Raw genomic sequence first — 115,343 nt, 5'->3', positions numbered from 1 at the left:
TCAACATTACATTGCCGGTAAATTTAGCGACTTTATTTTTATTAATACCCGATTTATCAGCTAAAATAGTGATCGCTTTACTCTTTTCAGTAGATTGAGTAGCGGTTAACTGTGGGTAAGTCGGTATAGGGCATTGAGCCATACCATCGAGAATATCGGTAACTTGTTGAGCAACACTATATTTAGCCATTGATAAACAAGTAATTATTAAAATTAAATAGCGCGGAAATGACATTAAAAGTCCGATAGATGAATGATTAAAGCAACAAAGATGAAAACGAGCCACATTTTATACTCAAACACTTAGATAATATAGCAATTTTCTTTAGGGTGCTAATTCGGTATATTGGTAATACGGGTTGGCATTACTCATTTATGCCCTCACCTAAGATAACTATTAGTACCATTTACTTGAGGAATAGAAAACTTGCCAAGCTCTCGAATTCAAGCGTTACACCTATGGTTGGATAAACAATTTTCAGGCGAACATATTCAATTGACCCCCTTAACTGGCGATGCTGGCTTTCGCTGCTATTATCGTTTTTCGATAAAGGGTCGTTCATTTATCGCCGTTGATGCCCCTAAAGATAAATCTAATAACGCGGCTTTTGTTTTTATGCAAAAGAGCCTTAAGGATAATAATGTCTTAGTGCCTGAAATTATTGCGGCTGATTTATCACTAGGTTTTCTTTGCTTAGCTGATTTTGGTGAAACGCTATTAGCTGATATTTTATCGACTGAAAATATCATTATCACCTATCAAAAAGCTATCGATATTTTACCAAAAATTCAATCTGCATTGCCCAAGAATACTCAAGAATTACCACATTATGATCAAACATTTGTTGAGCTTGAACTGAATATTTTCTCACAATGGTTATTAACTGAGCACTTATCAATTATATTAACTGCTGATGAGCAACAGCAGTTAACAGACTGCTTTTCACTATTAACAGAAAATATGCTTAGCCAACCGCAAGTCTTGGTGCACCGAGATTACCATAGTAGAAATATTATGGTCCTCGAGGATAACAATTTTGGCATTATTGACTTTCAAGACGCTGTCATTGGTCCTATCACTTACGATATCGTCTCGTTACTCCGTGACTGCTACCTGAAATGGCCGAACGAGTCTGTTTCATTGTTACTAAACCGCTATATAGATATGATGACAGAGCACTATTCATTAAACGATATCACTCGCCAGCAATGGCAGCGCTGGTTCGACTTAACTGGCTTACAACGTCACATTAAAGCGAGTGGTATATTTGCCCGTTTACATCATCGCGATAATAAAAGCGGCTACTTAAAAGATATTCCGCTAACACTTAGCTACCTTGTTGAGATCAGTGAACAATACCCTGAATTAGCCTCTTTACATCAGCTTTTATTAGTGAAAGTGCTGCCTGCGATGCAAAACCTTAAAGCAGGTATATTAACATGAAAGCGATGATTTTAGCCGCTGGTCGTGGTGAACGTATGCGCCCCTTAACGGATCATTGCCCAAAACCTTTACTCAGAGTAGCGGGGATCCCGCTAATCGAATACCATATTAATAAACTCGCCCAGTGTGGCATCACAGATATTGTCATTAACTATGCCTGGTTAGGAGAGATGATCGTTGACTATTTAGGTGATGGTAAAAAATTCGGGGTTAATATAAGCTACAGTCCAGAAAATACTGGTGCACTTGAAACGGCTGGCGGTATTATTCAGGCGCTACCTTTATTAAGCAATAACAATGATAATGACATCTTTATGCTGATAAACGGCGATATATTTACTGATATTAACTTTGCTAACTTACCGACATTAGCCAAAGACCGGTTAGCGCATATCTGCTTAGTTAACAATCCTGATCATAATATAAAAGGTGATTTTATTTTTGATAACAATCAACTCACCAATATTGTAAATCAGTCAGAATCAACACAGAAAAATACTTACACCTTCAGCGGTATTAGTTTATTTCGCGCTGATTTTTTTAAAGATAAAAATACCATGTCGGTATCAAAGCTTGGTCCGATGATCAAAAGTGCGGTAAGCGACGGCAAGGTTTCAGCCAGCATACTTGATTGTGCATGGACCGATGTTGGTACGCCAGAACGTTTAGCGTATCTAAATAGATAAGTTAATCAATTAATAACACAAACAGGTAATATTGATAATGAGAATATGGGGAAAACTTTTAGGCTTTATATTTGGTTTTATGCTGAGTAAAAACCTACTAGGTGCATTAATAGGCATGTTTATTGGTCATAACTTTGATAAAGGCCGAGGGCTTAATTTCAATAATCTTTCAGGCTCGAAAAGCTCAGAAAGTGAACGTCAGAGCGCATTCTTTTACACTTCTTTTTCAGTGATGGGCTACATGGCAAAAGCGAATGGCTTAGTATCTAAGCATGAAATTGAATTCGCCAATGCTTATATGGACAAATTATCGTTGCAAGGAGAGTCAAGACAACAAGCCCAAGATGCCTTTAGAGAAGGTAAAGTTGTGGGTTTTCCACTCAACGATAACCTTGCCAAATTCAAACAAGTTTGCGGAAATCGTCATGATTTATTATTGCTCTTTTTAGAGATTCAAATTCAAGTGGCTTTTGCTGATGGACACCTAGACAGTGATGAACGCCAAGCCTTACACACCATAGCGCAGCAATTAGGCTTTTCAAGTAAAGAGCTTGATAGACTCTTAGAGATGATTATCGCTGGTGCACAATTTCATCAAGGTCAATCAGGTAAAAGCTCTCAATCTCAATTAGAGAATGCCTACAAAGTGTTAGGTGTTGCAGCAGACACACCTGAAAAAGATATTAAGAAAGCTTATCGAAAGTTAATGTCGCAACATCATCCAGATAAGTTGGTTGCTAAAGGTTTGCCACCAGAAATGATGGAAATTGCCAAGCAAAAAGCACAAGATATTCAAGGGGCATACGAGTTAATCACTAAAAATAAATAACCGCTAATGCTTGTTATTTAGCCGTAGAGAGAGTGCCTAGCTTGCAAGGCACTCAATAAAAAACGCATACTAGCGTATGCGTTTTTTATTCTTTAAAGTGTTTATTTTCGTTGATAAACACAAAAATCCATATCAAAACAATTTTTTTCATCGGCACTGAGTTTAACACTACTGGTTAGTTGCCAATCTTCCACCGTATTATATTCAGGAAACTGAGTGTCGCCATCGATATCGGCTTTGATATGAGTAATGTAAAGACGGTTAGCTAACGGCAAACAATGGCTGTAAATAGCACCACCACCAATGACCATCACTTCGTCTACTTCACCCGCTAGTAGCAAAGCTTGCTCGACTGACGTAGCACTGTCTACTCCATCAGCGCGGTAGTTTTGGTCACGTGAAATAACAATATTTTGTCTACCGGGTAAAGGACGACCAATAGATTCATAGGTTTTTCGCCCCATAATAATCGGCTTACCTAACGTCGTTTTTTTAAAATAGGCTAAATCAGCGGGTAAATGCCACGGCATATTATTATCTTTGCCAATAATACGGTTATCAGCGTGGGCGACAATCATCGAAAGTAGGGTCATTAACATGGTCTCTCTAAAGGGAATAATTCACTATTTACTTAATGAAATAACTCATTATTGTTTCACGGGCTTATTTAACATCACTCATCAGGGGATGATAGCGATTTAACCCCTAAAAAAAAAGCTCAAGTAAATTATACTTGGGCTTTTTTATAACAACTAACTAAATGAACAGTGAATAATTACTTACGATATTCAACTTCTACATCGTATTCATCTTCATCCCAGTCTTCGTCACCTAATTCGTCTTCAACGCCGGATACCGCTTCTTCGTGGTAAGTATCCCACTTGAACTCAACCGTTTTATCTTCAGGTGTTTCTTCGATTTCTGGAGGAAGTCCTTCGATAAAAGTCATTACGCCTTGCGTTAGGTCAGCGGTACCAAATTTATTGATAGCAGAGACACTTCGTACTTCGCCAGTCCAATTTAAGCCAGCAACAATACTATCTGTTAGCGCTTTCGCTTCATCTTCTAACATTAAATCAAGCTTGTTAAACACTAACCAGCGCGGTTTAGCAAAAAGTTTTGCTGAATGACGCTCTAATTCACTGATAATAGTTTTAGCGTTTTCAAGAGGATCAGAACCATCGGCAGGCATTACATCAACAAGATGTAATAAAATTCGACAACGCTCTAGATGCTTAAGAAACTGTGTACCTAGGCCTGCGCCTTCTGCTGCGCCTTCAATCAAACCAGGAATATCAGCAATAACGAAACTACGTTGCGTATCTAGGCGAACTACACCTAAATTTGGCGCCAACGTAGTAAAGGGATAATCTGCAACTTTAGGTCGAGCCGCTGAAACACTGCGTATCAAAGTAGACTTACCTGCATTAGGTAAACCTAACAAACCTACATCAGCGAGTAATAATAGCTCAAGTTTAAGACTACGTATTTCGCCCGGTGTACCATCGGTTTTTTGGCGAGGAGCGCGGTTAGTACTACTTTTAAAACGCGTATTGCCTAAACCATGCCAGCCGCCTTTTGCCACTAACATTTTTTGTTCATTGCGGGTTAAGTCACCTAATTGTTCACCGGTGTCTACATCCATAGCACGTGTACCAACAGGCACTTTCAAAATTAAATCTTCTGAACCTTTACCCGTACAATCACGACTTTGACCATTTTGACCGCGCTTAGCACGATGAAAACGCTCGAAGCGGTAATCAATTAAGGTATTCAGGCTTTCGTCAGCCATTAAATAAACGTCACCGCCGTCACCGCCGTCACCACCATTAGGTCCGCCGTATTCAATGTACTTTTCTTTTCGAAAACTTACACAACCGTTGCCGCCGTCTCCGGCCTCAACTCTAATTTCAACTTCATCAACGAATTTCATGGTGCTTTGAAACACTCCAAGATTAAACTATTGCCTTATTATAAGTTATTTTTTGCACTTACGAAAACAAAGTTATTTTTTATACAAAATGAATACCCTTTGAACTAATTAAAGTTACATCATTAAAAGTAAATAAAATTTCAACAACAAGGCGCTTGGTTAAGCAATAGCTGACTATTGGGATTGAAGCAACGAAGTTATTGACTATTTAGGTCATTTAAAAATGAGTCGTTAATTAGTGTAATGAGTATTAGATACTCAAGTAATTAAGTATCAAAAAAAAACCCTGCTTAAAGCAGGGTCTTTATTAAGTTTGAGTAACGTTACTAAGCAACAATACTTACAAACTTACGGTTTTTAGGACCTTTAACATCAAATTGTACTTTACCATCAGTTAAAGCAAATAATGTGTGGTCTTTACCAATACCCATGTTTGTTCCAGCGTGGAATTTAGTACCACGTTGACGAACAATAATGTTTCCAGCTAATACAGCTTCGCCACCAAAACGCTTAACACCAAGGCGTTTAGCTTCTGAATCGCGACCATTTCGTGTACTACCTGCAGCTTTCTTATGTGCCATTTTAAATCGCTCCTAATTAGCCGTTGATGCCAGTAATTTTCACTTCAGTGAACCATTGACGATGGCCCGCTTCTTTACGTGAATGCTTACGACGTTTAAATTTAACAATTTTAACTTTATCAGCACGGCCTTGATTTACAATCTCAGCTACTACTTTACCACCAGCAATGTAAGGCGCGCCTACATTAACGGCTTCGCCGTCAGCGATCATTAAAACGTTATCGAATTCTACTGTTGCACCAATTTCAAGCTCAAGCTTTTCAAGGCGAACTGTTTGTCCTTCAGTTACACGGTGTTGCTTACCGCCACTTTGGAATACAGCGTACATACCTACTCCGTAAAGCGTCATTTTATTTAGACGCTAGATTTTAAAATATAGGGCGCGAATTCTACGCGAAGATTTTTATTCAGGCAAGTCTAATTCGCATCTATTTCTATTTAATTTGCTTATCGATAAACTATTCCGCTACAGCCCTTTATTGCTAAATAATTTCGTGTAAACTCATGCTTCATAAAATCTTTCAAATACAACAACAAAGGTAGCTATAGCTTTCTATGGATATCAAACATATACAAGCCCTTGCTCAACAAGATATGACAGCGGTAAATAATGTTATTTATTCGCAAATAAATTCTGACGTTGCGTTAATTAATCAGCTTGGCGTTTATATTGTCAATGCCGGTGGAAAACGCATGCGCCCCATGTTGACGGTTCTCGCCGCACGTGCTTTTGGTTATCAAGGTAATGATCATATCTCTATTGCCGCCATTATTGAGTTTATTCACACCGCGACCTTATTACATGATGATGTTGTTGATGAATCAAACATGCGTCGTGGCCGAGAAACCGCTAATGCATTATTTGGTAATAGTGCCAGTGTACTCGTTGGTGACTTTCTTTATACTCGCTCTTTTCAGATGATGACCAAGTTAGGCAATATGAGAATAATGGATATATTGTCTGATACCACTAACATTGTTGCCGAAGGTGAAGTCTTGCAGTTAATGAACTGTAATGACCCTAACACCACCGAAGAAAGTTATTTTCAGGTTATTTACTGCAAAACAGCGAAACTGTTTGAAGCCGCAACACGTTTAGCAGCAGTTATTGCCGGGCAAGATGAAAAAACTGAAAAAGCGATGCAAGAATACGGTAAATACTTAGGCACAGCTTTTCAATTGGTTGACGATATTATGGACTACACCGCCGATGCTAAAGCGATGGGAAAAAATATTGGTGATGATTTAGCTGAAGGCAAACCTACTTTGCCATTACTTTATGCCATGAAGCACGGTAATGCGCAGCAAAAGCAGCTAATAAGCGACGCTATTGAACATTGCAATGGTATGGAGCATTTAGACGAAATACTCGCTGCAATGGAGCAAACAGGCTCTCTCGTCTACACACAAAAGCAAGCCGAGCAAGAAGCGGATAAAGCCATTGATGCGTTAAAAATACTGCCCGAGTCTGAACATAAGCAAGCGCTGATATCTCTGGCCCATATTGCTGCAAATAGAAGCGTATAATGATGAAGACCCATTTTGGCTTTTATCTTAATCTTCTTGCTATTTTGTTATTTATTCCAGGGATATTATTACCGATGTTCTCTTTGAGCATGGATGTTAGCGCCACTATTGCTGGACCTGCGTTTACCTCAGAGTTAATTAACAAGGAGCTTTCCCTGTTAACTACAATTCAAGAGCTGTGGCAAAACGAGCGTATATTAGTGTCCGTGCTCATTTTTATTTTCTCTATTTGTATTCCTTTATTGAAAACGGCCTTAGTAGCTTGGTCTTATTTTAAAAGGAAGACTCAATTAGAAAGAAAAATCATTAGCTTTGTTGGTGCAATTGGAAAATGGTCAATGGCTGACGTTTTTGTTGTGGCGATATTCCTAGCTGTTTTGTCGACTAACCATGCAGAAACAGCAAGCCAACAAACGTTAAGTATTATGGGCTTTAAACTCAATTTAATGATCAGCAGTGAAACGCTGTCGGCTGTCGGCCCTGGTTTTTATTTCTTTTGTGCTTATTGTTTACTGTCATTAGTTGGCACGCAGCTGAGTCAAAGTGGTCTAAAAAGCCAACTTAACAACTAGTCCTTTAATTTGTTCATCGATATTATCTGCAACAGCATTATCATTGATTATTTTTAGAGATAAAAAAACCGCTAGTCTTTACAGAGCAGCGGTTTTTTTTATTGCAAAAACATCAGTCAGTAAATATAAATTTACTGAATAAGGCTAATGCTAACGTTCAACAAATTAACCTTTGATGAAGTTAATACCTTCAGCAATGTCAGCTTTTAATGTGTCTAACATATCAACTTTCGCTTTTTCTTCAAAAGCACTTAGTTTACCGTAAGATAAAATTTCGCTAACGCCATTTACGCCTAAACGTACCGGTTGTGCGAAAAATTGTGCATCTTCACCTGCGCCTTCAACGTAAGCGTAATCAACCACGTCTTCGCCTTGTAAACCTTTAACTAAAGACATACAAAAACGAGCTGCAGCAGCGCCCATAGATAAAGTAGCAGAACCACCACCGGCTTTAGCATTAACAACTTCAGTACCTGCGTTTTGAATGCGAGGTGTTAAAGCAGCAACTTCTTCATCAGTAAAAGTAACGCCTTCAACTTGTGAAAGAAGTGGTAAAATAGTAGTACCTGAGTGGCCACCAATTACTGGAACTTTAACTTCAGCAACGTTTAAGCCTTTTAATTCAGCAACGAACGCTTCACTACGAATAACATCTAGCGTAGTAATACCAAAGACACGAGCCGCGTCATAAGTACCTGCTTTTTTGAAGACTTCAGCAACGATAGGAACCGTGCCGTTAACTGGGTTAGTAATAATACCCACTAACGCTTTAGGACAGTTTGCAACAATGCCTTCTGCTAATGTTTTAATAATGCCCGCATTAACAGCGAACAAATCAGCACGATCCATACCTGGCTTACGTGGCATGCCTGCTGGAATTAAAACGATATCAGCACCTGTTAATGCGTCGCCTAATGCGTCAGCACCAAAACCTTCAACTTTAACGGCTGTAGGTATGTGTGATAAATCAACAGCAACACCTGGAACAACTGGTGCTACGTCATACAAAGATAGCTCAGAACCCGCTGGTAATTGAGTTTTTAATAATAATGATAACGCTTGGCCGATTCCGCCAGCAGCGCCTAAAACAGCAACTTTCATTTGATGTCTCCGGTAGTTAAAGAATATTTGAGTAAATACGTAAATTTTCGTGCCCAAAAGATATAGCATCGGCCACTAAAAAACAATTAATATTAAACTATATATGGCATTAGGATACCGTATAATACTTTTAATGAAATAATACTTAGGTCTTACTTCCTCATCATTAAGAATTTAAGATTAAAAAAAGTGTAGTAGAAAAATAACAAAGAGTACCGTTAAATTATGACAGTTTCACAAAAACAAGAAGCATTAACACAAGCTTTTAAAGATTTATTAAAGCAAGAGCAGTTTGGTTCTCAAGGCGATATAGTTGATGCGTTGAAGAAACAAGGTTTTGATAATATCAGCCAGTCAAAGGTTTCACGTATGCTCAGTAAATATGGCGCAGTTCGCACCCGTAACGCTCGCCAAGAAATGGTTTATTGTTTACCGGCTGAACTAGGCGTTCCAACAGCAAAAAGCCCTTTACGCCAACTAGTGATAGATATTGAATACAATGAAGTCATGATTATTGTTAGAACCAGCCCAGGCGCTGCCCAGTTAATCGCTCGCTTACTTGATAGTTTAAGTAAAAGCGATGGAGTACTGGGTACGATTGCTGGTGATGATACTATTTTTATTGCCCCAACCCATGTTGGACAAATAAAAGAAACCATTGCTAAATTAGAGTTACTGTTTTCAAGAAACTTAAATTAAGCTAAGTTCGAAGACAGTTAGCCAGAGTAATATCGCAATTTTATCGCTTTATTAAAGTGCCAACTTAGCTAAAAAATTTAAACTTGGTGCAAAAAAAGATGCGCCAGTTTCTGCTTGGGTATATTTAAGTAAGTGGTCAAAATGACCATGAGCATCACTTTGAATCATGGCTTTTAACATCATCTCAAATGGCTCAGGCGAGCGGCAATAAGAAACAAAAAACAAGCCCTGTAACTTCATATCACCATACGGCATACTTTGTCGTACTATTTCGATAGCGTTACCGTCTTCGTCTTTAAGGTTTACTCGCTTAGTATGCGCGGTTGCTGGTTTATTTTCATTGGAATATTCTTCATTGTCCAGTTTTGTTCGTCCAAAAATATCTTCTTGGTCTTTAACCTTTAAGTTATCCCATAAGTTCAGATTATGGCGATAACGTTGAATATGTAAATAACTGCCAGCCGCAAATTCTTCACTCTCTTCATTAGCAATTAGCGCAACTTTGCGGCGGTGTGAACCTTGTGGGTTTTCTGTGCCATCGACAAAACCCGTTAAATCACGACCATCAAGAAACCTAAAAGCACGCACTTGCTCAGCCAGTTCAACGCTGTTGGCTAATAAAGAACAAACCTTGGTACTAACAATATGGTTAACGTCTGCACGGTCGCTTCTTATTTCGATATAAAGATCATAACTATCAGCCGGAGCTGCGCGATCATCACATTCAAGCGCGGAAAAAGGCTTTAAATTTTTAGGTCTTCCCTGAGGATACAGCTCATCCCAATAGTTAGCACCAATGGCAATAACACCAGCTAAATTGGATTCTGAAAAACGATCAGCGTAATGATCGAATAAGGCAGGTAATCGAGATAGTGCGTGACGAACATGAGCATTTTTATCATCTAAAACATTAAACATCAGATAATAACCGTGCAAACTAGGTTCTGCGCAAATACCGAATTGTTCTCTTGCCATCAAAATTCCCAAAAATGTAATATATATTAATATTTCAATTTTACACAGTTTCTTAAAATTCACAGTAAATCATTTACGATAATAAAATAAGATAAAACCGTGTTGCTTTTTACAGCTATGCCAACGCACCATTATTATTATCGGCGCAAGTACTGATAATTTCTCTGCCGCTAAAAGTATTAGCCTTTATTTTGTACATAAAAAAAACAGCCCTTAGGCTGTTTTATTATTTATCTTGTTAATATAGATAACACTAGTTGGTATTAAGTAAACTCAGGGTAAGCTTCCATACCACAATCTGATTTATCCATACCTTGATACTCTTCTTCTTCAGTTACACGAATACCCATAACTTTCTTAAGTACATACCAGACCACAAAACTTGCACTAAATACCCAGACAAAGATCGTTGCTGCACCGATTAATTGTCCACTAAAGCTTGAAGCAGGGTTAGTAAGAGGAACAAGCAGTAAACCAAACAAACCAACGACACCGTGTACTGAGATAGCACCTACTGGATCATCTATTTTCAGTTTATCTAAACCAACCACTGACAAGACAACGATGATACCAGCGACCATACCAAACAAGGTTGCTTGCAATGCTGTGGGTGTTGAAGGCTCAGCAGTAATAGCGACTAATCCCGCTAATGCTCCGTTTAATGTCATGGTTAAATCTGCTTTTTTAAATAGTAATTTAGCAAAAATTAACGCGGCGATAGCGCCACCAGCGGCCGCTGCATTGGTATTTAAAAAGACCATAGCAACTGAATGTGAACTGTTGATATCAGCAAGCTTTAAAACTGAACCACCGTTAAAGCCAAACCAACCCATCCATAAAATAAACGTGCCTAATGTCGCCATAGGTAAGTTAGCACCTGGAATGGCATTAATACGACCATCTGCTCCATATTTACCCTTACGTGCGCCAAGTAGCAAGACACCGGCTAATGCTGCTGATGCACCTGCCATGTGGACAATACCCGAGCCAGCAAAATCAGAAAAACCTAAGTCACCTAGGGTGTACAAACCAAAGACAGCATTACCGCCCCAAGTCCAGCTACCTTCTAGTGGATAAATAACGGCGGTTAACACAACGGTAAAAATAAGGAATGCCCATAATTTCATGCGTTCAGCGACGGCACCAGAAACAATCGACATCGCTGTTGCAACAAAGACCACTTGAAAGAAGAAGTCAGACGCTTTGGAGTATATAGCTCCGCCATTAAAACCATCTTCACGGCCAGAAAATTCTTTTAATACCGCATCAGCATCGACTGTTTCGATGCCAGATAAGAAGAAACCACCACCGTACATAATTTCGTAACCGCAGGCCAAATACATCATGCAAGCAATAGCATAAAGCGCGACGTTTTTAGTCAAAATTTCTGTAGTATTTTTTGCACGCACTAAACCGGCTTCTAACATAGAGAAACCCGCGGCCATCCACATAACAAGAGCACCACATATCAAGAAATAGAAAGTGTCCATTGCGTATTGTAATTGAAAAATATTTTGTTCCATGATTTACCCCTTAAATAGCTTCAACATCTTGCTCACCAGTACGAATACGTACAGCTTGCTGTAAGTCATAGACAAATATTTTACCATCGCCAATTTTACCTGTGTGCGCCGACTCGGTAATTGCTTTGACTAAGCGTTCAACAACATCATCATTGACAGCAATTTCAAGTTTCACTTTCGGTAAAAAGTCCACTTGATACTCAGCACCACGATACAGTTCGGTATGACCTTTTTGTCGTCCAAAACCTTTTACCTCACTGACAGTTAATCCTTCAACACCTATTTCAGAAATTGCTTCTCTGACATCATCCAGTTTGAAAGGTTTTATTATTGCGTTAACCATTTTCATTATGTTTAGCCTTATTTATGATTTGTACATAACAATACAAATGTTATGCCAAAGACTAAAATACTTATTATTCATAAGGTTAAAATAAACAATTAAAAAAATGCTGTTAACAAGCACTTTATTGGTGCATGAAATTTTATCAATGACAGTAATTGGTGCATGATTTAATGATCACCGCCACTTAAGTTGAGAATTCACGGCAACTTGAGAATTAATTTTGGAATTTTGTTTATGCTCCATGTTAAAATTTATATCGACAGATAAAAAATGACGCTAATTACACTGGATACATACTTCTAGATAGGCCCATATGTGGGTTCGAGTTTATTTCTAAATTTTTTCCTGCATAGTTAAACTCTGCAAATATGTGTTTATTAAATAATGATAAAGATAAAGATAAATTAAGAGTTAATCTAAGAAGCTGAGTCATTAAATAAAAATAGCTTTAAACGCGCAATTCACATCTGTTTTTGGCACTTTGGAGATAGTAGACTTGATAAATATCACTAATGACTATGGTAACTTTGTGGCATTAGTGAACCTTTGATAATTACTTTCACCAGCATAATGATGTTCTACTGCTAAGACTTTCTTAATGCACATTGTGGAAGCTACAACACCGCTATAGCTGCTGCTTGCTGCCTGCTCATTGTTGTCCTTGTAAATTCATCTTGCAACGCTAATTTTTGCCATATTGAAGATGTTAGCATTTGATAATTTATACTGAAGATAGTTGTATGTTTTGGTTGAGGCGGACATGGACGAAAAATCAAATTATGCTAGCGGTTTTCTGATGGCCGGCGTTCTTCATAGATGGAATACCTTTTTATTGATGATAACCAATTAAATTTACCATTTCAGTAATTAGGATGGAATATCAATTACAAGTAAACTAATATCAAATTACTCGACACTGCATACCCCTCATATTATTTCGAAGAGAAAGGATATCAGGCGCATACAAGTCTCTCACAAAGGAACGTTACATTTGATTGCAAGCTTTAAAATATATTCAAAATCATTTTTTTTATCATTGCTTATATTAATCAGCAGCTTAACAATTACCTATATAGCATTCTATTCTACTCAGGCTGCTACTGAGAAAAATGTTCAAATTTATTTCGATTTCCGAGTGAGAGAGGCCATTAAGCGTATTGAAAATCGAGTAGCGTTTTATAAAGAATCACTACGCGGAATCGGGGGCTTATTCAAGGCATCAACGAGTGTCTCACGTGATCAATTCAAACGTTACACTTCTTCACTTAATCTGGAGGAACATTTTCCGGGAATACAGGGAGTTGGCTTTTCTATTTTGATCCCATCGGTATCAAAAAATAATCATATAGATACAATCCGCAGAGAAGGGTTCCCAGACTATTCAATCTACCCTGAAGGTAAGCGTGAGGTTTACTCATCAATCATTTATCTTGAACCTTTTTCAGATCGTAATTTGTGGGCGTTTGGATATGATATGTTCTCTGAAGAAGTGCGTAAGAGAGCTATGCAAAATGCTATTGATAATGACAAAATATCACTGTCTGGTAAAGTTAGATTAGTTCAAGAATCTGGAACGAATGAACAGGCTGGGTTTTTAATGTACCTACCGATTTACGAAAGGGATAAGCCTCATACATTAATTACTGAACGTCGGGAGAACATTGTTGGTTGGGTATATTCAGTTTTTCGAATGAATGATTTTATGAAAGGTGTCCATGGGGAGTATGCTAACGACCTCGATCTCGATATTTTTGATGGTGATGCCATATCATACGAAACACTAATGTTTGATTCTAATGAGTCGTTATCATTGGGAGAACCCTTGGATTCTGAAGGATATAAAATTTATCCTATAACTGTAGTCGATCATGCCTGGACAGTTCGGATTCGTCCTTTACCTACATTTAATTTGCGTATCGATACTGACAGACCAATAATGGTTGCACTGATTGGCTCTGCTGCTAGCTTAGCATTAACATTAATTGTTTGGTTGCTGCTGACAGGTCGATCGAGAGCACTACATGACTCTTTGCATGATTCTCTAACGGGTCTTCCAAACAGGAAGCTCTTTATAGAACGCTTACAGCAGGCGCTATTGATCAAATCACGCGAAAAAAGAAGTCTGGCTATATTGTTCATAGACTTGGATAAATTCAAACCCGTTAACGATTCGTTCGGACATATTGTAGGTGATCTAACATTGAGCGCGGTAGCTCAACGCATTGAAGGCTGTCTACGTAAGTCAGACACTGTAGCGCGTATAGGTGGAGATGAGTTTATTGTGTTGTTACCCACAATCAGAACAGAGCAAGATGCATCTGAAGTTTCAAAAAAGATTTGTCATGCGCTCAGTATGCCATTTGAGTTTGCCAAACAAAGCTTGAGTATATCTTCGAGCATAGGGGTTGCTATTTACCCTGAGCATGGCAGTGATGAAACCACGCTTATCAAAAATGCTGATACGGCCATGTATTATGCAAAAACTAGCGGTCGTAATAACGTAAAAATTTATAAACCAAGCATGAATATCCGCTAATACCTTAACTGTCCTCAGATCGAAAACTAAGTATTAGCAATGCTAATGTCCTAACCATATACGGTCTCAATTGTATCTATAATGTATTAGGAGACGAACTGATGGTCTACTTGTGACTGTAAGTCATTTTGGTTATTGATACTTCGCTCTGGCAAAAAAATTCAAAGTCTACAACATTCACTTGCCTGGGATTCTCCCCTTAAGTGGCAGTGATCATAATTAGCATGCAAGTAAGTCCCGTTTGTTAAGTAAAGCTATTAGCGGGTTAGGCAAGGAAGGATTAATTAATTAGCAAGGATGGCAAAGACCGTTCTACCTCAGTGGTTTATTACTCGGTACCAACTCATGATTAATGAGTGTATTAGCTGCGCAGACAAAGTAAGTACAATAAAAATTTAGATGAGATTAGCTCAGCAAAGACAAGCTATTGCTAAATAAATCACTGCCCTCACCCACAGTTATTATATCAAAAGATATAGCGGTTAATAAAGCATAGAGGCACTTGGATTAAGTACAGCAAGGATACTTAAGCGTTCCATATCACAGAAGTCGCTAGCATCACGTAACAGCTCTTGCTGAACTGATAACGCATCGAGTTTTTCATCACTAATGACATCGGCTTGGCAATGACTTTTGCATTGGTGGTTCAATGTCATGACTCGTTTAGCAATATAAAGTAATTTAGTTTCGTCGGTACTATGTTGAAACTCCTCTTCATCTTGATAACGTATAGGTTCAATCAAACTGAAAGGAAGTTGCCATTGTTTTAATAATTCAGCGGTAATGTCAGCGAATGAAAAACCCAGTATTTGTAGTTGTTTAGTCCAAGGCAATTCATCTGAATTAATATGCTTACATTGCTCTACTTTTTCAGGCATAAATTGATGTATAACGAGCTCACCTAAATTATGCAGCAAACCTAAAATAAATAATCGTTCTGCATTGGGTACGTTTAGTTTAGTGCCTAAAAATTTAACTGTTAATGCACAATCAACACTACGTTCCCAAAAGTCATCTAAATATTCGGGACTGGCTTTTAGTTTTCTAAAGGCATCAGTGGTAAAATAAGCAATAACTAAGTTGTAAACTTCGGTAATGCCCAAGATTAAAACCGCTTTAGAAATAGTGTCTATTTTACCAGGATAGTTAAAAAAGGAGCTATTTGAGAGCTTTAAAATAGTCGCTGACAAGGCAGGATCAAGTAAAATGACATCCGCTATATCATCAATAGTTGATGATTCGTTATCAATTAACTCTTTAATGCGGATAAAAGAATCCGACAATACAAATATTTCACTCGCCTGTTCGGCGTATTCAACAGCATTCATAACAAAAATCCTAACAAGAAATATAGGGTTATTTTTTTATAAAAAATAAAACACACAGCATATAAATTGAAAACTAACACCCGCTGATGGCTCAGTTTTTCAATAATATACAGGATATTAGCAATGACCTAAATTTCATTCAAGTATAGACACTATATTAATAATAAGTGACTTATTTTCAGAAAAACTCTAATTAGTCTTCAACGGTTAAGGCAACTTGGTAAGAGCCAAATTTTCTAATATTAATAACCCCCTTATCAAAAATAAGATATTGGCCTTTTATTCCTTGTAATAATCCTGAAACTTGCGGTGTTTTATCAAAATTAAAAGAGCCAATCTTTTCTAAGTACTGTTCAACAGGAAAGTTCAAATTAACTACTGGTTCGTCAAGTAATTCAACGGCGTCTGCACCAAAACGTAATTTAATATCGTCTAACTGCGCTGCAATTTCAGGTAATAATGCTTGTGCTTTCGCTTTTAAATCAACCGTTTCACCCGCACCTTTTAACATAGCTCGCCAATTTGTTTTATCGGCAATAAACTTAGCAAGTGCTATTTCAACTAAGCCTGATTGTAAGCGTGTACTTACTCTAAATAGCGGTAAAGCTTGTGTTGCACCTTGGTCAATCCAGCGGGTGGGTATTTGAGTATGGCGAGTAATGCCAACTTTAATACCAGAGGTATTCGCTAAATAAACATAATGATTGACCATGCAATTTTTTACGCCCCATTCAGGCTCACGACAAGTCCCCTGAGCATGATGGCAAGTTTCTGGTTTCATAATACACATATCGCATTGAGCGAGCTTTTGCATACACGGATAACAAAAACCTTGCGAATAACTTTTCTTGGTTACTCTTGCACAATGACGACACGCTATTTTACCTTGATAATCTAAAGTAATATTTTTCCCAATTAACGCATTCATATCAATGAGCTGATCGCCTATAGGTAATTGGTAATGAACGAGTCCGTTTTCATCTAACTGAGCAGTCATTTTACTCAAAGCACCTGCATCGTAATAGGTCATTTATTGTCTCGATATGTTTGATGGAGAAATTTAAAGGGCATGGTATAAAACTCTGTAAATGACAGCCAGCTTTTTATCGATTTCAGTAACAAAAATTGCGATACTATTGTTATAACAGCAAAACCTTTACAGCCAAGCCAACTTGTATGCAAAAAAAAGAACCGACCGCCAAGCCAACTTGGTTTGTTTATTATTTACGTTGTGCAGACAACAGTTTATACGCAGGTATTACTACCGACCTAATTCGCCGTGTAGGTGAGCATAATACTTGTAATAAAACAGGGGCTAAATATACGCGGGTTCGGCGGCCGGTCGAATTAGTTTACGCTGAGCCCCAAGAAAATCGTCAACTCGCTTGCAAGCGCGAACATCAACTAAAGAAGTTTACTAAGCTTAAAAAAGAGACCTTAGTGAAGAACTTTAAGCCAACAATTTTTTAGAAAAGCCCTAACAGTACTGGTCTGCTTAGTATTACTTTTATTAGATAGTTTCCATTTGTCGACAAGTAACTGCTAGTATACGGCGGTTTTCACATAATAGACGTATGCAAAATGTTTCTAGAAAGTTACTGTAATATTACAAATAATCAAATTAGTTTTTCTCGTCAGCAAGGTAGTGATTTCGCTAAAATAGTTGCCGATGATTTCAATCCGCTGCACGATGCCGATGCAAAACGTTTTTGCGTGCCAGGTGATTTACTTTTTTCATTAGTGCTAGAAAAGTCAGGTTTATCACAAAATATGGGCTTTACTTTCTCCGGTATGGTGACCGATGGCATTAAACTTAATTTTCCTGAAAAAATTGTCGAATCAGCGACTATTCTTGATGATAATGCTAAAGAATATATGAAAATAGAGGCTTCAGGACAGTGTACAACTAACCGTCAATCGATCGATGCTTTGATCCGCGCCTACGTTGAGTTCTCTGGACATACCTTTCCACATATTTTAGTGAAATTGATGTTTGAAAACAATGTCATGATCAACCCAACACGTCCAATGGTGATGTATGAAAATATGTTTATTCATTTAGATGAAGTTGATTTTACCGACGTGCAATTGAAATTAACGACACCTAGCTTACTCATTGACGGTAAACGTGGTAAAGCAACCTTACCTTTTGACTTAGTCGCTAATGGCAAAGTGATTGGTCATGGTAAAAAGCACATGTTACTCAGTGGCTTAAGAGATTATGACCAAACAACGATTGATAGTCTCGTTAATCATTACAATGATAAAAAAGCGCAGTACTTAAAGTAACCCCTTAATGAGATGATGTTAGTTAAAATTTTACTAACATCATCTTATCAAACGCTAGCTGTTGTGTTCTTCTGTTTTCCACACAAAAAGCAAACTTTTTAATTGTTTTAGGTCGCGAGCATTGCCTTGGCTGTTGATAATACTCCAGCCATGCTTGCAATTTTTCTCCTTGATACCGAGATTTTAAGACCAGCGAAGCTGATGTTTCGAAGGGATCTATACGGTTTTCTTTAACATCACTAGCTGAACTTCTCGATAACTGCTGACCTTTAACAGATATTTTTCTCGGCTTTTTTTTCTGTTTATTTTGCTTATTTACTATGGGCTTTTTTAATCGACTTTGTTGACATTGCCACCATTTATTTCGAGCATTTTCTTCTTGTTTTTTCAAACGTTCACTTCGTTTTACACTATGACCTTGTCTTTGCTGAGACTGAATATTAGCTAACTTATCCTCATAGCGCTGACAGTTTTTTTTCCCAGCAAAGCTTTGCTGAGAAAAAATTAAAGCCATACTTATAAAAAAAAGTTTAAAATGTACTTTATACATAGCTCCTCCTTGAACTTCGCAATAAAACAACAACTAGCATTAACAGCTTAGTACATTTAATTAACATTAATTAGCAATCACAAAAAAAACTTCTATACTAAAACCTATAGAGAAATGAGCAAGGATGTTCCATTTTGAAAATATTCACCTTAAAATATTTTGCCATATTCAGCAGTTTTATCCTTTGGCCACAAGGCTACACCTCAGAGTTACCAAAAATTCAGCTGGCTACGCCTTATCAAGTAGAGAGTAAAACCCCGATAAAGATCAGCGAATATTTTGTTAGTGAAAAACTTGACGGTATTCGAGGTTACTGGAACGGTAAAAACTTATTAACCCGTGGAGGTAACCTTATCCATGCGCCAAAATGGTTTACTCAAGGTTGGCCATTAACCTATCTTGATGGCGAGCTATGGAGCAAGCGCGCTGAATTTGAAAAGATCAGCAGCTGTATTAGAAAGCATGCCCCCAAACAGCAAATCACAATAAGTTGTTGGCAGAAAATACGCTTTATGGTTTTTGATTTACCCAAGCATTCAGGTACTTTTAGTGAGCGTATTAAGCAAATGAAAGCTGAGATGGCAACAACTGACAATCACTATTGGCAAGTCATAAAACAAGAGAAAGTAAACTCAATTGCGATATTGAATCAACGTTTAGCAGACGTGGTCGAAAAAGGTGGGGAAGGACTGATGCTAAATCATCAAGCCGCCTATTATAAAATAGGGAGAAGCCAAGACCTGATAAAATTAAAAAAATATGATGATAGTGAAGCGATCGTTGTTGCTTATATCGCAGGTAAAGGCAAGTACAAAAATATGATGGGATCGATAAGAGTAAAAATGAAGTCAGGCTTACTCTTTAAAATTGGTAGTGGTTTTACTGACGAACAACGTAAAAACCCACCAAAAATTGGTAGCACAATTACCTTTAAATACATTGGTAAAACAGCGCGAGGTGTGCCAAAATTTGCTAGCTTTTTACGTGTGCGTACCTTAGCGTTGAGCCAGTAAAACAGACAAAATTACGATTCAATCCTATAAAAAAGAGAATAATAATTAATGGAATTTCACTTATGGTTATCTTTTGTGGTTATTTGTATGATGGGCGCTTTATCACCAGGCCCGAGTTTAGCATTAGTCATCAAAAACACTCTCGCTGGCGGAACGTCACAAGGTTATGCAACTGCGATTAGTCACGGTTTAGGTGTTGCACTTTACGCAGCTATTACTGCAACAGGCATAGCGGTAATTATCGTTAAATCGCCTTTAATATTTAGTATTATTCAATATGCGGGCGCTGCTTTTTTACTTTACTTGGGGGTCAAATCATTATTAAGTAAAAAAAATAACCAAGTGTTCTCTCAAGATGACTCCGCGGTAAAAACACAGGTAAATGGCTGGCGAGATGGCTTTTTAATTGCCTTTTTAAATCCTAAACTTGCTATTTTTTTTCTCGCATTATTTAGCCAGTTTTTAGCAGGAGATGCCAGCAGTGAACAAAAAATAATAATGACTGCCACCGTAGGCAGCATTGATGCTTTATGGTATTGCCTAGTAACCTTTACACTATCGCGCGGTAATATCATTCGTAAGTTACGTGAAAACAGCCATATTGTTGACAAGGTAACCGGCAGTTTTTTGATATTACTTGCAGCACGAATAGTGATTAGCTAAGTATGGTTTATTAACACATCTCAACATAGCGAAAATAAAGTACTTTCAAGCCTTTACCTGCTTCAGCCTCAACAAACACTTCGGGGTTTTCAATACGATGCTGAAATTGACACTGAGGGCACTCTCTAGCGACTTCCGCTAACAAAAAGTCCTCACTTAAATCAGGGGAATTTAAACAGAGTATAACATCACTATTATTTGCCATTAATACCGGCAAACGTTTAATGATTTTCTGGTAATCTCGCTCAATATTAACACTCCCTTTTTGAAATGAAGGTGGATCGCAGATTAATAAATCATAAAGACCATATTTTTTTAACTTGCCGTAAGATTTAAAAATATCGACACCTTCATACTTTACCTTACTCGCCTCTTGCTTATTAAGTTTATGGTTTTCACGTCCGGTTGATAAAGCGCCTTTACTCATATCAATATTAACGACTTGCTCTGCACCACCAGCGATGGCAGCAATAGAGAAAGCACAGGTGTAGGCAAAAAGGTTTAACACTTTTTTACCTTCACTGTTATCTTTGACCCACTGGCGGCCATTACTCATATCAAGAAACAGTCCAGAATTTTGTGCTTTTCCCAAACTAAGCTGATATTGCAAACCATGTTCTTGTGCGCTTAATGCGGTAATCTCTTCTCCCCAAAGTACTTCACTTGGCGAAAACTTTCGGCTGCGATACTGCACTTGAATAGATAGACATTGTGGTAGCAACTGCTGGATCACGATAACTTGTTCACTTAACCAAGCCTCTTCAACCTCTTGGTAAAGCGTAATAAGCACAACGGGTGAGAACCAATCAACATTAACATGGGCTAAACCCGGGTAAGCATGGCCACGACCGTGAAATAGTCGCTGACAATCGACGAGCTTATTTTCATTTTGAAGACGGACTAAAATAGGTTGAAGATGTGCTTGAAGCGTTGAATTCATAACTTAATTTTTTATGGCCAAAAATAAAGCCACATAATAACAAATTATGCGGCTTTACGTTCAAATCGTTTGCCTGTTTAGTCTAGATTAATAAACTAAAATCCAAAAATACTAAAAGCAAAGAATTTTTGTGTCACCGTATTCAAGAAAATACCCAAGACAATGACTGGAATAAAAGTGCCTAATGAAAAGTTAACGTACTTTTCTACCCAAGACCCTTTATAGGTATCGTTACCAATAGCCAGCTCTTCTGACAAATTATGCTTTTTCCAACGATAACTAACGAAAACACATAATAAAAAGCCGTTTAACGGTAAAATAGTATCGTAGAAAATGTCGATAACCACATCAAAGAATGAGCGTGAAGCGCCTGCATAACTGGTAAATTCAGTAAAGAATGACACCATACCAAAAGAGACCATAGCAAATACAGTTAATACGCCACCCGTAATCATTAAAATGGATAAAGCTTTTTTACGGCTATGCTTTTTTTCTGTGACTAAGTAAGAAACAGGTACTTCAATAATCGATACCAGAGATGTTATCGCAGCAAAAAAGACCAACAGAAAGAAAAATGCCGCGACAGCACTCGCACCAATATAACCAAGTGACACTTGTAATGCTAAAAATATTTTAGGTAAAAAAGTAAAGATCAATGAGACTGAGCTGTCACTTAATTCCGCTGGATTAACATTCGGGTTGAATGAAAACACCGCAGGTAAAATCATTAAACCCGCAGTAAAGGCAACAGCGGTGTCGGTTAATGCAACCAGTTTAGCAGAATTAACTATGTCAGTTTTATTATTAATATACGAACCGTAAGTAATTAAAATACCCATACCGAGTGATAGCGAGAAGAAGGCTTGCGACAATGCGCCGTTAATCACGGTAGGCGTTATTTTATCAAAATCTGGAATAATAAAAAACTTCACTCCAGCAATCGCGTTATCAAGGCTTAATACATAAACCACCATAATTAATAGCATAACGAATAATGCAGGCATCAGTATCTTTGCAGCTTTCTCTATGCCTTCTTTTACACCAGCTACTAAAATAAAGTTTACAATGGCTGCAACAACAATCATCGCTAAAAATAGATAAGGGCTATTGATAAATTCACTAAAACCATTGCCACTGGCTAAATAGTCTAATTGACCTGATAATGTTAGCGCGAGGTAGCCAAAAAGCCATACTGTTAATACCATGTAGAAAACCGCAATCATAAATGGAGTTAATACGCCAAAGATCCCAGCGATTCCCCAACCTCTACTGCCACCACTTAACGCTTTGTAGGCGCCAACAGGTTCTTTTTGGGTTTTACGGCCAACCGCCATTTCGGCAATCATCACCGGTAAACAAATTAAAAATACGAATATTGCATACATGATTAAAAATGCGCCACCCCCATTTTTAGCTGCGTTTACTGGAAAGCCAACTAAATTGCCAATACCAACAGCAGAACCTGCTGCGGCCAAAATAAATCCAAGTTTAGAGCTAAACTGCTCTCTCGATGCGCTCATAAATGTCCTTAATTATAATTATTTGTAGGGCATATTTTGTATAGTTTATTAACTATACGAAAAAAAGAATGGCTTGATGCTAGCAGGCTTTATAATTAATGTCTTCTTTTAGAACGAAGGTATTAGTAATTAAGTGTATAAATATAGTTGCACTTAGACAACCAACAACTAAGTCATTGAAAAATAATTAATAAAATCCATATATTTAGCAGGGTGCGCTTCCATATAGCCTTATTTTGCTATTTTGAGAAGAGTCCACCATTCATAATAGTAAGAATATTTTCCGCTTCTTCTGCCGCAAACTCTATTGCCTGAGCTAAATCATCACTTGAAATATTTAAATTCGCGCATAAGCTGTCATCAACACTATCGTCATAATCAAATTCATCAGGATGACTATCAACTAAAGCTAAACGAGATGCTAAATAGAGCACCTTGACATCTTTATTAATTTGAATAGTTTTCGCTTCATTAAAGTGACGGATCGGTAAAATGATTTTTTCAGGTATTTGCCATATCTTTAACAGTTCGGCAGATATATCAGTATAAGTAAAACCCAAGGCTTGCTTTTGTAATACCCAAGGCAATTGTTCTGCTGAATATTTTTCACATTGTTTTGCAATCTCAGGGGTTATTTTTGCAACGATCAATTCACCAAAATTTTGCAAGAGTCCAGCAACAAAAAGCCGTTCAATATCTCGTATGCCTGCTTTAATGGCTAAGTTTTTAGTCGCTAAACCACAAAAGATACTCATTCGCCAAAAGCGTTTTAAATCGATAGCCTGATTTGAAAAATGCTTGAAGGCGGTTGCCGCCACATCGACTAACATCATGTTATAAATAGCTTGCGTACCTATAATGGTAATAGCACGTGAAATAGTACTTATTTCGCCAGGAAAACTATAAATCGCACTATTTGCTATTTGTAATAAACGCGAAGTCATCGAAGGATCGACACTGATCACATTAGCAAAGTCTTCAATGCTTGAGTCTTCATTTTCCATTAAGGCTTTAATTTTAAAGCAGGCATCGGGAAGTGCAAAAGAGCCATTGGCTTCAAGCGCATATTGGTGAGCATCCATTGGGTTATCAATCATTTTTTATAGAATAATATTAATAGTGTAGCTTGTTGCTTTAAAACAGAAAACAAAAAAACGCAGTGATCTTCATCACTGCGTTTTTATATTTTTTATTGAGGTGTTTTACTGAGCGAAAGTTTTTCCAAAAAAATCACCTTGGTTCCATGTTGGACGCTTATCACCGTTAGCAATTTCTAACCCTATCATCATGTTCACTTCGGCAAAACTTGCCGCGGCATCGTAACGAATAGGTAAGGTTATTTCATCGCTGTGCTGATGATAATGATTTTTAAGAAAATCACCAAATACCGCACCACCATCTATTTCAGGATCTTTAGATTTAAAACCCGTCATTAAAAATACAGATGGAATACCGGCTTTTACAAAGCTGTAATGATCGCTGCGAGTAAATAACGCCTGCTCTGGCATAGGATCGTCACTTAACGATAAATTAATTTTTTCTGCCGCACTCGCAACAATAGGTCCTAAACTTGAGTGTGTAGAACCGAAAGCAATAATATCAGCGAACGGATATAATATTAATGGCATATCTAAATTAACATTAGCGACCATTTTTGATGTAGGTACTGTTGGGTTTGTTGCAAAGTAACTAGATCCTAATAAACCTTTTTCTTCAGCCGTTACCACCACAAACAAAATAGAACGCTTTGGCTTTTCAGGCATAGCTGATAACAAACGCGCAGTTTCTAATAGTATTGCAACGCCTGAGGCGTTATCAAGCGCACCATTATTGATTTTATCTTCTTCATCACCATGACTACTAAGACCGATATGGTCAAGATGGGCACTAAAAACAACATACTCATCTTTTAGACTTGGATCGCTTCCTTCAATAGCTGCAATAATATTAGGGCTAGTGATCTCTTCATGACGACTTTTACTGGCCATTTCAACGGTTGATTTCAATGCAAAACCTTTAATGGCAACATTGTTTGTATCGTCGCTAAGTATATCCGCTAAGGTTCGCTCAGCACCAACAAATAAAGCCGCTGCAGACTCGGCACTGATATAAGCTCCGCCTTTCAACTGGGGATGTTTACCAAAAGGCATTCCGTCTTTATCTAACCAGTTAAGCCGTGGTGCATCGGCATAACTAGCCGTTTTAGTAAAGGTGCGCACTGCATCGCGTTTTGGCGTATGAATCGTGATAAAACCAACAGCACCATTTTTAACAGCATTTTTTAATTTTTCACTACCCGAGCCAATATGAGCGCCTTCTTCTGAAGGTAAATCGTCTGGACGGCCTGTTAAGACTACAACAACTTTTCCTTCAACATTAATATCTTTATAGTCGTTATAACCAAAATCTTCAGAAACAACACCGTAACCAAGGAAAACCGTTTCCGCTGATATAGCTGATTCTGTCGCTACACTGTCACCCGACATAATAAACGCATCTTTAAATTTGAGCGCAACTTCACCATCGCTATTGATTACCGATAACTTAGCACTATTTTCTTCAAGAAACGCTTTACGAAAGGTAACTTGCTGCTCAAAACCGGCTTGCTCACCCATAGGTGTTAAGCCTAATTGCTTGAAGTATGACTTTACGTAATTAGCCGCAATTTGGTAACCATCGCTGCCGGTATCTCTGCCTAACAATGTATCGTCGGCTAAAAATTCTATGTGAGCTCGAATATTGTTTTCATTAACTTGTGGTGCTTTTTTGGCAACAGTTATCGTTGCTTTTTCGCTTTGTCCACACGCAGATAAGAATGCGATAGTTAATAAACTGACGCTGGCTATTAATTTAAATTTCATTGGTTTTTTCATATGATGGCTTAATTTTTTTAAGATCGGTAGATTTATATCGAACGTCACTATAATGATTGTAAAAATAAAACGCTAGTATAGTGACAAAGTTATTGGTTAACGCTAACGGCAATTAAACCTGACAGGTCAAAGGGGAAAGTACGGTGACTACCGATAAGGTATAGCGGTATTACTGATATAAACTACTTGAGTAAATATTTTTCAGAATCAGCTGCAGCCATAGGCTTAGCATAATAATAGCCTTGGCCATACCGACACGCCATAGCAGTTAGAAGTTCGGCATCGGCTAAATTTTCAATACCTTCACCGACCGTGCCCATATTCAAATTAGTAGCTAAATCTATAATTGTTTTTATGATTGCTTGATGATTATCATGTTCATGAACGTTGTTAATAAATGAGCGATCAATTTTCAGTACATCAATAGGAAAACGATGTAAGTAACTAAGACTTGAATAACCGGTACCAAAATCATCGAGCAAAATTTTAACACCTAGCATATTTAAAGCATTCATATTTTCTAGCACTAAATCACTATTTTCTAATAAAGCACGCTCAGTTAATTCCACTCTTAGTTGGCTAGGTTTAATGCCCACGCGTTGAATTATTTCTTCAATATCTGCGGGTAGTGTTGCACTAAAAAAGTGATTACCATAGAGGTTACAGCTCACGTATAAATCGTTACGACCACAGATTGCTTGCCACTGCTTTAACTGAAGACAAGATTTTTCCAGAATTAGAAAATCAATCGCCATGACTAAATTAGTTTCTTCAGCTAACGGGATAAAATCATCGGGATAAACAAAACCACGCTTTGTGCTCTGCCAACGCGCGAGTGCTTCAAAACCAACAACGGTTTCAGTTTTTAAATCAACGATAGGTTGAAAGTAAGGTGAAAATTCACTATTGGCGATGCCGTCACGAATATCGGCTTCTAATTCCAGGGCATGTTCCACTTTTTTCTGCATGCTAGAATCAAACACTTCATAACGTCCCTTCCCTTTATCTTTTGCATGATACATGGCGGTATCAGCATCTCTGAGCATAATATCAGCACTGTCATAACGTTCATCATTAAACAATACTCCTATGCTTGTGCCAATAAAAATACTTTGATTTTCAATAGTAAAGGGCGTCGCTAAAAACTCAGTGATACGTTGCGCAATATCATAAGCTTCATGATTAGATTCAAGGTCTTCAATTAAGATAACAAATTCATCTCCACCTAATCGAGCAACAGTGTCTTTGTCTCTAACCAGTACTTTTAACTCTTTGGCTATTTCTTGTAAAAGTAAGTCACCGGCATGGTGGCCTAAGCTATCATTAACGACTTTAAAACGGTCAAGATCTAAAAACAACACAGCAAATTTAAGATCTGCTTTTCGTTTATGACAGGCGATAGCGTGGTTTAATAAATTAATAAATAAAGTACGGTTAGGTAAACCGGTTAGAATATCGTGCGATGCCGTATGTTGTAACTTCTCTTCAGCTTGTTTTCTTTGCTTGATTTCGTCTTCTAATGCCACGGTTCGCAGTTTAACTTGCTGCTCTAGAAGAATATGAGACTGTCGTTCAACTTCTAAGATGTCACGCCTTTGGATAGCTGATGCAACATGCTGAGAAACAAATTTCAATAGTTCGGCATCTTGTTCGGTAAAGGTTGTTGCTAAATTATAACTTTGTAAGACCATTGCTCCCAACACAACACCTGAATGTATTAATGGCACGCCAAGCCAAGATTTAGTTTCTTTTTGTGGCTCTTTTGTCTCACCTTGTTGATACAAGGCATACATTTTTGGGTAATTAAGTAATTGAGTTTCACCGGTACGAATAATATATTCGGTAAAGCCATTCCCTAATGTCCTAGGCTGCGAGTCGGAGGCTGCATTCGTAGAGTTTTGATCTAAATAATAAACAAAAGTTAGTGTTTTTGAATGTTGATCATATTTAGTAATATAAAAGTTTTGTGCGTTAATTAACTGACCAACAATATTATGAACCATCGAATAAAATTCATCAATATGGAGCGTAGCATCATTAGTTAACTCTGATATTTTGAAAAGTGACTCTTGCAATAGTTCTGATTTTTCTCGTTCTCTAATTTGCTTCATTAATTCGCGAGTGCGAGAATTTACCGCATTTTGTAAACGCTCATGGTCGTGTAAACGGGTCATGGCGGTAACAATATGCTGAGCGGTAAACTCCATTAGCTCAAGGTCATCTACTTGGTAACGGAGTGCTTCGGAATAACTTTGTACGGCCATAACGCCAATAACAACACCATCATTAAGTAATGGTACACCAAGCCAGTCAGTGCTATCGGAGCCAATACGTTTAATTGAATTATTAGCTTCTAGTTCAGTCACAACTTCAGGGGTCGCCAAGAGTGATTTAGCCGTTTCAATGACATAGCAAGTCATAGAACCGGCAAAGGCTTCAAGGGGTGATTTACCTAGTGGATAATCATCTTTTTCATCGACATCGTAAACGAACTCTAACGTTGAAAGGGTTTGGTCATAAAGGGCGATATAAAAATTTTCAGCTCTCATCACTGATGCAATGGATTCGTGAACTTGACCATAAAACATACTTAAATCTGCACAGTCATGAGATAACTGGTTTAACTTAAAAAGTGCAGTATAACGATCTTCGAGCTTACGATACTTGCCTAGCAAAGAAATGGTTTCCTTTGCTAGCAAGCTATCGCTCTCGTTCAGCTTATCAAGTTCGTTATTTAAAGGGTCTGTCATACATTACAACTTGAGGTGAGAGTAATAGATTTACTCTGTATAATGACGATATTTAAGCAAAATATCCACTAGATGAAATAAAATATTAGTAATGAGCTAACTCATTATTATAAAGGAGCACAAGGCTCCTTTATAATTTATTGTTTAACTATGGCTATATTACTTATGATAAGGCTTACTTAAACGATGTACTGATTCTATAAAGTGGCCCGCATGTTCTGGGTTCACATCAGGATGTATACCATGACCTAAATTAAAGACATGTCCAGTACCACCGTGACCAAAGCCGGCAAGAATTTTGTCAACTTCTTGCTCAATACGAGGTAATGGCGCGTAAAGCATTGAAGGATCCATATTACCTTGTAAAGCAACTTTGTCGCCAATACGGGCTTTAGCATTTTCAATATCTATGGTCCAATCAAGCGCTACTGCATCACAACCCGTTGCCGCAATAGACTCTAACCACATACCGCCATTTTTAGTAAATAAGGTTACCGGTACTTTACGACCGTCATTGTGACGAGTTAACCCATCAACAATTTTTGCCATATACTGTAATGAAAACTCGTTATAATCACGTGGTGATAACACCCCACCCCATGTATCAAAGACCATAACAGATTGCGCGCCAGCAGCAATTTGTGCATTCAAATAAGAAATCACTGAATCTGCTAACTTATCTAATAGCATGTGTAATGTTTTTGGCTCAGCAAACATCATTTTTTTGATTTTGGTAAAGGCTTTTGAACTGCCACCTTCAATCATATAAGTCGCTAATGTCCATGGGCTACCTGAAAAACCAATTAGAGGTACTTCGCCCTTCAATTCTTTACGGATAGTACGTACTGCATTCATTACATATTGTAATTCTACTTCTGGATCGGGTATGCCTATTTTTTCTACATCAGCTTTACAGGTAATAGGACGTTCAAATTTCGGCCCTTCCCCTGTTTCGAAATACAAGCCTAAGCCCATAGCGTCAGGAATAGTTAAAATATCGCTAAATAAAATGGCGGCATCAAGCGGAAAACGACGTAACGGCTGAATGGTAACCTCACATGCAAGATCAGCATCGCGGCATACCGACATAAAATCGCCAGCGTTTTTGCGAACTTCACGGTATTCAGGTAAGTAACGCCCTGCTTGTCTCATCATCCATACTGGTGTGTAATCTACAGGCTGACGCAAAAGCGCGCGTAAGTAAGTATCGTTTTTTAATTCAGTCATGAAGTATCTTCCCATTTTTATATGCGCGCATTCTACCATTAGCAATTTTTTTGGTCTATGTTCTAAATCAATTCGTTGCTGTAATAATTAGACCTATTTATGATATGAAAACAATAAGCGATTAGTAATCAGTCACTTAATTTCAATAAATATAATTAATTGTAACAAAAGTTACTTTATACGAAAAAAGTCGTGGTATAAATGCTCTATTAAAGTTGTTGCGTTCGCTTTTTCGCTTTGTTATAAATTGCCCCGCGTTAAAGAAGTGCACAAATAAAAATAATAATAATAATAAAAGAAATAACTAAAAAGAAGCTAGTATAAACTAGACCTACAGCGAGCAATTCAAGCCTTACACTTTGTAAGGCTTTTTTATTGCCTAAAGAAAAATATCGCGTTAATACGCCTAACGTACATAGGTAATGGGTAAGTTCTGTAAAGAATAAACGCGCTTGTATAAATAGCTAAACTCCCTTCAAAACTTATTCTTGGGTTGTGCATCTCTAGCAATTTAACCGATATATTTGCTCCTATTAAGCTACAAAATGTCGTACAATTGCCCTAATTTATTAATAACTTTTAATCATTACGGAAATCCCCCATGAAAAAAATCATCCTTTTATTAACTATTTCAACATTAAGCAGTTCGGCTATGGCACAGGAAACTAGTTGGTTTGATAGCTTAAAAAGCTTTGTTGGAATGGGCGAGGTTGAAGAGCAAAGTGTAAAATTGCCAAGCACTGAAGGTTTAGTTGAACAATTAACAAATACATTAAATGTTAATACTGAACAAGCAGCTGGCGGTATGGGTGCTATTTTTAATTACGTAAAAAATAATGTTTCAACAGAACAGTTTGGTCAGTTAGCTAAATCATTACCGGGTGTCGATGGACTTGTTAGTCAAATGCCTGATATTAGCGAACTTAGCTCTGGCAAAGGCTTAAGCGGTTTACTTGACAAAGCTTCACAATACAGCGATTCATTAAAGTCTATTAATGATATAAAAAAGCAATTTGAAGCATTAGGTTTAAATCCAGAAATGATCAGCAGCTTTGTATCTAGTGCTCAAAGCTACTTAGATACTCCACAAGGGCAAGATGCAAAACAAGTATTAACGCAAGGTTTAGGCAAGTTACTCGGGTAACTTGATCTATTAGCGATTAATCGCTGCAGCTAATTTCACTGAGTTTACTAAAACATAACTTCAGTGAAATTAGCAAATATTGATTTTTAACGACTCAATATTGATCTTTAACGACTCAATATTGATCTTTAACGACTCAACATTGATTTTTAACGACTTAATATTGATCTTTAACGACTCATTATAGACTGTAATTAATATACGCTAATTACCGCTTCATATAACGGTTTTCCCTTATTGTAATCATCAAAGAGCAAAAATAACGAATACCCTACCGACGGTAGACTGTAATTAATATACGCTAATTACTGCTTCATATAACAGTTTTCCCTTATTGTAATCATCAAAGAGCAAAAATAACGAATACCCTACCGACGGTAGACTGTAATTAATATAAGCTAATTACCGCTTCATACTAACGGCTTTCCCTTATTATAATCATCAAAGAGCAAAAATAACGAATACCCTACCGACGGTAGACTGTAATTAATATACGCTAATTACCGCTTCATATAAGGGTTTTCCCTTATTATAATCATCAAAGAGCAAAAATAACGAATACCCTACCGACGGTATTTCGATACCATAATTACTCTCATAGGCATCGTCAGGAAAAGACTTTTGAAGTTGTTCAAATGATCCCCCTTGAATAAAATCACCCAAAGCCCAAATAGCTTTTGAATTTGAATTCGCGTTATCGTTAGCGTTTAAAAAGACTTCTTCCAACAAATGAATTTCAACAAGTTCATTAGCGTTTAGCTTTAACATTAAATGTTGGTTATAAATATTAATAGTGATCCCTCTTGGCAATACTATCCGCCCTTTAGCTTCACCAAGCTGCTCTGCAAGGTTATTAACATTTATCTCTTTGTTTGATACTAGGGCTAAATACGCCTGTGTAATTGCCTCGTTTTGAATCACTTGATCATCAAAAGGCAGCATACGACTTTCTTTATAGTTGCTTTGCTCCATAGAGAAGCCACCCAACGTATATTTCTTTTCATTGGTATGAGAATTTTTACTGGCAATAAAATTTAGTGTTAGCACCTTGTCTTGGCTATTTAAGACTAATTGATTCTTTTCATTTAAAGGTTTATCTAACGCTAATGCAGGATAAACGTCCTTTAAAAGTGCTTTTCGACCGACCTTATTGTTGATCTTCCAAGCATTGGCATCAAAAAAATCAAGTAAAGGAATTTTATTCAAAATACTGGCTGATAAATATGGCAAAGTACTTTGTACCTTTACTAATTTATCCAATTGAAAATGCAACCAATGGTGTCTTCCGTAACCTATAATCAACTCATCAGCCAGTATGGTTAATTGCACATTAGGCTCACCAAAGTTGTTGATGACTTGTTGATAGCTATCGCCCAACTTTACGCCATAAAGACCGTTAGCCAAAGATATCTCAGTATTGATAATTTCAGGCCTGCCAACTCTAGAGTTAGCAGAAGTCAATTTGAAAGTCATCATACTTTTTGCTTTAACCCCTTCATGATTATAAGCGGTAAATCTTTGATGGATGACATTTGGAGTGCCGATTTTAGTGGCTATTTTTTCCTGTTGACACTGTAAAATTAGCTTAGCAAAAAAACGTATTTGTTGTTGCCCACCCTTTTCATCTAAAACGTCAAGGTCTTCTATTTTCTTATCTATGATAATGACACCATTGGCGCCAGCATCTATCGCTTTTTGTTGTAATTGATTTAATAATCTCTTGGTAGTTTTAGCCATTTGCTGCGTTTTAGCCATACCAATAACACTCGTTTCTTTAATGACTTGGTATTCACAATTAGGGTAGTAGTCAAGAATAGGTGGCAGTACGACTTCCTCAACGGCTGAAAAAGCAAACAAGGAAAAGAGTAAAAAACAACTAAAGGTAACTATTTTTAGAAAAACGTGCATTAAGGTAACTCCTCTATAATTCATGAATAACTTATATTTATAATAAAATAGCTTTATCAATTACTAACTTTTTGGTCAGTGCATTGATGCCTGGGTAGCGTAAATAAAAATCATTAATATCAATATCTTCAACCTTTGCTTGTAAAGGTTCAGTAACGTTAACATTGATGTGGCGGTTTATATTTTTACTTCTTCGCTCTGCTTGAAGAGGATAATTTAAAAATAAACCTTGTGGATCAAGGACCTCACTCTCCATAGTTTGCCATGCTTGATACCAACTTGCATGGCGATCACCTGAAGCTAAGTTTGTCGCTAAAGACAGGTTAACCACTAGGTTTTTATAGGACGAGTAATTTGTTCTAGCGCCAATAAAAGTGGCTTGGCTATTACTTTTTGCCGTTTCAGAGTCAAACATAGATAACAGTTCGATGGTGTTATCTGTTAATGATTTATTTAAAGCTATCAGTAACTTTGCACTTAGGTGCTTAGCGAGCTTAGGTAGATAATCTCTCTCGCGTTCAATGAACGTAAGTTGGTCTTTAATTCCACGCTGTAATGCAAACCCTGTTGGTAGTATTGACTCGAGGTTACTGCTGTTTATTCGACTTAGCGCTTTGGTTAATTTGGCTTTACTTTGCGTTAACTGGTTGGTCACGCTATTAACCTTTATTAAGTCCCAGTCATCAACAGGTCGATTAAGACATTCCTGATAAAGTTCGGGTAGATCTGTTGGCCGACTAGTAAATGATTCGCTAATAAATTGCATTATTTTTATTATCGGCACTAACTTTTTAGCTGCTTGTATTAATACTTTTTTATTTTCGGAACTGGGGAAGTGCTGATGAGAATCATGACTTAACAGATAAGCTAAATAGTAATCGCCCTGAGCAAGGTGAACTTGTGCCGCGATTAATTTATCTTGCGCTTTTTCGGCAAGCGTTAATTCGGCTTGGTATTTTGAGGGTTTTAGTTGCACCAGTTTTTTTAATGCGGTAATTGAGTGAGTAAGGTTGAGTTCTTGCTTAGCTTGCTGATATGCCTGCAAGGCTTGGCTATGTTTCGTTGGACTGCACGAGGCGAGTAAAAAAAGTAATCCTACTATAAAAATTCTTTGATAAATAGCCATGAGGTAAATTCCATTTTACATTAACGTTTATGTCTAAACTGAATATAAAGTATCAACTAATCAATAACTAATCAAATAGTTGTTCAATGCTGAGTTCAAGTTGCTTGTCGCTTTTTACAACATTACAAGAGTTGCTCAAAACGAACGACTTTTCCTTTTGTTGTAATGATTTCTGTGATGATGATTTGGTTATCTTCGCTTAAGGTTAACAAGCCAATACCACTGCCATTAAATAAAGTTACGTCGTTAGCTGAGTCAGTGTAATTAGGCCTTCTCACACGGACCTTCATCCGCCTTCTTTTTGTAAACCAGTTAAGCGGTGAATAAGTCGCATACAAATATTTATTTAGCCTTTCTAAGGTATGTAATAAAGTGGCTGGAAATTCATTTTTTAAACCGCTACAGGTGACTTGTAATATTTTTGAGCTGCTACGACGAAAACGGTGAGTCACTTCATAAACAAAAGAATAGTGCACATCTCCTGAAAGAATAATAAAGTTAGGTGGTGTTTTATTGTGTCTAAAAATATTTAACATCACATTAGCTGTGCCAGAGTGTGCCATCCAGTTTTCAGCATCTACTGCTAAAGGCTTTCCCCAAAAAGTAAAAATACGCTGAATAGTTTCAATCAACTTAACCCCATAAATAGGTGCCGCAGAGACCATAATAATATTAGGCTCATTGATTAACGCTTGCTGTAGGGCTGATAATGACTCCCAGTCCATTAACCCAGAAGGTTTACCAGCATTACTTTCAGAGCGCCATCGCTGGGTACGTGTATCTAATACAAGGATTTTAGGTGAGGTATTTAAACTATAATGCCATTCATCCCATTTAAGAATTTTATCAATAAGTTCACTGTGGTTTAAATCCCCAGGCGAACTCAATACCGTTTGGGTTTCTCTAATCAAGTCAGGGAATTTTTCAGGCGCATTGCCCCACCCTTGACACAAATAATATCCAATGAGGGCATTACCAATAATCTGTTTTGAGAATGAATGACTATAGGCCGCCTCTTCCCAACCTCGGGTTAAATTCCAATCATCGGTAACATCATGATCGTCAAATATCATGTACGTTGGAATATGTGCTAAAGCTCGTCTAACAGCAGGTAAACCTTTAACAAAGTTGTTAATGACCAACAGTTCTTGCTGGTATTGTGTTTGAAACTTTTCAGAGACTTTATTGCGCTTTAAATCAGTGATCGCCCACAACGCTGGTGACCAAACCAGTAAATACATTGCCATAACTTCAGATAAAGTAATTAAATGATTCTTAACATTAACTGCAGTAAAAATTGGGGTTTTACGGGCGCCAAGTATTTGATCCAGTACTGAACGGTTAGCCGTGTGGTGGGGTAAAATGTTTGCTCGTTGGTAGTAACAATGCTGACTATTAAAGAGCGTTTCACTCGAGCTTGTTAATTGCTGATTGTCACTGTCATCGTGCCAACTTTCCTTGTAAAGCCCCAGCTGCTCAATGACTTGATGAATAGCGACTAGCATAGGTCCAGCGACATCATCAGCGTATATTTGGTCACCTGACATCATTAATAAAGCGGGGCGCTCTTCAATGGACAATCCACTTTGACAAATGGTGTCGTCAACCTGTATTAGGGCATCTTCACCGTCAAAGTGTGGTTTTCGGCAAGAGCCATGTAAAATTTTATTGATCTTACTTTTTATGATAAAAGTGGGTAATTGTTGATTGTCATAGACTAAGTCAGGAATTACGCCGACTAATGTTTTGCTATGTCCTATAGAACAGCTCAAGGTAAAGTCATAGGTCAGTAGGGTATTTTCAGGAAATATATCATCTGGCGATAACGTAATTAAGTTAATAAAAGCGTGCGTACCTATACGAATCTGTTGAAGATCATCACTTGTTAACCGGCGACTTAAGATAGAGTCGCCATTATCAAGGCGATTAATACAACAGTTAATGGCATAGTCTTGAGAGGTCACTAACCAAAAATTTACTTGCTTGGTATCGCAATGTCTTAATATTGGACCAGCGACGATCGCGGGTAAAACAGTGACATTTTTAATAGTAAGTCCTCTCAATATCAAAATTTAAAGCATTCAACTGACTTAAAAAACTGTTCGAAGCTAGACTAATTAAGCCATACTGACTTTACAACTAGTGGTGAGCAATAAATATGAAAACAATGTTACTTTTTACACTGATACTTTTTTTATTTTCTTGTGGCTCTGTATCAATGAGCAATGGTCAACAAAAAATTATAATTAATGGTCAATCAACTCCTTGCGATATTCACCGCAAAGAGATCGATCCCAATTGTAAAACAGAGCATAACAGCCAAACACCACAAGCAAACATTAAAGCTGATACCCCCAGCGCGGAATAATCGCTTGTTCAACACCTAAATGGTCTAACATTCTGCCTACCATAAAATCAATTAAATCATTAATCGACTTGGGGTGATGATAAAAGCCAGGTGCCGCTGGCATGACAGTAACGCCCATTTGTGAAAGTGTCAGCATATTTTGTAAGTGTATAGTAGAAAAAGGTGATTCTCGTACCACTAAAATCAACTGGCCTCTTTCTTTAATAACAACATCGGCGGCACGCTCAATCAAGTTGTCACTCATACCTAAGGTAATAGCAGCTAATGTGCCAGTTGAACAAGGACAGACAATCATTTTTTTAGGGGCTGCAGAACCTGAAGCCACGGGGGAGAACCATTGTTCTTTGCCAAAGACTGTGATTTGTGAAGGTTTTGCTTTAAATTTTTCACTGAGAAATTGAGTGGCACCGTCAGGGGAGCCCGGTATTTTAACGCCAACTTCTGTGTCAAGAACAACCCGTGCTGCGCTTGAACATAAAACATAAATTTGTACATTCGCCGCCACTAAACATTCGATTAATCTTAATGCATAGGGAGCACCAGATGCGCCAGTAATTGCGACAGTAATTTTTTCTCTAAACTCGTTCATAACTATCCTTTATTTGCTAATTGATCTAATATTTTTTGGTGAATGTTGCCAAATCCACCATTACTCATCACGACGATAGTATCGTCTGCTTGTGAGTTGTTAACGATATGACTCACTAAAACATCGATATCTGTTTCAACAAAACACGGCTGTCGGCATTCTTTAATCAGTGTATTTACCGACCATTGCACTTGCTCATCTTGAAATAAATAGACAACGTCTGCTTGTGCTAATGATGCTGGGAGAGTGTCTTTATGAACACCTGATTTCATGGTGTTTGATCTTGGTTCTAATACCGCGATTACCCGACATGATTGATCGCCCTCACCGTTAGCACTTACATTAGCTCGAACACCGGCTAACGTTTTAGCAATAGCGGTAGGGTGATGGGCAAAGTCATCAAATACACGCACCTTGCCTACTTCACCGCGCAGCTCTAAACGCCTTTTGGTATTAATAAACTCGGCCAGTGCATCAATAGCAACATGGCTAGGAACGCCGGCATGTCGAGCAGCGGCAATAGCCATTAAACCGTTATCGATATTAAAATCACCAATCAAATTCCATTTTACGGTGCCTTGTATTTCATCCTTAAAGTAGACAATAAACTCACTACCATCGCCAGTAAGCTTTTCTGCATACCAGCCAGCTTTACTAAATTCATTGTCGACACTAAATTCGGTGGGTGTCCAGCAACCTTGTGCTAAAGTTTCAGTGATGGCTGATTCATTTTTAGGTGACAATACTAGGCCGTTACTTGGCACCATACGAATAAGATGATGAAATTGGCGTTGTATATCAGACAAGTCATTAAAAATATCAGCGTGATCAAACTCCATGTTATTAATCACTAAGGTGCGCGGACGATAATGAACAAACTTAGAGCGCTTATCAAAAAAGGCGGTATCGTATTCATCGGCTTCAATGATAAAAAAGGGGGCGTCACCTAAACGTGCAGAACAATCGAAATTTTGTGGTACACCGCCAATTAAGAAACCTGGTTTCATATGAGCATACTCTAGGATCCAGGCAACCATAGAGCTGGTGGTAGTTTTGCCATGAGTACCCGAAATAGCGATGACCCAACGGTCTTTTAAAACATTATCTAATAACCACTGCGGGCCAGACGTGTAGGCGATATTTCTATCGAGTACATATTCAACCATAACATTGCCGCGTGACATGGCGTTGCCAACAATCACTAAATCAGGTTCATCTTTTAAATGTTCTGTTAAGTAGCCTTGTTTTAACTCAATACCTAATTGTTCAAGTTGTGTGCTCATTGGCGGATAAACATTAGCATCGCAACCTGAAACACGATGCCCCAGCTGTTTTGCAATAGCGGCTATACCGCCCATAAATGTGCCGCAAATACCTAAAATGTGAATATGCATGTTATGTCCGTTAAAGCTTGGTTACCTTGGCATTGCTGTGGCAACCAGTAATAAAAATAAGATCAAAATAATCTCTGATAATATACCTGATAAGAAAGTAAAAAGGCATTGCAATGCCTTGTTAATTTAGTAAGTATGCATAGCCATACTAAATTAAAGGATGCGACGTGCGATCACCTTCACTACAATCACTTCATATTTACCCGATTAAATCGGCTGCTGGTATCTCATTATCGACTAGTTGGGTTGATGACTTGGGCTTGAGCCTTGACCGCCGCTTTGTCATAACAGATAAAAATGGCCAATTTATAACCGCTCGCACTGAACCAACACTTTGCCTTATTAAGGTTAATTTATCTGTACAGGGCTTAATATTAACCGCTCCAGATATGCCAGCGCTGCATGTACTTTATCAAGAATTGTCACCCACCTATAAAAAAGTAACGGTATGGCAAGATGATATACAAGCACAGTATGGCCATGAAAATTTTGACTTATGGTTCAGCCAATTCCTAAAAAAACCTTGCCAACTTCTTTATTTTGGTCACAAATCACAGCGTTTAGTTAGCAAAAGCCATAAAAAAATCGCTTTTGCTGACGGTTATCCACTATTACTTACCTCTCAGGCATCACTCGATGATTTAAATAACCGGCTAATTCAACAATCAATCCCTGCGATTACCATGAAACAATTTAGACCTAATATTGTGGCTAACCTCTGCGATGCCTACGCCGAAGACACTTGGCAGCATATTCGTATTGGCGAGGTTGAATTTGAAGTAACCAAGCCTTGTTCTCGTTGCATTTTCACTACAGTGAACCCTAACAATGCCGAAAATCATCCACAGCAAGAACCGCTAACAACCTTAATAAACTACCGACAAGTGGCTAGTGGAGATGTGATGTTTGGGCAAAATTTAATTGCACTTAATCAAGGGAGTATTGAGCAAAGTGATGAAATTTTTATTTTAAAGAAGCAAAATCCACCTATATTTATACCCAAGCCAACAAAAAAAGCAGCTAACAAAAAAACGCCTACACAAGCCAGTGTTAACAAGGAGCCAAAAAAAATGCGTAAAGGAAAAGTTAATTTAAACTTTGAGTCATGGAACAAAAACGTTATTGGTAACACAAAAGACTCTATTTTAGAACAAGGTGAGTCAGCAGGAATGCTACTACCCTATTCATGTCGTGGTGGCATGTGTGGTCGTTGTAAAATAAAACTAATAGATGGTGATGTTAGACAATTAGCTAACGACGGTTTAAGTGACGACGAGAAAGAGCAAGGCTTTGTTTTAGCTTGTAGCTCAGTGCCACAATCAGACTTAGTGCTAGCAAAAAAATAATAAGCAACGGCTCTTATTAAAAAGAATAATACCCGATAAACCTTCGATACATATAGCCTAACGTGACTAAAGTGAGCTGCAGTTGATACCGTTCACTTTTTAACGGCTCGCCTTTTTTTATAACTCACCATCTATGAACAAGCTTTAATAAGCGGATATGCTTTACTTTAGCGCTGAGATAATTCAATCCTCTTTACTATATTTTATCTGCTATATATCTAGCATTTTATCATTCTACTTTTAATCCCCTCTAGCAGTATCACGCTGATGTTTGATGTAAATCAAAAATAAAACAGCTGCACCATTAGACAAATGACAACTTGATTTAAATCAAACTTTGCATTTTAGCAAAGTGACAAAATCAGCCCATTAATGAGTTCTCAAGAAATAAAAACTTAACCACATTAAATAACTTCACTGTGTGTGACCTCCTCATTGGCTCGCAATAACGTGTATCGAGCCGCAAGAAACATACATAAAAACAGATAGGATATACATGATGAAATTTACTAAAAAAAAATTATCACTGGCTTTAATTGCCAGCTCTATTATTTCTGCACCTTTTGCAATGGCAGACGATGCGCCAATCAATTCAGGTATTAAAAAAGCACTTACAGACAGTAAAGTAAAGCTGAGTTTACGCGCCCACTATGAAGGTGTTGATGAAGACGGCGCAAATGGCGCCACAGATAAAGATGCAACAGCGTTAACAGTAAAGTCTCGCCTGACCCTACAAACAGGTGATTATAAAAGCTGGTCGCTAGGCCTTGAGGTTGATAATGTAACCGCCATTGTTGATGATTATAATGACTTAACCTTTGATTACTCTGGCAGTGATGCTGTTGTTGCTGACCCTGAAATAACCGACGTTAACCAGGCTTTTTTACAATACCGTAGCGGAAAAGTAAAATTAACAGCTGGTCGCCAACGTATTTTACATAATAACCAGCGTTTTATTGGTGGTGTTGGCTGGCGTCAAAATGAACAAACCTATGACGGTTACCGAATTGAATATACCGCAAGCGCTACACTTTCCCTGGATTACAGCTACATCTATAACGCAAACCGCATTTTTGGCGATGACAAAAAAGGTGACGATCTTTCAGGTGCGTTTCATTTTGCGAATGCTACCTACAAAATAAATACGGACACAAAATATCAGCATTTGCTTATGTATTAGACTTTGATAGAGCACATGCAATGTCTTCAAGTACCGTCGGCGCACTTTACAAGGGTAAATTTGGCGCGGTAAGTGTTAACTTAAGTGCAGCGATACAAAGCGACGCCGGTGATAACGCCGTAAATTACAATGCTGAGATAGCGACTGACTTAGGTCAAGTTACATTACTAGCAGGCATTGAGGTTTTAGGCAGTGATAACGCTAAAGCAGCATTTAGCACACCTTTTGCGACCTTACATAAATTCCAAGGCTTTTCAGATAAATTCTTAAATACTGGTAGCAGTACTGGCATGCCAAATGGTGTTGAAGATACATACATTTGCGTTAAAACAAAATTGGCCGGAGTTAAGTTAGCGGCAACATTCCATGACCTATCGTCAAATGAAGGCAATATAGATTATGGTACAGAATTAGATCTTGTCGCTGCCTATACCTTTAAAAAGGATTACGACTTACTGGTAAAGTTTGCCCATTACAGTGCTGATGAATTGAGTAGGGATACCAGCAAACTATGGATACAAGTTGCAACTAAGTTCTAGAAACTTACGCTTGAACATCATATTAATTAAAGGCTGTTACATAAGTATCAGCCTTTTTTATCTGGGGTGCCTGTTATGTTATTAAAAAACCAACAAAAACAACAGTAAAGCAGCAAAGTAAAAATATATAATGAATTGTCAATGACGAGCGATTAGAATAGCCGCGTTTATTATCTTCCTACCCGAGGGACTATTTTGTTATTAATGCTCGACAATTACGACTCTTTTACTTTTAATTTAGTACACTACTTCCAAGCATTAGGGCAAGAGGTCGTCGTTGCGCGAAATGACCAAATAACTTTAGCTGAAATTAGGGTATTATCACCCCAGCATATTGTTATTTCTCCAGGTCCATGTTCTCCAAATGAAGCGGGATTATCATTAGAGATAGTTAAACACTTTGCTGGTAAAGTGCCAATTTTAGGGGTTTGCTTAGGTCATCAGTGTATTGCTCAACACTTTGGTGCAAGTATTGAAAAAGCACTTGTCGTGATGCATGGGAAAACAAGCAGAATAAAACATAACGAAAGTGGCTTATTCCATCAGTTAAATAACCCTTTAACTGTGACTCGCTATCATTCATTAATTGTTAATAAAGACACTTTGCCTGATTGCCTTGAAGTAACGGCTTGGAGCAAAGATGAACAGGGTAAAAACAATGAAATTATGGCCTTAGCCCATAAAAAATTGCCTATTGTAGGTGTACAGTTTCATCCTGAATCGATTTTAACTGAACAAGGCATGATGTTGCTGAAGAACTTTATTACTCACTGCAGATAAAACAAGAAAATTAGCGTCAGGCGATCACCCTCACTTGTTATCATTCATACTTTTGTGTAGGTCGCCGATAAAGACTATTCAAGTTCAACTTTATTGGAAAACACCCTATTAGCTCATGCAGATATTTGAAAACAACGACTTAGTCGCGCCAATTTATAAAAGAGCGATGAGCTTAATGATCAGTAAAGGCTTTGCTGAAAAACAAAGTGGAAAAGTGTCTGTTGCTGTCCATCAAAACAGCGAACAAGCTAATCGCCGCAGAGAATTACTTGCGGTTGAAGAAGAAGCAAATAAAAATAAAATCATTCAGGCCCACGGAGAAAGTTTTTTTACTGAGCAAGTCATGGCTAAATTTTTTACCCATGTGACCACTGAAGTAAACAAAAAATTTGATAACAAAGAAAATCTCTACAATAAAATATTAAAAATTGAAGATGCCATTCCCAGTATTATGGAGATATTGTCAGTGCGCGCCGCTTCGATTAATCGTATTATTCCTTTAGCTAAATCATTGCCTTGGTTAGCCAATGAGCTAATTAATCTGGTTAATAAACCACAGTATCGTAAACGGGCCGATGTCCAAGTTACTGACGCAAGTTTAGCATTAAGTTATATCGGCTTAGACAATTTAAAGTTAGTCATGCCAACCTTTATGCTCAAGCATTGGTTACCTAATAGCACGGCTCCTTACACGTCAATGAAAAGAAAACTTTGGAATGACAGTTTGGCTGTTGCCATGTCTTCCTCCGTATTGGCTAAAAAAGCAGGCATGGATGAATTTTCGGCTTTTGCTGCAGGCATGTTTAGTCACCTAGGACTAATCGCTGTTTCTCGCTGCTTTTTAACGACTTACAGTGAATTACATACCGCAGAGTTAAAAGCTGCTTACGAGAATAAAGATAAAAAACTTCATGATACATTAGCTGCCTTTGACGCTTCGCCGGACTTATTAATTGAACAGCTAATAACACGCAGTAGCAAGATATCTGCAGATTTAGTGGAGTTGATGCGTCTAGACCGCTTGCAAATTACCGAAGCTATATTTGATCTTGCCTATACAGAAACATTAGAAAAAATGTGCCCACTAGCGCAAATAGTCACCAAAGCAAAAGCGTATGTTGCTTTTAGAAGCTTAGCTAAAGATGATTTAATCAGTAATGATGAAGCTAAGTTACTGTTAACAACAGTGCGAATCACGCCTCAAGAGATCAATTTGTTAAAGAAAAGCGACATTGATCACATAAAATTAAATTTTAAATAATTTTTGATTAATTATGAAAAGTTTACCTATTGTTAATAACGCACTGTGTTCGTTACCTAACGAGCAATTCCGTTAGTAAGCCTATAAAACTCTCTTTATATAGTTATGCATCTATACTGAATAAAACATGGCAAGCCTTTGTTTTACAAGGTCTGCAGTCATTTTGAGCAAGACAGTACTTGTTTTCTCTGTCATACTTAGCGCCTAATTTTTAGCTTCACCATTTTTATGTTTGCTGAAAAATAAACTAATATAAGGTTTTTACCTGCTGAGCTATTTTGCGGTAATGCCAAGATACACTGCACAGCAGTGTTTAATAACTAGAGGTGTGAACAATGACTAACCATTTTCCTGTAGACCGTAAATTATTTGATGACGTAATGGTACCTAACTATGCGCCGTCAACGGTTATCCCTGTACGTGGTAAAGGCTCTCGTGTTTGGGATCAACAAGACCGTGAATTTATTGATTTTGCTGGCGGTATTGCTGTTAACTGTTTAGGCCATTGTCACCCAGCTTTGGTTGGCGCATTAAAAGAACAAGCTGATAAAATTTGGCACCTATCAAACGTAATGACGAATGAACCCGCTTTACGTTTAGCTAAAAAAATGGTTGATCATACTTTTGCAGATAAAGTTTACTTTGCTAACTCGGGCGCTGAAGCAAATGAAGCAGCCCTTAAGTTAGCTCGTCGCTGGGCACTTGACGTTCATGGCGCAGGCAAAACACAAATTATTGCATTTAATCAAGGTTTTCATGGCCGTACTTTCTTTACCGTTACTGTCGGTGGACAAAAAGCTTATTCAGATGGTTTTGGCCCTAAGCCTGGTGATATAGATCACGTTGATTACAACGATCTAGAAGCACTAAAAGCAATTATGTCTGATAAAACTTGTGCCATAATGATTGAACCATTACAAGGTGAAGGTGGTTTAGTTTCTCCGACACAAGAGTTCATTGAAGGTGTTCGTGAACTTTGTGATCAACATAACGCTTTACTAATCTTTGATGAAGTGCAGACAGGTGTTGGCCGTACTGGCGATTTATATGCTTATATGGGTGTAAATGTTGTACCAGATATTTTAACAACCGCAAAAGCATTAGGTGGTGGTTTTCCAATCGGCGCGATGATAACAACAACCGAACTTGCTAAACACCTTAAAATAGGTACTCACGGCAGTACTTATGGTGGTAACCCATTAGCCTGTGCTGTAGCTGAAGCTGCATTTGATACGGTTAATACGCCAGAAATTCTAAATGGTGTAAAAGAAAAAGCAAAACGCTACGTTGCAGGTTTAAACGCAATTAACGCTAAGCACAAAGTATTTAAAGAAATTCGTGGTAAAGGCTTGTTAATTGGTGCGGTACTAACCGAGCAGTATCATGGCAAAGCAAAAGACTTTTTAAACGCAGCTTTAGAAGAAGGTGTTATGACCTTAGTTGCTGGCGCAAACATTATTCGTTTTGCTCCTTCATTAGTTATTCCAGATGCTGATATTGATGAAGGCTTAGCGCGTTTTGAAAAAGCTGTTGCTAAACTAGCAAAATAGTCATTGTTAAATTACCTTAATAAAACAATTATACCGTTGAAATTGTAGTTATTTTTCTAAAATGACTGCAATTTCATTTTTCTTTGTAAAAAATGAGATCTTTCTATGATTATTATACGCCCTATTCAAGCGAGCGATTATGACTCTTTACATCGTATTGCGATAGAATCAGGACACGGTTTTACATCACTACCTGTCAATGAAGGCTTATTAAAGCAACGTATCGCCCATTCTGAGTATTCTTTCGATAAAGATGTGTCGCACCCGTCTAACGAAGGTTATCTGTTTGTAATGGAAGATACTGATACAGGCCAGGTTGTTGGTACAAGTGGAATTGAAGCCGCTGTAGGTTTAGAAGATGCTTTTTACCATTATCATTTAGGTAAAGTCGTCCATAACTCTCGTGAGTTAGGCATTTATAATACCGTAGAAACATTGTCACTGTGTAATGACTACACGGGTGCATCTGAAATTTGTACTTTGTTTTTGGGTGAGAGTCACCGAAAAAATAAAAATGGCCGTTTTCTGTCTCGTTGTCGCTTTTTGTTTATGGCTGAACATCAGGAGCGCTTTGCAGACAGAGTTATCGCTGAGATGCGAGGTATATCTGATGAAGAAGGACGCTCTCCTTTTTGGAATTGGTTAGAAGAGCATTTCTTTTCGATGGACTTTCCAACAGCCGATTACTTAACCGGTATTGGTAAAAAAGTCTTTATCGCTGAGTTAATGCCAAAGCATCCTATCTATGTCAGTTTATTAAGCAAAGATGCACAAAAAGTGATTAACGAAGTTCATCCTAAGACATTACCTGCCTTGCGATTATTAGAAGCCGAAGGTTTTGCCCGCCGCGGATACGTTGACATCTTTGATGGCGGCCCCACGGTTGAAGCACAAACAGCCAAAGTTAAAACAATCCGAAATAGTGGCAAGTATCAAGTCATTATTGGTGAGACAGATGATAAAGCTAATTTTATTATTTGTAACACAAAAGTTGCAGGTTTTAGAGCGGTTCAAGCGAAGGTATCGCTAAGAGCAACTGCTGAACAGGTGTTAATGTCAGACGATATCGCTAAAGCACTGCATGTAAATGAAGGTGATTTTGTACGCTTAGTTCGCAATTAAAGTAAACCTTGATTCTCTAAGCAATCATTTTATTTCACTGAGCAGCGCGCAGTGAAATAATAATTAGTTCATTAGGTGATTTATTCATATCACCTGGTAACGTCGCAAAGTATAAGGACAGAAAAATGTCAAAAGCAATACAATTAATTAATGGTCAGTGGCAAGCAGGTTTAGGTCACGATGTTAGCTCGTTAAACCCAGCAAGAAACACAGTTATTTGGCAGGGAAAGTCTGCTTCTAAAGAACAAGTTGATATTGCGGTAAAAAGTGCGAGAGCGGCGTTTGAGTCATGGGCAGACATGAGCCTAGAGGCACGTATTGCTATTGCTGAAAAATTTGCTGTACTTCTTGGCGAGAACAAAGAAAATCTGGCAATAACCATAGCCGAAGAAACAGGTAAACCTCTTTGGGAAACCCGTACAGAAGTTGGCGCTATGATGGGTAAAATAGCGATTTCTGTCAAAGCAAACAATGAGCGAACGGGTACTGTTGAAAACCCAATGCCTGGCGCAAAAGCAATGATACGTCATAAGCCTCATGGTGTTGTTGCCATTTTTGGTCCTTACAACTTCCCTGGTCATTTACCTAACGGTCATATTGTTCCTGCATTAATAGCGGGTAACACGGTTGTATTTAAACCAAGTGAATTAACACCAAAAGTTGCTGAAGAAACCTTAAAACTTTGGTTACAGGCGGGTTTACCAAACGGTGTCATAAATCTCGTACAAGGTGAAGTTGAAACAGGCAAAGCGCTTGCTTCACATCCACAAATCGATGGTTTGTTTTTTACCGGCAGTTCAAATACTGGCCATTTATTACATGAACAATTTGGCGGCCAACCCGGTAAAATCTTAGCTTTAGAAATGGGTGGAAATAACCCACTAATCGTTAAAGATATTAGCGATGTTAAAGCGGTAGTGCATGATATTATTCAATCAGCCTTTGTTACTACAGGACAGCGTTGTACCTGTTCAAGACGCTTATTTATTGAAGCAGGCGAACAAGGTGATGCTATTATCACAAAGCTTATTGAAGCGACAAAAGCGATTAAAATAGGTTATTTTGACGATGAAGAACAACCTTTTATCGGTTCAATGATTTCTGAAAAAGCAGCGTTAAGTCTTGTTGCTGCACAGCAACAGTTACTAGATTTAGGTGCACAATCATTAGTTGAAATGAAGCATTTAGAAGTAGGTACAGGTTTTATTTCTCCGGGTATTGTTGATGTAACATCGATTAAAGCTATGCCCGATGATGAGCATTTTGGTCCGTTATTAAAAGTATACCGTTACACAGATTTCGACGCGGCGATCAATGAAGCAAACAATACTTCATTTGGTTTATCTGCTGGCTTATTAAGTGACAGTGAAGATTTATATAACCACTTTTTCCGTAGAATACGTGCAGGCATTGTTAATTGGAATAAACCGATTACTGGCGCAAGTAGTGCGGCTCCATTTGGTGGTATTGGCGCAAGTGGTAATCATAGAGCAAGTGCATTCTATGCAGCTGATTACTGTGCTTACCCAGTAGCCTCTGTCGAAGCACCTAAAGTGTCATTACCAGCAACATTAAGCCCAGGCTTAAGCATTTAGGCACATTTACAGCAATGTACGCTAATAAGTTAATGATCAAAGCTGGGCTTCGTCCCAGCTTTTTTAAGAATATAGATCAAATCTAGCCATTTAGCCTGAATAGTTAGTAGTGACTCGCATTTTCATAAATCCTTTTAAAATGAACGCCTCTCTTTAACTATTCATTAATCACTAATTTTACCAACTCCTACTACGGATATTTACATGACAAATATTAATTCAATTCAACACCAGCAAGTTACTGACTTGTTCGCTAACATTTGGCAAAACTATATTGAAGTTACGCCTTCTGCCGATAAAATTCATCACTTACTTAGCTCAGGAGGCGATTTAATCAACGATCATGTTGCTTATCGAACTTTTGATAGTGCGAAGGTAAATTTAGATAAATTAGCCGCTATCTTAATAGCGCTAGGTTATAAATATTCTGGTGAATATGACTTTTCAAGTAAAAAACTTAATGCAAAACATTTTGAACACAGTGATGCTAGCTTGCCAAAAGTTTTTATAAGTGAGTTACGCGTCAAAGAATTTTCAGTTAATGTTCAAAACATTATCGAAAAAATGGTTAGTGCTATAGACGATGAGAAGGTTGCCCAGAGTAGTTTCTTGTATTCTGGTACCCATTGGCAAGTAAGCAAAGCAGAGTACCAAACGTTGTTAGCAGAAAGTGAATATGCTGCTTGGGTGGCTGCTTGGGGTTACCGTGCAAACCACTTTACGGTTAGTATCAATCACCTAGATAACTTTTCGACTATTGAAAAGGTAAATAGCGCCGTTAAAGCAGGTGGGTTTTTATTAAACACTAACGGCGGTGAAATCAAAGGCGACTCACTCGTTAAACTTGAACAATCGTCGACCATGGCAGATAAAGCTATTGTTAAATTTTCAGATGGAGAAGTAGAGATCCCTAGCTGTTTTTATGAATTTGCTAAGCGATACCCATTAAATTCTGGCGAGCTATATGCTGGTTTTGTTGCAGCTTCTGCAGATAAGATATTTGAAAGTACCAACGCTGCTTAGTTACAAAACTACTCTATCCTAGACTTTATATAATCACCCGTTTTAAATAAAATCTTTTCGCGGCCTTTAAATTCAATCCTAAATTGATTCAAGGCCGCTTTTCAGGTTATTGTCTGCGTAATACAGTTTGATAGCCAAATCATCAGAGATTAAGTTTTTATTATCTTTTAACATAATGCTAATAATTCATTCTCTCGTATTCGTCAAATATCCAATAATACTGCAAGTTCAAGGCATCAGTATTGTGGCTTAACCACAACATTTGATAGCAAAAAAATGTTCATATAACAAAATTTCAAGTCACAACACCTAAACCTGCATTATAAAAACGCAATGAAGACAAAAATTTAAAATCGACACTATAGTTTTAATCTTTGATAAAAACCATCATCAAGCTGAAGCCGCTATAAATCGAAACGTTGATACCAATATGCTTGCTCATTCGATCACACAAGCGGATAGTTATGATGGGCCCCCTTTGCGCGGCAACAGCAAACTGACACACGTTAGGAAGAAATCAGAAAATTAAAGCGCAAGTAAAACGCCTTGAGATGGAGTGTAAAGTCGTAAGTATTAAAAGTAATAATTACTATACTTATCAAGATATAAAGATAATAGTACTGATGGTCATATCCATGAATAAATGATTGTGTTAATCAAACACATCGCTAAATTTAGTGGCAATAAGTATTATGCTAAACACATTAAGAAGGAGATCAATACGCTGATCTTTTCAATTAACCACAGAAAAAAAACAAAATCAACTTGAAGATACTTGGCTGAACAGCTGAAAATTGTCATTAATTCTACCATTCGAATTAGCACCAATCTTTGGCAGGATAGCATCAGAGAATTTATCTATATTTCGCCTGAATGCTTTTGCCGTGGCATAATATTGGTTATTTCTCACTTTTTCATTCATGACTTTCCATAGCCGCTCTATCGGGGTCAAATTAGGACTGTAAGTAGGTAGATAATGAAGAATTATGCCTAACTCCTTTGCAGCTTTATCTTTTACTGTTTGAGAGCGATGATATCCTGCACCATCCGATACTAAACTGATTTTTTCCTTATCCGCATAAAACGCTCTGGTCTGATCGAAAAAATCTATGATTTATTCACCATTTACCGCTTTATACTGTGCTGTAATTGTATCTGATAGATGGCCTAGCCTAATTGCACCAACAATATTTAGTCGGGTTCGACTGCCTGTGGTTTTAATTATTTTATCAACGCCAGTTAGTATCCATCCACAACTTACTTTAGTGGCTTGTGTTGAATGAACAGCATCCATAAAGAATAAAACATCCTTCTGTACTAATGAGGTTTTGACCTCTTTATATTTCACAATAAAGGCCTCTTGTTTTTCTGTGTCAAATTTATGAAGCACCCCCTTGGGCTGTTTATAACTAAATCCGTTTTTATGTAGCCATTTATTCAAGCCTAGCACTGAATAAACGATGTCGTAAATCTGTTTGATATAACTGTAAATTTGATGAGTATGTAAATAAGTCACTTGAGCTAAATGCTTAACGAGCTGTTGTGTTTGCTCTATTGATAATTGACTTATCGAACCGCCATTTTCAGGCTTTAATTTATATGAGTGAATATAATATTTTATGTGCTGTCGAACGATTGTTTCGGGAATAAGTAGTGCTTCAGCAATTTCCTCAAAACTCCAACCATTACTCGCATGGATAACTGACTTGATGTGGTCACGTACTCGACCATCACGTGTTTTATCGTGTTGAATTTTGAGTGCTTTTTTTTGGAGGCTAGTCAGTATCATTTTCATTGTGACTAGCATGATCCTCATTGAAGATAAAATCAAGCGTCTACGATGATCACAGGTATATACTCCCGTAAAGTTGTGGGTTGGAGTGCATATTCTCATGCATCGCGATCACCTAATACCATCGATTCCGATCACTTCTCGGTTAAAATAGTATTGAGTGATCGGCTTGAATAGTATCGTTAAATATTCACACTCTTTGTCTAGCCAGTAGGTGTTTTTAACCGTTATTCTTTTGATTTTTGATGATGAGAATGACCATGCTAACGGCACCTATTTCAATGCATAAACTTAAAGAAATTTTAAGACTAAAATACGGCTGTAAACTCAATCATCGTCAGATAGCACAAAGCTTATCTGTTTCACCCTCAATCGTGTCTAAATATGCCTGTAAATCAGCAGAGCTAGATATTACTTGCTGGCCGCTTTATGAGAAGTGGTATGATCACTCTCTACAACAAGCGTTTTTCAAAACAAAACCTCGATTAAAAGGCTTTACCATTCCTGACGGGTCGTTAGTTCAGCAAGAACTTCGGCCTAAAACCATGACGTTGTTATTGCTTTGGGAGGAATACAAAGAGCGACATGCGGAAGGATTTTACAGTTATACCCATTTCTGCTGCCAGTACAAGGCGTGGCTTAAATGCCAAAAAAGCTCGATGCGACAAAACCATAAAGCAGGTGAAAAACTGTTTGTGGGTTACTGTGGCCCAACCATGAGTATTGTTAATAGAAGTACAGGCGAATGCCGAACTGCACAAGTGTTCGTCGCGGTCATGGGAGCATCAAATTATACCTATGCTGAAGCGACTTACAGCCAGAAACTCGAAAATTGGGTGATGAGTCATGCTCGTTGTTTTGAGTTTCTTGGCGGTGTACCTGAGCTGATAATTCCTGACAACCTTAAAAGTGCTGTCACCAAACACTGCCGATATGAACCTAACTTAAACCCAACCTACCAACAACTAGCGACACATTACGATATGGTGATTGTGCCCGCTAGACCTTATAGACCAAAAGATAAAGCTAAGGCTGAAGTGGGTGTGCAAATTGTTGAACGTTGGATAATGGCACACCTTCGCAATGAAACCATCTTTAGCTTGCGTCAATTGAACGTGAAAATACAATAATTACTGGTTGGTTTAAATCAGAGGAAAATGAAAAAGCATCCTGGCTCAAAGCTCAGTCAGTTTGACACTATCGATAGACCTGCACTCAAACCTTTATCCACACAGGCTTACAGCTACACATTGGTAAAACAAGTAAAAACCATCTTAGAAAAAGGCTTGGATAAGCAACCCCTCACCATAAGCTCAAGGTGATTTACTACAAGATATTGATCATAAAAATATCCGCGGCAACAACTATTACCGTTAATAAAACTCACAAACTAAAGGAAATCTGATGAAAAATATCAATCAACAAGTCAATAACCAGTTAAGTCACTTAAAGCTAAACGGCATACGTGATGCGCTATTACAGCAATTTTAGCAACCCAATCTATACGTTGAACAAAGCTTCGAAGACAGGCTAAGTTTATTACTTGAGCATGAAATAGCTCAGCGAGACCAGCGTAAAATTGACCACCTAACTAGAGAAGCAAAGTTCAGAGTTGGTGGCACACTTACTCAACTCAACTATGGCGCAGCACGACAACTCGATAAAACTCAGATCCGTTCATTAGCACAAGGTGAATGGCTTCACCTTCACCAAAATATTTTGATTACGGGAGCAACGGGTTGTGGAAAACTTACCTCGCTTGCGCTCTTGGTCAAAACCACTGCCAACAAGGGAGTAGCGTTTATTGTTTTAGGCTCAAGGAGCTATTAGAAAAGATGTTCTTAGCGCAAGCCGATGGTAGTTATCGAAAACTGATCAATAAGCTTAGCTCTGCCAATTTACTGATCTTAAATGATTGGGGATTAGAGCCATTAACGGCTCAACAACGCAGTGATTTACTGGAATTAATTGATGCGAGATATGATACAAAATCGACTTTAATTGCCAGTCAATTACCAATAGAAAATTGGTATGAAATGATAGGAGAATCGACACATGCTGATGCGATTCTAGATAGGCTTGTTCACGGAGCAATAAAGTTAGAATTAAAAGGTGAATCGATGCGAAAAAAACTAAATTCCTTGACTGATGCCGATCACTCAAGTTAGATTTTACGAGGTCTACTGGCAGACAAAAAAGTGATCGGTTTGAATGGTATTGAGCGATCGGCATCATGGTATTACGCAGCTTAGCTAGGGTGACTGAATTAAGTTTACCAGATCAAAACTTGACATATTAAATGAATATATTCATAAGAAATCATTGAAACCAATGAAATGAGCCACCATAACTAAGTATTAAACAGATAAATAATAGAGGTCTTCATGGCTAGTATCGTCCCAGTCAAAAAAGAACAATGTAAAAAATTAAAAGTGTCCAAAAAACGTAATTTAATGCACATAGCTAACCAACATATATTACCCATCCATATTAATGAATATAGACAAGCAGCGACTAGCTTTCCTATTTTATTAGTAAAAAGACCAGAATCGTCCCATTATCGGAGTGTCGCCATACTTGGTATACAAGCAGGTGAAAATTTATATTTAACTGATGAAGAATGGAAGGCTATTTATGTTCCACAATCAGCATCTATGGTGCCATTTAGTTTAGGTTTAGATTCTGAAAAAGAAAATACTCTAACAACATGTATTGATATTGATAGTGTATTAGTCGGCGAAAGTAAAGATAATGCTTTATTTGATACGGATAACAATGAAACCGAGTATTTAAAAAATATTAGAGAGTCATTAGGAGCACTCTACGATAATGAAGTATTAACTGAAGGTTTCATTAAAGAGCTTATAAGTAATGATCTACTTATAGAGCTTGAATTAGTTATGACATTTAGCAATGATGAAAATAAAAAGCTTGTAGGGTTATTTGGTATTAATGATAAAAAATTACATCAGTTAGACGAAAGTAAAATATTAGACTTTCATAAAAGAGGTTTGTTATCAGCTATTCATGCGATGATGAGATCTTTAAATCAAATTCAGTACTTGGCTAAACTGCACAACAACGATAGTAAAAAGAGCACATTGACACAAATTAAATTCATTGCCGCTGACTCATAAAAACAATCATTTGTATAAATTAAAATATAAAAAGTGAGGCTAAACTATGGCTTATTAATACTGTTAATGCAATAAGCCAAAATTTAACGACCCTGCAACTATTTTGTGTAACTGCCAATTTTAAATAAAGTCCTTTAAACGGTCTTCGAATTCAATCATAAATTGATTCAAGACCGTTTTCCAGTTTATTATCGGCATCGTCCATTGCTTGAATGCCGCATCTAGACCCTGTAACAAAATCTATATAACTGCCTATCATTAATACCCATATAGGTTTTAGGATAGGCAGACTATGAATAAGAAAGAACTAGAAGTATTTGCTAAGCAAGCAGCCAAAGGTATTAAGTCCGAGCAAGACTTAACCGACTTTCGTAGAATATTAACAAAGATAACCGTTAAAGCCGCTTTAAATGCTGAGTTTGAAGAACATCTTGGTTATGCACTTCATGAGAAATCCACCACAAACAATAGCCGAAATGGCTACTCCTCGAAATCTACTCGCACGGAAGACGGTCAAGTTGAGCTTGAAACCCCACGCTATAGAGAAGGAAGTTTTGGACCCAAATTAGTCAAAAAGAACCAAACGCGATTTACGTCAATGGACGATAAAATCTTGTACCTGTATGCTAAAGGCATGACAACGAAGGAAATCGTTGATACGTTCAAAGAAATGTATGATGCTGACATTTCACCCACATTGATATCTCGTGTCACCAATGCCGTGATAGAGCAAGTCATTGAATGGCAAGCTAGACCATTAGATTCAGTCTATCCTATTGTTTATCTCGACTGTTTGGTTGTAAAAATCAGACAAGATAAACACGTTATCAATAAAGCTATTTATCTGGCTTTAGGCGTGAATATCGAAGGCCATAAAGAGCTGTTAGGTATGTGGATATCGGCAAATGAAGGGGCTAAGTTCTGGCTGAACGTATTAACAGAGCTTCAAAATAGAGGGGTAAATGACATCCTGATTGCTTGTGTTGATAGCCTGAAAGGTTTCCCTGAAGCAATTAATACTGTATTCCCTCAAACCCAAGTTCAACTCTGTATTGTTCATATGGTGCGTAATTCGATGAAGTATGTTCCCTTGAAAGATTACAAGGCTGTCACCGCTGATTTGAAGCAAATATATCAATCAGTAACAGAAGAAGAGGCACTACTTGAACTCGATAACTTCTGCTTACGTTGGGATGATAAATACCCACAAATCAGTCGTTCTTGACGAGCACATTGGTCAAACCTAAATACGTTATTCAAATACCCCCAAGACATTCGCAAAGCTATCTACACAACGAATGCGATAGAATCACTTAACAGTGTTATTCGAAAGGCGATAAAAAAACGTAAGTTATTTCCGTCTGATGATTCAGCGAGAAAAATGGTTTACCTTGCGATAGATGCAGCATCCAAGAAATGGACGATGCCGATAAGAAACTGGAAAACGGCCTTGAATCGATTTATGATTGAATTCGAAGACCGGTTAAAGGACTTTATTTAAAACGGGCAGTTACACAAAATCTGTTACAGGCTCCTATCTCAAGATAAACGACTTTTATTGCTGAATCATCAGACGGAAATAAATTTATTCGATATACAACACTGAGCCCATCGATATTTTATAGTCTAATAGAGCATATAAATTATTCCATATTAATACCCTGTCTGATTTCCAATCTGTGTTCGTAAAAGTTTAAATTTATGATAGCCTTTATTTTGTAATCGTTGTAATTCAAAATCTATCATTCCCATTGACTGCCTAGCTTTTATCGTTTGTGAACACTTAAACTCCCCTCCCTGAAATTTATTCATTTTAGAGACAGATTTGTAGCAAATCTTTGCGGGACATGTATAAGCGCAACCAGCGTTTGCAAATAACCTAATTCTACTTTTATCTTCAATACTATCAAGTAATAGATCATTATCATTCGAACTCATCGGCAAGACCACAGTGTTATATATTTCTAAGGCATCAGCAATTTTTTCTTTTGTCGTCAAATTTTTAATTACACTTGCCTCTATTTCATAAGAGGGATATTCAGCTCTGATCCACAAAGCTAAATCATCATTTGTACAAATAACTGAATTTAATGAATTATGATGCTTTTCAAGTATTTTAGATGCGTTTATAAACTCGTCTCGATCGACAAAATGATTAGTTAATGGAATTCTTAAACCAATGTTCATTTCATTTAAATTAACAACATCTCCATCTGTCAGTTCTTCTATTTGGAATGCTCTACCTCCATATAGTGATGAACGTTCCACAAAACCAAAAACACTCTCAATTTGTGGCAAAGGTACATCAGCAAAATTTGAGCTAATAAATTCCTTTATTGGCACTAATTTACTCTTACCTCGTGCTGAGATTGTATATGTACTAATTTTATTACTTGAAGGTTTTATTGTTTCTTCATTTGACATGATTGTTCCGTGATTAACTATATCTTTGTAATTGAGAGCACTGAGTACTCTAAAAAAGATCAATGTTTACGTGCATCTTAACTATCTTTATATTTACTAAAAAACAGTCATTCGATATGATTGAGTATTAAAAAATTCCAAGTATAGGAAATTACTTTTGAAGCCTAAACTATCTAAATTGCTATATCAAGCTAGCGAATCATTTAAAAAAAATCATTTTGAAGCGGCCTCGTTTACGGCAAAAGGAATACTAAATCTATTCCCAGAACAAATAGATGCCACAATAATCTTACTTAAAATAACAATAAAAAATCATGATTATTTACAAAGTGAAAAATTAATAAAAAACATCTTATTCCTCGATGAATACAATAAAGAAACGCTGCTAATAAAACTTCAAATACTCGAAATGAAAGAGCTTTTTTTTGAAGCAATCGACACTCTCGATGCACTTTTAGTTACAGAACCTCAAAACATTCAATTTCAGTATAAAAAAGGGCTAAACGCACTCAAATCAGGAAAAATATACCTTGCTGAAACCTTATTATTAAATTGTTATAATAACGGTTTTTATGATCCTTTTGTGAAATTAAATTTAGGCCATATATATAAAGCAAAAGGTAAATCAGATAAAGCGGCAGAGTTCTATCACGAATTTATTCAAGATTTCCCTCTGCACTCTGCTGTTGGTTACTGGAGTCTGGCTGATTTAAAAGATTACAAACTCAAATCCACTGACAAAGAAGCAATACAATCATTGATTCATTGTAAAACACTGTCATCTGGTAATAGATCATTATTATTATTTACACTGGGACGTATACATGAGCAGCAAGAACAATATGAAAAATCGTTCGAATCTATCCATCTCGCCAACCAATTAATGGCCAATTATCGTCCATTTCAAGCAGATTTATACTCACAGCTGATTAATGATTTTATCTCTAAATTTATAATACCACCTGAGATTCAAACACCAAACCAGGAGTTCACCCCAATATTTATTGTTGGTATGCCGAGGTCTGGTACAACATTAATTGAACAAATACTCGCAAGTCATACGGAAGTTGAGTCAACTGATGAATTACCTTATATTGAGCGTATAGGGCTTGAACTAGATATGATGGGAGGATATATTGAAAAATTGAAAAATATTACAAATGAACAAGCCCAGAAATTTGCTGAACAATACACTCAACAGGTAAAACAATACTTACCAACACTGGCGAAAATGGTTATCGATAAAAACCCAAATAACTTCGTCCATATAGGCCTGATTAAAACTTTATTTCCGCAAGCCAAAATTATTAATGTCGTCAGAAATCCTTTAGACAACGCATTAAGTGTTTATAAACAATTTTTTAGTAACGGTCATAATTATTCATACTCATTAAAAGGAATTGAACTTTACTGGAAAGGTTACTTATCATTAATGAACCATTGGGAAGCTGTATATCCCAAACAAATATATCAATTGAGCTACGAAAGGTTAGTTTCAGACACAGAAAATGAAATAAAGCGGTTATTAGATTATTGTCAAATAAGCTTTGAAAAACAGTGCCTAACTTTTTATGAATCTGATCGACTAGTATTAACTCCGAGTGTTAGCCAAGTTAAGCAACCTATTACTGCTCGTTCTATAGGTTCTTGGAAAAAATACCAGCCCTACATAACACAACATTTACCTGTATTCACTGAGCTAGAAGATAAAGTAAATCTTTTAGTTGGCAACCCATCTAAACTGGATTGAGTTTTATTTTGACTTCTAACATATTTAATCAACCGATCATTATTCTTTCAGCACCAAGGGCTGGAAGCACCCTATTATTTGAATTACTTGCACAAGCAAAAGACTTGTGGACTATTGGAGGAGAAAGCCATGCTGTTATTGAAGGAATTCCTCAATTTTGCCCCGGTTATCAGGATTCTATCTCCAATGTATTAACAGAAAATGATGGTGACGAATACTCTATATCTTTGTTAAAACAAAATTTCCAAAAGGCTTTGATAAATAGAAAAAAGCAATCCTATTCTTTACAGGCTGATGGCGTTATTCGATTTTTAGAGAAGACACCAAAAAACTCCTTACGTATACGTTTCTTAAATAAAGTATTTCCAGATGCGAAATTCATCTATTTAGTAAGAGATCCAAAAGAGAATATAAGCAGTATTCTTGATGCTTGGAATTCAAAAAGCTTCATTACCTATCCAAACTTACCGGAGTTTAAAGACCGTTGGTCTCTCATTCTTCTGCCAAACTGGCCAGATCTAAAAAATAAAAGCAATGCAGAAATTGCAACATGGCAGTGGAAAGTATGCAACGAAACTATTTTAAATGAATTAAAAGAAATACCAAACGAAAGATGGCAAGTGGTGAACTATCAGGACTTAATATTAAATCCTGATAAAGTTATAACAAAAACATGTGAGTTTATTGGTGTAGAGAAAGATCAATATCTTACCGATATAACCAACAATAAATTGCCTTTATCTGAGTTTACACTAACCAAACCCCAAAATAATAAGTGGCATAAAAACGCTGATTTATTATTTCCTCAGATGAGTAAATTAACTTGTCTTATAACAAATATTAATAAGGAGCTTTTCTTATCGAATGCAAAAGAAATTAACAATGTAATCGATAAAAAACACCTTAAATATATTAGTAATTAACTGTGATAGTGTCATTAATAACTTCACTTCAAAAAACTGTCAGATGAGTATAATATGAACTAACTTGAAAAATCATGTCAGATTGGATGATACGTTGCAGTGAATTACATTAGCCCAGCAAGATAAAAAGTGCCGTGGATGAAAAAACATTATAAATATTACTTGTGAGAAATTATTTGAGCTCAAATAATTTAGCTCAAATCTGCGCTGATAAGCTACCCTAAAAATAGGGCAACAATCAGCTTAGGTCTTAGCTAGTAGAGCGCATTAAGGCATACTAGTTTAAATGCTTCGCCAGAATTTTTTCCATTTTGGTGTAAAGCTCAATTTTATTTTCTTCCTTACGGAACCCATGACCTTCATTTTTCTTCATGATCCATTCATCATCTGATAATTTAACACCTAAAGATTCCAACTCGTCTCTAAGATCTGTAGCATGCTGTTTTACCACTCGAGGATCTCTAGCACCTTGTACAATCATTAAAGGTACTTTAATTTTATCAACATGGGCTAAAGGTGACATTCTAGCCATTAATGCTTTATCATCAGGATCACCAATTTGAATTTTCATTAACTCTCTAGCTGACTCCCAATGTTTTGGCATTGAAGTGAATAATAGCCCCACATCTGTAACACCAACATAATTAATACCACATGTGTATAAATCTGGTGTAAAAGTTAATCCCGCCATGGTGGCATAACCGCCATAACTTGCGCCATAAATACACACGTTATCAGCATCAGTAATACCTTCCTTAACAAGATGTTCTACAGCATCTGTTAAATCATTTTGCATTTCTGCGCCCCACTTACCGCCATAACCAGCCTGTTCAAATTTACGACCATAGCCGCCAGAGCCTCTAAAGTTAACTTGAACGGTAGCATATCCCCGACTAGCGAAAAATTGGTGTTCAGGATTATATCCCCACACATCTCTAATTCCAAATGGGCCACCATGAGGATTAACAATCAGAGGTAATTTTCCCCCATCACTATCTTTAGGAATAGTAATATAGGCATGAATAGTCAAGCCATCTCTACTTGTAAACTGAATGGGTTTCATCGGTGACATATCAGTAGGCTTTAACCAAGCCATTCTTGAGACTAAAAAATGAACACTACCTGTTTTTCGATTATATAAATAATAACTGCCAGGGTCTTGATCATCATTAACCAATAAAACATTTAAGTTCTCATCTTTTGATTGACTAGTTATATTAACCTGTTTATTAGGAAAAGCACTATGCAACCCCTTCATTATTTTATCTGTAGCTTTGTCTAAATAAATAGACTCAGGGTATTCATAAGTAAAATAACGCCTAGCAATTTTTTCTGATGACGAGACATTATTAACCCTGTTACATCAACTTCATCATGACCAAAAACCATTTCACCAAGCTTATTTTTTTCTGGTGAGTATTTATATATAGCAGCTCTATCACGACCTATATTTGAAGAAACAAATAAGGTTTTATCATCAAAATCAAAACTAATTGGGGAAAAACCTTCATCTAAAGGGTTAAACTCTTGTAAAACTTTAAACTCCTTAACCCCTTGCTCCTTATAAAGAAACTTACCTTCAAGCCCATTAAGTGTGGTTGATCCTCCTACATAACCAGCATTATCAAGTAACCATCTTTGTACATTACCTAGATTTTTCGCAACAAGTTTCATCTTGTTGTTTTTATTACGTTTAGTATTCCAACGACTACTTAGAGGGAGCTTATATAAGTCTGCGGCTTTAATTTTACGGCCATTATATTGAACAATTATATTATCTGGATCTTCAGGTAAAGTATGCACAACGGTAGCCGAACTAATGCCTGATATCCCAACCGTTGAACCTACTAACAACACAATTTTAGATTTATTTTTCGAAATATCAATTTTATATAAACTAAAAGATTCATTACCATCACTGTCCATTGTGAAGACAATATCCTTGTCATTAGCCTAGAAAACATCGGCTATATCTTGATTATTCAATGAAGTAACAGCACAGATATTTTTAAGCCCTTTAGTTTCCATAATAATAATATTCTTACGATTCCCCACAGCAGACAATACAGCAATATGTTTACCATTTGGTGATAACTGCAAGGCTGTAAACTCATGATTTTCAAGGGGATTTTCTACGCTAATATCAGTACTTTAGCCCAAGAAGCTTGTGTAAATAACATCGAATATATAAACACTCCTAGTTTTATCCATGTTTTCATTTTTATTCCTTTTATATGTTTTTAGTTTTGAAATCGTGTAATAATTCATTAATTGTTAAAATATTCAGAAGCTTGTTAACAAAAATTTGCACTACCTTGTATATAAACTGACACAATTTTATCATCTAAAGTTAAATATTTTACTTCATCTAAGATTATATTATTAAGTAATAACTGCTCTTTAATCGTTACTAATTTTTTATCTGTTAAAGCAGCATTAATTTGAGCCTGAATACGCTTTAGGTAATTTTTATAGTTACGCTCTAAGGTATTATAATCATCCATTGTTGGTAGTAACTGAATATTATTCTTTAACAAAGGAAGTATTGCTTCAAGTAAACCACTTTTGGAAATTCCACCGTTGGTTTTATTATTAATATTTACAAATTCATCAATGAGTAGCTTACTCTCCTTATTTTTATCGATTTGTCGTGCTGTATTGCTATTTGAAAAAAGATCTACGATTATGCTTTGTATTTTACTTGTTTCCAACCAAAGTATTAGCGCATTAGATATATCAACAGAATCTTTTATAATTTGACTATCAATATAATGGCAATTTAATACAAACCGCCCCTTATGGCTTAGTACTCTAGATAATTCATTAATTGTTTGTATCGTTTCTGAATATTCAAAACCAAAATTAGAAACAATAAAATCAAAAGTATTTTTATTAAAGGGAAGTGATTCGTTATTAACTTTGGGAAATAATTGGAGAGTTATATTAGCACTTGAAGACTGAACATTAATATCACACATATCAGAAAGAGATAATTGAATTTTTTTATCTGTATTTCTATAATCTTCTACTAATAAGTTAGTTAAATAGCCTCCACCACAAGCTAAATCAAGAACCGCACAAGAGTTCTCTTTAATATTTAACCTAAACGCTTCAGACCATTCCTTTAATAATAGTCTGTTTAATTTTGGCGCATCCGGAAAGCAAGACACATTACCTTGACTCCAGTAATCATCCCATTCGTTCATTTTAAGTCTTCCTGTTATTAGTTTTAAAATAAAAAAAGGAGCTTAAAAGCTCCTTTTTGTTAATGTACTATTAATTTCTAAAAGCTAATTGTGTAACCAGCGAATAATTCACGACCAATATGACCGGCATTATAAAGCGTATCATTTACCCATATACCATCATCATCACGAACAATTTCCTTGTCTAACAAGTTTCTTGCACCAATAGTTGCAACACCATAGTTACCTAGATCATATTTCACATTTAAATTATGTGTCACATAGCTTGTATTATGATTTGAATATTCTTGGTAGAAATCCGCAGGATTACCAGTATCAGTATTTAATACTGAATCTTCAGCTGTCGAAGCAATTGCATCTATGGTCCAGCTAATTGATAAATCGTCAATACTGTAGTTAACAGTAAATTGTGAACGCCATTTAGGAGTGCCTGGACCACCGATTTGATTTTGCTTAGGACCCGAGAAGTAAACATCTCCACCTGATTCAATTAAATAAGTTGTTGCAGATGTAAATCTTAATTCACCCATTCCTGTTTCAAGTAAATAGCCAAATTCTAAATCTAATCCATTACGAGTCATTATTGCGCCATTTTCAGAGCGAGTAACAACATTTTCACTAACGCCACCGTCAGCATCACGAACTAAAGAAACACCAGGGTATTTACCCATCAACTCATCTAGTATACCGCCATATTCAGCATTGATTAATGACTGAACAGTAATGTTTGAAATTACATTGGTAACTTCTAAATCAAAGTAATCTACCTTAACTGATAAATTTTCAATACCTGAGTAAACAAAACCAGCATTTATGTAAGTTGACTCTTCTGGACCTAAGTTTGAATTACTTTCAACTAAATTATCAAACTGACGTGCCTTACAATCTGCTGAAGCAATGCCCTGTGACTCACAAGCGACATAATCTGTTGCACTTGTTGCTGAGAAGGCTGTTTGAGCTAACAATTCATCTAAAGATGGAGCACGAAAACCATTACTGTATGAAGCTCTAATTAATAGATCATCCATAGGACGGTATTCAAGCTTAACACTTGGTGTTCCTTGGCTACCAAAATCACTATAATCATCATAACGATATGCTGCACTCACGAGTAACTCGTCTGTTATTGGTAAAGCTACTTCATAAAAAACTGCAGTTGTATCTCGTAAACCTTCAGCTGAATTACCCGCACTACCACCAATTAATCCTGCTTCAGACTGTTTATCATATTGAGAATTGAATTTTTGTTCAAAATACTCAACGCCAGCATAATGCATAATGTTACCGCCAGGTAATTCACCTAAATCAAAACCAGCACCAAAGAAATATTGCTCAAAATTATTTTGGTTTTCAGTGTAAACGGTAGCACTCATATTAGCTATGCCTGCATCTGAACCTAAACTAATATCATTTGCAGCATTGTATGCAAGACCAGAGTAACTTAAGTAAGAACGACCCACTTCACGGTAATCTAGCATAGCTTTGTGATAAGAAAATTCCCATTCCAAAGAATCACCAAGAGCGCCAGTCAAACCAATCATATAATCTTGTTGATAATCAGTTACGTTGCCGTCACGAGTACCAATTTGATGCCAACGGAAATAACCAGCTGTTTCTTCAGCATAAGGGTTATCTACAGAGTTAGCTGGGATGTTGCTCCAGTAAGCTGCTGGTGGAGCATAACGACCAAATGAATCGTTACGACTAAACATAGCTCGAGCGTACATCTCGATATCATCTGTTATTTCATATGATACTGATGTTAAAATAGAGTCACGCTTTGTAGATGCTGAGTTGGCAGATACATTTGAATAAGCAAAACCACAAACTTCACCGCCGCCAACGCCACCTAGTAATGAGCCTTGATCTAAAGATCCAACAAAACCAGGAACCGTTGCAGCTAAGTTATCACAGTTAGCAGACGCTTCTAGACCACCTGTAGTCGGGTTAACAATTGTAGCTCCATAATAACTAATACCAACAGTTTCATCATAAACTGAAACTAGGCCATCGCCATTTAGATCTGAAAAGCTAGCAGCAGTGTAATCACGATCTTTATCGAAGATTGCACCTTGCTCTTGGTGGTCATAAACAAAAGTAATATTACCCTTATCTGAACTAACACCACTAGTTAATGAGAAAGATTTAGTATCAGAACCTTCTTGGTCAGGACGTCCGATTTGAAAGCTCGCAGACACGCCTTCATAATCTTTTTTCAAAATGATATTAACTACACCAGCAATAGCATCTGAACCATAAGTAGCAGAAGCGCCATCTTTCAAAATTTCAATTCGTTCAACTGCAGCCATAGGAATGCTGCTTAAGTTAGCTGAAGCACCACCCAAGCTAGGAGAACCAGCCATACGTTTGCCATCTAATAATACTAATGTACGACCAGAACCAGCACCTAACAAACTAATTGTTGATTGTGATTGCTGACTACTACCAGAAGAAGGTACAAATGAACCAAAGCTATTTGAAGTAACGCTACGAAGAGCATCAGCAACTGAAATACGGCCTTGTAATTCAAATTCTGCAGCTGTAATTACAGTAATAGGACTTGCAGTTTCTAAATCAGTACGTTTGATACGTGAACCTGTTACTTCAATTCTTTCTACTTCTTCTACGACTGTTTCTGCAGCAAAAGTTATTGGTGATGTAGCTAAACACCCGCCTACTGCCATTGCAGCTAGCGAAAGTTTAAAGTTTCGTTTTAGATTAGAATTTTTCATGTTAGTGTTTCTCTCTGGAATTATAGTTTAAATATTTATTATTTTAAGTTTTTTGAATATTTCAACAAATTGTTACATTAGGTAACAATATCTATTAATTTTGCCTGAATATAGAAATATTACAACCCCTATTACAAAAATGTTTTTGAACTTTTTTCTTAGTACCTAACCAACTGTTAACCAATGAAATAATCAATCTATTAAACAAACTGCATCCAAATATGTATCGATTTATAGACGCTACAAACAAACATCTTGCAATAACCATTGCAGAAGAAAGAGGTAAGCCTCTTTGGGAATCCCGTACAGAAGTTGGCGCTATGATGGGTAAAGTAGCGATTTCTGTCAAAGCAAACAATGAGCGAACAGGTACTGTTGAAAACCCAATGCCTGGCGCAAAAGCAATGATACGTCATAAGCCCCATGGTTTTGTTGACATTTTTGGTCCTTACAACTTCCCTGGTCATTTACCTAACGGTCATATTGTTCCTGCATTAATAGCGGGTAACACGGTTGTATTTAAAGCATCGCTAATGACTGAAAGAGATCAACCCTTACTCTTTATTCTCTTCTATTTATAGATAATCGTTTCATTTAACGCCCTCTAATTTTTAATGTCTGGTATTTTCTCTTATATAAATACAGCAATCGTTATAGTTCAGTGAACAATAAATATCGCTTGTTAAATATTAACCATAAAAAAACCCGCTAAGTAGCGGGTTTTTTAACAACTAAATTATTGTTTAAACAATTGTTTAGAAGCGGATTGAAGCGCTTAAACGAACATAACGTGGAGTCTGCCAGTTCTGTGCTAAGCCGTAAGTTGGGCTAACAAAGTAGTTACCTGAACCGTCTTCATTGAAATCAGTTCTAGATTCATCATCATAAATCTCGTCAAATTCAGATGCTGTATCATTGTTAAATACGTTGAAAACATCTGCACGAAGATTTAAGTCAAAGTCTTCAAATTCAATGTCGTAACTAGCCGTTAAATCAAGGTTCCAAAGAGAATTTGTTGTACCTTCTGAACCACGTTTAGCTAATTGACCGCCTTTGTAGAAAGACTCTGAACCATATGCCTGAGCAAATATATCAGTTGGGTGAATACCAAATGCACTTCTTGGCTTACCTGCTTGCCATGAGAAGTTTGCGCCAATATTCAAGTCATCAGTAACTTGGTAAGAACCAAATACTTTAACTGAATGACGACGGTCATTTGGTAAGTTACCATCACCACCATCTAATAAACCAGGTTGGTCAAAGTTAGTTGTTAAACCAGCGTCATCTTGACCGTTGTCTGAACGAACTAAACCTTCGTTGTTACCCCAGCTATGAGACCAAGTGTAAGTACCAGTTAACATCCATTTGCCATCCCACTCTTTGTTAACAGTTACGTCAACAGCAGCATATTTACGGATAGCTTCAGGGTAGTTTAAGTCAGATGCAGGAATAGTGTATTCTTGATTAGCTAAAGGACCATTGAAGTAATCACCATTTGCATCTTTCTGATTATCATCAGGGTCAGTCGTTACAGTAATATCTGTACCTGGGTTAGTTAATACATAGTAATGGAAACCTGTACATTCAGTACAAGCTGAACCGAATTCGCGATTAACATATTCATTAAAACCAAAATCGATTGCAACATCTTCAATAGTTGTTGCTAGCTCACGGTAAGTACCTTGAACTGCCATGCTCCATTCGTCATTTAACTGGAACTGGTAACCGGCAATGAATTCATCTGAATACATAGGGTCGATGCTTGAATCAACGATTGCGCCTGCTTCTGGAACATCACCGTTTGAGAATACATCTCTAGGACGACCATCGTAAGTACCACCAGTTAGATTAGGAACTTCTAACCCGTCGCTGCTCATACCGTCGTAGTTGTAGTAATCTTGAGTATAAGTTTCAGCACCGGCTAAACGAATGTTAGTGTTAGCAGCGATTGGAAGATAGTAACGACCGTAGCTTGCCCATATTTTAGACTCGCCATCGCCCATAACATCGTATACTGCGCCTAAACGTAATGCCCATTGGTTTTCAAGTTTAATGAAAGATTCACCAATACCATTCTTGTTTTCAAATGAATCGTTACGAATACCAGCATTAATAACTAGATCGTCTGTAGCTTGCCATTGATCTTGAATGTAGTATGCAAAGTTTTCTGATTCAAAAGAACCACCGCTGCTGTATGTACGGTGACGTACATAGTCAATCGTAGTATCATCTTCACCGATTACGTATAAGTAGTAAGCGCCACCAGAGTTAATTGTTTGTTGGTTTGCTGTTAGTGATTCTTTATCAACACCAAAACGTATTTCATGATCACCTAAGTACCAATCAGCATCGATACGAACAACTTGACGCTGATCATCACCTTCACCAATGCTAAAGTTAGCAAAGTTACCACCAGGAACAAACGCTCCTGTTCTAGTAAAGTTACGGTAAATAGCTGGGTTAGCATCTAAAACACTACCAGCTGTACGGTCTGTTTCATTGATACCGTATTGAACTGATACTGAAAAATCGTCAGTAATAATAGACGTTAATTTAGCTGTGTAGTTCAAACCACCATTGTCTTCAAAACTTTCTTTTGGTTCAGCACCAGTAGAACCAATATAATCAGTTCTCAATGTAGTTGTAGTGCTCTGATCAGAGAAAGCTGAGATTTCAAGGATATTGTTTTCAGTAATATACCAATCTACTTTTGCACCCCAAAAAGAATCATCATCTTTTTCTGAGTATAAACTTTGTGCAATACCATCTGGAGTAGAAGCTTGTCCACCGTTGTATTCAAATTCATCGCTACGCGGGCTGTATAGTGCGTAATAGAAAAGAGTATCTTCGATGATAGCGCCACTTGCCCATAAGTTAACTTCGTAGAAGTCATTCTCATCGCCGGTATTATCAATACGTAAAGTACCGTCATCACGTTTTTGTGATTGCTTATCTTCTCTTAAAGCATCTGGTTCGTAGTAAACATTCACGCCAGATTTAAATTCGTTTGAACCACTCTTAGTTTTTGCGTTAATTACGCCACCAGTAGCACGACCAAATTCAGCCGAGTAACCACCAGTTTTAACTTCAAATGTATCATACATTTCAAATGGTGGTTGACTAGAACCAACACCTGTACGGAAGTTAGTAATGTTAAGACCATTCACGTAGTAAGCATTTTCAGCTACAGATGCACCACCAATAGATGGGTTGTTACCAAAAGCAGAATCACCTTTAGTTGTACCCGGTGCTAATAAAGCAACACCAGTGAAATCACGTGCAACAGGTACTCTATCAAGAGTTAAAGTATCAACAACGATACCTGTGCTTGAACTTGTGATATCAACCATAGCAATAGCTGAACCAGTAACTTCAATACGCTCAATATCATCAGCAGCTAGAGTCATGTTAAGGCTAACTTTACCGCCCATACCAACTTTAACATCTTTTTGAGCTGTGATTTGGAAGCCATCTTTCATTGCTGTAATGTCATACATTCCAGGAGGAAGAAGCGGGAAGCGGAAAGAACCTTCGCTATCAGAAACAACAGAGCGAGTTAAACCAGTTTCTTTGTTAACAATTTTAATTGTAACTGAACCAAGAACTTGACCACCTTGGCTAATAGAACTACCAGTAATATAACCTGTTGTGTTATTTGCCATTGCAGGCATTGCTGCACTCAATGACATCGCTACTGCTACAGCAGTAATTGATTGTTTAAAGCTACGCTTTAAATTAGAATTTTTCATATTAGTATTTCTCTCTAGACTTATAGTTTAAATATTTATTGTTTTAAATTCTTTGAATACTTCAACAAATTGTTAAATTAAGTAACAATATCCATTAATTCTGCCTGAATATAGAAATATTACAACCCCTATTACAAAAATGTTTTTGAACTTTTTTATTAGTACCTAACCAACTGTTAACCAATAAAATAGTCTATCTATTAAACAAATTGCATCCAAATATATATCGATTTGTAGACGATATAAACAAAAAAAAAGCCTTTTAGTAACTTTTTTGTAAAAATATTTTATACAAAATGTCTGTATTAATTGAAGTATTTCAAATATCAGCTATAAATCACTTCAGGGAGCCGCAATGAGTTCTGCTTTATATAATACAAATCGATTTAACTGCAACTCTTTGACTGAGCGAATCAAAAAGATAACTATTCACCTCTCCCAAAAATAATGCCAATGTTTGAATTATCCCCCTTATTTACATGACCCGTTAAAAATTAAGGGGGACTTCCGTTAATGTTTAGTCAACGTGTTGAGGATAAAAATAATCCTCTATTTCGGTGAGTAAGCAGCCAAAATTTGACGCGACGACAGTTAACGCATGAAATTAAATTAATTGATAACTGAGATATCTAGATATATAAAACGTTATCTGTAGAGACACCCCCGACTAGCACTATAGTTAACACCTGACATTTATATAAATATTTATTTGTTCGTGCAGTAATGTTTGCAACAACATATCTTTTTTAAAAAAACTAATTAACAGACATATTTCAATCTAAATTTTTTTTATAAATAACGAAAAAATAGCAGTGACCAACCTTGATCAAACGCCTATATAAGAGGTATGGTATGTTTTTTTATAAAGGTTACATTTTTAATGGTTACTGATACTGAAGGTTACATCCATATTATCGAATACTTGACTGAGCATTTCAGTTTATTTGAAAATTCTCCACCTGTAAGTGCTGATTCAGATACTGTTATGACCGTTATTGAACAAGAATTAAGTGAACAAATCATTAGTATTTGCAGCCAGAACGAAGCATTGTCTTTTAATCAGCGCAATACTATTATTCGAGAAGTTGATGCTATTGTTTATGATTTAGAAGAGATTCTCTCTGGCGTTATTAACAATAAAGCCACTAACGAGCAAAAAAAGTTCATTAAAGAGTTTGCCTTATTGATTAAGAATTTATTTGATAGCGAAATTCATAGTCAGTTTTTATCTTAAGGCGTTGAACGCATTATTTCGAGCAAGAGTATTTACCCACAAAAACCTGATCACGACCTGAGTCTTTCGCTTGATATAATGCTCGGTCAGCGCGGGTAAAGAAATCATCAAAGTTATCATCTTCAAATCTTATACAAGTAACGCCGATACTGACGGTTACTTTAATTTCGCCCTGCCACTCACCCTTTATAATTAAATTACTTTGATTAAGTCGAATACGCTCTGCGACTAACTTTGCTGATTGCAATGTAGTTTCAGGGAGTAATATTGAAAATTCTTCACCGCCAATGCGGGCTAAAATATCTTCTTGTCGAAGACAAGGAAGTAAACATTGAGCCACTGACATTAGCACCTTATCGCCTACCGGATGGCCATAGCTATCATTGATATTTTTAAAGTGATCAATATCAATGGCAATCAAGGATAGAATACGAAGGTGTCTTTTAGCACGGTGAAACTCTCGTTCAGCATGTTCAATAAAATAGCGGCGGTTATACAGCTTAGTTAATGAATCGGTATTTGCTTGTTTTCTAAATTCTTCTTTTAACGCATACAATTCACTGACGTCGGTAGAAAATCCAATTAACGTTGGAAGTTCACCTTGGTGTTGATAAGGAATTTTTGTACTAATATAGTAGCGAACATTACCTTGTTCATCGACTGAGTTTTCTTCTATGGTTTGTTTTTCGCCCGTATCAAAAACTTTTTGATCAGATTGGTTAAAATGCTCAGCAACATCAAGGGGTAAAACCTCAGTGTCTTTCTTACCAATAATATTCTCTGCTGGCGTACCAAATAATTCAGCAACTTTACTGTTTACATATTTAAATGTTCGCTCATTATCTTTCATGTAAATATAAGCATCTACATTATCGAGTACTGTATGAAGTAATTTTTTCTGTGCTTTAACTATCTTTTGGAGCTTTTTTTCTGCTGTTATATCTGTTGATACACCACAAATACCGATGACATTGTTAGCATCATCGAACAAGGGTTTTTTAACCGTTTTATATATCCGAGTTTCTTGTAGGGATTTGATGAAGTTTGTTTCTTCATTTTCTACGGTTATGGCCTCTTTAATAACCTTTCCATCATTTTCTTTTAGTTGCTGAGATAACGCTAAATCAAAGAAATGACTATCATCAAAGCCAATGATATCTGTTGAGTTAATATTAAATAAATCCAATACAGCTTGGTTTACATAGGTATAGCAACCATGAATATCTTTAGTGAATATACAAGTGCCAACGTTATCTAACACTTCTGCTAACATATTTACGTCTACAGATAAATTATCCTTTGACGGAGAAGTAACGGGTAATGGTTGCTTTTTACTCACTAATAAACCTTATCTGTTGATGATATTACAGAAAGTTTAATTGTAGTAGAAAATTGACAATAGGCATTATGCTTGCGACATAATCCTTATTTAGCCAATATTTGTTCAGTGGATGAACTTGCATAGTACAAAGACAGGAGACACACAGCAGGATTAAGCGCTAAAGTTATCTTGATATAACCCAAGAGAAAATGACTTTCTATTGGGTTATTAAATCATAGGTGTTGGTAAGCTATGATTTTAAATTAGTAAGCGCCGGCCGCATAGGTTAATTCATAGCTGTGGCTGTATATTTCTAAAATATTACCAAAAGGGTCTTCCATGTAAATCATACGATAGGGCTTTTCACCAGGATAGTAATAACGTGGCTCTGCCATACGCTTTTTACCACCCGCTTCGACAATTTTTTCCACCAGTTCTTCAAGATTAGGATCTTGCACACAAAAATGAAACACACCTGTTTTCCAGTATTCAAAGTTGTCTTCTGGATTTTCTTGATTAGCAAATTCGAATAGCTCAACGCCAATGCGGTCGCCTGTCGACATGTGAGCTATTTTAAATTTACCCCAATTAGCGCCAAACACGTCGGTACACATAGCGCCAATAGGGCTATCATCTTCAATGATTTCTGTCGGTTTCATTATTTCATACCAACCTAAAACACCAGTATAAAATTCAACAGCAGCCTCTAAATTAGGGACTGAAATACCGATATGGGAAAAAGTTCTTGGATATGCTTTACTCATTTTTATTACCTTGTTAAATTTGATAGACAAAGTATAGTGAACTTTATAAAGTATATAAAATTATCATTTGTAATATAAATGAGTACATTTTGTTATGATAAATCTTATTTGGTTAAAGACATTTTGCACGCTTGCTGACGTTGGTCATTTTACCCAAACAGCAGAAATTCTTTTTATGACGCAATCTGGGGTAAGCCAGCATATAAAAAAACTTGAAGCGCAATTGGACACTTTATTATTAACGCGGGAGGGGAAATCTTTCTCATTGACCGATGCGGGTATTAAATTACGCCAACAAGGGCAAGATTTATTAGAAACATCTGCTGATATCGAAGCTTCAATTAAACAAGATGATGCTTTTATCGGTGTCATTAAAATAAGTACACCTGGCAGTGTCGGCTTAAAACTATACCCAAAGATGCTTGATATACAGCAACGCTATCCGGCGCTTATTATCGATTACACCTTTGCACCCAATAAAAATATAGAGCAAAATTTAATTGAGCGAAAAATTGATCTGGGGATACTCACTGAGTTAAGTAGAAGCCCACAGTTAGTCTACAAAAAAATAGCCATTGAGCCTTTGGTTTTAGTGACGTCAAGTGACATCAAAAGCATCAATTGGCAAGTGCTTACTTCTATAGGTTTTATCAGCCACCCTGATTCAGAACATCATGCACAACAGTTATTGAGTAAAAATTATCTTGAATTTGAACATACCAGTCAATTTAACCACAAAGGATTTTCTAATCAAATAAGTTTGATTTTATTGCCCGTTAGCCAAGGATTAGGTTTTACCGTATTACCCCTGCATGCGGTAAACGCTTTCCCTGAGCAAAGCCTAATAAAAGTACACACATTGGAGATACCGGTCAATGAAACCTTATACCTTTGCCAAAACAAACATTCTTTCGACACTCAAAGAAGTCAATTAATTAAAAAGTCGATTAGGGAGTTTATTTTATAACATGACTATAAAAATTCAGTTAGCGTATTAACCTTTAGCGATAAGCAGACATTAAAATCGGCTGAAAGTGACTTATTTTCAATTTATTTCCAGCCGATTCGCCATTGGCCACTAACTTTTAGATCACGCCAGTCTATGGTGTATTCACTATGAGTCATCACCGCTTCGATAACACAGGCAATTACTTTTTGCTCTTCGTCAAATTCCACCTTAGTGATAATAAAGTGTTTTTCTTTATTAGTAATATCAACTTTAGTCCACTTACTATTGATGAGGGCTTTAGGATTAATTTTATTCATCTTTACCTTAGTGTATAAGTTATTGTTTCAAGAAAGACAGTGTAAATATCGATAATGCAAATTGCCCAGGGACTTTTTTAGTCATTAAAAAACCGACTTCTTTAATATCTTCTGAATTAAGTATAGGCGCATTGGGTATAGCCCTTCCACGAAAGGTTGCTTTAAAGTCTGCAAGCTCGAAGATATGATTTTCACGCTTATTAGCGACGGTTTTAAAGTCATGTTTATAAGCTAACCGGTAGCCATTTACATAAATAATTAGCCTTAATTGATAGGCTTGCCCGTCACCTTCGGTGTTAATAACAAGTTTCTTATAAGATTGTGGAAGATTATCGACAGCACGAAAAACTGAACTAAAGCCGCCATTATTATCTAGAGAGATGCTACCGCTAAAAATGCCATGATCTTGAGCAATTGTCATTTCACCGTTTGACAAGCCGCCCATAACGCCATCATTGGTTATTCGCCAGCGTCCATTTTCTTGCTTTGAAAAATCAATCATATAAGCCTTCTTATTGCCATTTGAATTATCATTAGCCTGTTTATCAATATCGTTTCCACTGGCGTAAGCACTGAAAGATAACCATAAAATTAAAATAAATCGCATCAATAAATTCCACCGAGTATTAAAATTATATCACTTGATAAATACGCAAAATAAACTTGTTAAGATCAAAACGGCTAAAAATGAGCTAAAATTAATACTTTAACGTATGCAGCGTTAGATTTAATTTAAAATAATAACCAACGAGTAAAAATATATGCGCATTTTTTTATTGATTTTGTTCATCAGCCTTGCCTCAGGTTGTAGCACAAAATATACAAATCAATCAGTCACGGGTAAAGCTTTTCCAGCGGTTACCGGACAAACATTAGAAGGAAACACGGTCAATATTCCAGCCGACTTCAACAAAGAAGTTACTTTATTATTAGTAGGCTACAAACAAAATTCACAGTTTGATATCGACAGATGGTTAATTGGTTTAGATATGACTGAAACAAAAGTTGATGTCTATGAGCTCCCAACTATTCAAGGATTGTTCCCAAAAATGTTCAGTACTTTTATCGACAATGGTATGCGTGCTGGTATTCCAAAGCCTCTTTGGAAAGGGGTGATTACAGTTTATGAAGACGGTGATAAAGTTCAAGCGTTCACTGGAAATGAAAACCCTAATAACACACGGGTGTTACTGTTAGATAAGAATGGCATCATTGTATATTTTTATGATGAGGGTTTTTCAGTTGCAGCGCTTAATGAGTTGAGAGATAAATTAACGCCATCGAACTAGTGGAACTTTGTTGAGACTTGTGCAAGAGACAGCAACTAACCGTGATTGTCTTTTGCCAATTTTAGCCATTTACTGAAGGTTTAGTACTATCTATTTATGTACGCAAGTTTCTTTCTTTTAACGTTGTCGTTGAAATACCTTGAAGCACGATATGTTAACTCATCACTTCGCCCTTGATTTTTACCGCACCAAAACAGGGCGCTTAATCATATCAGTGCACTTCCCTCGGTTATTCATCACTTAAAAATCACACTAACCTCAAAAAAAAACCCTTTATTACAATAAATTAGTCGCTAAATACTGTTTACTAATGAACTGGCATAAGACTTGAAGCTCTAATGATAATGAATCGTTATCTATAGTGAAATTATGCTCTCTGCTTTTATTAAACAACACAAACTACCTGATGAATTCAGCGACACCGTTAGACTGCATTATCAACCACTTGCTGAGCGAATATTGGCGCAATTCAAAAAAAACAACACGCCGTACTTTGTTGGTATCAATGGCTGCCAAGGTAGTGGAAAGTCTACATTAACAGATTTTCTCGCTGAATATTTAACAGCACAACACCCTCTTAATGTGGTGATAATGTCTTTAGATGATTTTTACCTAACAGGTGAAAAACGTCAGCAGCTTGCAGAAAATATTCACCCCTTATTAGCGACCAGAGGTGTGCCAGGCACCCATGATATGGCGACTCTTGAGCACGTACTTTTGCAATTAAAAACCAAAAAAACTGGGTTTTCTATCCCTAGATTCAATAAAGCTACCGATGAACCCTATCCAAAAGAGCAATGGACTGTGGTTGATAAACCAATAGATATTATTTTATTAGAAGGATGGTGTTGGGGGGTAAAGCCTCAAACTGAAGAACAGCTAAGGTCAGCTATTAATGAACTTGAATTGCAGTATGACGCTAAAGGTGAATGGAGAAATTACGTTAATCAACAACTGAGCGAGGCTTATGTTCCCTTGTACAAAAGCATGGACTTTTGGTTAGCACTGCAAGCACCATCATTTGACTGTGTTTATAAATGGCGATTAGAGCAAGAGCAAAAATTACAAGCTAGAAACATCGATTTAGCTAATTCAAAGGTTATGTCTCCTGCAGAAATATTAAACTTCACCCAATATTTCCAGAGACTTAGCGTTCAGAGCTGCACGACTATCGCACAATCTGCCGACGCAATATTTTACTTAGATTATGCTCGCCAAATCACAGATGTGCCTCTACAGGAAGTACTATGAGCTCATTGAGTACACTTGTTTTTAGTGACTTAGATGGAACCTTACTCGATCACTTCACTTATCAATCAAGCCCCGCAGATAAAACACTTGCGCAATTAAAATGTGCCAATATTCCGGTTATTTTAAATACCAGTAAAACCCTTGCTGAATTGGCCATTATCCATAGTGAGCTCAAACTAGATACCCCCTTTATTGTTGAAAATGGTGCCGCTATTTATATTCCTATAGCTACTTTTTTAGTACAACCTGCTGACACTGAAATTGTTGGTGACTATTGGGTAAAGTCTTTCTGTTTACCTAGGCAGCATTGGTTAACGTTGTTAGCTGAACAAACTGATGAATTTAAAAAGTATTATCAAGGTTTTTCGACTATGTCTGCAGCTGACCTTTCGGAAATAACAGGGCTGTCACTAGCAGAAGCTAAGCGCGCTCAACAGAGACAATATGGTGAACCCATTAAATGGTTCGGTGATAAGGTCAGCAAAAATCGCTTTATAGATCATCTTATTGATCTAGGTGCCAATGTTGTTCAAGGTGGTCGGTTCATTCATATTGGTGGCTACTGCGATAAAGGCCAAGCCCTAATTTGGCTAACGGAGCAATATCGAGAAAACTTTAATAACCCTACAATTATGACCATTGCCTTGGGTGATGGTGAAAATGATAGCCCAATGCTAGAAGCCGCAGATATCGCGGTGCAAATTCGTTCACCCGTTCATGACTTCCCGAAACTCTATCGCCAATTTAAAACGACTCGTACGCAAGATTATGGTCCTGAGGGTTGGGCTCAAGCACTACAAACCCTGCTAGCAAAGCAATTACTTTCATCTTCTACTATTATATAAGAGGTAAACCATGGCTGATTTTTATCAAAACGGTACAGTAACCACGCTACATAACCTAGCACAGCGTGAACCAGCGGATATGGCAGCTGAAATACTAGCCTTCTCTAAAAAGCGCTCTTTAGGGCTTATTTTGCCTTCATTGTTTTCTGAATTAGAAGGCGAAGCTTTGCCCGACATTATTAATAAGATTAAAGGTGTCAAATATTTATCAGAAATAGTTATTGGTCTTGACCGTGCCAATCTTGAACAATATAAACACGCCTTAACTTTCTTTGGCCAACTGCCGCAACATCATCGAGTATTATGGAATGACGGTCCAAGATTACAAGCGATAGATGCAAAGTTACAAGCCCTGGGCTTAGCCCCCAAAGAGTTAGGTAAAGGCCGTAATGTTTGGTATTGCATGGGCTATATATTGGCTTCGGGTAAAGCTGAGTCAATTGCCCTACATGACTGTGATATTTTGACCTACGAACGTGAACTACTAGATAGACTACTTTATCCTGTTGCTAACCCTATGTTTAATTACGAGTTTGCTAAAGGTTTTTATGCACGAGTTGCAGGAGGAAAAATAAATGGCCGGGTGTCTCGTCTATTAGTAACACCGTTAATTAAAGCGTTAAAAAAAACAGTCGGTCATTGTGACTATTTAGAATACATGGACAGTTTTTTATATCCTTTAGCCGGTGAGTTTTCTTTCCGTCGAGATGTATTAAACGATATTCGTATTCCTAGTGATTGGGGCCTTGAAATTGGTGTGCTCTCAGAAATGTATCGTAACTATTCGCCTAACCGTTTATGCCAAGTTGATATTGCGGCAACCTACGATCATAAGCATCAAGATTTATCTTTGGATAATACTGACGGTGGTTTATCAAAAATGTCGATTGATATCAGTAAAGCCTTTATTCGTAAACTTGCTACCCAAGGTGAAACGTTCACAGCAGAAAAATTCAGAACATTGAAAGCGACTTACTACCGAATTGCTTTGGATTATGTCGAAACTTATCGAAATGATGCCATGATGAATGGCCTTAAACTTGATATTCATAATGAAGAAAAAGCCGTTGAGATGTTCGCACAGAATATATTAACCGCGGGCAATACCTTCTTAGATCAACCCATGGATACGCCGTTTATTCCTTCTTGGAATAGAGTGGTTAGCGCCATACCTGATATTTTATCGCAACTAAAAGAAGCGGTAGAGTTAGATAACGAAGAATTCAGTAAAGCATTATAAAAAAAGGTGCCACATGCCAACGCAAGATAATCAGTTAACACCTAAATTGCAGGGTAATTTAAAAGAAAAGTTAGTTCAGCAGCTTTCGACTATTTATCACGATGTCCCACTAGAAAAGTCAGTAAGTGATATTGCCCAATCTCTGCTTGATATCATGGGTTTATCTAAAAAAACAATGGCGGCGAAGCCTTTCTCAAACCATTGGTCAGAAGAAGATATTATCTTGATAACCTATGGCGATAGTATCGTTAAGGCTGATGAAGCACCACTCAAAACATTAAAGACTTTTTTAGACACTAACGTTAGTAATACGATTAACAGTGTACATATTTTGCCTTTTTTTCCTTATAGCTCTGATGATGGTTTTTCAGTTATCGATTATTCATCAGTAAATGAGTCGTTAGGTACTTGGCAAGATATTGGCCAGATAAGTGAACATTATCGTTTAATGTCTGATCTAGTCATCAATCATTGTTCAAGCAGAAGTGCATGGTTTGACAATTTCATTAAAGGTGAAGGACAAGGTAGCGATTATTTTTTTACTGCTCTTGCAGATGATGACTTGTCAGCCGTTGTGAGACCAAGGACATCGCGACTATTAAAGGAAGTTGAAACCGGCAAAGGCAAACAATTTGTTTGGTGCACATTCAGTCATGACCAAGTTGATTTTGACTTTCGTAACCCTGAAGTTTTAAAAGCTTTCACTTCTATTATTAAACAATACCTTGATATGGGTGTAAAAATATTTCGTTTAGATGCCATCGCGTTTTTGTGGAAAGTAGTAGGAACACCCAGTATTAACTTACCGCAAACTCACGAAGTCGTTAGGTTATTAAGGACGCTTATTGAATCAGCTATAGAAGATGCTGTTATTATCACTGAAACCAATATCCCCAATACGCAGAACCTCACTTATTTTGGTAATGCCAATGAAGCCCATGGGATTTATAATTTTTCATTACCGCCGTTGTTATTAAATACCTTACTAACGGGTAACTGCTTATACCTTAAACGCTGGCTAATGAGCATGCCTCCTGCGCAAGACGGCACTATGTATTTTAACTTTATTGCATCACATGACGGAATTGGTTTACGCCCGGCAGAAGGATTATTAGATGAAGCTGAGCTCGATAACTTAGTAAAAGCAGTAGAAAATTTCGGTGGAAAAATATCATGGCGCACTACAGATACCGGCCAACAAAAAGCCTATGAAATGAACATATCACTTTATGATGCGATGCAAGGCACGGTGCGAGGTAAAGATCAGTGGAACTTTGAGCGTTTTATTTGTGCACATGCCATTATGTTTGCCCTCGAAGGCATACCAGGTATCTACATTCACAGCATGCTAGGCACACAAAATGATTATCAAAAATTAGCAAACACCCATCATAACCGTGCAATTAACAGGCGCCGCTGGCATGTAGAAGCTTTAGAAGAAGCGCTTAATGACAGTAACTTACACCATGCAAAAGTGCTTTCGACATTAAAGTCTTTATTGGCGTTAAGAATTAAACAACCCGCCTTTCACCCTAACGCAACGCAATTTACCTTGCATTTAGGTTTGCAATTATTTGGCTTTTGGCGACAAAGTAAAGACCGAAAACAAAGCATGTTTTGTGTGAGTAATATTTCTGATCAACCGGTAATATTACCCTTGAGTGAGCTGAACTTAATTATTACCGAATCATGGTGTGAACTTATTACCGAAGTAAAAATAACAGAGTTAAACCAAGATCTTACCTTATCACCTTATCAAACAGTATGGATATCAAATATATAAAGTGAAAAGTTAAAAATAAACGCTATACTAAAAATAATTTTGGTGTTGACTGCAGATTAGCTTTGAAATAGCTGAGGGATTATCAATGAATGATTATTTTGCACCTCATGGTGAATTCAAATTACATGTCAGTAATAATATAATTATCGCGCGCTTAACAGGTTCCTGGAATAAAGAGTGTGCAGAAAATTTTTCACAAGCATTTACAACGCAAGTAAAATTGTTAAAAACACCAAGATGGGCGCACTTAGTCTTCTTAGATGACTGGCAAATAAGTGTTCCTGAAATTGCCCCTGTTGTTGATGATTTAGCCGCTTTTTGTATTTTAAATGGTTTAGAAAAATCAGCGCAAGTCGCCCATGAATCAATGATGAAAAAAATGTACCTCGATAAGATGGCAATTGAAACACGCAGTAACTTTGAGAGGCGAATATTTTCTGACCAAGATAAAGCGATTAGCTGGCTCAGTGAATATGGTTTTACTACAACAAAAGGATTAAATGCTTACGAGTTAGTCTAGTTTAATATAACTGCTAGAAGTTTTTCGTAAATACTAAAAGCAACTGTAAACTGCTATTGTCCTCAACTAAAGGACTGTCAGTAATACTTTTATCAAACCAAGTGTATTCGAGATTTAAGCGAGTATATCCGCCAAAAAAAATAGGGGTCGCCATTGAAAATCCAATATTTTTATTAACGCCACTATTGCCGAGATAAGCGCTCCTATTTTGATTCACTTCGTCTTTAGAAACACCATAATAGTAATCAACATGATGTTTATCTAAGAAACTTAGTGAAAATGAGGGTTCGAAAAATATTGGCCCATACCTAAAAACATGACCAATCGTTGATTTTATCTCAAAGCCATTTGAACGATTTAGTGCATCAAACATCGAAGAAAGTCCAATTTTCCAATCATTTTGCTGATAATCGAGACCAAAGCCGACATCAAATGAACTTTTTCTTTTTCTCATTCCTTCGAAAATGGCACTATCAGATTCATCAAACCCTTGAAATCTTGGGGATAATTTTGCGGAGAGCGTCAATCGATTCGCATTTATTAACTTATAATTAATGAATGGTCCAAATACTGACAAGTTTTCTCCTTGATATCCCAATAAAGGTAAAGGCATTATTCGGGTGTTATATCCCTTGTATATTTCTTTATTAACACTGAGACCTAAGCCGTATAGAAAACCTTCGGTTTTTTTTCGCTCAACAGAGACCACTGTTCCCTGCTCTGAAAAGACATAAAAAGCAGGAAAAACTAAAAGTAATATTAAGGCTTTATAAATACTTTGTATCATTGGGTGATTACCACTTAATTTCTATTATACCGAGTATACGTTTAAAAGTGGGATGAGGTTTAAACCTTCGATGAGATTAACTTAGCAACAGCTTATTATAACTCTATTATTTCAGTGTTAATTTAATAATACGGTTATTGAAAATAATATTTCTTATAACAAAGAATAAAGTACAGCCTTGCCTTTATGGTTAGCTAGAGACAATAATTAAAATATAACAGCGAGGTGATCGACCTTAGCCTAAACTGCGTATAGTTAAGTATAAATTATATTATCGGGTAAATTTAAAATGAAACACTTGAGCCATAACGAATTGTTAAAGATGGATTCACGCTACCGGGCTCAACTGATTAATAGTTTATCTGGATTTAAAAGTGCTAACGTCATTGGTACACGCAACAAGCAAAACCATAACAATTTAGCGATATTTAGCTCTGTTGTCCATTTAGGCTCTTCGCCTGCTTTAGTTGGTTTTATTACTCGCCCAGACATCGTCGAACGCCATACTTTAGAAAACATTCTGCAGACTAAACAATTTACTATAAATCAAGTTAATGAAAGTTTTTGGCAAGCGGCACATCAAACATCAGCACGCTATAATGCCGACCAATCAGAATTTGAGCAAACCGATTTAACGCCTTATAACGTTGATGGTATCAATGCCCCTTTTGTTAAAGAAAGTCACTTAAAGTACGCCTTGAATCTACGTGAGATAGTGCCAATCGAACTTAATGGTACTCAATTAGTAATAGGTGAAATCACTGATATTCTTTGTGATGAAATTGCTATTAAAGCCGATGGCTATATTGATATCGAATCATTGGGTACGGTTGCTATTTCAGGACTAGATAGCTACCACACCAGTCAACGGTTATCACGATTGAGTTATGCTAAGCCAGAAGTTCAGCCTAGAGAAATTTCACTTGATGGCCAGGCGCTTGACAGTAATTCATTTGAAATCTAAATAAGCTTCACCGGATTCTAGGGACAAAAATGAAAAGTTGGCAGTTACTTGGCTATCTCGGTCTACTACCTTTTGCAGGTTTTTTATATTTAAGTGTTGTGCTAAAAGACTCATCTATGTTGGCACAACAAGCTTTTATAGCCTATAGCGCTATTATAGTCAGTTTTATTGCTGGCACATTGTGGCGTAAAGCCGAAGACAATGCTCGGCTAACACAGCAAGTCATTAGCAATTTATTAAGCTTGATCGCTTTTACCACTTTACTAGTACCCCGTGATTTGGCCTTGATAGTATTATCATTCAGCTTTACGTTTTTATTTTTATATGAAAAAAAATTAGCAATGACAGAGCAAGTAAACGATTTTGATGTGACTTACATGAGAATGCGTTTTTGGTTAACTTTTATTGTTCTCTCACTGCATACCAGTGCTTATTATCTGTGGTTCATTTATATAGCCACCCAGTAACTTTTAGGAAAATTCATGCTAACTATATTTTATGATGGCAATTGTCCAATGTGCGCAACTGAAATGATCCACCTAAAAAGGCATGATCAAGACAACATCATACTTTTGGTCGATATACACCAAGAAAATTTTTCAAGTCTTTACCCTGCAATTGATTTTTCAGCCGCTATGAAAATATTACACGCAACTTATAATGGTAAAATTCTACTCGGTTTAGAAGTCACACATAGGGCTTGGACACTTGTTGGTAAAGGTTTTTGGGTAGCTCCTCTTAATTGGCCAGTATTTAAAACACTAAGCCACTGGGTTTACTTAGGACTAGCTAAATACCGTCATCAAATTTCAGCACTTCTCGCCAAAGTTTTTGGCATAAAAACAGCAAACTGTAATTCAGGAACTTGTTATGATAAATCAACTAACACTGATCATTGGCGCAAATAGCGACATTGGCAAAGCAATTGCCACTCAAGTAGCTTCTTTGGCTGATACTGGCCTTATTCTTATTAGTCGACAAGCTCTTGACGAGAAAAACACTGTCGAGCAGGAAAACAACCTTAAAATTAAAAAAATTGTGGTTGAAGACTACCAACCGCAATCAATAGACAATGCTATAGCAGAATTAGTAGCCCATAGTGAATTACCCATAAGCCAAGTTTTTGTTTGTAACGGCATACTGCATAGTGAAACATTTCAACCAGAAAAACGTCTCGAAGACTTCGATGCACTAGCCTTTCAACAAGTCATTAGTGCAAATACATTAACCCCAATGTTATGGGTTCAGAAGTTGACACCAATACTGACAAGGAAGTCACCCTGTAAATTTATTGTTTTTAGCGCCCGGGTCGGCAGCATAAATGATAACAAATTAGGCGGTTGGTATAGCTATAGGGCATCGAAAGCAGCATTAAATATGATGCTTAAAACTGCATCTATTGAGTTGGCAAGAAGAGCAAAGAATATAAAATTAATTTCTTTTCATCCCGGCACTACAGATACACCTTTATCTAAACCTTTTCAAAAGAATGTCCCTGCAGATAAACTTTTTACCAGTGAATTTGTTGCCAAACAATTACTAACTATTGTTGCTGACACTCCTATTGACCATACCTTGAGTTATCTCGATTGGCAGGGCAAGTCTATTAATTGGTAGCGGGTAGTAATGGCCGTTAAAAGTTAACTATTACGGGTTAACTTTTCGGTGCAAATTTTTGAGTTGAAACAATAAAAAAACTGCAATGAGATTTGCAGTTTTATTGGCGATAATTCATTAAAGGTTGTTATTTTTTAGCAAAACCGTCAGCTATTTTATGAAAAGATTCAAGCGTCACTTTATTATCATATTCAATTGAAAATCTGCCATGAAATAACAAGGTTATTGTTAAGTCTTTATAACCTAACCAACATGTATATCCATCAAAGTCATGCCAAGCTTTAATACCAGAATACTGATAAATACCATCGAGTTTGGTGCCCTCTTTGGTAATATGGTCATAGATTTCTAAAAAATCTCTTAGTGTTAATTGTCTATCCTTCATCAGTTAAAACTTAATCATTTGGCTGCATCGACCACTGCTACTGCTGGTGCCACACATTTCATCATAAGCTGTTTGATACTCTAGTGCAGCGTTGAATATATTATTATCTCGAAGATAATTTTTGGCTTCAACTAAAGATCCCATCACAGCAACATCTCTAGATTGGTTTAGACCAATAAAGTTATTGAGAGAATCAACCGCGCCAACTAAATAATGAGTCGATTCAGCGACACCAATAATAGTGGGCATAGTTGCTTGATTACTGTTAGTTAATGTATTCATCATCATAATTCTCCAACTTAAGTATACTGTCATTACGGTGATACGATCATTAAAGATCAACTTCAGTAAAATTCATAGTTGAATTTTTCTAACCTATCACCTTAAAATATCTCGTTTGTCAAAAGATGCGTATCTCTATTATCCTTTAATTAGAATTTAGCTAAAGCCATTAAGGAACATCTATGAAGAGTAAAACTGTCTGGTATCTCCATCTCCATATAATGGATGAGTGGAAATGTGTATCCTCTGGTAGCCTTGCTCATATCAAAAAAGCCCAGAGTATGTATATACAAAATGGCGTAACCACACCACTTAGGGTCGCACATAGTAAATTGATTAGTGCAAACAATTAAAGCAGCAAATAACGCTTTTAAGTGGGTAGCTAGGTTTATGATCAATCTGTTATGGCGGCTACAGCTGGATTAGAATTGATTGCTGATCTATCTTGGTCATTTTACTGACCACTAGCAAATAAGAATTATCCATCATTCGCTTTAACTCACCCTGAGGAATTGAGCCATCTAAGATAATAGTATTCCAATTAGATTTATTCATATGATAGCCGGGAATGATGCCAGGAAAAATATCACGTAATATCTCTGCCTCCCCAGGCTCACATTTTAGGTTCATCCAAAAATGACCTTTAGCGTCTTGTGCAACCTTGGCACTTTTAGCGTTTGAACCATGAGAAATCGTTGCAAACATCTTATTTTTGACCTTGAAAACGCTAACGTCATCACCAAACGGATAGTAAAGCGAGCTTGCAGATTTAGCTAATAAATAGTGTTCCGCCATTTGAGGGTTCATAGATTTCATTGGCGTTTATCTCTATACATTAAGGGCTTAAATTTACGGTCTAATGAATTTAAGCATAGCAGTAAAAAGTAACTTTGGGTTAGAGAACAAGATAAGCAGAAGTTTCAGCCTAAAAAAATACCGATAAACAATTTATCGGTATTTTTTAGCAAAAGTTTAGTTCAGCTTAAATTAATAATAAGAAACTTGTGTTGGGATTGTTAAAATACTTTTACCGAAACGCTTTAACCAATAATATATCGCCGCAAAAATCGCAATGACGATGGCAATACTAATTCCCGCGGACAAAGGATTAGTAGCGAAGGTTGCCACTTGATAAGTAAATGTCGCCGCTAAATAAGCTAATGAAAAGCTCCATAAAGCTGCAAATCCAGCCCAACGGCTGCCAACTTCACTCTTTATTGCCCCCATAGCTGCTGCACAAGGTGTATAAAGCAAAATAAATAACAAGTAACTAAATGCGCCAATTTTACCAGCAAATGCGGCCTGCATAACAGTGAATGTTCCTTCATTAACGCCTTGTTCTTCTGCGGCGGTATGTAAGTTGGTAACATCTCCGATATCAGTCCCTAAAGGATCATCAGCTTGAATACCTAATAAGTTTTCTTTTATTGAATCCGTCGCGTCAGTCCATAACTCAGCCATTGATTTTAATGCCTCTGGTTCTGCATTTACGTCGGTATATAAACTATTAAATGTAGCCACTAAAGCCTCTTTCGCAAACAAGCCGGTAATAATACCAACACTTGCTTGCCAGTTATCTTCCTTAATACCCATAGGTGCAAGTAAAGGGGTAACAACCTGAGCACTTTTACTCAATACCGACTCTTGAGAGTCTTGGTGACCAAATTGACCATCAGTACCTAATGAGTTAAAGAAGTTAAGCACACAAACCACTAAGACAATTGTTTTACCTGCCCCCAAAATAAAAGACCGAGTACGTTGCCAAACACGATGCACGAGATAAGAAAGCTTAGGTATTTCATAGAGCGGTAATTCCATAATATTGACAGAATTTTTGCCCATTAATACGGTGTGCTTTAATAAAAACCCTGTAAATAGTGCTGCCGCTATACCGATTAAGTACAATAAGAAAACTAAGTTTTGCCCAGAATCAGGAAAAAATGCCGCAGCAAATAAAGCATATACCGGTAAACGTGCCCCACACGACATAAACGGTGACATCATTATAGTGGTGATACGTTCACGCTCACTGTCAAGAATTCGTGCCGACATTACAGCCGGAACCGTACAACCAAAACCAACAATTAAAGGGACAAAAGCTTTACCGGGTAAACCAATTTTTTGCATAGCACTGTCAACCACAAACGCTGCACGCGCTAGGTATCCACTGCTTTCTAAAATCGATAAGCCAATAAATAAACAAGCGATGATTGGAATAAAAGTCGCGACCGTTTGAATACCTAAGCCAGCTCCTTCAATTAAGGTTAGCAACCACTGAGGTAAATCATAACTTGATAAAAATCTTTGCGGGTAATCGACAAAAATAGCGCCGGCTAAAATATCAAAAAAGTCGATAAAAGCGCTACCCACATTAATAGCAAACATAAACAATAAGTACATCATGCTAAGAAAAACGGGCACACCTAACCAAGGATGAAGGATAAAATGGTCAAGGCGGTCACTTAAACTTATTGCCGGTGCTTTTTTGGAAGCCGGTATATCCTTTTTAACATCGATCAATAACTGCTGAATAAATTCGTAACGCGCCTGCATAATACTAATAGCATCTGTATTAGTTTGCTGACAGCCACCTTGATCATTACAAGCGCCACATTCAAGATCAATTAACACTTCAGTTGAGTTTTTATCAGCGAGTTTATTGACAATATCTGCTGATAAAATTAATTTTTTTGGACGTTCACTTGCTTTAGGTAATTCAAGTAAAGCCTGTTCTACTTGTTTTAAGGTATCTTTAGCTAAGCTGTTAGCAATAATAACTTTACAACCAAGTTCTTTTGCTAAAATATTTATATCAACGGTTTGCGCTTCTTTTCGATCAGATTTATTGATAACCAATAATACCGGTAAACCGAGTTCAAGTAGCTGAGTCGTTAAATACAACTGACGCTTTAATTGCGTCGCATCGACGACATTAATTAAACAATCAATGTCGTTATTTTTGAGGAAATCTTGGGTAATAGTCAGGTCTTTACTTTGTTCAGTTCGAGTGGCGAGAGAACTAACGCCGGGTAAGTCTGAAAGTAAAACTTGCGCATTATTAAATGAGAAGGGCTGCTGTTTTGTCGCTACAGTGACGCCAGTCCAGTTTCCTGTTTGTTGTTTTGCGCCCGTTAGAGCATTAAAAAACGTGCTTTTTCCTGAATTGGCAAAGCCAACTAGAGCCAAATGTAAAGCTTGTGACATTAGACGATTTCTATACCTATTTGTTGAGCAATACTCGTTGCTAAGCAAATTTTAGTACCATGGAGATGAAAGGCAAGTGGCCCATTAAATGGTGCTTTATGGGCTAATGATATCTCAGTTTTTAACGCAAAACCCTGCTCGATTAACTTTGAAGTCAAATCGAAATTTGTTGGCAACGTGCGGATCACCGCTCGTTGGGTACGCGTCAATTGTGAAAGGGTCATAAAGAACAACTCAAATAATAATGATTATCATTTGATTCTACTTTACTATTAACTTTTCAGCAAGCGTATATAACGGCGTAATTGATCTAAATCAGCTTAAATTAATCTACTTATAAACTTGATTTAAAATTTAATAGTTTAGCAAGCCTTCAATATAATCGTATTAAAAATATAACTGGATTTATCTACACAGCTTCGGTAAAAATAGCGAAGAGTTTATTGCTAAAGCAATGGGTTTAATTGAAAACGTCATAGTTTTTTCACTTACTTGTTTGAGTATGCCAAATAGAATTAATACTATTGTGTTAGCTATAATCAATAAAAACAAAGTAAAAACAAAGTAAAAACAGTGAAGTGCGACATAATGTCGCAATAAAAAATGTCTTACTTGACCTAAGTCAAATAAGACATTTTAGTAGGGTAATCGTTATTTAACAAAAAACCTTAGTTACAGAGCTGATTAGCGTTAAAAGCAAAAAGTGCACAACTAGCTTATTTTCAAAGCAGATTAATTGAACCTACTAACGGCAGTTACTTTTCCAGCGACTGTTTTGCAGGCTGATTTACTTTAAGCAACATAATTGCTTGAAACTCAGACAATAGTTAATAACTTATTAACTTAATTATGTCGCTCTGCATTTTTATCTCCTAACGTTTTCATGATATCTCGCCAAGTTAATATGCCAACGGGAATGCTATTTTCATCAACAATAGGAATACATGATGTTTTAGTCTGATTAAAAATATCAATGGCATCAAAAACATTAGCGTTAGGCGTTAAGGTGATCAATTTGCGATTCAGTATTTGATGCGCTTTCTTGTTTAAGGTTGCTGCATCTCTTGGGAGCTCGGCGGCAGTGCCAATATTAGGACTAAGTGCTTTGAGAAGATCTCTGTCTGAAATAACCCCTGATAATTGTTTATTATCAACGACCAGTAAATGATGAAAATTAGCATATTTAAAAATATTTTTTATCGTCAATAACGTATCGTCCAAAGAGACGCTAACAAATGCTTTGGTCATGATGCTGGCTATTTTCATTATGCTACCTTTTATCCACCTTATTCTTAACTATACAATACATTGACAAACAACAAAGAGAATTTACTTTATTTGGGGATAATAGATGACAATTAACTTAACAATGGCACAATGAACTAAGACTCAAAATAAGGAATATAAATGAAAGGTTTAACTACCTTAATTTTATTGTGTATTAGCACAATAAGTTATGCCACCGAACAAGCAGAAGAAATATTCAAACAACTTGCTCCGTCACTTTATCAAATAAGACTTATAGACATCGCCAGCGGTGAAAAGTCATCAATTGGATCTGGTTTTCAAATTAGTGCCGACGGTTTAATTGCGACCAATTATCACGTTATTTCTGGTTATGCGCGTCATCCCAATAAGTACACGATTGAAATTTTTGATCACCAAGGTAAAAAAGCGCCACTTACTTTACAAAGTGTTGATGTTATCAATGATCTAGCTTTAGTAAAAAGAACGACTAATGGCGAAATGCCTTTCTTTAAAATTTCAAAGCGTGTTCCCCAAAAAGGCGAAGAGCTTTATTCGTTAGGTAACCCGCACGATTTAGGCATGATAGTAGTACCTGGCACTTACAATGGATTGAAGAATGAATCTTTTAACGACCGGATCCATTTTACCGGCTCAGTAAACTCTGGAATGAGTGGCGGACCTGTCGTCAATAAAAACTCTGAAGTCGTTGGGATAAATGTCGCAACTTCAGGTAATCAAATCGGATTTTTAGTACCACACGATAAACTACTTAACTTATACAAGCGTTATAAAACAAGTAAACCCGAAAGTATTGCAGCACAAATGGCACAACAACTTGCTGATAATCAAGACAAGTTAATCACCACGCTATTAAATAGCGAATGGCAGATGCGTCCTTTAGGAGAAGGTATAATTCCCGTGGTTAATATTCCTTTTATTCGTTGTTGGGGAGAGTCAAACGCTGATAAAGCAGATGCTATTGTTCTAGCCGTGGTTGCTAATTGTTCTTTGGATGAAGATACTTACATCTCAAATAATTTCTTCACCGGCTCTATTGAAATGGAATATCGCTATATGCAAGCAAAAGAACTTAGCGAGACTAAGTTTTATCAAATATTTGAGCGTCAATTAACGCAAGTCATGCCAGGAAACAAAGCGGGTAAAGATGATGTTACTGAGTTTCAATGTCAGCACGATATTGTTACACCGTCAAACCAAGCGATTACCAACAAATCAGTTTTTTGTACCCGTGCCTACAAAGACTTTCCTAAATTATTTGACGTTTTATATATAGCTATTTCTGTTGATAAGGGCGACCAAGCCTTACTTAGCCACTTTACTGTCGCTGGCGTTACGCAAAATAGTGCACTTAAGTTTACAGAGAAATTTATGGAGTCTATTTCATGGAAATAATCATAGAAGAAATTACTCGCGCCCATAAATTAATCGCTCGACATAAATTTATGCAAAATCACATCAATATTGGTCGTGGTTATGATAATGATATTATTATGGCTGACCCACATATTTGTGGCCAACACCTTAGTCTTAATTTTAATGGTGAACATTGGCTGCTAAACGATGAAGGCTCTATTAACGGCAGTTTTTATGACGATGAGTTTTCAAAAACAAAATCAGCTGTTCATCAACACATCGTTCGTTCTGGACAAGTTTTTATGATTGGCAAAAGTTTAGTACGCATTGTTTTTCCCGATCACCCCGTACCTGAAAGCATTAGTTTTAGCCCTTTTGAAAATATTTTAACCTTAACAAGACATCCTCTCTTTTTAGCTGTAAACATTTTATTATTTGCCAGTGTTACCGGCTGGTTATTTAACCTTCACAACCCTGTAGAAGTCAATTTCACTCAGTTATTAGTACCCGCTATTGGCATGACTTTACTCTTTGGGCTTTGGCCTATTGGTGTTGCTTTGGTTTCTCATTTAACTAAGCATGATGCTAGGTTTTGGGGACAATTAGGCATCTGTTTTGTCTTTTACAATTTAATGTGGTTAAGTGATTTTATTGAAAACATCACCAGTTTCAATGCTTCATCTCAGTCAATACTCAGCATGCTTGCCACTTTCTTACCTATTGTATTGGCATTTTGTTTGTTCTGGCTAAATTGCCAAATTGGTTTTCATATGACCACTCGACGCAGAACATTAGTAGCAAGTTGCATGACGCTGTTATTGTTTGGTGGTAGCTTCTTAATTCAGTTTAGTAAAAAACCTGAATTCAGTATCCGTCCCGCTTTTAATACTACGTTAATGGCGCCAAGTTATTTATTTACTCACAGCAATAATGTCCAAGGCTTTCTTGAGAGCAGTAAAACATTATTTAACGATGCGCAAGAAGCGGCACTTGAAGACAAATAAAGTGGCTTAATAAACAAAAAAAGCTAACGAGTTCGTTAGCTTTTTTGTTAGCTGAGAGAATAACGACTAAGTGATGACGACACATTAAGGGCGAGGAATAAAACCTACTGCATCATACACTTTTGCTAATATTTTACTTGCCCTAGCTGATGCTTTTTCAGCGCCTGCTTTCATCACTGAATCTAAATAAGCCTGGTCCTCACGGATTTGATGATATCTTTGCTGAATAGGTTCTAATAAAGCAACCACAGCATTAGCAACGTCGCCTTTTAAGTGCCCATACATTTTATCTTCATATTGTGGCACTAACTGCTCAACGGTTTCACCTGTACAACAAGACAATAAAGACAATAAATTTGATACACCTGGCTTTTCTTCAATATTAAAATAGATATTAGCTTCTTCATCAGAATCAGTCATGGCGCGTTTGATTTTTTTACTGATTTTTTTAGGGTCTTCTAATAAGCCAATAAAATTACCAGGATTAGCGTCTGATTTTGACATTTTCTTTGTCGGCTCAAGTAAGCTCATTACTCGCGCACCAAATTCAGGAATATAAGGGTCTGGCACTGTAAATGTGTCACCATGAAGATTATTAAAACGAGTCGCTATATCACGGGCTAATTCTAGATGCTGCTTTTGATCTTCACCAACCGGCACACGGTCAGCATTATAGAGAAGAATATCTGCCGCCATTAAGACTGGATAAGTAAATAAACCTGAATTCATATTTGCTTCAGACTTTTGTGACTTATCTTTGTATTGCGTCATTCTGTTCAATTCGCCCATTTGTGTGTAACAATTTAACACCCAACTAAGCTGAGCATGTTCAGGGACATGTGATTGAATAAAGATGGTACTCTTTTCTGGGTCAACGCCGCAGGCTAGATACAAGGCTAGGCCATCAAGCGTCGCCTTTCGCAAATCTGCTGGATTTGGGCGAACAGTAATAGCATGTTGATCAACCAACATGTAATAACACTCATGGCTATCCTGCATGCTAACCCATTGTTTTAACGCACCTAAATAATTACCAATGGTTAAATCACCTGATGGCTGACAGCCGCTTAATACGATAGGTTTACTCATGATTTCTCTTTATTTTATTTGATTTGATTTATTTATTAAACTATTGGCTAACTGTCGCTAATTCGCTGCGCATTTCATCAATCGCCAGCTTATAATCTGGCTTTGAGAAAATGGCTGACCCTGCGACGAACATGTCAGCCCCCGCCGCCGCTATTTCAGCAATATTGTCTGCTTTAACACCGCCATCAACCTGTAAACGAATATCACGTCCACTAACGATGATGCGCTCTTTTACTAATCTCAATTTATCCAATGTGGTTGGAATAAACGATTGACCACCAAAGCCAGGATTAACTGACATCAACAAGATAACATCGAGTTTATCCATAACAAAATCTAAACAATTTAATGGTGTGGCAGGATTTAGTACCAGTCCAGCTTTACAGCCATGGTCTTTTATTAATTGCAGAGTACGATCAATATGGTCACTTGCCTCTGGATGAAAAGTGATAATATCTGCGCCTGCTTTAGCAAAGCCTGGAATTAGACTATCAACCTGCTTGACCATTAAATGTACATCAATAGGAGCGGTAATACCGTAATCACGTAGCGACTGACAAATCATCGGGCCAAAAGTTAAGTTAGGCACAAAATGATTATCCATTACATCGAAGTGCACAACATCAGCACCCGCAGCTAAAACCTTAGCAACATCATCACCTAAACGTGCAAAATCAGCAGACAATATAGAAGGAGCAATTAAAAAAGAAGACATAGATAAACCTTTTTAGAATATTGCTCAACATTATAACAACGACCTAAGGGAAAACTCTATAAATTCATGCGCCCAAACGTTATTTAACTCAATGTTACCCAGCGATTGCTATTTTAGTGTCGAATGCTCATAATTATTTCGTACACTGGATTAATTTTTATGAGAATTAACGCTTTAACTATAACCGGAAAGACGGCCAAGAAAGACATTACAAAATACGAGTCGATATTTTATGCACTTATTATCAACGTTAACGTTTAACGATAACGTGAAAGACTACCTAGAAAGACATTACAAAATACGAGTCTATATTTTATGCACTTTTTATGAGCGTTAACGATTTAATTGCACCAATAAAGCTCACCCGTTAGTGACAACGCCTCATAGTAAAAAAACAACTTTGCCAAGCCATTGAAATTACTATGTAAAATTTATTGATATTATTATGTCGCTCAGGCATCTACCTTGCAATGTATGGTTTAGCCCTAAAATATTAAATAAAAAACTACTACATAAAGAGACTATTATGAAAAAAACACTATTATCGATATCGCTCACATCTTTACTTGCCGCTACTTCATTATTATCAACACAAGCATCAGCTGTTGAAGGTTTATCTGCTAATGTTGCTGCTAGTAGTAACTATATATGGCGTGGTGTTAGCCAAACAGACAATGCTGCAGCTATTTCTGGTGGTATTGACTATGCTGACGATTCTGGCTTTTATGCTGGAGCTTGGGCTTCAAATGTCGATTTTGGTGATGATGCGAGTGCTGAAGTAGATTTCTACTTAGGTTTTAGCGGCCAATTAAACGAAGATGTTAGTTATGATGTCGGTTATATTTATTATGCCTACCCTGACTCAGCCCAAACAGATAGTACTAACGAATATGATTTTGGCGAGATATATGGCTCTTTGGGCTATTCATATTTTTCACTTTCAGCAAGTTACGGAATTCATAACGACGACGGTGCTGCTTTTGCTGATGCCAGCTTATATATTGCAGCGGGAGCAGAGTTTGAAGTAGCTGATGGTTTAACCTTAGCTTTTCATCTTGGCGATTATTCTTTTGACGACGCCATGATCGCAGAAGATTATAACGATTACAGTGTTAGCTTAAGTAAAGATGGCTTTACCTTTGCGGTATCTGATACCGACATCGATAATGATGATATGAAGTTTGTCATTTCTTATTCGGTTGATATCGACTTATAAATAAAAATAAGCCAGTAATAATTTTACTGGCTTTTTAAAGATAGTTAAAGACAGTGCAAAAAAAATCTTCGCGTAGTACAATTATAAGATTGTTGAGTTAAAAATAAACGGCGGCATAGCTAAGATATTTAAACCTAATTAATATATTTAGCGAAACCAAAAAGCCGATATTCATCACAATAACGATTTGCATCCATTAGTGAAATTTTACCTAATTAAATTAAATTTTAAGGATTTTACATGCAAATAATTATTTTTGATGATGCTGAACAAGTTGCAGAGCATGCAGCACTATGGGTCAGTGAATTAATCACTAAAAAAGCCAAACCTGTGCTTGGTCTTGCTACCGGTAGCACCCCGATTAGCCTCTATAAACATTTAGTTAATAAACATAAAAATGAAGGGCTAAGCTTTAGTCACGTCTCGTCATTTAATCTTGATGAATACCATAATATTAATGCTAATAATGCTCAAAGTTATCGCAGTTTTATGAAAGAGCATTTATTTGATAACGTAGACATAGCACAAACCAATACCTACCTACCAACGTGTAACCATAACCAAAACCCACGTGAACAAGGGCTTAACTACGAAAACAAAATAAAATCATTAGGGGGTATCGACTTACAAATATTAGGTATTGGCGCTAATGGCCATATTGGTTTTAATGAACCGACTTCGAGCTTATCATCTCGTACCCGTATCAAAACATTAACACAGCAAACACTGACAGATAATAGCCGCTTATTTAAAAACGGTGAAACACAACCAACTATGGCAATGACCATGGGTATTGGCACTATTATGGATGCTCGCTATGTATTATTAATGGCGACAGGAGAAAATAAAGCCCAGGCAGTAAATACGATGATCACAGGCGCTTTATCCGCTATGTGTCCGGCATCCGCATTACAGATGCATGAAAATGCAGTTATTTTGTTAGACAAAGCAGCTGCAAGCCAACTACAAGATCATCAGTATTACCTTTGGGCTAATCAGCAACACCGTAAAATCAACGAAACTTATGGTTTTTATCATAATTATTAACAAAGTGAATGCTTCAATAAAAGGTCCCTAATCTAGGGACCTTTGTTGAGGTGAGATTTAACTTAACTTTTGTAGTTTTTTGTCTCGGTACATTTTGCTGTCTGCTATCGAGATGAGTTGTTCTAAGCTCTTGGATTGTTGAGGAAATAACGCTAAACCGAATGAGAATCTCAATGATAATTTATGCTTTGCCACCTGGTAAACTTTCTCTTGCAGTTGCTGAAATCGATCGTTTATATTATATCTTGCAGTGACTAATGTTTGAGCTGTGTTTCCTTGCGCTAATAACAGCACAAATTCATCTCCGCCCCATCGACAACAAAAGTCATCGGCACGTAAAGTGTTTTTTAAGTTAACCGCGAAGGCTTTTAACAGTTCATCACCGATATTATGACCGTATGAATCATTAACGCGTTTAAAATCATCTAAGTCTATCATTACTAGACTGTAACAATCATTTCTGGTCAGTGTGGCGGAAAGTTTATCGAAATATGCCATTAAAGCGTATCGATTATCTAAGGTGGTTAGCGGATCATGGAAAGCTTGTTCCGTCAGTTTTTCATTGAGTACTTGAATATCGGTAATATCAGTTACTGTAACGGCTACAGAGTTAACTTGGTCTGAATGACTATCAAAAACAGGTTGGTACGCAACCTTGAGAAAGAGCATTTGATTTTTATTTTCTGAATAAAACCAATCAGTATAAGTTCTCACCTTACCTGAAAAACATAAATCGAGCTCTTTCTTAACCACTCTATTGAAAGCTTCTTCTCCTAAGACTGTTATAACATGTTGGTTAATAATGTCCGCTTTTTGCAAGCCCCATTTATGGCTATATTGCTCATTAACTGACAAATAGTGATAGTTTTTATCAACTAAGGACAATAAATTATTCGAGTGGTCGACTAAATCAACAACAGATGAGTCCTGTAGTAATTCAGCACTATATTCGATCAGAAAAAGAATCGGCTGTTTACTGATAATACTGACATACACCTCTATATTTTTTTGGATAAAACTAAAATGTGTTAAACATTTATCATTTGAGCCTAAAGGCATATTAGAAAAGTTGAGAATGAATTCAGATAAACTAACTTTACTGTCACATAATGCAAAAAAGTCATCTCCCTCGTTAATATGATATTTATGCTTGATGTGTTTACTACGACTAACTACAGTTCCTTGCTCATTAATAATTAAAGCGGGAAAGTTAACATAATTGAGTAAATCAGTATTCAATGGAAAATCCTTTTTCTATTTTTATCAGTAAATTAGATAAATAATCTGTATATTATACAAATATACAATTTAGCATAGACTAGCTATATTTTACTGTCAAAAATATATGCATTTTTTATAATTTATATCGACTTTACCCTGTTATGTTAAACAGGTAATCATTGTTAATCGCCACCACGTTAGCGATCACCTTGAAATAAGTTGCTCGTTCGATAACGCTAAAATGTGTGATGATAATGATAAAATTTATTTAGGATTGTTTTAGCGCGAAAAGTAAGCGACTATCAAGTGTCACCCAACAAAAGGATTATATGATGCCAACGGAAAACTTATCAAAAAAAACAAAGTCTTCTGATAAAAATAGTAGTTTTAAAACGACCGCTAAAAGTGTCGGCGCCGCTTTTTTTGGCGTACAAAGTAATAAAAACCGCGATAGAGATTTTAGTGAAGGAAAACTAAGCCACTTCATCATTGCTGCTGTAATCGGTGTCGCTATATTTATAGGCGTGTTGATCGCGGCAGTATCTTTAGTTTTACCTTAAAATAAGTGACTTAAAAGCTTACTTATAAAGTACCAGTAACTCTGCAACTTTATTACGTTTACTCGCCTTTTGGCTAATAGTGCGCGCTACTTGTATCGTTTTTTGCTTACTGGCATGCTCATATATTTTACGTGTCCAGATTGTGTCATGATTACTAATCAATACTGATATTTTATCTTGCTCAGTGACTTCTTCTGCAATATTGGCTAAATCAGCTTGCTCATCTAAACCAAAGCCATTACCAACATAACTGGTAAAACTAGCTGTTTTACTTAATGGTACATAAGGGGGATCACAGTAAATGACATCGCCACTTTTTGCCCTGGCAAAAGTTTCTCGGTAACCTTCACAAACAAAAGTGGCTTTCTTAGCTTTTTCCGCAAAATACAGCATTTCATTTTCAGGAAAATATGGACGTTTATACTTACCAAAGGGAACATTATAACCGCCCGATTTATTATATCGACATAAGCCATTATAACCATGACGGTTCATATAAAGAAATACCAGCGAACGAAAGTAGCTGTCACTACTGGCATTAAACTCTTTTCGTAACCGGTAATAAACTTCAGATTGATTATATTCAGGCGTAAAGTATATCGCTGAATCTTTGATAAATTTTTGTGGGTTTTCTTTAATAATATTATAGAGATTGATTAAGTCTTGATTTATATCGTTTAACAAGTAATGGTCAAAATTACTGTTCAGAAATACTGAACCAGCACCGACAAAAGGTTCTACTAAACGCTCCCCTTTGGGTAACATTTTATTAATTACATCGCTGAGGCCGTATTTTCCGCCAGCCCACTTTAAAAATGCTCGATGCTTTTTGATCATTTAACCCATTTGCCTTACAACTCATTATTTAAGTGCTAGGCTTAAATAGACGTTTAAAATAGAAAACGAATTGTATCCTGATTAGCTTATTATTGGGAGTCTTGATAAGCATTGATTTCATTATTAATTGCTTGAAGTGACTTTACCCACGGCTGATAAACTTTAATACTACTTGGCAGTAACGTAACAGCCTTTTCTGCGGCCAAACGAGTCTCAAAAACCTCAGAGGTTATCATTAGCATAGGTTGTTGATTAAATAGTCGGTAGTAACTTTTAATCTTGAGGCCGACAAAATCAGGTATAAACTCCTGATATACGGAAAGACGAGTAAAACCAGCAATTTGTATAACAAAACCTGATGGTACACTCATATAGTAAATGGCTTCGGCGCCAACATCTTCAATCGAGTTCACTGGAATAGGTGCTTGCGTAACCAGCGTAGTCACTTTATTTTCTGACTTTTTAACAGATAAAGCCGCTCTTACGGTTTTATCTGTTAAAAAGGTAACAGAAGCTTTATTTTCGGTATCCCCTTTTTTATCAAGAAACGATTCAAAGCGCTTAACTTTATCTGTGGCTATTGGGTCTGTCGACTCAACCACGTCTTTTTCTGCGTTGACAATCGCTTGAACGATATCAGTTGGCTCTGCAGGTAGACTCATTAGAACCTTTATTACTGGGTTGGGTGCGGTTAACGAAAGAAATATATCTTCACTCTTCGCTGCAGCATTCACATTTTTATTATTATAGGCTGAAATAATACTGGTCGAGTTTGCTGGTACTGCTTTTAATTTAAGCTCGGTGTTCGCACTAAAAACATCCTGTTGAAACAACCAATAACCTGTTGCCCCTAAGCAAATCACGAAACTGATAAAAATTAAGGTCCACTTCGTAAAACGGCTTAAGGTAAAAAGTGATGTCTTCACTTTAAATGCTTTGGAGTTAAGTGTTAATAACTGACCTGTTTCTCCAGATAAAACTGAGATTTTTTTATGGAATAGTGATTTATTTTGCGCCAGTAAAAGTCCAGCTTTTGGCGTACCAAGCATAAGCACACTGATTGCATAATTGGCTTTTTTAGCTATGTCAGTTAATTGACATAGCTCATGCAAAATTTGTACGGAGAGAAACTGGGCGTGTTCGATGACAATATCAATGGTTTGCTTTTCTTGCTTAGATAAATTGATCAAGCTAACAGCTAAAGACTGCTCAGGATCAAATAGGGTGTCAGCGAACAGTTGCTCAACAATACGACAACGAATTTGAATATCGTTAAATTTAGGTGATATAGCGATAAAAGCAGCATTGTGATCATTACCTAAAGAGCCAAGAAACTGACTCGCTACTTGAGAATAAACATTGGCATCTTGGTCAACTACCAAAACGGCATGCTTTGAAAAGCGTAAAATATAATCAACACGTGCGTTAGCACTGATGGTTGTTACACTTTGTGGAGCGATATATTCTGTGGCATGTGCTTGTGCAGACATGTTTCACCTGTTCTGTATTAAAATTACAGAATTTGTTGAAGCATCTCCTCACTAATATCATCACGCATTTCTGATTGACCAAGAGCGGTGGGTACGATTAAACGTAATACACCCGCCAAATTCTTTTTGTCACGACGCATGTGACAAATAAATTCTTCAAAGCCCATACTTTCAGGCGCTGTTAATGGTAAATCAAACGCGGCAATTAATGTTTCTATACGACGAAGATCTGACGCTTCAAGCAAATTCATTGCTACTGATAACTTAGAGGCAAGTACCATGCCAGTAGCGACAGCTTCGCCATGAAGCCAGTTTCCGTAACCTTGATCGGCTTCGATAGCATGACCAAAGGTATGGCCTAAATTTAATAATGCCCGTACGCCTGATTCGGTCTCATCAGCGGCAACAATATCTGCTTTGCATTGGCAGCAAGTTTTAACCATTTCAATCAGTGTATTTTTATCTGCTGATTTTATTTTTTCAATGTTGTTTTCTAACCAAGCAAAAAAATCACTATCACCTAAGATACCGTACTTAATCACTTCAGCCATGCCCGCATTGAATTCGCGGATAGGTAAAGTGCTAAGGCTATCAATATCAATAAGAACAGCTTTTGGCTGGTAGAAAGCGCCAATCATGTTTTTACCTAAAGGATGATTAACCGCGGTCTTGCCACCGACAGAAGAGTCGACTTGTGAAAGTAAAGTGGTTGGAACTTGAATAAAGTTGATTCCGCGTTGGTAACATGCTGCTGCAAAGCCAGTAATATCACCAATAACGCCGCCGCCTAAAGCAATTAATGTCGAATCTCGCCCGTGACCATTGGCCAATAAATGTGACATGATCACATCAAAGTTTGCGAGTGACTTTTGAGCTTCGCCATCAGGTAGTATTATTTCGTCAACGTCGAAAGCGCTCAGTTTTGCCTTTAAAGTAGCAAGATATAGCGGCTTAACAATATTATTAGAAACAATACATACTCGTTTACCACGAATATGCTGAGTAAGCAGACTATTATTAGTTAATAGTCCACTATCAATATAGATGGGGTAACTGCGTGTACCGAGTTCAACATTTAGCGTTGTCATTTTTAGGTCTTTTTTTGAGTGCCTAGCCGCTTTTAGAAATCTAAGCGCTCAACAATTTTATGGGCAACAACTTTAGCACTTTGATCATCTGTTTTTACAATAACGTCAGCAATTTCTTCATATAAAGGATTGCGTTCTATTGCTAGATTCTCAAGTACTGTGCGTGGTTCTTCAGAGGTTTGCAACAATGGACGTTTACGATCACGCTGCGTACGAGCCACTTGCTTGTCGATAGTTGTCTCTAAATAGACAACTATGCCTCGTGCCGATAAGCGATTACGTACTTGTGTACTTATCACTGAACCACCACCAGTCGCTAAAACAATACCTTGTTTTTCACTTAAGTCTTCAATTACACCTTCTTCTCTTTTGCGAAAGCCTTCTTCGCCTTCAAGATCAAAAACCCATGCGATGTCTGCACCTGTTCGGCGCTCTATTTCCTGATCAGAGTCAAAAAACTCAAGATGTAGCCTATCAGCTAATTCTCTACCAATTGTGCTTTTACCGGCGCCCATAGGGCCGATAAGGAAAATATTACGTTTTTCTGCCATTAGATTAACTTCAGCTCGTATAAATAATTACGTTTACAAATATGAGGGAACCCCCTCCGAAAATTTTGAGGGCGTAATTATCGCAATTGTTCGGTGTACATTGCAAGTTAACTAAGACGAAAATAAAATGAAATTACTCAGTAACTCACAAAGTTGTTTAAAAACGCTCAGTTACGATGCGTGGTGTCACAAAAATTAATAATTCTTTTTTCTCATTAAAGTTGTTGCTATTTCTAAATAGCCAACCAAAATAGGGAATGTCGCCTAAAACAGGTACTTTTGATACTGTACTGATAATTGCTTGTTGATAAATTCCGCCAAGAACAATCGTTTCGCCATTATTAACTAACACTTGTGTACCTATTCGCTGAGTGTCAATTGCTGGTGCTTGACCACTTTGTACATCAGAGACGGTATCTTGAGTGACGACTAAATCAAGAATAATACGATCGTCTGGGGTAATGTGTGGTGTTACCGTTAAACTAAGTACAGCTTTTTTAAATTGAGTTGACGTCGCGCCACTTGACGATGCTTCTTGATAGGGAATTTCGACCCCTTGTTCAATATAGGCTTGTTTTTGATTTGCCGTAGTAATTCTTGGGCTTGCGATAATTTCACCCTTATTTTCTTTCTCCATCGCGCTCAACTCAAGATCCAATATAGTACCATCGGCTAATCGTGCCACTTGAAAAGCAATACTACCTGCTGGGTTTGCTACGGGTAAGTTAACATTTAATCGGTCAGCTAAATTAGGCACCAGTCCACTTGCTGCAGAATTAGCCCCCTCTAAGGAGCCAGAACCCGCATATTCACCGTCAGTATCAGTAACCCCCCAACGTATACCTAACTCTTCATTAATGCTGTCTTTCACTGTGACCATACGCGCTTCTATAATCACTTGTCGTACAGGAATATCTAAAACATTGACCATACGCTTTATATCTTCGATACTTTTTGCTGTATCACGAATTAATAAAGTATTCGTTCGCTCGTCAACACTGACACTGCCACGTGATGACAAAATACTATTGTCATCATTTTTAATTAAGTTAGCAAAGTCGGTTGCCTTAGCATAATTCACTTGTACATATTCAGAGTAGAGTGGCGCAAGCTCAGCGACTTGCTGTTTAGCTTGTAAATCACGAGCTTCACGGGCAGAAAGTTCGTCGCTCGGAGCAACCATTAAAATGTTGCCTTCCATACGCTTATCTAAGCCTTTAACTTTTAATATGATATCAAGGGCCTGATCCCATGGCACGCCGTCTAAACGCAAAGTCACATTTCCAAAGACACTGTCGCTGGTCACTAAGTTAAAGCCATTGTAATCAGCAATAATTTGTAAAACGGTACGAACAGGAATGTCTTGAAAATTTAAAGAAATAGCGCGACCACTAAAATCACCATCTTCTTCTAAGTAACCGGGCGCTTTATCATTTTTAACAACGGTTAATGAAAAAACATTGTTAATCTGTTGATGCTTAAAAGTAAAATCACTATTGATATCGACAATAAACTTGGCATTACGTCCCTCTCTAAAGGTTTCGATGCCAGTAACCAACGTACCAAAGTCGGTAACATCTAATTTATAAAGTAAGTCATCAATAATCTGGGTGTTATGGAATTCGATATACAACTTGCCAAGTTTGTCTGTCACATCAACAGCAACCATACTGTCATCAAGGTAAACTAATATTTGTGCTTCGTTATTTTCACCATTACGAAAATCTATCGAATCAATGTTGTTAATAAAGGTATTACCTAATGGATTGACCTTTGTAATCGACGAGTCGCCCACACCTTTATTCAGAATTAATGAGAAGAACTTACCATTTTGCTTAATATCAAAAACGGACAGTTGATCTAAGTGAACCGTAGCAACCACTTTCCCGGCTAATTTTTGCACGCTAACATGACTAACACCGGCATGTTCAACAATGGTTTTTAATAACTTTTCATTAAACTCATTCGCATCAAAGGTAATGCTAATTTGAGCAGGATTCATCGCCGTTTTCATCACGGGTGGATTAACAATGGTTTCAGTGAGTTCAAACTGCAACTCTATTTCATCGTTCTGTAAAGTATTATATTTAATACCGATTAGATCACTAGACCATGCCGAAAAAGCCAAAGAATAGAGCATAACTGCGGTGATAACACTTCGTGTTACCGTTAATGTAACTGACGGATGACTTTTTATTTTATTAAATAGCAACATTACTTCCCTTGCCCCTCTGTACCTGACTTGACCATTTTAAGTGTCGTTTCACGTTCGACCCAACAACCAGCGCCATCAGCAATTAATTCTCTAACTTTAACATCAAATGGATTCACCATTGTAATGCGACCATGATTCAATCCTAAATAACTTCCAACAGCAACTCGATGTAAGGTTGCATCAGATGCCTCAACAAGTGCCCAAATAATCTCTTGTTCTCCTAAAGTTCCTCGCATTGATAAGTTGCTGAGCGGATACTTTTCCAAGGGCTGCTTACGGCGACGAGGATCTGGACTCAAACATCCTGACATCTGTTGAATTTTCTGTTGGATTGCTTCAGCTTCTGGTTTATCAAATGGACTTCGTAACCCTTGCGCTGAGTAGTCAAAATGACCAAACTTTGAAATTACCGGCATAGGTTTAATAACATTGGGTGTATTTGCCTGCACTGTCGCTATATGGGTACGTAAATCACTGGTGTCATCAAAGCAACCACTGACACTGATAACAAGCGCAATAAATAAGACTGACTTTTTCATTTTTCTTCAGCCTCTCGATAACGATAAGTTTTTGCTTGTAGTTTTAAACCCAGTAAACCATTTTCCATATTGTTAATATCGACATCAAAGTCATGTAAAGTAACAATACGAGGTAACCCAGCAATTTTACTAACAAAGTTACCAAACTCATGATAAGAACCAACCACTTCAATATCAATAGGAAGTTCAATATAAATTTCACGGGTTATCTCTGGCTGCCAATTAAGCTTAACAAATTTCAGCCCACTTGTTGTCCCAACAAAAGTTATATCATCAAGTAAGCCAGGGGTTTCATGACTTTCAGGCAAACTTCTTAATTGATTGGCAAATAAGGCTTCTGCTTCTTTCATTTGCTGCTCAAATAATTCTAAATTGGCAGCAAAATGGTATTTTATTTTATATTGGCTTTTTAGTGTAACTTCTTCCGCCGCGTAATTATCGAGTGTTGTTATTTTATCACTGATTAATAAAAAATAACCTAACACAAAAACCACAATAGCGATAAAAACGGCTAATGTTATTTTGGCTGCTTTTGGCCATTGTCCAACGTTATCAGCCTCTAAACCTTCGAATTGTTCAAAGAATTGAGTTAAATCTATGTTCATGATTTACCTCCGTTAGTGATCACTTTTCCGTCATCTCCACTATTTAATAAGCCTTTAATACGCACCCGCATTTTAAAGTCACTCAATAATTTGTTTTTTGCTTCATTGGTCGTAATAGATTCTAAGATTGCATCAGTAAATAACACCGAGCGCTCTATTTCACGGATCATATTCGCTAAATGGTTATTCGATTCACTTTTTCCAATGATGTTAATGCTGTTGCCCTGTTTTTCAAGACGGGTCAAATAAACACCTGTTGGCACTATTTTAGCTATTTCATCAAAAACTTGGGTACCCACATTTCGGCTGCGCTGAAGTTGTTCGACCACTTGAGTTCTTTTTTGTAATTCTTTTTTCTTTTCGTTTAAGTTTTTAATTTTTATAATACGGGCGTCTAGAAGAGCAATTTCTGTTTTTAGAAACTGATTACGTGAATTTTGACCATCAATACGCATTTGGTAAAATTGACTAATAATAAAAACCATCGCGAAGGCGATTACGGCAACAATAGTAAGTAGGGTAAAATACTCACGTTGTTTGGCTTTTTCAGCTTCTTCGCGCCATGGGAGTAGATTTATAAATGCCATGAAACAAAGCTCCTCAATGCTAAACCTGCTGCTACCATATATTGAGCGGCGGTTTTATCTAACACATCTTTATCTACACTCTCGGCAACGGTCATCGATTTAAAAGGATTTGCAATAATAGTATGGATACCTAATTCTTCAGTTAACAAGACTTCAAGACCTTCAACATTAGCACTACCACCTGAAACAATAATATAATCTATTTTCTTTTTCCCGCTAGAGGTTAAAAACATTTGGATTGCACGGCGAATTTGCTGTGTAAAAATAGTGTGAAACGGTCCTAAAACTTCAAAGGTATAATTAGGCGGCAAATCATTCGTTATTTTGGCATGCTCAGCTTCTTCAAAAGTTTGATTGTAATATGAAACAATTGATCGAGTGTATTGTTCGCCGCCAAAGAGTTGATCACGGCTATAAATATGTGCGCCAGCATCAGTCACCGAAAACAAGGTCATCACCGCGCCCACATCAACTATAGCAACCGTTTTGTCTTTAGCATCATCGGGTAATTGTGATAAGCTTAAATCATAGGCTCGACTTACGGCATATGACTCAACATCAATAACCTTAGTTTGAAATCCTCCTAATTCTAAAGCCGCAACTCTCGCTTCTACTGATTCGGTTCGAGCAGCACTTAATAAAACATTAACCTTGGTTGGGTCTGATTCATTAATGTCCAGTTTTTCAAAATCTAAACTAACCTCATCTAAAGGGTAAGGAATTAAACTATCGGCTTCAATTTCAATTTGACTGGCGAGCTCGTGCTCAGACAAATTAACGTCCATATAGATAACTTTAGTAATAACGGTTTGTCCAGAAACGGCTGCTGCAGCTTGATTGACTGAAGAGGTAATTTCTTTTCTGATTTTAGTAACAACTTTGCCAACGGCATCAATGTCTTGGATTTCTCGATCAATAATAGCGCCACGGGGCATAACTTCTGTTGCTAATGCTTCTAGCACATACCCTTCATCATCTTGACTTAACAAGACCGCTTTTATTGCATGAGAACCAATATCAATACCAACTATTAAAGATGTATTCTTTTTAAAAAGACTGCTGAGCATAACATCCTACTAATATGAGTAAATTCACTAAATAACGACACAATTTAAATAAATAAATTTAGATAAACATTATTGCATTGCTTTATATTAGGCATAAACCTGTGATAAATACATTTATTACATGCTTTTAAAGGATATACTAGTGTTATTAATCGTTTTTTTGTCCAATATTGAGAGAAAAATTTAGTGCTTTTATTTAAACGTCTCATAAAAGTAGGGCTAATCTTTATATTTTTAGCTTGTTTGTCTTTAGCCGCTTTATATTTATCAATGCGCAGTGAATTGCCCAGTGTGACTTCATTAAAAGACATGCAATGGCAAACGCCGATGCAAATTTTTAGTGCCGATAATAAGTTAATCAATCAGTTTGGCGAAAAAAAACGCATTCCCTTAAAGCTTAACGAATTTCCACAGCAACTGATTAACGCCATTTTAGCCAGTGAAGACGATCGCTTTTATTCACATTTTGGCGTCGACCCAATTGGACTAGGCAGAGCTGTACTCGGTAAACTAATGGGACAAAACAAAGGGGGTGCAAGTACCATTACCATGCAAGTGGCACGAAACTTTTTCTTATCCTCTGAAGTCACTTACACCCGAAAAATCCGTGAAATATTTTTAACTTTCCATATTGAAAGTTTACTCACAAAAGATGAAATACTCGCCCTGTACATGAATAAAATACCGTTAAGTCATCGTAGCTTTGGTTTTGGCGCAGCAGCACAAGTGTATTACGGTAAAGATGTTAAAGACTTAACACTGGCCCAGATAGCGGTACTTGCTGGTTTACCTAAAGCACCTTCTAACAGAAACCCTATAAGTTCGCCTGATAACGCCAAGACCAATCGCGCAATTGTTTTACAGCGTATGTATAGCGCAGGCTATATCAACTCAACAGAGATGGCACAAGCAAACCAAGCCCCGATTACTGGCAAGAGACACAGTGTAGAAATTGAGTTAAATGCGCCATACATAGCAGAGATGGCACACCAAGAGATGGTAAATCTCTATGGCAAAGAGCTTGCCTATACCGGTGGCTACAATGTTTATCTAACGGTGAATTCAGACTTTCAAAGAACAGCACAAAAAGCAGTAATAGATAACTTACTGTCATACGATTTGCGACATGGGTATCGCGGCGCAGTCGTTTCTTTACGCCCAGAGTTAACTGAAAACACAAGTCCTATTGATAAGGTTGCTGAGCTCAGCGATGATGAAGTTATCAAAGCGCTTAATAAAATCAATAATTATCAGACACTTTTTCCTGCTGTGATCATAGGTGTTGCTGAACAGTCAGCGACGATTAAATTTTTAGGTCATCAGGATAATAACCACATCACTTTGCAAAAAGGCGATATATTATGGCAAGGCATGTCGTGGGCGCGCGAATTTATTAATGATGAAAAACAGGGAGCTGCACCTAAGCTTGCTAATGAAATACTCCAATATGGTGATGTTGTCTTTGTTATTAAAACCGCGCAGGGTTTTACATTAAGCCAGCTACCCGAAGTGAGTTCTGCTCTCGTTTCTTTATCAACAGATAATGGTGCGATAAAAGCAGCCATTGGCGGATTTAGCTTTCAGCAAAGCCAGTTTAATCGGGTTACACAGGCAAAACGACAAGTGGGCTCTAACATAAAGCCCTTTATTTACTCCGCCGCTTTAGATAATGGCTTTACCTTAGCCACACTCGTCAATGATGCGCCAATTAACCAATGGGATGAAAGTTCCGGTTCAGTTTGGCGTCCAGAAAACTCTCCCCCTATTTATAACGGCGACATTCGGGTTCGATTAGCACTTGCACAATCTAAAAATGTTATCGCCGTTAGACTATTAAGAGCGGTTGGATTAGACAAAATAATTCCCCATTTAGCAGCCTTTGGCTTTGTGCCCAACGATTTACCACGAAACGAAACACTTGCTTTAGGCTCTGCATCTCTAACACCATTAGAAGTGGCCACCGGATTCGCAACCTTCGCAAACGGCGGTTATTTAATTAGACCCTATTTAATTGATAGAATAGAAGATTCGTTTGGTAAAATCCTCTTCCAAGCAAATCCGGCTATTGCCTGTGACATATGTTCACTAGAAATTAAGCAACGAGATATTAATAATTCCGCCGTCCCGTTGGAGCTTTTAGCTGAAAAAGACCTACGTCCACTTATTAAAGCTGAACGAGTGATTAGCCCGCAGAATGCTTTTTTAGTGACACAAGCATTAAATGCGGCAATTTGGGGTTCAGACTATCAAATGAAACCATTTTGGCGAGGAACAGGATGGCGCGCACAAACATTAAAACGACATGATATTGCAGGAAAAACCGGGACAACAAATCAATCAAAAGATGCCTGGTTTTCAGGTTTTAGCCGTCGATTGGTCACTACTTCTTGGGTCGGCTTTGATGACCCAGGCAGAAGTTTGGGTAAAACACGTTACAATAGTAATCTCGATAAGTATCAAATTACTGGTGGCGAAGCTGGGGCAAAATCAGCACAACCAGCTTGGATAGACTTCATGGAAGTTGCATTAGTTGCTAATCCTGAAGAACCTTTTATTCAGCCTGTTGATATAGTGTCAGTACGCATTGATAAAAGCAGCGGTAAACTGACCAATAAAACAGATAAAACCAGCTTTTTTGAATACTTTCAGTTTGGCACCGCGCCAACAGAATCGGTAACACAAGATAATAGTAGTGAAATACTTGATGGTTCACGTATTTTTGATGAAAGTAGTAACGGTGATATATTTTAACCAGACAGCAATTTTCTTCCTATATCATTAGTTGCCTGACAAATGTTAGTTAGATACTTGCTGTAACTTGTCGCCATTGTCAGCTTTTGACTTTTATAACTTTCATTTGCAACTTATTCCTTACAAAACAAAACATTTATTTAATTGTTTTGTTCCTTTTACAAAAATAAATTTACTGTAGATTATGCGAATCAATAGCATAATTCACAGTCTCTCCTACAAAGAAAAACTAGCAGTAAACTATTGTAATAAAACAATTAAAATAAATAAATGCGGTTCTAGTGGTAAAATATTTAGTTTAATTACTCAGTCACTGTATCTTCCCCCCTACCACTATAAATGAAAGTTATAGTGAAAACTTTCACAACGAAAGAAATTTTGCTTTCGTTTTGTCTAATAATCGCCTAAAATTGCCTTCTCAAACATGTTTAACACAAAATGTTCACTGTCGTACTTTTAGGAGAGTATTCGCTATGGCTTCTTTAGAAAGCTCAATTGATTTATCTGTATATGGCATCAATGATGTTGCCGAGATTGTTTACAATCCGTCTTACGAGTTACTCTTTGCTGAAGAAACTAAGTCTGAACTGACTGGTTTTGATAAAGGCATAGAAACCGAGCTTGGTGCGGTTAACGTCGATACGGGTATTTTTACCGGTCGCTCACCTAAAGATAAATATATTGTTCGTGATGATACTAGTCGTGATACGGTTTGGTGGTCTGATCAAGGTAAGAATGATAACAAACCAATGACGCAAGAAACTTGGGATCATTTAAAAACTTTAGTGACTACTCAACTTTCTAAACAGCGTTTATTTGTTGTCGATACTTACTGTGGTGCTAATGCCGATACACGTTTAAAAGTTCGCTTTATCACTCAAGTTGCATGGCAAGCTCACTTTGTTAAAAACATGTTTATTCGCCCTTCAGATGAAGAGTTGAAAGATTACGAACCCGATTTCATCGTAATGAATGGCGCTAAAACAACTAACGATAAATGGCAAGAACAAGGTCTTAACTCTGAAAATTTTGTTGCCTTTAACCTTACTGAAAAAATTCAATTAATCGGCGGTACTTGGTACGGCGGAGAAATGAAAAAAGGTATGTTCTCAATGATGAACTACCTATTACCTTTAAAAGGTATTGCTTCAATGCACTGTAGTGCAAACGTTGGTGAAGAAGGCGATGTAGCGGTATTTTTCGGCTTATCCGGTACAGGTAAAACAACGCTTTCTACAGATCCAAAGCGTCAACTTATCGGCGATGACGAACATGGCTGGGATGATAATGGTGTATTTAACTTTGAAGGCGGTTGTTACGCTAAAACGATCAACTTAAGTAAAGAAAATGAACCTGATATTTATAATGCGATACGTCGCAATGCATTATTAGAAAATGTTAGCGTTGATGAGCATGGTAAAATTGATTTTGATGATAACTCAAAAACTGAAAATACCCGTGTGTCTTACCCAATTGATCATATTGAAAATATTGTTAAGCCTATTTCTCGTGCTGGTCATGCGAAAAAAGTTATTTTCTTAACTGCCGATGCTTTTGGTGTATTACCACCTGTTTCAAAGTTAACCCCCGCACAAACTGAATATTACTTTTTATCTGGTTTTACAGCTAAACTTGCTGGAACTGAGCGTGGTATTACCAAGCCGACTCCGACATTCTCAAGTTGTTTTGGCGCAGCCTTCCTAAGCTTGCACCCTACTCAGTATGCTGAAGTTCTACGTAAACGTATGCAAGCCGTTGGTGCTGAAGCTTACTTAGTTAACACCGGTTGGAATGGTACGGGTAAACGTATCTCAATAAAGGCGACTCGTGCGATTATTGATTCGATTCTAGATGGTTCTATAGATAGCACTGAAACTACTGTTTTACCGTTATTTAATTTAGAAATCCCAACGAGTGTTGCAGGGGTTGAAGGCGACATTCTTGACCCTCGTGATACTTACACAGATAAAGAAGAGTGGAACACTAAAGCAGAAGATTTAGCTAAGCGCTTTGTTAAAAACTTTAGTAAGTTTACTGATACTGATAATGGTAAGTCATTAGTCGATGCTGGACCTCAGCTATAACGACTTAATGTTTAAATGTTATCACTAAAAAGCCGCTAAACTTCACGTTTAGCGGCTTTTTTATCTTCAGGATGAACTGTCATCACAGCATGACCATTCTTAGTGAGACATGCCTTCTATGGCATCAGTACATTGTGCAACCCAACGGTTACTATGTGAATTTCAGAAAATTTATTTAATGGGTAATAAAACCTTGGCTGATAAACCACCTTCAGCACGGTTAGTTAACAGAACATCGCCACCATGGGTATTCACTATCTTCTTTATTATCGCTAAGCCTAAACCACTTCCTTCTGTGCCTCGCGCTTTATCCCCTTGCGTAAAAGGTTGAAACAAACGTTCTATATCTTCTTCAGGAATACCAGGGCCGTTGTCAGACACACAGAAATACACTGACTTTTTATCCGCTGAAATCCCGGTAATAATATCAATATCTCCATCAGAGTAACGTAAGGCATTCTGAATAATGTTAGCAACCGCTCTCTTCATCGCAACAAAGCGTAGCGGTATTTCAGGTAGTTCTTGCTCTGAAAAGTTTATCTGCCGACCATAAATAAGTTCGGTTTGCATCACATCATTAATTAAGTGATTGAGATCGCAAAGCTCAGGCTTATCTTTACTGTTATGGCGAATGTAGTCGATAAACTGATCAATAATACTGTTCATATCATCAATATCGCCTTCGATACCCTCTTTTAAAAACTCATCTTGTGTTGACATCATCTCCGCCGCAAGGCGAATTCTGGTTAATGGCGTGCGTAAATCATGAGAAATTCCGGCCATCAATAAGTTACGATCGTCTTCAAGCTGCTTTATACCTCGAGACATATGATTAAAAGCTTGAGTTACCGCAACAATTTCAGTGGTACCTAACTCGGCTAACGGCTGAGGAAACTCGCCACGCCCGACATCTTCTGCGGCTTTTTGTAATGCTTTTAAAGGACGATTTATTTGCCGAACAAACAACCAACCGCCAATGACACTTAATAGGCCCAGAAACATTAAAACCACTGTAAGCGGAGAAAAGTTTGCTTCTTCTAGACCTGAAAGGGGAATTCTGATCCAATAATGTGGCGCTTGCGGAGGCCTGATCCAGAATATATATTGCTCCCCTCCTTGAGTCAGTCTCAGTTCAGTATCGCCATCAAGTAATTTTGACATCTCTTTAGAGCGATGTGCAAGATAAGTGGCTTCTGACAGACCTGACGATAATGCGTCACTTTCACGATAAACTTCAATGCCCGTTTTTTCTTGAAATGATATTGAGAATGCCTTTCTAAGCAGATCATCATCAATATCGATAAGCACAACCCGTACTTGTTTTGCTAACAACTCGTTAGTTAGCTGAGTATTAGGTTGGATGATGTAATAAACCATAGATACCCAAGAAACAACTTGATTAATCAAGAGTAAAAAACCAATCAAGAGTACGGTTTGCCCAAAGGCACTACGTGGCAATATTTTCATGGTTTACATCCATAGTAGGGTCTTCGCTTATATAAGGTAGGTAACGATGTTAAACGCACTAATTGACTTCTTTACCTTCAGGCACAAAGACGTAGCCTAAACCCCAAACCGTTTGAATATAACGAGGTTTTGCCGGATCTACTTCTAACATTCTTCTTAAACGTGAAACCTGTACATCAATACTACGCTCTAAAGCTGAATAATCACGACCACGTGCTAAATTCATCAATTTATCACGAGACAGTGGCTCTCTTGGGTGAGTGATCAGAGCTTTTAAAACAGCAAATTCGCCACTCGTTAAAGGCATATTGATATCACCTTTTACCATCTCTCTAGTGGCAAGGTTAAGTTGATACTCACCAAAAGAAACAATGTTCTCTTCTTGTGAAGGAGCGCCAGGAGCTTCTTGTACCCTACGTCTCAATACAGCTTTAATTCGCGCTAATAATTCTCTTGGGTTAAAAGGTTTTGGCATGTAATCATCAGCACCGAGTTCCAAACCAATAATACGATCAACTTCATCGCCTTTGGCGGTTAACATGACAATTGGCATATCATTAGATTGTTGACGTAAGCGACGACATATAGATAAGCCATCTTCGCCAGGTAACATCAAATCTAAGACTAACAAGTGAAAGTTCTCTCTCTCAAGTAAACGATCCATTTGCTCTGAACTCGCCGCAGTACGCACGGCAAAACCTTGTTCAACTAAATATCGCTCTAAAAGCGCTCGAAGGCGCATATCATCATCAACTACTAATATCTTTTTAGTTTCATTACTCATCGGGGTCATCCTATAACAATCATCTGTTCACTATAATCTAAAAAAAGTAATAATAAAGCTGCCTTTAATAATTAAAGTTAAGGTATTTGTTACAATTTATGAAATTTGCCTTTTTACAGGCATAACGGGATACAACACTTACTCTGTGTGACTACGTTTAACTATTGAAGTGCTCAATCATCAAATAACAGCGAAACTTATTATTACTTTTTTGTTATCGATAACTGATCATTTTTGCCACATTGAAGACGTTAAAACCTATATCTGTGACTATGCGTAATGATTGATATTAGTCTTATTTACGGTTGATTACTTTTAAAGGGATACAGCCAAAATCGCGTTCTCAAAAGACAACTCTTTGGTCATAATATTTGAGGCTCAATCAGCAATATTTAGGATCACTTTATACGCATTCCTGACATTAACTATGGTTTGTTCCTTTAGTCAACTGATAGCCATAAGCTGACATAAGAAGTTCTATGGGGCCGTTCAGTGCCATCAACCGCTATTCGGTTAGTTACTTTTATTTTACTACGGAAACTTTAACACTAAAAACAGTCGTTGTTATTTAGGTTATGAACGTTAACAACTAGCCTAAGTAATTATTAAAACAGCTTTTTGTTCTATCTCACTAGAGGACACTTAATTTTTCAGCGGCATTTTTCAATGCTTTAGTTAACTGAGGTAATATTTGTTGATGTTTTTTATTAATATAATGAAAGCCACGGATGGGTTTTATGTTAAAAGTAGAAAATTCTTCAACGTTTATGTTAGCCATATTCCCATACTGCTTAGTATTTATCATCAATATGTAATCAAGCCTTTTTCTCTTAAGCATTTGTCCAAGTGAATTTCTTGATTTAACTTCTTGAATTGAAACGACTGTTTCATTCTTAAGATAAATTGAGGCAAAACTTGTTGCGGTAACGCCAATGAGGTTATTTTTCTCTTGTAAGACTGAACGATCACAAATAAGTGCTTTTCGACACATGAGTACTAAGTTAGCATTACCCAAAAAGACAGGAACAGGAAGTAATGCAGAGTATTTACTACCAAGGCTTTCCGTAAGAATGAGTATTGCATCAATTTCACTACTTTTATTTTCTATCGATTTAATAGCTCTAAGAGAAACCATCTCATGAAAAACTACTCGATAGCCAATCTCGTGATAAGCACTGAGAATATATTTTTTGTAGCTTTCAGTGATTTTGTCATTTGGTAACACGGCTATATGCATTATTGAGGATGCATTTATTTCACTTGCGAGTGTGTGATTTAAAAAATTTAAAAAAAAGAGCGCTAAAAGTAATATGTATTTCATAGTTAAGTTGAAAGTATAGTGTTTTAATTAATTTAATTTAATTCTTACATCATAGCATATAAAGTCAATTTATGAGTGGAGTGGGAAATGTGCTGTTAAACAATAACCAAACAACTGCTGAAGTAATGCGTGTTGAGGTATAATAATATTCCTATTGTCATGTTATTAACTTAAAGCACATAAAAAAAATTTTTATTATGTGCTAATAAATTATCATTGGTGAAGCAAGCTCGAACGTCAGCTATAGGGAAAAAGTGATTACAATTAGAAGATGCTTGTGCGGCTGTTAATCGCTCTTTACTTCCTGTTAGCATAGAGTAAATCATAAGGTTACGTCAAATACCCTTTATTTGGCTCTGGTGCATTAATAAATTCTTAGATTGAAAACTTAGAAGGTCTGCTTTCGTATCAGAGAAGACCTTTTTGGTGCTGATTTAGGGTGTTAGGAAAGGTCTCTTTTGTAGCAAAAGTGATCAATCTCATTTGGTGACTGGTAATATCAATCATTATACGCAGTCACATATCTATAAAGATACGGTGATATTTACTCTGTAGAAATAACCTGCTCTGTGTTTTGCTAAAATTTAAATATAAAAAAAGACGCCTAAGCGTCTTTTCTTGAATTCTCGTGAGAACTAAAATCTGCAATTATGCGATGCCTCTTTTAGGTACAGCGATACAACACCTGCTCTGTGTTGGTAGCTTTAACTGTTTGACAGTTTTGCTAAATTTTAAAGATAAAAAAAGACGCCTAAGCGCCTTTTCTTGAATTCTCGTGAGAACTAAAATCTGCAATTATGCGATGCCTCTTTTAGGTACGGCGATACAACACCTGCTCTGTGTTGGCAGCTTTAACTGTTTGACAGTTTTGCTAAATTTTAAATATAAAAAAAGACGCCTAAGCGCCTTTTCTTGAATTCTCGTGAGAACTAAAATCTGCAATTATGCGATGCCTCTTTTAGGTACAGCGATACAACACCTGCTCTGTGTTGGCAGCTTTAACTGTTTGACAGTTTTGCTAAATTTTAAATGTAAAAAAAGACGCCTAAGCGCCTTTTCTTTAAGTTCTAGTGAGAACTAAAATCTGCAATTATGCGATGATTTTAGATACAACACCAGCACCAACAGTACGACCACCTTCACGGATAGCGAAGCGTAAACCTTCATCCATCGCTACTGGGTTGATTA

101 protein-coding genes and 5 pseudogenes (1 of these 106 running past the window's edge) are annotated in these 115,343 nt (G+C 37.0%); 48 read left to right on the top strand and 58 right to left on the bottom strand.

The window, feature by feature from the left end:
- Positions 1-235, bottom strand: the 5' end (the start) of a protein-coding gene (locus tag H4J67_RS10210) for an LPS-assembly protein LptD (protein WP_182203628.1). 2,024 nt of this gene lie to the left of the window's left edge; only the first 235 of its 2,259 coding nucleotides appear in the window; its start codon is at positions 233-235; its stop codon lies off the left edge, out of view.
- 192 nt (positions 236-427) lie between these two features.
- Here H4J67_RS10210 and H4J67_RS10205 point away from each other — a divergent pair, with 192 nt between their 5' ends.
- Genes H4J67_RS10205 through djlA form a run of 3 tightly spaced genes read left to right on the top strand, consistent with a single transcriptional unit; the run spans position 428 to position 2,959 of the window.
- The gene (locus H4J67_RS10205) at positions 428-1,444 is read left to right on the top strand and encodes an aminoglycoside phosphotransferase family protein (protein ID WP_259368553.1); all 1,017 of its coding nucleotides are present in this window, start codon (positions 428-430) and stop codon (positions 1,442-1,444) included.
- Entirely contained in the window at positions 1,441-2,130 is a 690-nt protein-coding gene (murU, locus tag H4J67_RS10200; protein WP_182203627.1) for an N-acetylmuramate alpha-1-phosphate uridylyltransferase MurU, read from the top strand. The genes H4J67_RS10205 and murU overlap by 4 nt, the downstream gene beginning before the upstream one ends.
- A 37-nt stretch (positions 2,131-2,167) precedes the next feature.
- The gene (djlA, locus tag H4J67_RS10195; protein WP_182169233.1) at positions 2,168-2,959 is read left to right on the top strand and encodes a co-chaperone DjlA; all 792 of its coding nucleotides are present in this window, start codon (positions 2,168-2,170) and stop codon (positions 2,957-2,959) included.
- A 101-nt stretch (positions 2,960-3,060) separates the two neighbouring features.
- Here the strand turns inward: djlA and folA are convergent, their stop codons facing one another.
- The 4 genes from folA to rplU all read right to left on the bottom strand — a co-directional run bounded on the left by folA (position 3,061) and on the right by rplU (position 5,801).
- Positions 3,061-3,552 carry a type 3 dihydrofolate reductase gene (gene folA / locus H4J67_RS10190; protein WP_182169231.1) on the bottom strand — a complete coding sequence of 164 codons (492 nt, stop codon included), beginning with the start codon at positions 3,550-3,552 and terminating at the stop codon, positions 3,061-3,063.
- Positions 3,553-3,734: 182 nt separating this feature from the next.
- A complete protein-coding gene (gene cgtA, locus H4J67_RS10185) occupies positions 3,735-4,892 on the bottom strand; it encodes an Obg family GTPase CgtA (RefSeq protein WP_070375739.1) in 1,158 nt (385 codons plus the stop codon).
- A gap of 326 nt (positions 4,893-5,218) precedes the next feature.
- Positions 5,219-5,473, bottom strand: a complete 255-nt coding sequence (gene rpmA / locus H4J67_RS10180; protein ID WP_070375738.1) for a 50S ribosomal protein L27 — start codon at positions 5,471-5,473, stop codon at positions 5,219-5,221.
- Positions 5,474-5,489: 16 nt separating this feature from the next.
- Entirely contained in the window at positions 5,490-5,801 is a 312-nt protein-coding gene (gene rplU, locus H4J67_RS10175; RefSeq protein WP_070375737.1) for a 50S ribosomal protein L21, read from the bottom strand.
- 227 nt (positions 5,802-6,028) lie between these two features.
- Here rplU and ispB point away from each other — a divergent pair, with 227 nt between their 5' ends.
- Together ispB and H4J67_RS10165 are read left to right on the top strand one after the other, a co-directional pair.
- Complete coding sequence (gene ispB, locus H4J67_RS10170) at positions 6,029-7,000, top strand: octaprenyl diphosphate synthase (RefSeq protein WP_182203625.1); 972 nt, start codon at positions 6,029-6,031, stop codon at positions 6,998-7,000.
- Entirely contained in the window at positions 7,000-7,572 is a 573-nt protein-coding gene (locus H4J67_RS10165; RefSeq protein WP_310650606.1) for a paraquat-inducible protein A, read from the top strand. Before ispB ends, H4J67_RS10165 begins: the two co-directional genes overlap by 1 nt.
- Positions 7,573-7,737: 165 nt before the next feature.
- Here the strand turns inward: H4J67_RS10165 and mdh are convergent, their stop codons facing one another.
- Positions 7,738-8,673 carry a malate dehydrogenase gene (gene mdh / locus H4J67_RS10160; protein ID WP_182169227.1) on the bottom strand — a complete coding sequence of 312 codons (936 nt, stop codon included), beginning with the start codon at positions 8,671-8,673 and terminating at the stop codon, positions 7,738-7,740.
- Between the two features lie 225 nt (positions 8,674-8,898).
- Here mdh and argR point away from each other — a divergent pair, with 225 nt between their 5' ends.
- Entirely contained in the window at positions 8,899-9,372 is a 474-nt protein-coding gene (gene argR / locus H4J67_RS10155) for a transcriptional regulator ArgR (protein WP_070375733.1), read from the top strand.
- A gap of 51 nt (positions 9,373-9,423) precedes the next feature.
- Here argR and H4J67_RS10150 read toward each other — a convergent pair whose 3' ends face one another.
- The 3 genes from H4J67_RS10150 to H4J67_RS10140 all read right to left on the bottom strand — a co-directional run bounded on the left by H4J67_RS10150 (position 9,424) and on the right by H4J67_RS10140 (position 12,219).
- On the bottom strand, positions 9,424-10,347 hold the full coding sequence (locus tag H4J67_RS10150) for a Dyp-type peroxidase (protein WP_157470986.1): 924 nt from the start codon (positions 10,345-10,347) through the stop codon (positions 9,424-9,426).
- A gap of 263 nt (positions 10,348-10,610) precedes the next feature.
- A complete protein-coding gene (locus H4J67_RS10145; RefSeq protein WP_070375732.1) occupies positions 10,611-11,870 on the bottom strand; it encodes an ammonium transporter in 1,260 nt (419 codons plus the stop codon).
- Positions 11,871-11,880: 10 nt separating this feature from the next.
- Complete coding sequence (locus H4J67_RS10140; protein WP_070375731.1) at positions 11,881-12,219, bottom strand: P-II family nitrogen regulator; 339 nt, start codon at positions 12,217-12,219, stop codon at positions 11,881-11,883.
- A gap of 988 nt (positions 12,220-13,207) precedes the next feature.
- Between H4J67_RS10140 and H4J67_RS20290 the strand changes: the two genes are divergently transcribed.
- Positions 13,208-14,752 carry a CHASE domain-containing protein gene (locus tag H4J67_RS20290; RefSeq protein ID WP_220463147.1) on the top strand — a complete coding sequence of 515 codons (1,545 nt, stop codon included), beginning with the start codon at positions 13,208-13,210 and terminating at the stop codon, positions 14,750-14,752.
- Positions 14,753-15,234: 482 nt separating this feature from the next.
- On the opposite strand, the gene H4J67_RS10130 is transcribed toward H4J67_RS20290, so the two are convergent.
- Both H4J67_RS10130 and H4J67_RS10125 read right to left on the bottom strand, forming a co-directional pair.
- On the bottom strand, positions 15,235-16,080 hold the full coding sequence (locus H4J67_RS10130; protein ID WP_182169225.1) for an HDOD domain-containing protein: 846 nt from the start codon (positions 16,078-16,080) through the stop codon (positions 15,235-15,237).
- A gap of 193 nt (positions 16,081-16,273) precedes the next feature.
- Positions 16,274-17,110 (bottom strand): DUF2797 domain-containing protein, encoded by an 837-nt coding sequence (locus H4J67_RS10125; RefSeq protein ID WP_182169223.1) that lies wholly within the window; start codon positions 17,108-17,110, stop codon positions 16,274-16,276.
- Between the two features lie 146 nt (positions 17,111-17,256).
- Between H4J67_RS10125 and H4J67_RS10120 the strand changes: the two genes are divergently transcribed.
- Positions 17,257-17,550, top strand: coding sequence for a GIY-YIG nuclease family protein (locus H4J67_RS10120; protein ID WP_182169221.1), 294 nt, complete (start codon positions 17,257-17,259; stop codon positions 17,548-17,550).
- Between the two features lie 111 nt (positions 17,551-17,661).
- Positions 17,662-18,369 (top strand): DUF3581 family protein, encoded by a 708-nt coding sequence (locus H4J67_RS10115; RefSeq protein WP_182169220.1) that lies wholly within the window; start codon positions 17,662-17,664, stop codon positions 18,367-18,369.
- A gap of 22 nt (positions 18,370-18,391) precedes the next feature.
- Here H4J67_RS10115 and H4J67_RS10110 read toward each other — a convergent pair whose 3' ends face one another.
- Positions 18,392-18,919: a hypothetical protein gene (locus tag H4J67_RS10110; protein ID WP_182169218.1), complete on the bottom strand. Its 528-nt coding sequence runs from the start codon at positions 18,917-18,919 to the stop codon at positions 18,392-18,394.
- Positions 18,920-19,053: 134 nt separating this feature from the next.
- On the opposite strand from H4J67_RS10110, the gene H4J67_RS10105 reads away from it, so the two are divergent.
- Together H4J67_RS10105 and H4J67_RS10100 are read left to right on the top strand one after the other, a co-directional pair.
- On the top strand, positions 19,054-19,932 hold the full coding sequence (locus tag H4J67_RS10105) for a DNA ligase (RefSeq protein WP_182169216.1): 879 nt from the start codon (positions 19,054-19,056) through the stop codon (positions 19,930-19,932).
- Positions 19,933-19,980: 48 nt separating this feature from the next.
- Positions 19,981-20,595 carry a LysE family translocator gene (locus H4J67_RS10100; protein ID WP_182169214.1) on the top strand — a complete coding sequence of 205 codons (615 nt, stop codon included), beginning with the start codon at positions 19,981-19,983 and terminating at the stop codon, positions 20,593-20,595.
- Positions 20,596-20,605: 10 nt separating this feature from the next.
- Here the strand turns inward: H4J67_RS10100 and H4J67_RS10095 are convergent, their stop codons facing one another.
- From H4J67_RS10095 to hemE, 6 genes are all read right to left on the bottom strand, one after another.
- Positions 20,606-21,535, bottom strand: coding sequence for a class I SAM-dependent methyltransferase (locus H4J67_RS10095; protein ID WP_182169212.1), 930 nt, complete (start codon positions 21,533-21,535; stop codon positions 20,606-20,608).
- Between the two features lie 95 nt (positions 21,536-21,630).
- Positions 21,631-23,055 (bottom strand): sodium-dependent transporter, encoded by a 1,425-nt coding sequence (locus tag H4J67_RS10090; protein ID WP_182203623.1) that lies wholly within the window; start codon positions 23,053-23,055, stop codon positions 21,631-21,633.
- A 239-nt stretch (positions 23,056-23,294) separates the two neighbouring features.
- A complete protein-coding gene (locus tag H4J67_RS10085; protein ID WP_259368552.1) occupies positions 23,295-24,152 on the bottom strand; it encodes an HDOD domain-containing protein in 858 nt (285 codons plus the stop codon).
- A 105-nt stretch (positions 24,153-24,257) separates the two neighbouring features.
- Positions 24,258-25,916, bottom strand: coding sequence for a M28 family peptidase (locus H4J67_RS10080; RefSeq protein WP_182169209.1), 1,659 nt, complete (start codon positions 25,914-25,916; stop codon positions 24,258-24,260).
- A gap of 194 nt (positions 25,917-26,110) precedes the next feature.
- Positions 26,111-28,678 carry an EAL domain-containing protein gene (locus tag H4J67_RS10075; protein WP_182169208.1) on the bottom strand — a complete coding sequence of 856 codons (2,568 nt, stop codon included), beginning with the start codon at positions 28,676-28,678 and terminating at the stop codon, positions 26,111-26,113.
- Between the two features lie 159 nt (positions 28,679-28,837).
- Complete coding sequence (gene hemE, locus H4J67_RS10070) at positions 28,838-29,905, bottom strand: uroporphyrinogen decarboxylase (RefSeq protein ID WP_182169207.1); 1,068 nt, start codon at positions 29,903-29,905, stop codon at positions 28,838-28,840.
- Positions 29,906-30,506: 601 nt separating this feature from the next.
- Here hemE and H4J67_RS10065 point away from each other — a divergent pair.
- Positions 30,507-31,049: a DUF2780 domain-containing protein gene (locus H4J67_RS10065; RefSeq protein WP_182169206.1), complete on the top strand. Its 543-nt coding sequence runs from the start codon at positions 30,507-30,509 to the stop codon at positions 31,047-31,049.
- 486 nt (positions 31,050-31,535) lie between these two features.
- Here the strand turns inward: H4J67_RS10065 and H4J67_RS10060 are convergent, their stop codons facing one another.
- The 3 genes from H4J67_RS10060 to H4J67_RS10050 all read right to left on the bottom strand — a co-directional run bounded on the left by H4J67_RS10060 (position 31,536) and on the right by H4J67_RS10050 (position 36,146).
- A complete protein-coding gene (locus H4J67_RS10060; RefSeq protein WP_182203621.1) occupies positions 31,536-32,957 on the bottom strand; it encodes a hypothetical protein in 1,422 nt (473 codons plus the stop codon).
- Between the two features lie 37 nt (positions 32,958-32,994).
- The gene (locus H4J67_RS10055; RefSeq protein WP_182203619.1) at positions 32,995-34,083 is read right to left on the bottom strand and encodes a hypothetical protein; all 1,089 of its coding nucleotides are present in this window, start codon (positions 34,081-34,083) and stop codon (positions 32,995-32,997) included.
- A 122-nt stretch (positions 34,084-34,205) separates the two neighbouring features.
- On the bottom strand, positions 34,206-36,146 hold the full coding sequence (locus H4J67_RS10050; RefSeq protein ID WP_220471632.1) for an alkaline phosphatase D family protein: 1,941 nt from the start codon (positions 36,144-36,146) through the stop codon (positions 34,206-34,208).
- A gap of 95 nt (positions 36,147-36,241) precedes the next feature.
- Between H4J67_RS10050 and H4J67_RS10045 the strand changes: the two genes are divergently transcribed.
- Positions 36,242-36,451, top strand: coding sequence for a hypothetical protein (locus H4J67_RS10045; RefSeq protein ID WP_182203617.1), 210 nt, complete (start codon positions 36,242-36,244; stop codon positions 36,449-36,451).
- Here the strand turns inward: H4J67_RS10045 and H4J67_RS10040 are convergent.
- The gene (locus H4J67_RS10040; protein WP_182203615.1) at positions 36,423-37,040 is read right to left on the bottom strand and encodes a flavin prenyltransferase UbiX; all 618 of its coding nucleotides are present in this window, start codon (positions 37,038-37,040) and stop codon (positions 36,423-36,425) included. The genes H4J67_RS10045 and H4J67_RS10040 overlap by 29 nt on opposite strands.
- 2 nt (positions 37,041-37,042) lie before the next feature.
- Positions 37,043-38,434, bottom strand: coding sequence for a UDP-N-acetylmuramate:L-alanyl-gamma-D-glutamyl-meso-diaminopimelate ligase (gene mpl / locus H4J67_RS10035; RefSeq protein ID WP_182203613.1), 1,392 nt, complete (start codon positions 38,432-38,434; stop codon positions 37,043-37,045).
- A 167-nt stretch (positions 38,435-38,601) separates the two neighbouring features.
- Here mpl and H4J67_RS21035 point away from each other — a divergent pair, with 167 nt between their 5' ends.
- From H4J67_RS21035 to H4J67_RS09995, 9 genes are all read left to right on the top strand, one after another.
- Positions 38,602-39,780 carry an MOSC N-terminal beta barrel domain-containing protein gene (locus H4J67_RS21035; RefSeq protein ID WP_182203611.1) on the top strand — a complete coding sequence of 393 codons (1,179 nt, stop codon included), beginning with the start codon at positions 38,602-38,604 and terminating at the stop codon, positions 39,778-39,780.
- Positions 39,781-40,276: 496 nt separating this feature from the next.
- Positions 40,277-40,960 carry an alginate export family protein gene (locus H4J67_RS20570; RefSeq protein ID WP_259368551.1) on the top strand — a complete coding sequence of 228 codons (684 nt, stop codon included), beginning with the start codon at positions 40,277-40,279 and terminating at the stop codon, positions 40,958-40,960.
- Positions 40,961-40,980: 20 nt separating this feature from the next.
- Positions 40,981-41,499, top strand: a complete 519-nt coding sequence (locus tag H4J67_RS20565; RefSeq protein WP_259368550.1) for a hypothetical protein — start codon at positions 40,981-40,983, stop codon at positions 41,497-41,499.
- Positions 41,500-41,694: 195 nt separating this feature from the next.
- Complete coding sequence (locus H4J67_RS10020; protein WP_182169192.1) at positions 41,695-42,279, top strand: aminodeoxychorismate/anthranilate synthase component II; 585 nt, start codon at positions 41,695-41,697, stop codon at positions 42,277-42,279.
- A gap of 115 nt (positions 42,280-42,394) precedes the next feature.
- Entirely contained in the window at positions 42,395-43,540 is a 1,146-nt protein-coding gene (locus H4J67_RS10015) for an HDOD domain-containing protein (RefSeq protein ID WP_182203610.1), read from the top strand.
- 335 nt (positions 43,541-43,875) lie between these two features.
- Complete coding sequence (locus H4J67_RS10010; protein ID WP_182203608.1) at positions 43,876-45,090, top strand: aspartate aminotransferase family protein; 1,215 nt, start codon at positions 43,876-43,878, stop codon at positions 45,088-45,090.
- 105 nt (positions 45,091-45,195) lie between these two features.
- Positions 45,196-46,212, top strand: a complete 1,017-nt coding sequence (gene astA, locus H4J67_RS10005) for an arginine N-succinyltransferase (protein WP_182169186.1) — start codon at positions 45,196-45,198, stop codon at positions 46,210-46,212.
- A 125-nt stretch (positions 46,213-46,337) separates the two neighbouring features.
- A complete protein-coding gene (gene astD / locus H4J67_RS10000; protein WP_182169184.1) occupies positions 46,338-47,807 on the top strand; it encodes a succinylglutamate-semialdehyde dehydrogenase in 1,470 nt (489 codons plus the stop codon).
- 204 nt (positions 47,808-48,011) lie between these two features.
- Positions 48,012-48,830: a DUF1338 domain-containing protein gene (locus H4J67_RS09995; protein ID WP_182169182.1), complete on the top strand. Its 819-nt coding sequence runs from the start codon at positions 48,012-48,014 to the stop codon at positions 48,828-48,830.
- 760 nt (positions 48,831-49,590) lie between these two features.
- Here the strand turns inward: H4J67_RS09995 and H4J67_RS09990 are convergent.
- Positions 49,591-50,625: pseudogene (locus H4J67_RS09990) on the bottom strand (IS630 family transposase).
- A gap of 257 nt (positions 50,626-50,882) precedes the next feature.
- On the opposite strand from H4J67_RS09990, the pseudogene istA reads away from it, so the two are divergent.
- The 4 genes and pseudogenes from istA to H4J67_RS09970 form a co-directional block, all read left to right on the top strand.
- Positions 50,883-51,902, top strand: a pseudogene (gene istA, locus H4J67_RS09985) (IS21 family transposase); the annotation flags it as partial.
- Positions 51,903-52,176: 274 nt separating this feature from the next.
- Positions 52,177-52,790 (top strand): annotated as a pseudogene (istB, locus tag H4J67_RS09980) (IS21-like element helper ATPase IstB).
- 216 nt (positions 52,791-53,006) lie between these two features.
- Positions 53,007-53,759: a SapC family protein gene (locus H4J67_RS09975; RefSeq protein ID WP_182169180.1), complete on the top strand. Its 753-nt coding sequence runs from the start codon at positions 53,007-53,009 to the stop codon at positions 53,757-53,759.
- A gap of 292 nt (positions 53,760-54,051) precedes the next feature.
- Positions 54,052-55,260: pseudogene (locus H4J67_RS09970) on the top strand (IS256 family transposase).
- Between the two features lie 152 nt (positions 55,261-55,412).
- Here H4J67_RS09970 and H4J67_RS09965 read toward each other — a convergent pair.
- The gene (locus tag H4J67_RS09965) at positions 55,413-56,183 is read right to left on the bottom strand and encodes a hypothetical protein (RefSeq protein WP_182169176.1); all 771 of its coding nucleotides are present in this window, start codon (positions 56,181-56,183) and stop codon (positions 55,413-55,415) included.
- Positions 56,184-56,340: 157 nt separating this feature from the next.
- On the opposite strand from H4J67_RS09965, the gene H4J67_RS09960 reads away from it, so the two are divergent.
- Positions 56,341-57,933 (top strand): sulfotransferase, encoded by a 1,593-nt coding sequence (locus H4J67_RS09960; RefSeq protein ID WP_182203606.1) that lies wholly within the window; start codon positions 56,341-56,343, stop codon positions 57,931-57,933.
- A gap of 8 nt (positions 57,934-57,941) precedes the next feature.
- The gene (locus H4J67_RS09955) at positions 57,942-58,856 is read left to right on the top strand and encodes a sulfotransferase (protein ID WP_182169172.1); all 915 of its coding nucleotides are present in this window, start codon (positions 57,942-57,944) and stop codon (positions 58,854-58,856) included.
- 277 nt (positions 58,857-59,133) lie between these two features.
- On the opposite strand, the gene H4J67_RS09950 is transcribed toward H4J67_RS09955, so the two are convergent.
- The 5 genes from H4J67_RS09950 to H4J67_RS09930 form a co-directional block, all read right to left on the bottom strand.
- Positions 59,134-60,114 carry a S9 family peptidase gene (locus H4J67_RS09950; RefSeq protein ID WP_182203604.1) on the bottom strand — a complete coding sequence of 327 codons (981 nt, stop codon included), beginning with the start codon at positions 60,112-60,114 and terminating at the stop codon, positions 59,134-59,136.
- Between the two features lie 20 nt (positions 60,115-60,134).
- Positions 60,135-60,782, bottom strand: coding sequence for a hypothetical protein (locus H4J67_RS09945; RefSeq protein WP_182203602.1), 648 nt, complete (start codon positions 60,780-60,782; stop codon positions 60,135-60,137).
- A 27-nt stretch (positions 60,783-60,809) separates the two neighbouring features.
- A complete protein-coding gene (locus tag H4J67_RS09940; RefSeq protein WP_182203600.1) occupies positions 60,810-60,956 on the bottom strand; it encodes a hypothetical protein in 147 nt (48 codons plus the stop codon).
- A gap of 194 nt (positions 60,957-61,150) precedes the next feature.
- A complete protein-coding gene (locus H4J67_RS09935) occupies positions 61,151-62,062 on the bottom strand; it encodes a class I SAM-dependent methyltransferase (protein ID WP_182169166.1) in 912 nt (303 codons plus the stop codon).
- Between the two features lie 77 nt (positions 62,063-62,139).
- Positions 62,140-64,794, bottom strand: coding sequence for a TonB-dependent receptor domain-containing protein (locus H4J67_RS09930; protein ID WP_182169164.1), 2,655 nt, complete (start codon positions 64,792-64,794; stop codon positions 62,140-62,142).
- A 233-nt stretch (positions 64,795-65,027) separates the two neighbouring features.
- On the opposite strand from H4J67_RS09930, the pseudogene H4J67_RS09925 reads away from it, so the two are divergent.
- Positions 65,028-65,333 (top strand): annotated as a pseudogene (locus tag H4J67_RS09925) (aldehyde dehydrogenase family protein); the annotation flags it as partial.
- A 216-nt stretch (positions 65,334-65,549) separates the two neighbouring features.
- On the opposite strand, the gene H4J67_RS09920 reads toward H4J67_RS09925, so the two are convergent.
- On the bottom strand, positions 65,550-68,543 hold the full coding sequence (locus tag H4J67_RS09920) for a TonB-dependent receptor (RefSeq protein ID WP_182169162.1): 2,994 nt from the start codon (positions 68,541-68,543) through the stop codon (positions 65,550-65,552).
- 880 nt (positions 68,544-69,423) lie between these two features.
- Between H4J67_RS09920 and H4J67_RS09915 the strand changes: the two genes are divergently transcribed.
- A complete protein-coding gene (locus tag H4J67_RS09915; protein ID WP_182203598.1) occupies positions 69,424-69,777 on the top strand; it encodes a DUF3802 family protein in 354 nt (117 codons plus the stop codon).
- 13 nt (positions 69,778-69,790) lie between these two features.
- On the opposite strand, the gene H4J67_RS09910 is transcribed toward H4J67_RS09915, so the two are convergent.
- Positions 69,791-71,116, bottom strand: coding sequence for a GGDEF domain-containing protein (locus H4J67_RS09910; RefSeq protein WP_310740568.1), 1,326 nt, complete (start codon positions 71,114-71,116; stop codon positions 69,791-69,793).
- A 245-nt stretch (positions 71,117-71,361) separates the two neighbouring features.
- Positions 71,362-71,862 (bottom strand): lactoylglutathione lyase family protein, encoded by a 501-nt coding sequence (locus tag H4J67_RS09905; protein WP_070375692.1) that lies wholly within the window; start codon positions 71,860-71,862, stop codon positions 71,362-71,364.
- A 94-nt stretch (positions 71,863-71,956) separates the two neighbouring features.
- Here H4J67_RS09905 and H4J67_RS09900 point away from each other — a divergent pair, with 94 nt between their 5' ends.
- A complete protein-coding gene (locus H4J67_RS09900; RefSeq protein ID WP_182169158.1) occupies positions 71,957-72,829 on the top strand; it encodes a LysR family transcriptional regulator in 873 nt (290 codons plus the stop codon).
- Positions 72,830-72,912: 83 nt separating this feature from the next.
- On the opposite strand, the gene H4J67_RS09895 is transcribed toward H4J67_RS09900, so the two are convergent.
- Positions 72,913-73,128, bottom strand: a complete 216-nt coding sequence (locus H4J67_RS09895) for a TIGR02450 family Trp-rich protein (protein WP_182169157.1) — start codon at positions 73,126-73,128, stop codon at positions 72,913-72,915.
- Between the two features lie 19 nt (positions 73,129-73,147).
- Complete coding sequence (locus tag H4J67_RS09890; RefSeq protein WP_259368549.1) at positions 73,148-73,735, bottom strand: CIA30 family protein; 588 nt, start codon at positions 73,733-73,735, stop codon at positions 73,148-73,150.
- Between the two features lie 154 nt (positions 73,736-73,889).
- Here H4J67_RS09890 and H4J67_RS09885 point away from each other — a divergent pair, with 154 nt between their 5' ends.
- The 6 genes from H4J67_RS09885 (at position 73,890) to H4J67_RS09860 (ending at position 80,056) form a co-directional block, all read left to right on the top strand.
- The gene (locus H4J67_RS09885) at positions 73,890-74,417 is read left to right on the top strand and encodes a hypothetical protein (protein ID WP_182169156.1); all 528 of its coding nucleotides are present in this window, start codon (positions 73,890-73,892) and stop codon (positions 74,415-74,417) included.
- Between the two features lie 369 nt (positions 74,418-74,786).
- Entirely contained in the window at positions 74,787-75,668 is an 882-nt protein-coding gene (locus H4J67_RS09880; RefSeq protein ID WP_182169155.1) for a kinase, read from the top strand.
- Positions 75,665-76,513 carry a mannosyl-3-phosphoglycerate phosphatase gene (locus tag H4J67_RS09875; RefSeq protein ID WP_182169154.1) on the top strand — a complete coding sequence of 283 codons (849 nt, stop codon included), beginning with the start codon at positions 75,665-75,667 and terminating at the stop codon, positions 76,511-76,513. The genes H4J67_RS09880 and H4J67_RS09875 overlap by 4 nt, the downstream gene beginning before the upstream one ends.
- 10 nt (positions 76,514-76,523) lie before the next feature.
- A complete protein-coding gene (locus H4J67_RS09870) occupies positions 76,524-77,753 on the top strand; it encodes a glycosyl transferase (RefSeq protein ID WP_182203596.1) in 1,230 nt (409 codons plus the stop codon).
- A 13-nt stretch (positions 77,754-77,766) separates the two neighbouring features.
- The gene (locus H4J67_RS09865; RefSeq protein WP_220463145.1) at positions 77,767-79,536 is read left to right on the top strand and encodes an alpha-amylase family glycosyl hydrolase; all 1,770 of its coding nucleotides are present in this window, start codon (positions 77,767-77,769) and stop codon (positions 79,534-79,536) included.
- 85 nt (positions 79,537-79,621) lie between these two features.
- Entirely contained in the window at positions 79,622-80,056 is a 435-nt protein-coding gene (locus H4J67_RS09860; protein ID WP_182169152.1) for a hypothetical protein, read from the top strand.
- Between the two features lie 13 nt (positions 80,057-80,069).
- On the opposite strand, the gene H4J67_RS09855 is transcribed toward H4J67_RS09860, so the two are convergent.
- A complete protein-coding gene (locus tag H4J67_RS09855) occupies positions 80,070-80,843 on the bottom strand; it encodes a MipA/OmpV family protein (RefSeq protein WP_182203594.1) in 774 nt (257 codons plus the stop codon).
- A gap of 289 nt (positions 80,844-81,132) precedes the next feature.
- On the opposite strand from H4J67_RS09855, the gene H4J67_RS09850 reads away from it, so the two are divergent.
- The 4 genes from H4J67_RS09850 to H4J67_RS09835 are packed head-to-tail and all read left to right on the top strand — an operon-like array spanning position 81,133 to position 83,424.
- Positions 81,133-81,807 (top strand): flavin reductase family protein, encoded by a 675-nt coding sequence (locus tag H4J67_RS09850; protein WP_182169149.1) that lies wholly within the window; start codon positions 81,133-81,135, stop codon positions 81,805-81,807.
- Between the two features lie 29 nt (positions 81,808-81,836).
- Positions 81,837-82,274, top strand: coding sequence for a DUF3429 domain-containing protein (locus H4J67_RS09845; RefSeq protein ID WP_182203592.1), 438 nt, complete (start codon positions 81,837-81,839; stop codon positions 82,272-82,274).
- Between the two features lie 15 nt (positions 82,275-82,289).
- On the top strand, positions 82,290-82,715 hold the full coding sequence (locus tag H4J67_RS09840) for a thiol-disulfide oxidoreductase DCC family protein (protein WP_182169145.1): 426 nt from the start codon (positions 82,290-82,292) through the stop codon (positions 82,713-82,715).
- Positions 82,678-83,424: an SDR family NAD(P)-dependent oxidoreductase gene (locus H4J67_RS09835; protein WP_182169143.1), complete on the top strand. Its 747-nt coding sequence runs from the start codon at positions 82,678-82,680 to the stop codon at positions 83,422-83,424. Before H4J67_RS09840 ends, H4J67_RS09835 begins: the two co-directional genes overlap by 38 nt.
- A gap of 127 nt (positions 83,425-83,551) precedes the next feature.
- Here H4J67_RS09835 and H4J67_RS09830 read toward each other — a convergent pair whose 3' ends face one another.
- The 6 genes from H4J67_RS09830 to H4J67_RS09805 form a co-directional block, all read right to left on the bottom strand.
- Complete coding sequence (locus H4J67_RS09830) at positions 83,552-83,809, bottom strand: DUF3081 family protein (protein ID WP_182169141.1); 258 nt, start codon at positions 83,807-83,809, stop codon at positions 83,552-83,554.
- A gap of 3 nt (positions 83,810-83,812) precedes the next feature.
- Complete coding sequence (locus tag H4J67_RS09825; RefSeq protein WP_259368548.1) at positions 83,813-84,094, bottom strand: DUF6482 family protein; 282 nt, start codon at positions 84,092-84,094, stop codon at positions 83,813-83,815.
- A 408-nt stretch (positions 84,095-84,502) separates the two neighbouring features.
- Positions 84,503-84,898, bottom strand: a complete 396-nt coding sequence (locus tag H4J67_RS09820) for an MmcQ/YjbR family DNA-binding protein (protein ID WP_182169334.1) — start codon at positions 84,896-84,898, stop codon at positions 84,503-84,505.
- A gap of 180 nt (positions 84,899-85,078) precedes the next feature.
- Positions 85,079-87,295 carry a ferrous iron transport protein B gene (feoB, locus tag H4J67_RS09815; RefSeq protein ID WP_182169139.1) on the bottom strand — a complete coding sequence of 739 codons (2,217 nt, stop codon included), beginning with the start codon at positions 87,293-87,295 and terminating at the stop codon, positions 85,079-85,081.
- The gene (locus tag H4J67_RS09810; RefSeq protein WP_182169137.1) at positions 87,295-87,519 is read right to left on the bottom strand and encodes a FeoA family protein; all 225 of its coding nucleotides are present in this window, start codon (positions 87,517-87,519) and stop codon (positions 87,295-87,297) included. Before H4J67_RS09810 ends, feoB begins: the two co-directional genes overlap by 1 nt.
- A 619-nt stretch (positions 87,520-88,138) precedes the next feature.
- Complete coding sequence (locus tag H4J67_RS09805; RefSeq protein WP_182169135.1) at positions 88,139-88,561, bottom strand: CBS domain-containing protein; 423 nt, start codon at positions 88,559-88,561, stop codon at positions 88,139-88,141.
- 141 nt (positions 88,562-88,702) lie between these two features.
- On the opposite strand from H4J67_RS09805, the gene H4J67_RS09800 reads away from it, so the two are divergent.
- Positions 88,703-89,956 (top strand): serine protease, encoded by a 1,254-nt coding sequence (locus H4J67_RS09800; RefSeq protein WP_182203590.1) that lies wholly within the window; start codon positions 88,703-88,705, stop codon positions 89,954-89,956.
- A complete protein-coding gene (locus tag H4J67_RS09795; RefSeq protein WP_182169131.1) occupies positions 89,947-90,921 on the top strand; it encodes an FHA domain-containing protein in 975 nt (324 codons plus the stop codon). Before H4J67_RS09800 ends, H4J67_RS09795 begins: the two co-directional genes overlap by 10 nt.
- Before the next feature lie 84 nt (positions 90,922-91,005).
- Here H4J67_RS09795 and trpS read toward each other — a convergent pair whose 3' ends face one another.
- Together trpS and rpe are read right to left on the bottom strand one after the other, a co-directional pair.
- Complete coding sequence (gene trpS / locus H4J67_RS09790) at positions 91,006-92,010, bottom strand: tryptophan--tRNA ligase (RefSeq protein ID WP_070375658.1); 1,005 nt, start codon at positions 92,008-92,010, stop codon at positions 91,006-91,008.
- Positions 92,011-92,050: 40 nt separating this feature from the next.
- Positions 92,051-92,725, bottom strand: coding sequence for a ribulose-phosphate 3-epimerase (gene rpe / locus H4J67_RS09785; RefSeq protein WP_182169129.1), 675 nt, complete (start codon positions 92,723-92,725; stop codon positions 92,051-92,053).
- A gap of 526 nt (positions 92,726-93,251) precedes the next feature.
- Here rpe and H4J67_RS09780 point away from each other — a divergent pair.
- Both H4J67_RS09780 and nagB read left to right on the top strand, forming a co-directional pair.
- Entirely contained in the window at positions 93,252-93,941 is a 690-nt protein-coding gene (locus H4J67_RS09780) for a TorF family putative porin (protein WP_182169127.1), read from the top strand.
- Between the two features lie 240 nt (positions 93,942-94,181).
- Positions 94,182-94,988, top strand: a complete 807-nt coding sequence (nagB, locus tag H4J67_RS09775) for a glucosamine-6-phosphate deaminase (RefSeq protein WP_182169125.1) — start codon at positions 94,182-94,184, stop codon at positions 94,986-94,988.
- Positions 94,989-95,045: 57 nt separating this feature from the next.
- Here nagB and H4J67_RS09770 read toward each other — a convergent pair whose 3' ends face one another.
- Positions 95,046-96,227: a GGDEF domain-containing protein gene (locus H4J67_RS09770; RefSeq protein ID WP_182203588.1), complete on the bottom strand. Its 1,182-nt coding sequence runs from the start codon at positions 96,225-96,227 to the stop codon at positions 95,046-95,048.
- 314 nt (positions 96,228-96,541) lie between these two features.
- On the opposite strand from H4J67_RS09770, the gene H4J67_RS09765 reads away from it, so the two are divergent.
- Positions 96,542-96,769: a DUF2970 domain-containing protein gene (locus tag H4J67_RS09765; RefSeq protein WP_182169332.1), complete on the top strand. Its 228-nt coding sequence runs from the start codon at positions 96,542-96,544 to the stop codon at positions 96,767-96,769.
- 18 nt (positions 96,770-96,787) lie between these two features.
- On the opposite strand, the gene H4J67_RS09760 is transcribed toward H4J67_RS09765, so the two are convergent.
- From H4J67_RS09760 to H4J67_RS09720, 9 genes are all read right to left on the bottom strand, one after another.
- Positions 96,788-97,606, bottom strand: coding sequence for a Dam family site-specific DNA-(adenine-N6)-methyltransferase (locus H4J67_RS09760; RefSeq protein ID WP_220463144.1), 819 nt, complete (start codon positions 97,604-97,606; stop codon positions 96,788-96,790).
- 89 nt (positions 97,607-97,695) lie between these two features.
- On the bottom strand, positions 97,696-99,096 hold the full coding sequence (locus tag H4J67_RS09755) for an SPOR domain-containing protein (RefSeq protein ID WP_182203586.1): 1,401 nt from the start codon (positions 99,094-99,096) through the stop codon (positions 97,696-97,698).
- 23 nt (positions 99,097-99,119) lie between these two features.
- The gene (gene aroB / locus H4J67_RS09750; RefSeq protein WP_182169119.1) at positions 99,120-100,184 is read right to left on the bottom strand and encodes a 3-dehydroquinate synthase; all 1,065 of its coding nucleotides are present in this window, start codon (positions 100,182-100,184) and stop codon (positions 99,120-99,122) included.
- Positions 100,185-100,216: 32 nt separating this feature from the next.
- Entirely contained in the window at positions 100,217-100,735 is a 519-nt protein-coding gene (gene aroK, locus H4J67_RS09745) for a shikimate kinase AroK (RefSeq protein WP_070375650.1), read from the bottom strand.
- Positions 100,736-100,892: 157 nt separating this feature from the next.
- Positions 100,893-102,950 carry a type IV pilus secretin PilQ gene (locus H4J67_RS09740; RefSeq protein WP_182203584.1) on the bottom strand — a complete coding sequence of 686 codons (2,058 nt, stop codon included), beginning with the start codon at positions 102,948-102,950 and terminating at the stop codon, positions 100,893-100,895.
- Positions 102,950-103,489, bottom strand: coding sequence for a pilus assembly protein PilP (locus tag H4J67_RS09735; RefSeq protein WP_182169115.1), 540 nt, complete (start codon positions 103,487-103,489; stop codon positions 102,950-102,952). Before H4J67_RS09735 ends, H4J67_RS09740 begins: the two co-directional genes overlap by 1 nt.
- Positions 103,486-104,094, bottom strand: coding sequence for a type 4a pilus biogenesis protein PilO (locus H4J67_RS09730; RefSeq protein ID WP_182169113.1), 609 nt, complete (start codon positions 104,092-104,094; stop codon positions 103,486-103,488). The genes H4J67_RS09735 and H4J67_RS09730 overlap by 4 nt, the downstream gene beginning before the upstream one ends.
- Positions 104,091-104,681 (bottom strand): PilN domain-containing protein, encoded by a 591-nt coding sequence (locus H4J67_RS09725; RefSeq protein ID WP_182169111.1) that lies wholly within the window; start codon positions 104,679-104,681, stop codon positions 104,091-104,093. Before H4J67_RS09725 ends, H4J67_RS09730 begins: the two co-directional genes overlap by 4 nt.
- On the bottom strand, positions 104,669-105,748 hold the full coding sequence (locus tag H4J67_RS09720; protein ID WP_182169109.1) for a pilus assembly protein PilM: 1,080 nt from the start codon (positions 105,746-105,748) through the stop codon (positions 104,669-104,671). Before H4J67_RS09720 ends, H4J67_RS09725 begins: the two co-directional genes overlap by 13 nt.
- 186 nt (positions 105,749-105,934) lie before the next feature.
- Here H4J67_RS09720 and H4J67_RS09715 point away from each other — a divergent pair, with 186 nt between their 5' ends.
- Both H4J67_RS09715 and pckA read left to right on the top strand, forming a co-directional pair.
- A complete protein-coding gene (locus tag H4J67_RS09715; RefSeq protein WP_182203583.1) occupies positions 105,935-108,499 on the top strand; it encodes a penicillin-binding protein 1A in 2,565 nt (854 codons plus the stop codon).
- 473 nt (positions 108,500-108,972) lie between these two features.
- The gene (gene pckA / locus H4J67_RS09710) at positions 108,973-110,583 is read left to right on the top strand and encodes a phosphoenolpyruvate carboxykinase (ATP) (RefSeq protein WP_182203581.1); all 1,611 of its coding nucleotides are present in this window, start codon (positions 108,973-108,975) and stop codon (positions 110,581-110,583) included.
- 171 nt (positions 110,584-110,754) lie between these two features.
- Here pckA and envZ read toward each other — a convergent pair whose 3' ends face one another.
- The 4 genes from envZ to H4J67_RS09690 all read right to left on the bottom strand — a co-directional run.
- A complete protein-coding gene (envZ, locus tag H4J67_RS09705) occupies positions 110,755-112,050 on the bottom strand; it encodes a two-component system sensor histidine kinase EnvZ (protein WP_182169103.1) in 1,296 nt (431 codons plus the stop codon).
- Between the two features lie 58 nt (positions 112,051-112,108).
- The gene (ompR, locus tag H4J67_RS09700; protein ID WP_070375641.1) at positions 112,109-112,834 is read right to left on the bottom strand and encodes a two-component system response regulator OmpR; all 726 of its coding nucleotides are present in this window, start codon (positions 112,832-112,834) and stop codon (positions 112,109-112,111) included.
- Between the two features lie 631 nt (positions 112,835-113,465).
- Positions 113,466-114,071, bottom strand: coding sequence for a hypothetical protein (locus H4J67_RS09695; protein ID WP_182169095.1), 606 nt, complete (start codon positions 114,069-114,071; stop codon positions 113,466-113,468).
- A 1,174-nt stretch (positions 114,072-115,245) separates the two neighbouring features.
- A partial coding sequence (locus H4J67_RS09690; protein ID WP_220471634.1) for a hypothetical protein occupies positions 115,246-115,343 on the bottom strand: 98 nt, incomplete at its 5' end.

It is taken from the genome of Colwellia sp. BRX10-4, from assembly GCF_014077465.1.
Lineage (GTDB): Bacteria > Pseudomonadota > Gammaproteobacteria > Enterobacterales > Alteromonadaceae > Colwellia_A.
Note: the sequence above shows the minus strand (reverse complement) of the source record. Positions and strands in the feature narration are given on the sequence as shown.

What these genes read in the sequence shown, in the direction of transcription:
- rplU (WP_070375737.1), bottom strand. Translation starts at nt 5,801, where the DNA reads ATGTACGCTGTATTCCAAAGTGGCGGTAAGCAACACCGTGTAACTGAA.
- H4J67_RS10100 (WP_182169214.1), top strand. Translation starts at nt 19,981, where the DNA reads ATGGAATTTCACTTATGGTTATCTTTTGTGGTTATTTGTATGATGGGC.
- H4J67_RS09870 (WP_182203596.1), top strand. Translation starts at nt 76,524, where the DNA reads ATGGCTGATTTTTATCAAAACGGTACAGTAACCACGCTACATAACCTA.
- H4J67_RS10110 (WP_182169218.1), bottom strand. Translation starts at nt 18,919, where the DNA reads ATGTATAAAGTACATTTTAAACTTTTTTTTATAAGTATGGCTTTAATT.
- H4J67_RS10085 (WP_259368552.1), bottom strand. Translation starts at nt 24,152, where the DNA reads ATGATTGATAACCCAATGGATGCTCACCAATATGCGCTTGAAGCCAAT.
- H4J67_RS09755 (WP_182203586.1), bottom strand. Translation starts at nt 99,096, where the DNA reads ATGTCTGCACAAGCACATGCCACAGAATATATCGCTCCACAAAGTGTA.
- H4J67_RS09845 (WP_182203592.1), top strand. Translation starts at nt 81,837, where the DNA reads ATGAAAAGTTGGCAGTTACTTGGCTATCTCGGTCTACTACCTTTTGCA.
- mdh (WP_182169227.1), bottom strand. Translation starts at nt 8,673, where the DNA reads ATGAAAGTTGCTGTTTTAGGCGCTGCTGGCGGAATCGGCCAAGCGTTA.
- H4J67_RS10140 (WP_070375731.1), bottom strand. Translation starts at nt 12,219, where the DNA reads ATGAAAATGGTTAACGCAATAATAAAACCTTTCAAACTGGATGATGTC.
- H4J67_RS09900 (WP_182169158.1), top strand. Translation starts at nt 71,957, where the DNA reads ATGATAAATCTTATTTGGTTAAAGACATTTTGCACGCTTGCTGACGTT.
- H4J67_RS09935 (WP_182169166.1), bottom strand. Translation starts at nt 62,062, where the DNA reads ATGAACGAATGGGATGATTACTGGAGTCAAGGTAATGTGTCTTGCTTT.
- ispB (WP_182203625.1), top strand. Translation starts at nt 6,029, where the DNA reads ATGGATATCAAACATATACAAGCCCTTGCTCAACAAGATATGACAGCG.
- H4J67_RS10090 (WP_182203623.1), bottom strand. Translation starts at nt 23,055, where the DNA reads ATGAGCGCATCGAGAGAGCAGTTTAGCTCTAAACTTGGATTTATTTTG.
- H4J67_RS09795 (WP_182169131.1), top strand. Translation starts at nt 89,947, where the DNA reads ATGGAAATAATCATAGAAGAAATTACTCGCGCCCATAAATTAATCGCT.
- H4J67_RS10150 (WP_157470986.1), bottom strand. Translation starts at nt 10,347, where the DNA reads ATGGCAAGAGAACAATTCGGTATTTGCGCAGAACCTAGTTTGCACGGT.
- astA (WP_182169186.1), top strand. Translation starts at nt 45,196, where the DNA reads ATGATTATTATACGCCCTATTCAAGCGAGCGATTATGACTCTTTACAT.
- djlA (WP_182169233.1), top strand. Translation starts at nt 2,168, where the DNA reads ATGAGAATATGGGGAAAACTTTTAGGCTTTATATTTGGTTTTATGCTG.
- H4J67_RS09765 (WP_182169332.1), top strand. Translation starts at nt 96,542, where the DNA reads ATGCCAACGGAAAACTTATCAAAAAAAACAAAGTCTTCTGATAAAAAT.
- astD (WP_182169184.1), top strand. Translation starts at nt 46,338, where the DNA reads ATGTCAAAAGCAATACAATTAATTAATGGTCAGTGGCAAGCAGGTTTA.
- H4J67_RS09835 (WP_182169143.1), top strand. Translation starts at nt 82,678, where the DNA reads ATGATAAATCAACTAACACTGATCATTGGCGCAAATAGCGACATTGGC.
- H4J67_RS09950 (WP_182203604.1), bottom strand. Translation starts at nt 60,114, where the DNA reads ATGAAGGGGTTGCATAGTGCTTTTCCTAATAAACAGGTTAATATAACT.
- trpS (WP_070375658.1), bottom strand. Translation starts at nt 92,010, where the DNA reads ATGAGTAAACCTATCGTATTAAGCGGCTGTCAGCCATCAGGTGATTTA.
- H4J67_RS10040 (WP_182203615.1), bottom strand. Translation starts at nt 37,040, where the DNA reads ATGAACGAGTTTAGAGAAAAAATTACTGTCGCAATTACTGGCGCATCT.
- H4J67_RS10165 (WP_310650606.1), top strand. Translation starts at nt 7,000, where the DNA reads ATGATGAAGACCCATTTTGGCTTTTATCTTAATCTTCTTGCTATTTTG.
- H4J67_RS09895 (WP_182169157.1), bottom strand. Translation starts at nt 73,128, where the DNA reads ATGAATAAAATTAATCCTAAAGCCCTCATCAATAGTAAGTGGACTAAA.
- H4J67_RS09855 (WP_182203594.1), bottom strand. Translation starts at nt 80,843, where the DNA reads ATGATACAAAGTATTTATAAAGCCTTAATATTACTTTTAGTTTTTCCT.
- H4J67_RS09850 (WP_182169149.1), top strand. Translation starts at nt 81,133, where the DNA reads ATGAAACACTTGAGCCATAACGAATTGTTAAAGATGGATTCACGCTAC.
- H4J67_RS10045 (WP_182203617.1), top strand. Translation starts at nt 36,242, where the DNA reads ATGAAAACAATGTTACTTTTTACACTGATACTTTTTTTATTTTCTTGT.
- H4J67_RS20570 (WP_259368551.1), top strand. Translation starts at nt 40,277, where the DNA reads ATGATGAAATTTACTAAAAAAAAATTATCACTGGCTTTAATTGCCAGC.
- rpmA (WP_070375738.1), bottom strand. Translation starts at nt 5,473, where the DNA reads ATGGCACATAAGAAAGCTGCAGGTAGTACACGAAATGGTCGCGATTCA.
- nagB (WP_182169125.1), top strand. Translation starts at nt 94,182, where the DNA reads ATGCAAATAATTATTTTTGATGATGCTGAACAAGTTGCAGAGCATGCA.
- H4J67_RS10125 (WP_182169223.1), bottom strand. Translation starts at nt 17,110, where the DNA reads ATGACCTATTACGATGCAGGTGCTTTGAGTAAAATGACTGCTCAGTTA.
- H4J67_RS09880 (WP_182169155.1), top strand. Translation starts at nt 74,787, where the DNA reads ATGCTCTCTGCTTTTATTAAACAACACAAACTACCTGATGAATTCAGC.
- H4J67_RS09875 (WP_182169154.1), top strand. Translation starts at nt 75,665, where the DNA reads ATGAGCTCATTGAGTACACTTGTTTTTAGTGACTTAGATGGAACCTTA.
- H4J67_RS09735 (WP_182169115.1), bottom strand. Translation starts at nt 103,489, where the DNA reads ATGAAAAAGTCAGTCTTATTTATTGCGCTTGTTATCAGTGTCAGTGGT.
- ompR (WP_070375641.1), bottom strand. Translation starts at nt 112,834, where the DNA reads ATGAGTAATGAAACTAAAAAGATATTAGTAGTTGATGATGATATGCGC.
- H4J67_RS09905 (WP_070375692.1), bottom strand. Translation starts at nt 71,862, where the DNA reads ATGAGTAAAGCATATCCAAGAACTTTTTCCCATATCGGTATTTCAGTC.
- envZ (WP_182169103.1), bottom strand. Translation starts at nt 112,050, where the DNA reads ATGAAAATATTGCCACGTAGTGCCTTTGGGCAAACCGTACTCTTGATT.
- H4J67_RS09930 (WP_182169164.1), bottom strand. Translation starts at nt 64,794, where the DNA reads ATGAAAAATTCTAATCTAAAACGAAACTTTAAACTTTCGCTAGCTGCA.
- H4J67_RS09725 (WP_182169111.1), bottom strand. Translation starts at nt 104,681, where the DNA reads ATGGCATTTATAAATCTACTCCCATGGCGCGAAGAAGCTGAAAAAGCC.
- H4J67_RS09740 (WP_182203584.1), bottom strand. Translation starts at nt 102,950, where the DNA reads ATGTTGCTATTTAATAAAATAAAAAGTCATCCGTCAGTTACATTAACG.
- argR (WP_070375733.1), top strand. Translation starts at nt 8,899, where the DNA reads ATGACAGTTTCACAAAAACAAGAAGCATTAACACAAGCTTTTAAAGAT.
- H4J67_RS09865 (WP_220463145.1), top strand. Translation starts at nt 77,767, where the DNA reads ATGCCAACGCAAGATAATCAGTTAACACCTAAATTGCAGGGTAATTTA.
- feoB (WP_182169139.1), bottom strand. Translation starts at nt 87,295, where the DNA reads ATGTCACAAGCTTTACATTTGGCTCTAGTTGGCTTTGCCAATTCAGGA.
- H4J67_RS09800 (WP_182203590.1), top strand. Translation starts at nt 88,703, where the DNA reads ATGAAAGGTTTAACTACCTTAATTTTATTGTGTATTAGCACAATAAGT.
- mpl (WP_182203613.1), bottom strand. Translation starts at nt 38,434, where the DNA reads ATGCATATTCACATTTTAGGTATTTGCGGCACATTTATGGGCGGTATA.
- H4J67_RS09890 (WP_259368549.1), bottom strand. Translation starts at nt 73,735, where the DNA reads ATGCGATTTATTTTAATTTTATGGTTATCTTTCAGTGCTTACGCCAGT.
- H4J67_RS10010 (WP_182203608.1), top strand. Translation starts at nt 43,876, where the DNA reads ATGACTAACCATTTTCCTGTAGACCGTAAATTATTTGATGACGTAATG.
- H4J67_RS09805 (WP_182169135.1), bottom strand. Translation starts at nt 88,561, where the DNA reads ATGAAAATAGCCAGCATCATGACCAAAGCATTTGTTAGCGTCTCTTTG.
- H4J67_RS09860 (WP_182169152.1), top strand. Translation starts at nt 79,622, where the DNA reads ATGAATGATTATTTTGCACCTCATGGTGAATTCAAATTACATGTCAGT.
- H4J67_RS10130 (WP_182169225.1), bottom strand. Translation starts at nt 16,080, where the DNA reads ATGAATGCTGTTGAATACGCCGAACAGGCGAGTGAAATATTTGTATTG.
- H4J67_RS09945 (WP_182203602.1), bottom strand. Translation starts at nt 60,782, where the DNA reads ATGGACAGTGATGGTAATGAATCTTTTAGTTTATATAAAATTGATATT.
- H4J67_RS09915 (WP_182203598.1), top strand. Translation starts at nt 69,424, where the DNA reads ATGGTTACTGATACTGAAGGTTACATCCATATTATCGAATACTTGACT.
- H4J67_RS09840 (WP_182169145.1), top strand. Translation starts at nt 82,290, where the DNA reads ATGCTAACTATATTTTATGATGGCAATTGTCCAATGTGCGCAACTGAA.
- H4J67_RS10145 (WP_070375732.1), bottom strand. Translation starts at nt 11,870, where the DNA reads ATGGAACAAAATATTTTTCAATTACAATACGCAATGGACACTTTCTAT.
- rpe (WP_182169129.1), bottom strand. Translation starts at nt 92,725, where the DNA reads ATGTCTTCTTTTTTAATTGCTCCTTCTATATTGTCTGCTGATTTTGCA.
- H4J67_RS09975 (WP_182169180.1), top strand. Translation starts at nt 53,007, where the DNA reads ATGGCTAGTATCGTCCCAGTCAAAAAAGAACAATGTAAAAAATTAAAA.
- murU (WP_182203627.1), top strand. Translation starts at nt 1,441, where the DNA reads ATGAAAGCGATGATTTTAGCCGCTGGTCGTGGTGAACGTATGCGCCCC.
- H4J67_RS10080 (WP_182169209.1), bottom strand. Translation starts at nt 25,916, where the DNA reads ATGAAATTTAAATTAATAGCCAGCGTCAGTTTATTAACTATCGCATTC.
- H4J67_RS10095 (WP_182169212.1), bottom strand. Translation starts at nt 21,535, where the DNA reads ATGAATTCAACGCTTCAAGCACATCTTCAACCTATTTTAGTCCGTCTT.
- folA (WP_182169231.1), bottom strand. Translation starts at nt 3,552, where the DNA reads ATGACCCTACTTTCGATGATTGTCGCCCACGCTGATAACCGTATTATT.
- H4J67_RS20565 (WP_259368550.1), top strand. Translation starts at nt 40,981, where the DNA reads ATGTCTTCAAGTACCGTCGGCGCACTTTACAAGGGTAAATTTGGCGCG.
- cgtA (WP_070375739.1), bottom strand. Translation starts at nt 4,892, where the DNA reads ATGAAATTCGTTGATGAAGTTGAAATTAGAGTTGAGGCCGGAGACGGC.
- H4J67_RS09820 (WP_182169334.1), bottom strand. Translation starts at nt 84,898, where the DNA reads ATGAACCCTCAAATGGCGGAACACTATTTATTAGCTAAATCTGCAAGC.
- H4J67_RS10115 (WP_182169220.1), top strand. Translation starts at nt 17,662, where the DNA reads ATGTTTCTAGAAAGTTACTGTAATATTACAAATAATCAAATTAGTTTT.
- H4J67_RS10120 (WP_182169221.1), top strand. Translation starts at nt 17,257, where the DNA reads ATGCAAAAAAAAGAACCGACCGCCAAGCCAACTTGGTTTGTTTATTAT.
- H4J67_RS10060 (WP_182203621.1), bottom strand. Translation starts at nt 32,957, where the DNA reads ATGCACGTTTTTCTAAAAATAGTTACCTTTAGTTGTTTTTTACTCTTT.
- H4J67_RS09780 (WP_182169127.1), top strand. Translation starts at nt 93,252, where the DNA reads ATGAAAAAAACACTATTATCGATATCGCTCACATCTTTACTTGCCGCT.
- H4J67_RS10055 (WP_182203619.1), bottom strand. Translation starts at nt 34,083, where the DNA reads ATGGCTATTTATCAAAGAATTTTTATAGTAGGATTACTTTTTTTACTC.
- H4J67_RS09885 (WP_182169156.1), top strand. Translation starts at nt 73,890, where the DNA reads ATGCGCATTTTTTTATTGATTTTGTTCATCAGCCTTGCCTCAGGTTGT.
- H4J67_RS09825 (WP_259368548.1), bottom strand. Translation starts at nt 84,094, where the DNA reads ATGATGAATACATTAACTAACAGTAATCAAGCAACTATGCCCACTATT.
- pckA (WP_182203581.1), top strand. Translation starts at nt 108,973, where the DNA reads ATGGCTTCTTTAGAAAGCTCAATTGATTTATCTGTATATGGCATCAAT.
- H4J67_RS09830 (WP_182169141.1), bottom strand. Translation starts at nt 83,809, where the DNA reads ATGAAGGATAGACAATTAACACTAAGAGATTTTTTAGAAATCTATGAC.
- H4J67_RS09810 (WP_182169137.1), bottom strand. Translation starts at nt 87,519, where the DNA reads ATGACCCTTTCACAATTGACGCGTACCCAACGAGCGGTGATCCGCACG.
- H4J67_RS09695 (WP_182169095.1), bottom strand. Translation starts at nt 114,071, where the DNA reads ATGCATATAGCCGTGTTACCAAATGACAAAATCACTGAAAGCTACAAA.
- H4J67_RS10075 (WP_182169208.1), bottom strand. Translation starts at nt 28,678, where the DNA reads ATGACAGACCCTTTAAATAACGAACTTGATAAGCTGAACGAGAGCGAT.
- aroK (WP_070375650.1), bottom strand. Translation starts at nt 100,735, where the DNA reads ATGGCAGAAAAACGTAATATTTTCCTTATCGGCCCTATGGGCGCCGGT.
- H4J67_RS09920 (WP_182169162.1), bottom strand. Translation starts at nt 68,543, where the DNA reads ATGAAAAATTCTAATTTAAAGCGTAGCTTTAAACAATCAATTACTGCT.
- H4J67_RS10015 (WP_182203610.1), top strand. Translation starts at nt 42,395, where the DNA reads ATGCAGATATTTGAAAACAACGACTTAGTCGCGCCAATTTATAAAAGA.
- H4J67_RS09760 (WP_220463144.1), bottom strand. Translation starts at nt 97,606, where the DNA reads ATGATCAAAAAGCATCGAGCATTTTTAAAGTGGGCTGGCGGAAAATAC.
- aroB (WP_182169119.1), bottom strand. Translation starts at nt 100,184, where the DNA reads ATGACAACGCTAAATGTTGAACTCGGTACACGCAGTTACCCCATCTAT.
- H4J67_RS09720 (WP_182169109.1), bottom strand. Translation starts at nt 105,748, where the DNA reads ATGCTCAGCAGTCTTTTTAAAAAGAATACATCTTTAATAGTTGGTATT.
- H4J67_RS09965 (WP_182169176.1), bottom strand. Translation starts at nt 56,183, where the DNA reads ATGTCAAATGAAGAAACAATAAAACCTTCAAGTAATAAAATTAGTACA.
- H4J67_RS09730 (WP_182169113.1), bottom strand. Translation starts at nt 104,094, where the DNA reads ATGAACATAGATTTAACTCAATTCTTTGAACAATTCGAAGGTTTAGAG.
- H4J67_RS09995 (WP_182169182.1), top strand. Translation starts at nt 48,012, where the DNA reads ATGACAAATATTAATTCAATTCAACACCAGCAAGTTACTGACTTGTTC.
- hemE (WP_182169207.1), bottom strand. Translation starts at nt 29,905, where the DNA reads ATGACTGAATTAAAAAACGATACTTACTTACGCGCGCTTTTGCGTCAG.
- H4J67_RS10065 (WP_182169206.1), top strand. Translation starts at nt 30,507, where the DNA reads ATGAAAAAAATCATCCTTTTATTAACTATTTCAACATTAAGCAGTTCG.